This window comes from Pseudotabrizicola algicola (assembly GCF_010915705.1).
In the GTDB taxonomy this organism is placed as follows: Bacteria; Pseudomonadota; Alphaproteobacteria; order Rhodobacterales; family Rhodobacteraceae; genus Pseudotabrizicola; species Pseudotabrizicola algicola.
Window position 1 is genome coordinate 732,406 of sequence record NZ_JAAIKE010000001.1, and the last position, 113,221, is coordinate 845,626.

Sequence of the window (113,221 nt, forward strand, 5' to 3'; positions counted from 1 at the left end):
GGACCATATGGACCGCGCCGCGCCGGTCCCGCAGGTCGAGCCAGTTGCCAGCGCTGCGCTGACGGGGCGCGGGTTTTCACAGGTGTCGGGTCAGCCGGGGGCCACGCTCAACGAACGCCGCCTGCTGGCAATGCGGGCGGCGCGGCTTGATGCCTTGCGCGATCTGACCGAACAGGTGCATGGCATCCGCATCAGCTCGGACAGCCTGCTGAGCGATGCGGTGCTGCGCAATGACCGTCTGTCGGCCCATGTCGAGGGCAGTCTGCGCGGCGCGCGCACGGTATCCATCGAACCAAAGGGCGATGATGGCTATTCGGTGGTGATGGAACTCGACCCCGATACAGTTGCCTACATCCTTCGCGCGGTGAGGGCAGGCGCATGACTATGCCAAACCGCAGAAGCGTGCTGTGCTTTGCCGGAGCCGCCTTGCTGTGCCCTGTTTTGCCCGGATCGGCGGCTTTCGCCAGATCGCAGCAATGGGTGGAAGTTTTGGGCAGCGCCTCGGTAAACGGGGCAAATGACCGCGACGCCGCCCGCAGGCGCGCCCTCGCCGATGCGCTGTTGTCGGCGGCGCTTGCCGGAGGCGCGCTGGTCAAGGGCCATTCGGTGATGTCCGGCACCCGGATGACCTCGGACCTGCTGATCGTGACGCCGACCGCCAGTGTTCTGGCGCATCAGGTTGTGGCCGAAGAGTTTGACGGACGGCTCTGGCGCATCCGCATTCGCGCCCAGATCGGACAACCCAGCATTTCGGCTTGTAGCGGGGACCGGCAGCTGTTTGTCACCATGTATCCGCCCCGTGCGCGCGTCAGCCCCGCAGCGCCCGCATGGGCGGCGGCACTGGCAAATGATCTGGGTTACCGGCTTGCCGAACTGGCTGAGGCGCATCCCGCCGTGGCGGGTCTGACCCGTTCCGACCGGCTTCCGAATGATGATCCGGCCCGTGACAAGGGCGATTACAGGGGGCTGACCGGCGGCAATGCCCGTATCAGGCCCGGTGGTCATGGCTTGTTCACCGACATCACCGTAGAGCCATCCGGCGGGCGGCTGAACCTGTCGCTGCGCCTGACCCTGAAGGGGCCTGCGGGAGAAAAGCTGGAAAAACTGCATGATGCCAGCGTCCGCCTGCCGCGGCCATCGCTGCTCGGCGCGGCGGCTGTCCTGGCGCAACCCGACCGTCAAGGTCTGGCCGATCAGTTGGCCGGAGGCGCACGACCGGCACTGTCCGATCTGCTGAAAGATGCGGGGTGCAGGCCGGTTCTGGCAAGGCTGGAACTTTCTGGCGGCCAGCTTGTCGTGCCGGTGGGCCGTGCGCATGGCGTCGCACGGTCCAGCCTCGCCTTCACCGCAGATGCAGAAGCCAGCACCGAAGTGCTGGAGGTGGTGCAACTTGCCGATCGCAGCACGGTTCTGATGCCGCTTGATCCGGCGCTTTCGCTCAAAAGGCTGGCGGGCCGGCCCGTGCGCTTTTTCGAAACTGCGGTCCGGCTGTGAGGGTGGCACGCATGGGCACGGCGCGCATTCTTTGTCTGGCGGGCTGCGCCCTTGCAGGACAGCTTGCGCAGGCCGAACCGATCAGCGGCGCGGCGGCGGTGGATCTGGTGCGCGATGCAATGCGCGTGGCAGGGGTCAGCGTGCCCGAAATGGCCGTCCCGCTGCGTGCCCTGCCGGATTGCGCCCACGCGCCGCGCGTGACGCCGCACGGGGGCAGTTGGGCCACGGCAGAACTGGCTTGCGACGCCCCTATCCCCTGGGTGCGCCTGTTGCGCACCGGATCGGCGGCGGCTGTTGCCCCGCCCGCGACCGGCAACCCGCCCGCCCGCAGCTCGGCCCCCACCGCCGCCACAACAGTGGTGGCGCTCCGTCCCCTGCCGCGAGGAACGCGGATCAGCGCGCAAGACCTTGCGTCCGGCACCGCGGCCGGCCTTGCTCCGGCCCTGCGACTGGATGACCCTGCGCTGGCCATCGGCAGGCGCTTGCGCGTCGCGCTCAGACCCGGCCAGCCCGTTCTGGAGCGGCACCTCGAACCTGCGCTGGACGTGGAGGCAGATCAGCCCGTCACGGTCCTGCTGACGGTTTCGGGGATCGAGATCATCAGCACCGCCACGGCCCGGTCTGGCGGCACGGTGGGCGACCGCATCGCTCTGCGCAAGCCCGATGGAGGCTCGGATTTTGAGGCGGTCATCATTGCTCCGGGGATTGTGAGGGTCCGCCCTAACATGCCGCGAAGAACAGCCGTTACTCATCGCAAATGGAGGCTGTCATGGTCAATCCGATCTCTTCGAACAACATCTCGCGGCTTCGTCCTTCGGGCGACGTCGATCCGGCAAATACCCGCGGCTCTGCCGCCTCGGCATCGAACAACCGCGGCGCGGGAGCGCCGAGCACAGATGACCTGAGCCTGTCCTCGGGCGCGCTCTCGCTGCCGGATGCGCTTCGGCAGGGTCCGCCCATCGATAAGGCACTTGTCGAACAGATCGGGGCGGCAATCGCCGAAGGCCGCTACCCGATCAAACCAGATCTCATCGCGGAAGCCATGTTCCGCGATGTCCATGCCCTGAACCCATGAAGGCCTTATCGTGACATTTTCCCTGTCCCTGCCCCTCCTTTTGATCATCAGCGGCTTTGCAGCCGGACTGGTGTTCATGACCTTTGGCGCGGTTCTGGCATGGCGTGACGCCAGCAAGCGGTTTGGCGACAATTCCGTAGATGTGCAGTCCATGCTCATGCCGGAAATCGGCACCATCATCGAACGGATCGAAACCCGCCTGAGCGCGCAGGAACTTCAGCGCTGCGCCGATATGGAACTGCTGCGCCAGGATCTTGCGCATATGCGTTCTGATGTCGAATGGCTGGCAGGCGAGCGGATGATCGAACAAGCGATCCAGATGTGCCGCGACGGTCTGCCGACAGAGCGGATCAGCGCCGATCTGGGTTTGCAGCCCGAGGCGATCCGCACGCTCAAACTGCTTCGCACCCACTAATCCGTGCCAGATAACGGAGAGCGGGGCTGCCTTGTGCGGCCCCGCTTGCATTTGTTCATGACAGGTCCGGATAACCCCGATGGTGCGGGCCGGTCAGCCCGCCTCTTGTCCGGCTTGCGGCTCCAGCAAGACCACGCGGCACGCGGCGGCCTGCGGCTTGTCTTGCGCGATGCACCAGTCCCGAAATGCGATCAGCGCCTCATCCTGCGCGCGGACCTTGTCGGGCGCGGGAAGGGCGGCAAGTGTCGCGTCGCGCGCGCCCACCGCGCCCGGCACATCAAGCGCGGCAGCAATGGATTGCCATGCATGGGCGCGCAAAAGGTCCGGCTTTTCCCGCACCACTGTCAGCACCGCGGCAAGCTGCAACATCGCCGCCCCGTCGCCTGACTGCGCCAGCGGCAGGAAATCGGCTTCAAGGCGCTGGGCGATTGCGTCACGGCGGGCCGTGTCCTCGAGCGGCCAGATCCGCGCCAAAAGCCCATCCGCAGCCCGCACATCGGCGAGACGCGCGCGCCATGCCCAATAGGCAGCCTCTGTCCTGTTCTGCGGCAGGCCGACACCCGTTGCAAACAAGAGCGCAAGATTGAACGCAGCTTCGGCGTCTCCGGCGCGGGCAAGGTCGTGAAATACCGCCGCCGCCTCGCCATGCCGCCCCTCGCGCGACGCAGCCACGGCGGCTTCGAAACCATCGGCCCAGACGGGCGACGGCGCGTTCAGCACCAAGGGCAGCAGCACAAGGGAAAGCCGCAGGCGGCTCATTTGCCCGCAACCATGACGAGCTGCAGATAAAGCAGGCGTCGGCGCGGCGCGCCTTTGGCGGATTCCTCGTAAACCACAACCATCGGCCGGGTCTGACCCTCGGTCACCACATCGATGCGGATCGTAGCAGGAAGGTGGATGCGGTGAACCGCCAAGGTGCGCACCGGATCGGACAGGAAGGCGGCGCGAAAGCTGGAATCGATCCACGAACGGGCAAGCGCGCGGCCAAGGATGTCGGGCAAGAACCGCTCCACCTGTGCGCGGTCGTCAAGCGAAGTCTCCGCGTTGACGAGCGTATAGGGATCGGCCCCCGGCCCGCTTTCGGCATAGGCTGCCCTTGCATCGAAAACCTTCGACGAGGCCCTGCGGGCTGGAGCCAGATCGCGCACCGGCACGAGCGCATTTTGTCTGCCGTTGGACATGTGGTCTGCCCCGATCACTCTTCTAGGGATTTGCCAGTAATAACGGCGCTGCCCGCCGAGGATGTTAGGCGACGAAAGAAATTATTCTTCCGGACTTTCGGATGGGTCGGATCTTCCGATTGGCAAATGTCAACATTTTGACAGCCGAATTCATCCGCAGGGAGAATATGCTTGGAGAACTGACTGAAGCATGGATGGGATACAGACGTTCAGAAGGACATCTCTATGACAAGTCATTGGATCATGCCGCCCTCGGAGCAACCTCTGCGTGAGGCACCTGTTGCCATCGCAGATCGCCTTATTCCCGGCCGTTCGGGGGTGATGCGCGCAATGAAGCGGCTGATCGCAACAATGGCCCCCGACAGCGCTCCCGTCCTGATCACGGGTCCAAGCGGTGCGGGCAAGGAACTGGTCGCAGAGGCGCTGCATAGGCTGTCGGGACGCACGGGCGAATTCGTGGCGGTGAACTGCGCCGCCATTCCGGCAGAGTTGCTGGAGGGCGAGTTGTTTGGCACCGAGCGGGGGGCCTATACCGGGGCGGACCGTGCCCGTGCGGGGCTTATCGAACAGGCCGAAGGCGGCACCCTGTTTCTGGATGAAATCGGCGATATGCCCGCCAGTCTGCAAGCCAAACTGCTGCGTGTGCTGGAAACGCGCATGGTGCGGCGGCTTGGCGGATCGGCCCCGGTGCAGATGAATTTCCGTCTGGTCGCCGCAACCCATCGCAACCTTGCCGAAATGGCACGTGCGGGCAGCTTCCGCGAGGATCTCTACTATCGGCTTGCCGTCTTTCCGGTCGAGGTTCCCCCGCTCAGCGCGCGGCTGTCGGACCTGCCCGACATTCTGGAGCATCTGCTGGACGATCGCGCCATGGCTCATCCCGGCCAGCCGCTCCCCGAGTTTGACGCAACCGCCTTGCGGGCGCTGACGGCACATGACTGGCCGGGCAATATCCGCGAACTCAAAACCGTGCTCTTGCGGGCGTGTCTGCTGTTCCCCGGCAAACGGGTCGGCGCGCGCGAGGTGCGTGACAATCTGATGGGCTTTTGCTGCCCAGAACCGGCATCGGAGGCAGAGCAGGACCACTGCGCGACGCGCCCCGAAGAGGCGGGATTGCCCCCGATCGATCTGTTTCATCAAGCTCTTGGCCAAGGGCAGACCAGTCTCGATCTGCGCGGCTATCTGCGCGACATCGAGGTTGCACTGATCTCGGCCGCGCTGGAGCGCAGCGGCAACTGCGTAAGCAGAACCGCAGACACCCTGCGGCTCAACCGCACCACGCTGATCGAGAAGATCCGCAAATATGGTATCGCGACCCGCTAACGGTCGGGCGCCAGTTCCGGCGGGGCATCAGGGTTTGCGGGCCCACATGTCGACAAGGTTCTGGATATAGCTGCCCGTGCTGTTCATCCGGCTGACGGTCTGTTCCATCGCCGCGAACTTGGTCAGATAGCGCTTTTGCAGAACAGCGGCCTTTGCCTCGAGCTGGTCGAGTTGCTGGCGGTTGTTCGTGGAGGATGCTGTCAAGTCCGCCTCGCGCCGACCGACAGCTCCATTGCTGGCCCCGGCCTCGGCCAGCAGTTGCCCCATCGCGCCCACAAGACTGCGGCCGAACTGAACCTTGCCCGATGTGACGCCCGGATCGACGGTGACCATCAGCCCCTGAACCGGGCCTGTCGTGCCGATAAAGGTGCGCGCGCCGCCGCCAAGGTTCAGCCCGTGCATCTGATAGCCGCCCATGGAGCCGCTGCCATCGGGGCCAAGCCGGAAGTCATATTCTCCCGAGGCAAGATCCTTGCCGGGCGTCCCGCGCACCACCATGCCTTCGGTCATGGAGGCCAGTTTGTCGCCCATCAGGGCATCAAAATCTCCGGCCCGCTGGGCGAAGGTCCTGTCAAAGGCGGGAGGATCAAAGCGGAACAGACCGTTGCGCTGCGTGGCCACCCCCAGATCGACCATCGACACCGGTCTGTCGCCATGACCAGGTAGGGGGGTTGCGATCATCTTGCGCAAGGCTTGTTCCAGCCCTTCGATGCTGCGATCTCCGGCAAGATCTCCCGCCACGCCTTCCCCGACCCCGCGCGAGGTGAGCGTGCGCAACAGCGTCACCGTCTCGTTCAGGCCGGCGACGAGGCTTTCCACATTGGCACGTGCGGCGCTCTCGTCACGCTCGACCGACAAGGAACCGGACACCACGGCAGAAATGGTGATGTCCATCCCCGGCAAAACATCCTTGAGCGTGTTGGATGGGCGCGAGATGGCGATGCCATCGACGATCACCCGCGCATCGGCCGACGCCTGAACCTGACGCTCGGCATTGGAGGTGGTGGTATCGAGCGCCGACAGGCTGACCTCGCCGCTGCCATCACCCGCGCCTGCGGTCAGACGCAGCCCGTTGGCCGCGCCGGTATCGCCCACGATGCCGAGGGAAAAGCTGCCATCCCCCTTGTTGATCACGCGCGCAGTCACGCCGGCCACGCGGCCCAGAAGCCCCGCCACATCTTCAAGCGTGGACCCGGCAGGAACATCGATGCTGACCGCCCGGCGGCTGGCGTCAGGGGTGAACTCGGATGCGGTCGCCTTGTCCCACTGGCCCATCTCTACCGTGATGCGCCCCGCCTCCATGACAGCGCGGGGCGATGAAAAGCCCCCAAACTCGAGCACCTGCCGCGTGGCAAGGGCCTGCACGTCCACCGGAACCGCCGAAGACCGCAACTGGTTGCGGTCGGTGACCTTGGGCATGATGGCGGCGGTCGAGGTGGTGACGGTCAGAACCGGATTTCCAGCGATCCGGCCCAGCACACCCGAAAGCGAAGACAATTGCGCGCGGACCTGACCCAGCGCCGACAGCTTCACCGTCTCGCTGTCCATCTTGCTTTGCAGCGCGATCCGCTTCGGTGTGGTTTCCGCAGAGACAAGGGCTGTGGTCAACTCTTTGAGGTTGAGTCCACTTCCATTCTTGTTCAATGCGCTCAGCAGATCCGACGACATGGCAGCCTCCTGTTATCGGTCAAAACGGTTCTGGCTGCGTCCATCTTAGGGAGACGCGGAACTATTCGAGAAGTCGAACAAAATTTCGATCCGGCGGTTGGCGGATCTGCCCGCTTCGGTGCCGTTGTCTGCCACCGGAACGCTTTCGCCCTTGCTGATCGCCGACAGGCGTGACGGCTCGACGCCGCCGCTTTGCGCCAGTTCGCGCACCACCGACGCGGCACGGGCAGCGGCCAATCCCCAGTTGTCGGTGAATTGCCCGCCGGTCAGAGGAACGCTGTCGGTATGGCCCGTCACCGTGATATTGCCACTGTCGGCCACTGCTGCCAGCGCGATGCGCGACATGATCTCGCGCGCCTCATCGGTCAGCGTCGCAGAACCGGACCCGAATGCCCCCCCTGCTCCGATGGTGACCAGCACCTTGTCGTCCTGCTGCTGCACATCCACCAGCCCTTCGCCGTCGATCTCCCGCAAAGCCACCTTGAGCCGGGCATCGGCGATGGCCGCGCGCCGTTTGGCCGAGGCTCCGGCCTCGCCCTGCGCCGATTGCGCGTCAGGTTCAGTGCCCTGCCCTGCCGCATCGCCTTGGCGTCCGGTGCCGCTCTGCTGTCCCTCGGCTGCGCCGGGCGGCCCGGCAATATCTTTGGCCCCGGCCGCAAGGGCGCGCGCAAGCTCGGCTGCAGCCCCTCCTTCGGGCAAGCGCACCGTCACCGCACCATTCTCGCCGCTGACCGTAACAGAGCCATCCCTGATCGCCTCTTCCAGCAACTCGGTCACACGCTGCAACTCGGGATCAGGCTTTTGCGCCTCGCTGCCCGGAGACGGACTCTGCGCAGGGTCGGGTACATCCTCGGGTGACGGTGGGTTGCTGGCTGGCGGAGAATTCATATCCAGAATGGTCAAGCTGTCGGGATTTTGCATGACATCGATCAGGCGCACCCCGAAGTGCTCGCGCAGCGCGCCCGTCATTTTCTTGAAGGACACTTCGTCAAAATTGGCAAAAGACAGGATCAGCACGAAAAACGCCATCAAGAGCGTCGCCATATCGGCAAAGGTTGCCATCCACGCGGGCGCGCCCACGGGGGGGCAGCGCGGGCAATCCTGCTCGTCTTCTTCCTCGACAGGCGGCGGGGCCGGAACAACCTTTAACTTTGCCACGGCTCTGGCTCCCTTATGCAGCAGCGCGCAGCTTGGCCTGCGCCGGAGGTTCCAGCGCCGCGATCATCTGATCCTCGATGATCCGGGGGCTGTCTCCGCGTGCAATGCCGCGCAGACCTTCGATCACCAGCGCGCGGTATTCGAGTTCCCCCGAGGTCAGCGATTGCAGTTTGGTCAGGATGGGGCCGAAGATGACGTTGGCCACCATCGCCCCGTAAAGCGTGGTCAACAGCGCAACCGCCATCGCAGGGCCGATCGCCTTGACGTCGGACATGTTGCCCAGCATCAGCACAAGCCCGATCAGCGTGCCGATCATGCCCATCGCGGGGCCGATATCCACCCAGGCCTTCACCACCCCCTGCGCCGATTCATGGCGCGATTTCATTGCCTTGACCTCTTGCTTCAGCAATTTGACGATTTTTGCCTCATCGGCACCGTCAACCAGCATCTGCAGGCCCTTTTCAAAGAACTTGTCCGGCACGGCCTGACCTTCGAGGGCCATCATGCCATCCTTGCGGGCGATTGCAGACAGCTCGATCATGCGTTTGACCAAGGCATCATTCTGCAGCTTCGACGCTTTAAACACCTGCCCCATCGCCTTGAAGCTGGCCAGATAGGCGGGCATCGACGTGGTGGACAGCGCCGAAAACGCAGTTCCTCCGAAAACGATGAGAATGGATGGAATATCGATGAACGGGCCTACCCCTCCGGCAAAGATCATTGCGCCAATGATCATGCCGATGGCCCCGATGAATCCGATCAGTGCGGCGATGTCCATGCTGTCCCCTGCGGTCACGTCAGCCTTGGTAGGGCAAGCGGCGTGCCAGAAACCTTGGACCGGCGGCTAAACTTTTTTCGTGATGGCCGTTCTGAGTGTCAGGCGCCGCAAGGTGCACCCACCGCCACTGAGGAGAAGCTCGATGACCAGCATCAATACCAATATCGGTGCCCTGTCTGCCCAGGCAAACATGACCCGCGTGAATGATCAGCTCAACACCGCCATGACCCGCCTTTCGACCGGTCTGCGCATCAACGCCGCCAAAGACGATGCCGCAGGCATGGCGATTGGCGAAAAGATGACCGCGCAGATCATGGGTCTGAACCAGGCGGTGCGCAACGCGACCGACGGCAAGAACCTGATCGACACCACGGAATCGGCCCATGTCGAAGTGTCGTCGATGCTGCAGCGTCTGCGCGAACTGGCAGTGACCTCGGCCAACGATACCAACACCTCGTCCGATCGCGGGAACATCGTGTCGGAAAGCCGTCAGCTGATCGCGGAAATCAACCGCGTGTCGGAAACCACCACCTTCAACGGCATGAAGGTCATGGACGGCAGCTTCGCCGGCAAGCAGTTCCAGATCGGCGCCGACGCGAACCAGACCGTTTCGGTGAACGTGGAAAGCACCCGTGCCACCGCCATCGGTGCCTTCACCCTGAAGTCGGACGTGAACGTCGCAGCCGGTGCCTCGGCTATCGCCGGCGGCACGACACTGGTGATCTCGGGCTTTGCCGGATCTGCCGAAGTTGACCAGACCGCAGGCATGTCCGCCAAGGAAATGGCGGCAGCGATCAACGCCAAGACCTCGCAGACCGGTGTCAAGGCCGAAGCCGCGACCGTGGCCAAGCTGTCGAACCTCGACGCGGCCGGTACCATGTCGTTCAAGATCAACGACAAGGACATCGGGCCTGTCGCCATCTCGGATGCAAGCGACCTGCGGTCCTTGCGTGATGCGATCAACGCCAAGACCTCGGAAACCGGTGTGACCGCCACGATGGGCGACAACAATGGCGAGATCATCCTGAAGGACTCGACCGGGGCCAATATCGAAATCACCGGCTTTGCCTCGGATGACGGCACGGGCACCGACCTGTCGATGGACGTGGACGTGCTCAACGCTGACGGCTCCGCCGCCACCACGGGCTTTACCTCAACCACCACCCTGACCGATGGCGACGATGCCACTGTGACCGGCCAGGTCACAATGTCGTCGACCAAGGTGTTCTCGGTCCACTCCTCTGATGTGACCACCGACGAAGCCTTCTTCGAAAACTCGAATTCGGGCGCGAAGCTGGAACAGCTGGCCGAGATCGACCTGTCCACCGCCGAGGGCGCGGCCAAGGCGATCAACGTCATCGACACCGCCCTGTCCAAGATCAGCCAGTCCCGGTCCGACCTTGGTGCCGTCTCCAACCGGCTCGACTCGACCATCTCGAACCTGACCAACATCTCGACCTCGGTTTCGGCCGCCAAGTCGCAGATCATGGACGCGGACTTCGCCGCGGAATCGACCAACCTCGCCCGTGGACAGATCCTGAGCCAGGCCGCAACCGCGATGCTGGCACAGGCAAACGCCTCCAAGCAGAACGTGATGAGTCTCCTGCGCGGCTGACGAAAGCCTGACACGACCAAAAGTATGCCTTGGAGCCATTTGGCACCAAGGCATATTGTTTTCAGATACTTAGCAAACACTGCAGGAGCTTTTCCGTCGGTTTTCCGCCAGATTAGCGCTGTCAAACAGATTTTTTGAAAATCTTTGTGATCTCTGTGCAGATGCTCTCACAAGGAGCGACACCATGCAGTTAAATCAGTCCCTTTCAGTGCGTCATTCGCTGGTCGTCAATCAGCAGTTGCGCCAAGCTATCGTTCTTCTCCAGATGGGCAACTTTGAACTTCAGTCTTTCATCGAGGCCCAATCCGAGGAAAACCCCTTTGTCGAAATCGACCGACCGACCCAGGCGCCCGCGCCTGCCCCGCGCAGCACTGTGCGTGGCAGCGACGACGACTGGGACCGGATCGGCGCTCTTGCCGATACCCGCGGCACGTCTCTTTACACCTTTGTGGCCTCGCAGATCGGAACGCTCGGCTTGACCGACGCCGAAATCGAACTTGCGTCCGTCTTTGTCGATGCGCTGGAACCCTCTGGCTGGCTTGGCTGCGGGCTGACGGATATCGCGCAGCGTGCGGGCGTGCCGCTTGACGATGCCACGCGCATGCTACACCGCCTTCAGGCGCTGGAACCTGCTGGGGTCTTTGCCCGCACCTTGGCCGAATGTCTGCGTCTGCAGGCGATTGACCAGGGCCTGCTGACACCGCTTTTCGATGCGGTTCTGGGCAATCTGAAGCTGCTGGCCGATGCCGATCTGTCGGGGCTTGCACGGGCCTGCGGTTCTACGCTCGCCGACCTGCGGCCCGTGCTCCGGGAACTGCGGCGGCTGGACCCAAAGCCGGGCACCCGCTTTGACAGCGAGCCGGAACCGATCCGCCCGCCGGACCTGCTGGTCAGCGCCGCACCCGAAGGCGGCTGGCAGGTGGAACTCAACCGCTCTACCCTGCCGCGCGTGGTGATCCGTGATGACGAGGCAAAGCGCCTCGGCGACATCGCCGAACCGCGCCGCGCAGATGCCGGTGGATACATTGCCGAAAGGCTCTCGGTGGCGCGCTGGCTGGCGCGCGCGGTGGACCATCGCAACCGCACCGTGCTGCGGATCGGCGAAGAAATCCTGCGCCGTCAGGGCGATTTTCTGACCCACGGGCCAGAGCATCTGCGCCCGATGATCCTGAAAGAGATCGCCGAAAAGGCCGGGGTGCACGAAAGCACTGTCAGCCGTGTGACAACCGGCATCTTGATGGCAACGCCGCACGGCACCTTCCCGCTGAAGCATTTCTTCACTGCCGCCCTGCCCAGCCGCGATGATACCGGCGGATCGGCCGGCGCGGTCCGTCACCGCATCGAGCGGCTGATCAAGGCCGAACCTGCGGGCACACCGCTCAGCGATGATCAACTGGTTCAGTTGATGGAGGCGGAAGGGGTTTCGGTCGCGCGCAGAACGGTGGCGAAGTATCGCGATCAACTCAGCATCCCGCCCTCTTCGGTGCGGCGCAGACAGGCGATCTTGTCAGGGCGGGTGTAACCCGCAACCTGCGCACGCCAGCAGTCATGTCCATAGAAAGGCCCGGCAAAGCTTGCCGGGCCTTTCTATGGACATGACGCAGAGGCGCGAGTGCCTCACCCTGCGGTTTGGGCTTGACTTGCTGCGGGCAGCGGATCGAAGCGGAAACGTGCGTTGGGCCGGATCGTCTGCCATGTCTGCACCGCTTCACGCTCGCTCTGCGCTGCGATAACGCCCACGCGGTAAAACCCTGCCGCGCTGCGCGAGGCCCTGATGTGGCCGGCTCCCCCGCGCCAAAGATGCACACCCGCTGCAACCCAAAGGACAAGAACCACGGGCAAGCCTGCGGGCAAAGCCACGGCCAAGCCGGCAACCAGCGTTGCAAGCAAGGTCCACAGGCGCTGCTGCGCCAGCCACAACGCCGGAACCAACAGCGCAAAAAGCGAAGGTCGCACCGCAAAGATGTCATGGGTGCCATCCGCGTCGACAACCACTTCCCAATTGTCGAGCAGCGCCGGTGAAAACGCCTTGAACCCGAGCCCTTCGGGCAGCGGCACTTGATCCCATTGCCCAAGGTCAAGACGATCGGCCAGCACTGTCCAGATCGCATCCTGCCGTGCAAAACTCAGGGCGACCAGCCCCGAGCTTGCGGCAAGCTCGGCCTTGAGCTTGTCGATACCCCCGGTCCAAGGCCGCCCCCCGACCCCGACCAGAACATCGCCCGACTTCAGGCCGATGGTATGGCCCAGATCGCTGGTGCGGCAGCGCCCCAGGCACAGGGTCATGCGTGCAGTTGAATGAACCGACATAAGGGATTCCTTGGGGACCAGAGCAGCGTTCAAGGATACTTGAACGGATTGGGAACCTGCACCGCCGCCGCAGGCCGCGGCTTCGACTTCGGGGCTGGCTTTGGCGCGGGTTTGGGCACGGCGACAGGTGCCGGAGCCTCATGCACGATGACCGGAGCGGGCTTGGCGACGGGCGCGGCAATGCGCTCGGAAAGCCGCATCTGGGTTTCGGCGAGCGCTTCGATCATGTCGGTGCGCAGCTTGTCGATCTGTTCGGCCAGGCCGACCGCCTCCTCTGACGGATCGGGTTTGGCCAACATCTGTTCAAGCTGCGCGTCCAGCTTTGCAACTTGTGCAGATACGCTTTCCTGAAGCGCGGTGTTCTCTGCCTCCAGCCCGGCGATGGCTAGGTCGAGCCGATCCAGCGCGCCGTTCATTTCGGCCAGACGCTCGACAAAGGCAGCGGCGGCGGCGGCTTGCACCTCTCCGGCCTCGCGCAGATCCGCTACGCTGCGAAGGACAAGCAAGCCGCCAAGCACCAGCACGGCAACCGAGGCGCCCCCCGCCGCCAGTGCCATCCAGCCGCTTCGACGGGCCACGCGTTCCATCGATTTCGCGGCATCGGAGCGGGCCAGCAAAACCGCTTCGGTTTCATGTGCGGCATCGGTTGCCGCGGCGGCGGCGTCCAGCGCTTTGGTGATCGCCTCTTGAACGGCGTCGTCGCGAGAGGATTTCTTTTCAGTCATGGGTTCTGTTTCCGCACCTGACGCAAGGGGTTGGGGCCGCGCCGGAGGCGGCGTTCGCGATACCACCCGACCATGCGCGCGATGGGAAAGCGGATGGCGGCAAGGCAGGACAGAACCGCGCAGATCGCCAAAGCGCCTTGCCGCAGCGGTGTTTCGGCAGGATCGGCCGCCGCGAACGCCAGCCCGAGCCCGAAGACCAGAAAGGTAAAGGTACTGATGCGCTGTCCGGCTTGGCAGATGCGGCATGGCTGTGGGGCGGCAGATGGCACGGCAGACTCTCCCGAAAGATGGCAGGAACAGGATGCAAGTATCGTGCCGAGTTATCGGGCGCGGTGGCCGAGGGCATCGAATTGAAGGTCTTCGGGCAGGTCGATCTCGGGCAAATCCTCGCGCAGACCGCGTTCGATCCGCCAGATATGCGCAAGAACGGCGGCAACCGCGCCGTAAAGCCCGACATGGATCTGGCTGCCGATTTCGCCCGTGAAGTAAAGCGCACGCGCCAAGGGCGGCAGGCCCAGAATGGGAACTCCGGCCTTGCGCGCCCGTTCGATCACCTGCCGCGCCATCTGGTCGCGGCCCGTGGCAATGATGGTTGGCGCTTCATCCACGCCGGCGGTATAGCGCACCGCCACCGCGAAATGTGTCGGGTTGGTGATGACTGCCGAGGCCGTCGGGACATGTGCCAAGGCTGCGCGCTCGCGCGATCCGCGCTGGCTCGCCTCGATCTGCATCCGGCGCAAACGCCCCTTCACCTCGGGCGAGCCGTTGTCCTCGCGACTCTCGCGTTTCACCTCGTCAAAGGTCATCCGCAGCGATTGCTGCATCTTGTGCGATTGCCAAAGCAGATCGGCAATACCGATCAGCCCCAGAACCAGCGTCATCGCCGCAAACAGCCGGAATGCAAGATTGGCGAACAATTTGGCCGCATCGCCCGTGGGCATATCGCCCAGCACGACGATTTCGGGCATCGCATCATAGACCACCCAGAATGTCACCGACAGCAATAGCCCGACCTTGGCCAAGGCCTTCCCCAGTTCCACCAGCGCGGTCAGCGACACCATGCGGCCAAGGCCCTTCATCGGGTCCAGCTTTTCGGGCTTGAACGCATATCCCTTGGCCGACCAGCCAAGCCCTCCCATCGCGGCTTGCGCAAGGATCGCCGCCAGCATCACCGGAACGGCCACCGCGAGCGCCGCCGCCATCACCTCGAACCCGGCAGTGCCAAGCGCGGAAAACAAGGCCGCATCCAGCGTCTCGGGGGGGCCCAGCCGCAAGTGGCTTGACCATCGGGCCGCAACATAAGTTCCGGCAAGCGGGCTTGCCGCGATCACCAGAGTGCCTGCCGCCATGGTGACAAAGACCATCATCTCTTTGGAGGTCAGCACCCGCCCTTCGCGGCGCGCCTCGTCAAGACGCTTTTGCGTAGGCTCGTGACTGCGTTCGGCGCCGTCATCATTCTCTGCCATGTCAGGGGCCTGTCACAACGGGAGCAAGCATATTGCCGATCAGCCCCGCTCCGGCTTCGACCACGCCGACCAGCCCGTCAAACATTTGCGGCGTCGTCAGCCAGAGCAGCACGAAAGCGGCAAGGATCGCCAGCGGGAAACCCACCGAAAAGAGGTTCAGCTGCGGCGCCGAGCGCGTGACGACCCCGACAGCGAGATTCAGCACCAGTAGGCCCGCCACCACCGGCATCATCAGGGCCGAGGCCAGCGCGAACATGGTGCCGCCTGCCGTAACGCCCGCCGTGATGAGCACACCCAACGCGGGCGTCGCTCCGGGCGGATAGGTGGCGTAGCTGTCCAGCAAGATGCGCAGCGCCACCAGATGTCCGTCCGTCTCCAGAAAGACGAACATCAATGCAAGTCCGAAAATCTGCGCGACCACAGGGCTTTGCCCACCTGCGGTCGGATCGACCTGCATGGCAAAGCCCAGTCCGGCGGCATTGGCGATCCTGTCGCCCGCCAGACCCGCCGCAGCGAAAAGGATGGTCAGGACCAACCCTGCCGTCAGACCGACTGCAATTTCCGCCAGCATAAGCGGCACCGCCGAAAGCCGCGCCAACCCGTCGGCATCGGGCAGGCCGAGGGCGCTTGCTACCGGCAAGGTCAGGCAAACCGCCGCAACGATGCGGATTGGCAGCGGCACAAAGCGCCCGCCGAACACAGGAGAGGCCACCAGAAAAGAGCCGATCCGCAACATGGCGAAGAAGAACGATGCCGCGGGATCGGCCAGTCGGGCCAGATCCATACCCGGCAGCGTAAAGATCGCGCCCTCCATCTCGCTACCGGATCGCGCGGATGGTTTCAAAGACGAAGCCGAAGTAATCGGTCATGGTCACCATCATGTAGCCAGAGGTCAGGCCCATGGTGACCATAACGATCACCAGTTTAGGCACAAAGCTCAGCGTGTTTTCGCTGATCGAGGTGGCCGCCTGAATGACACCGATCACAAGGCCGACGCCAAGGGCCACCACAAGGATAGGCCCTGCCGTCCAGAGGATCGTCCAATAGGCGAGTTGCAACTGGGCAATGCCGCTTCCGAATTCCATCAGCCAGCGCCCCCGGCCGCCATGCCATACCCCGCCGCGAGCGATCCCACCGTCAAGGCCCAGCCGTCAACCAGCACGAACAGCAAAAGCTTGAAGGGCAAGGCCACAAGCACAGGCGAAACCATCATCATGCCCAAGGCCATGAGGATCGAGGCGATCACGATGTCGATGACCAGAAACGGCAGGAACAGCAGAAAGCCGATCTGGAACGCAGTCTTGAGCTCGGATGTCATGAAGGCTGGCAACAGCACGCGAAACGGCACGGCTTCGGTGTCCGCATAGGGGGCATCGCCCGCAAGGTCGGCAAACATCGCCAGATCGTTCTGGCGGGTGTTCTCGATCATGAAGCCCTTCATGATGTCGCCCGCGATCTTCAACGCCTCTTCCTGCGGCATGGAGCCATCCAGCGCCGGACCAAGCGCCTGGTCATATACATTGGTCAAGACCGGTTGCATCACAAAAAAGGTGAGAAACATCGCAAGCGCGATCAGCACCTGATTTGGGGGGGTTTGCTGGGTTCCCATCGCCTGTCGCAAGATGGACAGAACAATGATGATGCGCGTGAACGCAGTCATGCCGAGCAGCAGGGACGGCAGAACCGTCAGCGCTGTCATCAGAACAAGAATTTGCAGCGAGAGCGACCAGCTGGCCCCCGATTGCGTCTCGGTCAGGGTCAGCGCCGGAATGCCTTGCGCCTGTGCAAAGCCTGGCAGCAGGACGATCAGCGCAACCGCAAGCAGGCGGATCATTTGCGGACCTCGGGCGGCAGGCACATGCCATCGCATCCCGCGTCTACCGCCTGGCAGATGCCACCGCATTCCGAACGTGCCGAACGCAGCGGCTTCAGCACCGGGTTCGCACCCTTGAGCTTGAGCAACAGAAAGTCCTGCCCGTCCACCGTGAGGATCACGGCACGGTCTGCCGGCCCCAAGGCCGCCGTTTCGAGCACGCGCAGGCGGCGACCTCGTCCGAAATGGTCGTTCAGCTCTTGCCGGTTGCGCAGGACAAGCGCCCATAAAAGGCCAAGTCCGGCCAGAAAGGCCGAGAGGATAATGATCTGGTCAACGCGTAGCAGGTCCATGTGGGCGTCCTTGTCTGTCGATACCCACAGACTGCAAGCCTCATGCCATCACCCGCGCACACGGTCAGATTGCGTCGGCTCGCTCCTCGGGCGTAATCACATGGCCAAAACGGATGCCAAAGCGATCTCCCACCATCACGACCTCGCCCTTGGCGATCAGGGTGCCGTTCACCAGAACGTCGAGCGGGTCGCCCGCCATGCGGTTCAGTTCGATCACCGACCCTTCCGACAGGCGCAGCAGGTCCCGGATGGTCAGCTCGGCGCGACCGACCTCGACGGTCAGTGTGACCCCGATGTTTTCCAGAAGGCGCAGATGGTCGGCACTGGGGCGTGTGGCGGTATCGGTCATCTCAGGGTCCTCTTCTCAGGCGGCGCACTGGCGCGTGATGGAAACGGCGGCATGTCCGGCCAATTCGCCCGGCTGCGCCTCGAACAGTTTTTGATCTTCGATCAGCACCTCGACGGCACCGGTCAAAGTTACCGGCAACACCTCGCCTTCGCCTAGCGACATCAGCCGCGATAGCGGAATTTGCGGTTCGCACAGGCGCACGGAGACACCAAGCGGGACGCGCATGAGGGCCTGCTGCAGCTTGTCGCGCCAGCTCAAATCCTCGGTGAGCTGATCCGACTGCGTGCGCGAGCGCAAAAGGCTGGCGATCGGCTTGAGCATCTGAAGGGGATAGAGAATGTCAAAAGTCGCCGGTTCCTGTCCCGGGAGCTGCACCATGAAAGAGCAGTTCACGACCATCTCGTCGCCATCGGCAAAGGCAACGAATTGCATGTTCTCTTCGCGGCTGGTGACCGCGAAGCTCAGCTTGGTCAGATCGCGCCACGCCAGTTGCAGCGCCGCGTTAAGCCGGTCTGTCACAAGCTCGATCACCCGGTGCTCGGTTGCGGTGAATTCCGAGCGCGCTTGCGACGGGCTGACCGCCCCGCCGCCATAATAGGCATTGGTCAAAAGAGAGATGAAGGAAGGCGGCATCACAAGAAGCTGGCTGCCGCGCAACTCGTCGGTGGTCGAGATGGTCAGCGAGATGAAATTGTCCTGGCTGTTGCGGTAATCGTCAAAGGTGCGCAATTCGGGCGGAAAGCTGGACAGGCGCGGCTGAAACTTCAGCATGGGCAGAAAGGCGGCCCGCGCGATGCGGCAAAAGCGTTCATTGATCATGCGCAGCCCGTGATAATCGCCAAAGCCCGAAAGGTCGTTGGACCCGAAGGCATAGGGGCGCACGGGCAGGCCGTTGAGCATGCCCTCGCCTTCGGTATCGGCATCCATGCCGATAAGCCCGCCGACAAGCGCTGCGACCTCGGTTGAAGAGAGTTTCGTTGGTTTGGCCATGACGAACCTATTGCAAGACAAAGGACGTGAAGAACACGCCTTCGACCCCGCCGAACCCCTCCAGCGCCACCAGACGCTGATTGATCGACTCTTTCAGCGCGTTTGCCAGCGCCTCGCGGCCCTCGCGTCCGGTGATCTGTTCTTCGCTGAACCCGCTGACCACCGCCAGCATGTCTGACCGGATGGCCGCCTTATGTGTCTCTACATGCGTCATCACAGTGGCATCATATTGCGTGGAAAGGGAGATGCCGATCTGAAGAAAGCGCCGCGATCCGGCCAGATTGGTGGTCAGCGGCTCGGCAAAGGCGTAGTATGTGGTTACAAACGCCTGTGTCTCGGGCGCGGGTCGGGCGACCTTTTGCGGTGTTCCCGGTTGCGGTTCCTCGGCAGATGCGGCCTCGCTTCTGTCAATCAGCCGCAGCGCCTCGGTGACAGGCGATTGCACGCGCGAGAAATAGAACCACCCGGCCCCGAACCCTGCCCCGGCGAGCATCACACCTGCAAGCAAAAGCCCGATCACACGCAGCAGACCCTTGCCGCGCTTGGGCTTGGGCTGGGGGGTGACATCGATCATATCTTTGGATGCGGGGGCTGCGGCGGCCATGGGTGTCCTCAGGCGATCAGATTGACAAGGCCCCGTGGCAGCAAAACCACCTCGGAGTCAGAAGGATGGGAGTCGTGGGGAGCAGCGCTGCGCCCCGCGGGCGGACGCACCGCAGGATCATTGCGGCGTCCGGTCTGGGCGTCATGCGAGGCCAGCGTCACGCCCTGCCGTTCAAAGTCCTGCGCCAACTGGCGTTCGGCCTCGTTGAGCAGACGTGCTGCCTCGGGCGTTTCGGTCTGGATGCGGACCGAGGCAGCCTGCCCTTCAATGGTCAGCGTGATCCGCATTGCCCCCAGATCGTCGGGCGCGAGTTCCAGAACCATCGTGCCGCCGAGATCGGAAAGCTGTGAAAGCGTGGCCGACACAACCGCCTGCGGCCAGTCGGAGCGCATCATCTGCACCGGCGCTTGCGCGGGCGGGTTGGCACCTGCTGCGCGTGCCAGCGGATCGGCAAAGGGAGCTGGCGCGCCAGAGGATTGCGCGGCAGAGGGCGCAGCCTCGGGTGCTGCGGGAGGTGCCGGCAGCTCTCCGGCGGCGGGGTGATGGACTCTCGGATCGACGCGCAGCGATGCCGGCGACTTTCCCGCAGCGGGCGAGAGTGCGTTCGGCGTGATAGCCTGCCGTGCCGCATCTGGCGCGACCGGCGTCCGAGCCGGCTCGGACGTCGCGGGGAGGGGTGCGGCGGGTGGAGTCGAGGCGGAGGCGGGAGGAGACGGAACAAGGACGGCCGGTTGAACGGGTGCAGGATCTGGCCGCGGCGCGGGGCAGCTTTCCGGCATTGCCGCTTCTCCCTCGGCCTTGGACTTGTCTGGCTGCTCTTCCGGCGCGGATGGCGCGGCACCCTCCTCGGCGTCGGGTTGCAAAGCCACAGAAGGCATGTTCGCGGCTACATCCGCATTCTCGGCGCTAAGCACAGCTTCAGGCAAAGATGCATCGGGCTGGGGCGATTGCGCCTCTGGCTCCGCCTCACCCGTCGCCAGATCGATGGGACAGGCGTCTTGGGCGGCAGGCGCGGGCGCTGCAACCGGCAGGAGCGCGGCAGCAGGCACGTCCGCTGCAGAGGACAAAAGGGTCGTGGGGAGGGCTGCAAAAGGTGCTTCGGTTGCAGGACTTTCGGCAGGTGATGTCGGGCTCTCGGATGTCACGGCCGCGTTGCTTGGCACTGGCAGCAAAGGCGTGGTCACAGCGTCGGCATCGGCGCCAAGACAGGCCATCAGCCCGCTGAGGAAACTCTGGGGGCCACCGCAGTCCTGACCGCAGGCAGGAACAACCCCCGCAAGAGCCTGGAGAACGGTCAAAGAAGAGGGGTTTGTAACAATCATATCATGCCCGTTTCTGCTACAGCCAGAAGTGCAAGAAGGGTGCCAACTCGGGACCGCCCGCGCGCGCGATCACCCGATCACCACTGACGGCGCGCTGGCGGGCGGGACGCTTCGGCCCGCGCCTCGGCCTCCTCAGCCTCGGCAAGACGCGCCTGCATCGCGGCGGTTTCACCAAAATGGCGGCGGCGGTCATGCTGGCTCATCGACTTGCGCAGGCGCACCGCCTCGCGCAAGGCCGCTTCGGCCCGCACATCCTGACTTTCCGCCTCTTGCACAAGCGTCGCTGCCAGATGGCCGAGCGCCCGCAGATCAGCGGCGAGCAGAGGGCCCTTGGCGACCTGAATCTCCTGCGCGAAATGGCGCAGGCGCTGGCTGCGCGCCTCGGCCTCGGCCTGTTCGGCCGTCACCTGAACCACCGCGCGGCCAAGCCCTGCCGCACGCGCCGACTCGCGCCGCGCGTAAAGATCGAACAGCCTTGCGCGCGATGTCATGCCGTGGCCCCCGTGCCGACAAGGGCGAGCAGCGCGGCGCGGCTGTCTTGCAGGGTTGCACGTTCCTCTTGCGCCTGAGCGATCAGAGCGCGGATCTGCGGCCAGAGCCGCAGCGCTTCATCCAAAATCGGATCCTGCCCCACGGCATAGCCCCCCATGATGACCAGATCACGGTTGTCGAAATAGGCCGAGACCAATTGGCGAAGCCGCAGCGCCGCGGCGCGATGCTCTGGGTCGGTCACATCGGGCATGACACGGCTTACCGATTGCGGAATGTCGATGGCGGGAAACAAGCCCATCTGCGCCTGCCTGCGCGACAAGACCAGATGGCCATCCATGATGGCCCTTGCGGTATCAACGACAGGATCGTTGGTGGTGTCATCGCCATCGGCGAGCACGGTGCAGATGGCGGTGATGGTGCCCTGACCGGGCAACCCCGGCCCGGCCCGTTCCAGAAGCGCGGGGATCAGTGCGACCACCGAAGGGGTATATCCCTTGGCCGTCGGTTGCTCACCCAGTGCGAGGCCGATTTCCCGCTGCGCATGGGCGACGCGGGTCAGGCTGTCGATGATCATCAGCACGCGCTTGCCCGAGGCGCGGAACCATTCCGCAATCGCCATCGCCCGCCGGACTCCGCGCAGACGAAGGAGCGGCGATCGGTCGGCAGGCACGGCCAGGAGGCAGGTGCGATGCGCTGCCTCGCCCTGCATCAGACGGCGCGCGAAATGTCCCACCTCGCGGGCGCGCTCACCGATGAGGGCGATCACCACGATATCGGCGTCGGCGTGCTGGGCCATCATTTCGACCAGAACCGATTTGCCGACGCCCGAACCGGCAACAATCCCAATGCGCTGCCCCTCACCCAAGGTCAGCGCAGCGTTGACCACCCGCACCCCGACATCAAGCGGGCGGTCCACCGCCGTGCGCAGCAGCGGGTTCAGCGGTATGCCGTGCAACGGCCATGTATGGTCCGTGCGCGGAGGCGGGCCACCGTCCAGCGGAGCGCCGCGCGCATCGATCACCCGCCCCAGCAGCGCCTCTCCCACTTGCGCAAACTGACCGCCAGGCATCAACTGCGCCTCGGCCCCTGCAACGATGGGGGCTTGCGGTTCGGTCAGGAACAACAGGTTACGCCCGTCCCGAAAGCCCACGACCTCGGCTTCGACGCTGGCGCCGTTCTCGCAAGTCACGGCGACCAAACCGCCGGGACTTGCGGGGAAACCGGTGGTTTCCAGCGTCAGACCATCGTAACGCAACACACGCCCGCCGATCAGCTTTTCGGGTTCTGGCAGATTCCCGATCCGCCGAGTCAGCGTGGACATCAGGCCGGGGGACAGGTCAGACATCATGACGGCTCATATCCGGTGCGGGGTGCTGGCAGGGTTTTCGATCAGGTCGGCCAGATGCAGGCCGGGCGCGCGCAGATCGGCATCTCCACGGCGCAACGTTGCATTTGGCACCAGCCGTGCCGCAGCAAGCGCGGCAAGCTCGGCCGGACACCCCTCGACCAGAACGGGCAAAAGCGCTGCAATATCATCAGGGTGCAGGTATATCTTCACGTCGCGCATGCCTTGCGCCACCCGTTCGCCCAAGCGTGCGATCCGCTCGGCAAATGCAGCCGGATGGGCGTCAATCGCCAGTCCTGCCCGTTCGGAGGCAAGGCGTGCCACCGCCTCCGAAACAGAACGGGTCAACGCATCAACCTCTGCCATCGGGGGTTCGGCAAGCCGCGCGAGGGCGGCAGCCAGCGTCTGCGCCTGCAAGGTCAGTTCGGCACGCTGGGCTGACAGGGCCGCCTCTGCCTCGGCAAGCCCCATCGCGCGCCCTTCGGCCAAGGCTTCGGCCCGTGCCTCGGCCAGTTGCGTGGCGCTAGGCACGAATGGGCGGGGCATCACGGGGGCAGGCGCCGGCGGAAGCGGGGCCGTATCTTCCACGATGATGCCCTGCCCCGCTTGTGCCTCTGGTAGCCCGCTGGAACATGGCGGATCAACCACCTCGGCCACCCGCACCGCGCTGAGAGCCATGTCAACCGGCCTGTGCGGCTGAAAGGCAGATGGCGCGACCGGCAAGGTCATGCCGGGTTGGGCAAAAAACACTGCGTCAAGCACTCTTGGATCAGGACGGAACCCGGGCGGGTGATCCAACGCGCCTTGCTGCCCCCCATCCATCGCTTACACCATTTCCTCGCCGCCGCGTCCGGCAAGCACGATGGTTCCGGCATCGGCCATCTGGCGGGCGCTGGCCACGATCTGCTTTTGCGCTTCCTGCACCTCGCTGAGACGGACCGGGCCCATCGCCTCCATCTCGTCGCGGATTCCGGCAGCCGCACGCGAAGACATGCAAGACAGCAAACGGTCGCGCAGCACCTCGTCTGCCCCCTTGAGGGCAAGAACCAGACGCTCGGGCTCGATGCTGCGCAGCAAGGTCTGCAGGCTGCGGTCGTCCGACTTTCCAAGATTGTCAAAGACAAACATGTTGTCCTGAATGGCCGTCATCAGATCGCGGTCATCCTTGCGGATGTCACGCAGGATACGCGCCTCGACGCCCGAACGCGTAAAGTTCATGATGCGGGCCGCCGCGCGGATGCCACCGATCTGGGAGGCGCTGGAACTGGTCGAAGCCTTGAACTTGCGCTGCAGGACTTGCTCCAGATCGCGCAAGGCCTCAGGCGTGACCGGACCAAGCTGGGCGATCCGGCGGATGACATCGGGCTGAACCTCCTCGGGCAGTTTTGTCAGCACCTCGGCCCCTTGCGAATATTCAAGGCAAGAGATCACCAAAGCCATGATTTGCGGATGCTCGTCCGTGATCAGTTCCGAAATCGAGCGGGCATCCATCCAGTCGAGCAGTTCGATCGGGCGGTCGTTGTTGTGCGGGCTGATCCGTGTGATCACCGATTGCGCGCGATCCGGCCCCAGCGCCTCGGTCATAACCGCGCTGACATAGGCCGATGTGCCGTAACCGATTCCGGTTTCCCCCGCGAGGCGGCCAAGAAAGTCTTCAAGGATACTGTCGACCTCGTCTTCTGTGACGTTGTCCACCGCATACATGGCCGCGCCCAGATGTTGCACCTCGGCGGGCGTCAGATGACGCATGACATCGGCGGCGGTCTTTTCGCCGAACATCAGCATGAGAACGGCGGCGCTGGTGGTGGCAGGTCCGGGGTTGAAGGTGGTGATCGGCATGGGCTGTTCCTATTGCACGGCGTCAAGTTCAGGCCGGATCATCCGGTGCAGAACGGTGGCGATGCGCGCCGGATCATCGGCAACAAGCTGGCGCAGCACGGCTTGCTTTTCGGCGCGGCTTGCACGGCTGCCCAGCACGCTGCCCGCAAGGTCCTTCTGGCGGCGCTCCAGCTTGGCCTCGACGTCATCGAGGGACTCGCCTTCCGCCACTTCGACCGTCGTCGGTCCCTGCGGCAGCACGCCGCCCGGCAGCCCGGCAACATTCGTCTGGCGCAGCAGCAGCGGGCGCACGAGTCCAAGCCCGACAATCGCAAGGATGGCCACCAGCACCACGTCCCGCAGCACCGCAGGCAGCCAGTCCAATTGCATGCCGGGTGGTTCCATCACCAGTTCCGGCACCGCAAAGGGTTGGGCAAGGATCGTCACGCTGTCACCCCGAGAGGCGTCATGGCCGATGGCGCTTTCGGTCAGTCGCTGCAGATCGGCCAAGAGTGCTGCAGGAATGGCCTCTTGCGGCGGCGCGGCGGCATCAGTGCCATCGGTTGGCACGGGCGCAGGCGCGGGCGCGCGGATGACCACGGCAGCCGAGATGCGGGTGATCTGCCCGATTTCGGGCTGGGTGTTCTGCACCGTGCGGCTGATCTCATAGTTGCGCGTGGTTCCCGAGGTCCGGTTGCGGATGCTGCCCTCGCCCCCCGCCGCTGCATTGGCCGGAGCCTCTGCCGTCAGTTGCGCCTCGGTCGGCGGTGTGTTCGCGACGGCGCCGGGGATACCGCCAGCCGGTGCGTCACGGTTTTCGGATTCCGAAAGCTGTTCGCTGCGCAGAGCATTGCCTTCAGGATCGACCCGCTCTTCGGTGATCTCGCGGCGCGTGAAATCCATTGCCGCCGTCACCTCGACCGACAGGTTGCCAACCCCGACAATCGGGGTCAGCAAAGCCTCGATCCGCCGTCGCAAGAGGGTTTCGACTTCGACACGATGGCGCAACTGGCGGTCGCTCAACTGGCCAGCGGGATCCCCGTCATTGACCGAAAGCAGACGTCCGGCTTGGTCGATCACCGAAACATCACTGCGCCCCATCCCCGGCACCGAAGAAGAGACGAGATGCACAATCGCATCGACCTGCCCCTGATCCAGCACGCGGCCCGCGGCCAGCGTCACAAAGACCGAAGCACGCGGCGGATGGCTGTCACGCAGAAACGCCGATTTTTCAGGCAGGGCCAGATGCACCCGCGCGGCCTGAATGGTGGCGATTTCTGCGATAGAGCGGGAAAGCTCCAGTTCCTGGGCCTGCCGCAGCCGCGCCGTCTCCAGGGCGCGGCTCGCGCCCATCGGCATTTCCGCCAGGACGCTGTCGGCATCCGGCACCGATTGCGGCAAACCTTTGGAAGCGAGCGCAAAACGGGCGCGGTGATAATCTGCGGTTGCCACCAGAATCTCGCCCGACACGCTATCGACGGTCGCACTGATTCCGGCACCGTTCAGCGCCTCGACAACCGTGGCCTTCTCGGCCTCGGCCAGACCGGGATAAAGCGCGGTCCGCGGCGGCTCGCGCAGGAGGATCCACGCCATCACCGCAACAAGGGTCGCGACGACAAGGACAATAGAGGGAAGCGCACGCCGCACCGCAGGCTGGCGCGTGAACTGTTCGAACCCGTCGCGAAGACCCTGCAGGCGCGCAACAACGCCAGTGGGCAAAGGGGCGGGAGCAAGATCAGAGCGTGGAACGGGTGACAATGCCATAGGATGGGAACCTGAAGTGCCTGCCGCGTCAGAGCGGCATGTTCATGATGTCGCGGTAGGCACCAAGCGCCTTATTCCGCACGTTCAATGTCAACTGGAACCCCAGCGAGGCTACCTGCTGGTCCACCATCACGGCGGCCAGATCCTGCTCTGCCCCCAACTCCCAAGCCCGCGCCGATTGGCTGGCCTGGGTTTGCGAGGCCTTGAGCTGATCTAGAGCGGCATCGATACGCTCGCCAAACCCTTTTGTCTGTTCAGACGCGGGCGCAGGCCGGGCGGCCTGAAGCGGAACGATGTTGAAGCCACTGCCAACAGGACCGATGGACATGGATATACCCTCAGACGGCCTCTGCAAACCGCAGGCCGCTCAGCGCGGCTGCGCCAACCGGACCGGACGCAGAGTCGATCACGATATCGTCGGGCGTGATCTGCTGCCCGTCGCACAGGACAAGCGCGCGCTGCACCACGTTTTCCAACTCGCGCACATTGCCGGGCCAGCGCTGCGCTGCCAGTAGGTCAAGCGTCTGTGCGCTGAACATCGGCAGCGGGCCTTGCGGCCAATGACGCCGCAGCAGCGAAATCGCCAAGGCCGGAATATCCTCGGCCCGCGCGGCCAAGGGGCGCGTCGTCAAGGGGAACACGTTGAGCCTGTAGTAAAGGTCTTCCCGGAACCGGCCCGCACGCACTTCTGCGGGCATATCGCGGTTCGAAGTGGCAATGATGCGGATATCGACAGGAACCTCGGTCGCGGTGCCAAGCGGCGTCACTTGCCGCTCCTGAATGACGCGCAGCAGCTTTGATTGCAGCCCCAGAGGCATTTCAGAGATTTCGTCCAGCATCAGCGTGCCGCCATCGGCAGCGCGGATCAGGCCACGATTGGCCGTTGCCGCCCCCGTGAAGGCCCCTTTTTCGTGACCGAACAGGATCGCTTCGAGCATGTTCTCGGGAATGGCCGCGCAATTGATTGCGATGAACGGCTTGTCAGCGCGGCGGCTTTCGGCGTGAACCGCGCGCGCCAGCACTTCCTTGCCGCTCCCCGTCGGGCCGTTGATGAAGACGGTCACATCCGTGCGGGCCACCCGCGCCGCAAGATCCAGCAGACCGCCCGTTACCGGATCGCAGGCAACCATCGGGCGCAGCGGCGCGGCCAGAATGTCGGCCAGCATCAAAAGACCCGCATCCGAAGTGGCTCGGCCCGAGGCGGCAGGAAGGGCGATGCGCAACAGCCGCCCGCCCAGATCGCTTGTCAGATCAAGCCGCTCCGCACCCTCTTTCACCAGCACGACCATGCGCACGCCCTGCGCCCGCGCTGCCTCGATCACCGCGCGCTCATGCGAGAGGTCCGCCACCGCCGCCACAAAGGCAGCAGCACCCTTGCCAAGCTCTGCCGCACCCCGCGTGACGCCGATCCGGCGGCGGGCAAGCAGATCGGCCAACGCATCGGCCATCGCAAAGTCGGGGGCGAGAAAATGCAGACTGGGCATGGGGCGTTCCTTTTCCAACAACTGGGATCAGTAAGGCAGGAAACGTGCCAAGTGGGCCTTCTTGCGGCTGGCAGGGCTAAAACCGGCAGATGGGGCGTCGTTTCGACCCTCGGAGGCAAAAAAACGGCGCAAATTCGGCCAATTGGCTGTCGGAACGGCGATTTTGACAGGGAAAAGCGCGCAGAGCCGATGGTTTCCCGACAGCCATAGAGCCAGCGCCCCCCGTCTTTGCGCTGTCCCCTGCCCCGCCAAGCGGATGGGCGCGGTCTGCCCTTCTGGCGCATGTCACGGCCCGCACATCCGTTTGGATGGGCGCCCCGACATTCGGAGATATCACATTCCCCGACACAGCGCCGTTTGAGACCACGATCCAGATCACAAGTGGGCGGACCCGATGCTCTCCAAAACGTACCATCTCAAGTTTCCAAGCCTCGATGCGGCCCAGATCGCCGCGCCGTTTGTTGTCGAAACCCTCGGCAACGCAATTCCCACCTGCAACCTGACGGGGCTGAATGTTGTCATCTCCAAGGAAGGGGATGTCTCGATTAATGTTTTCTTTCCAAACATCAACGACCTGAAAGGATTTGAGAAAAAGCACGGCGGTTTTCTGGATACGATGAAAAAGACTTTTCTTTTCAAATCTATGGGTTTTGACGGGGTCTGCATTTTCAACTTCGACCGGACGGAAGAAAACGCCTGACTCTGGGTTCTGGCCCAGTTCGTGCAGCACGGATGCCTGCAGAAGCGGCAGAACAACAAAGGCGGATGCCACATGAAACCGACCGAACGAAAAGACAGATCGCAAGGAGTGACGGCATGACGGCCGCAGCACCTGAAAGTACATCAGACGGCGGGTTGATGCGCGTGCCATCCGAGCGCATCGGTCGGCTGATGGACCTTGTGGCCGAACTTTCGTTGTCGGTCGCGGAAACGGTGCGCTCGCCCGATCTGGTCGGACTGGACCTGACCCATTTCGAAACCGCTGTCCATCGGCTGATGATGATCGTGCGCGAGGTGCAGGATGCCGCAACGGACATGCGGCTTGTGCCGGTGGACGAGGTCTTCAAACGCCTGCGCCGCATGGTGCGCGAATTGGAGCGCCAGACCGGCAAAAAGATCGAGATGGTGATTTCAGGGGCCGAAACCCAGATCGACAAGCTGGTGGCCGACCGGCTCTATGACCCCCTGCTTCATGTGCTGCGCAATGCGGCCGATCATGGGCTCGAATCTTCGGAGGAACGGGTTCAAAACGGAAAGCCGCAAACGGGCAGCATTTTCCTGTCAGCCTCGCAGGTCGGCAGCGAGGTCCGTATCATCGTGGCAGATGACGGGCGCGGTCTGAACCGGGCCAAGATCCTGTCCAAGGCGCGCGAGCGTGGCCTGTTCGGGATGGAGGAAGAACCCGAACCTTCCGCCCTGTGGAAGGTGATTTTCGAGCCGGGCTTCTCTACCGCAGAAAATGTGTCGAACCTGTCTGGGCGCGGCGTTGGCATGGATGTGCTCAACACCACGATGGCCGCCCTGCGCGGCCGCATCGTCGTGGACAGCACCCCGGGCCAAGGCACGCGGGTGGCGCTGCATATCCCCGTGTCCTTGGCGTTTCTGGACTGCATCATCATGCGCCTCGGCCCACGCCTCTATGCCGTGCCGATCGAGGTGGTCAGCGAGATCGCACGCCCCGGCCCCGATGATCTGCCCAAACTCTCGGCCGACGGAGGGCGCGAGTTGTTTCGCCTGCGCGGCAAAAGTGTGCCGGTGTGCCGGCTGGAGAACTTCTTTGACGGCATCAATGACCCCGCCCGCGCGCCCGACGCGCCGCCACAGGTCATCGTGGTGTTTCAGACCGCCAATGGCAATCTTGCCGTTCCGGTGGATGAAATCCTCGACCGCCAGCAGGTTGTCATGAAACCGCTTGCAGGCAGGCTCAGCCGCATCCGCGCCAGCTATGGCTGCGCCCTGCTGGGCACGGGCGAAGTAGCCATCGTGCTTGATTGCGAGCGGCTTGTCACCGGAGGAACCACGTCGTGAGCCTGCAGGTGGCCAATGAAGCCGAAAGCTACGAGGCCATCCGGTCTTGGCTGGAACAGCGCTGTGCCATTCACTACCCCGAGCACAAGCGCGACCTTTTGCGCCAGCGGCTGCAACGGGTGCAACGGGCATTCGGCCTTCCGATGCTGCATGATCTTGCCCGCAAGGTGACGCTGGAACAGACCCATGATGTGCAGTTGGCGGTGATCCATGTCGCCTCGACCAACCACACCTATTTCTACCGCGAGAAGGACGTGCTGGAGTTTTTCCGCCGCGAGGTCCTGCCCCTGCTTGCAACGCGTAACGAGATCCGGCTGTGGAGCGCCGCCTGCTCGACCGGCGACGAAGTGTATACGCTTGCGATCATGATTGCCGAGACGCTCGGCATGGATGCCCTGCGCCGGACGCATATTCTGGGAACCGACATCAGCGCACCGGTGATCGAACAGGCCGAAACAGGCGTCTATTCGGCCCGCCATCTGGAACAGGTGCCAAGTTTCATCCGTCAGAAATACATGCGGCCTGTCGGGATAGAGCAATTCCAGATCGTTCCCGAAATCCTTGCCGCCTGCACCTTCCGCCGCATGAACCTCAAGACGCCGGACCTGCCCTTCCGCAAACCCTTTCAGGCAGTGTTCTGCCGCAACGTCCTCTACTACTTCGCGGTCGAGGATCAAATCAACGTCGTGAATTCTATCGCCCGCGTCACCGAACCGGGTGGCTGGCTGTTTACCTCGGTGACCGAAAGCGTCCGTGACCTTTCCTCGCTGTGGACACCGGTCGCAAGCGGCATTTGCGTCAAGAGCAAAGGTATCGCATGACCCAGATGCACGTCATCAACTCGCCTGTCCGGGTGCTCATCATCGATGACTCCGCCATGATCCGCAAAGTGCTTGCGATGGGCCTCTCGACCAACCCGCTGATCGAGGTTGTCGGAACAGCCTCGGGTGCGGATCAGGCGTTCCAGATGATTGAGGAGCTGTCGCCAGACGTGCTGACACTCGACATCGAGATGCCGAAGATGGATGGCGTCACCTTCCTGCGCCGGCTGATGCCCGTGCGGCCGATCCCCACCGTAGTGATTTCAAGCGCCACCCAGCAGGGCGCGGCGATCACGCTTCAGGCGCTGGAAGCGGGGGCGGTGGACATCATCGCAAAGCCGACCCTTGGGACCGGCAACGGCCTGCCTGTAATCATGGCTGAAATCTGCCGCCGGGTGCAGGCGGCGGCACATGCCCGCCCGTTTGCAGGCCAACCGGTCGCGGCGCGGCTCAAGGCGCAACGGCTTTCCCGTCCGACCGCGCCATCGATCATCGCAATCGGGGCCTCGACAGGCGGGGTGCAGGCCCTGGCACAGATCCTGCAACAGATGCCGTATGACGCACCTGGAATCGTGATCGTTCAACACATGCCCGAAGGATTCACCGCCGCATTCGCCAACCGCGTGGACGCCAGCACGGCCATCCGCGTGCGTGAGGCGCGTGACGGTGATCCCATCATGCCGGGAGTCGCACTGATCGCGCCCGGAGGCGACCGACATCTGGTGATCATGGGCAAGGCGCCCTACTGGCATGTCGCGCTGATTGATGGCGAACCCGAGTGCTTTTCGCGCCCGTCGGTCAATGTGATGTTTGAATCGGCCGCGCTGCGCTGCGGGCCGAACTGCGTCGCCGCCCTGCTGACCGGAATGGGCAAGGACGGCGCTCAGGGCCTGCTTTCGCTGCACCGTGCGGGTGCGGTCACCATCGCTCAGGACGAGGCAACTTCGGTGGTCTGGGGGATGCCCGCGGCCGCCGTAGACCTTGGCGCGGCCAAACATGTCCTGCCGCTCGGGGCCATCGCGCCTGCCCTGATCGACGCTTCCAAATCCCTCGTTTCCGGCGGGCGAAACCGCTGCTCTGCATAAGGACGAACCCAAATGACGGCACAGACAAAAATCGAAGACATGAGCGCCCCTGTGATCGCCGCAATGGGCGAGGACGAAAACACGATCGCGGACATGTATCTGACCTTTGACCTCGGCGAGGAAGAATACGGCGTTTCGATTGCCGGGGTCACCGAGATCGTGGGGATGCAGCGGATCATGCCGATCCCCGACATGCCGCGTTATCTGCGCGGAGTGATCAACCTGCGCGGCAAAGTGATCCCGCTGATGGATGTGCGGCTGCGCTTCGAGATGCCCGAGCGTGACTATGACGATCGCACCGTCATCATCGTGATGGAGGTCGAGGATGCACCTGTCGGCCTGATCGTCGACGGGGTGCGCGAGGTGCGTGAAATCCCGCCTGCCCAGATCGACAGGCGCGGTCAGATCAGCCGCAGCGGCGCGCGGTCGACCATAGCGGGCATCGCACAGGTCGGCGAACGCGTGGCGGTTCTTCTTGATCCTTCGGTTCTGGTCTCCGACGGCGACATCGCCATCGCCCGAAGCGCGGAGGCTGGCTGATGCGGATACTGATCCATACCCAGAAAGGGGGCGTGGGCAAGACGACCACCGCCCTCAACCTTGCCGCGGCCTTGCTGCGCGGCGGGCATGGAAGCCGTGCCGTGCTGGTCGATCTTGATCCGCAGCAGCATCTGACCGCGATGCTGACCACCACCCCGTCCCCCGCCGGCAACGGACGCGCCCCTTTGGCAGTGGACGGTGAAAGCGGACTGTTCCTTGGCCAGAGCACTGAAGCGCAGGACGACGCCGATTGGACCTTGCTCGACACCGCGCCCAACTGGACAGAGGAGATCGCCCAGACCTGCCATGACTGCGATCTGATCCTTTGCCCGCTTGAACCCGATTTCCTCGGGCTAGCGGGGGTTGGCCGCCTGCTGGAGCGTCTGGAGACAATCGGGGTGGACCGCAGCCGCCTGCGCTTTGTGCTGACACGCTTCAACCCGCGTCTCGCCCTGCACCGCGAAGTGCGCGACCGCCTTCGCAGCCGTTTCGGTGATCTTGTCCTGCCGGTGGAAATCCGCAGTTCGGTCAAGCTGGCCGAGGCGCCCGGGATGGGCCGGACCATTTTCGCCCACGCACCCGCATCGACCGGATGCCTCGATTATCGCGCCCTTGCCGATGTGCTGGCCCGGGCGCTCCAGACTGGGAAGGACGCCGCATGAAAGCCCCCCCCCGCAAACCGCAGCGCCGCCTCGCGCTTGATCCCTTCGCCCAGCCCGGCTCGCAATCTGCGATGACCGAAACCCCCCTCCCACCTTTGACACAAACGCAAGGCGCGCCACGCCCCCCCACCGACACTGAAAGGACCCCTCCCGTGCCAGACGCATCCGCCGCCCCGCTGACCTGGAACAGCCATTCAGCGCCCGAAGCGCTGAACGTATTGTCGAACCCAGTGATGATCGCCGATCAGGACATGATCATCCGCTATGTGAACGACTCCGCTTACAAGATGTTCGAGTTGATCGAGGCGGATATCCGCAAGGATCTGCCGCACTTCAGGGCGCGCGAGGTCCTGAACAAGAGCATCGACATCTTCCACAAGAACCCTGCCTATCAGCGCCATCTTATGGAGCGGATCACCAGCCCGCACGACGGGAAGTTCACCATCGGCGGCAAATCCTTGATGTTCAAGGCAACACCGATTTTCGACAGCGCCAAGAAGCTGGCGATGATCTATGTCGAATGGCAAGACCGCACCTTCGTCATGCAGCGCCAGGATCAGATCACGCGTCTGGTCACTGAAATCAATGCAATGGCCGAAGCGCATACGAACGGTATCATCAGCCATTACATTGATACCGAAGGCTATGAGGATGACCTTCGCGTGGTTGCCGCAGGTACCAACCAGATGGTGCAGGACCACATTGCAACCAAGAAGAAGATCCTTGCCTGCATGACCGAATTTGCCAAAGGCAATTTCGACGCCGAGCTTGAAAAGTTTTCGGGCGAGCGCTTCTTCATCAATGATACGGTCGAGGCGATCCGCACCGCATTCAAGCGGGTGACGGCAGAAATGGAACGGTTCTGTGCGGGCCTGCAAGACGGCGATCTGTCGATAACCTTCAACCCTGCCGACTTCCCCGGCGACTATCGCCGGATCGTCTCGCTGATCGAAAACGCTCTGACCTCGCTCAACCGCACCATCTCTGCCGCCACCGAGCAGGTCGCCCAGGTCGCGATCACGGTCGACCAGATGTCGCAATCCAGTCAGGCACTGGCGACCAACTCGCAGATCCAGTCCTCGTCGGTTGACGAAGTGTCCGCTTCGGCCGAACAGACCAGCACGCAGGTCAAGTCGAACGCCTCGGCCGCCGACAGCGCCTCGCGTCTGGTGGCGGGCGCGACAACGGTCGCAGCCGATGGCACCAACAAGATTTCCGAGATGGTCAGCGCGATGGACGGCATCCGCGCCTCGTCGCAGGACATCGCCAAGATCATCAAGGTGATCGACGAAATCGCCTTCCAGACGAACTTGCTGGCGCTCAACGCGGCGGTCGAGGCAGCACGGGCCGGACAACACGGGCGCGGCTTTGCCGTGGTGGCCCAAGAGGTGCGCAACCTCGCAGGCCGCTCGGCCAAGGCGGCGCGCGAAACCTCTGACCTGATCGAAGACGCAGCAACCCGTGTGCAGTCCGGCGTGCGCATCGCAGGCGAAACCCGCGAGGCCTTTACCCGTATCGCACAGGACATCAAGCAGGTGCAGTCCCTGGTCAGCGACATTGCGGTTGCCAGCGACGAGCAAGCCCGCGGGGTGACCCAGATCAACGTCGCGATCGGCGAGATCGCCAAGACCGCCCTCGCCACCAGCCAGCAGGCCGACCAGCTTGCCTCCAGCTCCAGCGAGATGCAGGCCGCGACCGAAACCATGCGCAGCGAATTCAGCCGCTTCAAGCTGCGCAATGTCCAGCCCCGCGCTGCGCAGGCCATCACCCTCGACAGCCTGTCGCCTGAAATGCTGATGCAACTGCGCAGCATGTTTGAAACGCAGATGCACGGAGGCGGCAGTAACGGTGACTACCGCAAGATGGCGAACGGTGCGGCGCCCCGCCCGAATACCGACCGTGACGAACGCGGTTTCGCCAATTTTTGATGCCACTAGCGCCGCCGGGCAAATGTCCCGGCGGCCCAGAAGCCCGGAGAGAACCAAATGCCCCACAATGTGATGATCGTTGACGACGCCGCCATGATGCGGCTGTACATTTCCAGTTTCATCAAAGGTTTGCCCGATTTCAAGGTAACGGCTCAGGCCGCGAATGGCCAGGAGGCGCTCGACAAGCTGGCCAATGGGGCCGAGGTGGACCTCATCTTGCTCGACATCGAAATGCCGGTGATGGACGGGCTGGAATTCCTGCGCCACGCCAAGCTCAAGACGCGCGCAAAGATATGCATGCTGTCTTCGGTCGCGGTGTCGGGCTCGCCGCATGCGGCCAAGGCGCGCGAACTGGGCGCAGATGGCGTCGTGGCCAAGCCGTCCGGCACCGTCTCTCACGACCTGGAGGAAAAGACCGGGGATGAACTGGCCCGCACCATGCGCGCGCTGATGGCCGCCTGACGCGGCCCGCCTGCCCCAATATCCTGTTCTGCCCTTGGAAAGGTGCGAGATGTCCGACGAAATGGATGAAATCTGGTCGCTCTATGCCGATGACGGTGCGCAGGCGATGGATGCAATGGAAACGGCGCTTCTTGCACTTGAAGGGGCGCAGTCCCCGCAGGAACAGGCGCCGCATGTTGCGGCACTGTTCCGGGCTGTTCACACGTTCAAGGGCAATTCGCGCGTTCTCGGCCTTGGTGTTGTCGAAAGCCGCGCGCATATCGCCGAAGATCTCATCGGTCTGGTCCGCGACGAAGGCGTCCCGCTCGACACCGAGATCCTGACCCTGCTGCTGGAAACCGGCGACAGGCTGCGCAGCATGCTGGAGCAGACAGAAGCCACCCGCCTCGATGTCGACCCCGAAGATACCGAGGAGCTGATGGTTCGCCTGCGCGACAAGATCGCGCGCTGCAAGGGCGGTGCCGATCCGGACGGGTCCGGCCCGGCGGCACCTCCACCGACGCCCGAACCCCCGCCCGCGCCAGAACCGGAGCCGGAACCCGAACCAGAGCCGGAGCCGGAACCGGAGCCAGCGCCGACTTCCACTGCAGCAAAAGCGGCCGATCAACCGGCGCCTGCGCGGCTTGCGGATGATCCGACCTATCAGGCCATTTTCCGCGAAATGGTCGCCGACACGGTCAAGAAGGTGCAAAAGCACTTGGCCGATGGCACGCCCGAGGCAAGCCGTCGCCCGATCGCCGATCTTGACCATGCGGCCCGGCAGATGGGACTGGATGACTGGAGCGCCAGTCTGTCCGCCTATCCTGCAACGCCCGATGTGGCTGATGCTAAAGCTATCCTTGGCGAAATCGAAACGCTTATCGCGCGCTTCGGCGCCGCGCCGCAGGCAGGCCATACGCAGTCAGAGGCGCAAAGCTTCTTTGCCCTCATCGCCGATCCACTTTCGATCATCTCGCGAATTGGCGTCGGCCTTGCGGTTGGCGAAACGCCAGACAGCGAGAAACTGGCGCAGGTTTCAAATTGCGTCGCGGAAGCTGCCGAGGCCGAAGGCTATGTACGGGTCTCAGCTGCGGCGCACGACCTGACCAAAGCTTCCGACCGCGACACCTTCCGCCGCGCCGAACTGCGTCTCTATGAGGAACTGGCGGCGGTCGAGGCGATGTTGCCTACGGGCGCAATAAGTGACGGTCTTAGCCCCGCGCGGGTCTTGGCGGTCTGGAGTGCGGACCACATCTTTGACACGCTGGAACAACTCGACAAGGTTCTTGAAAACCTCAAACTGGGCAAAGACCTGCTCAGGAACCAGCGCTCGCTCGAATGGCTGGTGCGGCTGGTGCATCATGCGTGCCGCCATTACGGGCTGGATATGGCGTCACAGCTTGCCATGTCGCTGCTCGACCTGTTCGGTCGCGAGCAGGGAAAGGAACAGGCCCCCGACGCCATCCTGATGCAGATTGCGCGCGGTTTTGTCGACACGCTGGAACTGGTCTTCGATGCCCTGCGCGAAGGCGAAGCCCCCGATACGGCACGACTGGAACAGCTGTTTGCCGACGCGACCGAAGCCAGCTTCAACGGCGCGGGCGTGATGACCGCCACCGCCATCGAACGCAAGCTTGGATTGCCAAAGGAATTTCACCGGGTCCTCTCGCCCGACAGCGTGAAATCCGCTGCCGCCGCGCTGGCCGAGGGCCATCACTTCCATATCCTGCGCGCCGATGTGAACACCGATAACAATCTGGCCGAGGCGCTGTTCGCCTTTATCGGGTCGGGTGCGATCCGTGCGATCACCAACGTGACGGTGTTCCGTGGCAAGGAAACGCTGTTCGATTTCCTGATCTCGACCGCGCTCGACCTGATCGACCTCACCGAGCATATGGCGAGGCTGGACCCGGGCGGGCGCAAACTGGTGCTGATGCAAAGCCTGATGCCCGTTCAGGACGAAAGCGAAGCAAGCGCAGCCGCAGACAGCGACCTTGCCGACCGCTCGCACGAGCAGATGCCCACAAGCGATCTTTCCGCAGGAATTCTCGAGCAGATCGGCGAGATCGCGGCAGGTCAGGCGATGGTGCATGGCATGCTGAACGAACTGGCCGAGAATGACATGGTCGACTCGGTAGATGCTGTCCTGCGCCTGCATGGCCACGACCCGCGGCAGGCCCGAAATGCGCTGCGCGCCTTGGCGGATGAAACGATGACGCGTCTGCGTGATCTGGCGCAGCTTGAAACCCAGCTTGTCGGTCAGATGGCCGAGCTTCAGCAAACCACAGCCGAACTTCGTGCGCGCCCTGTCGAAACGGTTCTTCGCCCGATGGTCGCGCTGGTCGAAACGCAGTCGCGCCGCATCGGCCGTGAGGCACGGCTGTCGACCTCGGGCTCCGAGATGACACTGGACATTGCGCAGCTTGACACGCTCAAGCGGGTGCTGCGCCCGCTGGTCCTGGCGCGCCTTGCCCAAGGGGACGAGGCCCCGCGCCGCCTGCATCTTGCGGTCAACCGCAATGACGACCATCTGTCGATCACGCTCGATGATGACGGCGGCAGCGCCCCCGATACCGAAGCCCTGCGCCCCGTTGACTCCGAGGTCACCCGCGCGGGCGGCAAGATACGGCACCTGCGTCTGCCGGGCGGCGGGCGCCGCTTCCATATCACGCTGCCGATGAGCCTTGTGGTACTCGAGGGCATGGTGGTGGGCGTCGAAGGCACCCGCTACGTGCTGCCCGTGGAATCGATCAGGACGATCTTGCAGCCCGACCCGAAAACGGTGGTCCAGATCTCTGCCGAGGGCAATCAGCGCTGGCTGCGTCTTGGGCAGGACGAGGTCATCGCCATCCGCAGCCTGTCGCGCGGCACCGCAGAAGCGGCGCAGCCTGCCGACGGGTCGGGCAAGCGGGCGCAGACCCATTCGGGCAAGAGCCACGGCAATGTGCATATCGTGCTGGGCCAGGCCGGACAAAGCGTTGCCATTCCGGTCGATGACCTTGTCGGTCAGCAACTGGTGCTGCTCCGCCCCTTGCGCGGCCTGATGTCAAAGGTGCGCAACGTCACGGGCGTGGCTCTGTTATCGGGCGGCGAGGTCGGCATGGTGCTGTCCCCAAGCTCGCTATGCCGCTCACCGGATTCCCCCGAAAGCCTGAGCCGCACCGCCTGACAGCGCACACCCCGACACAGCGCGCGCGTGCCTTCCGGCGCGCGCCACAGCGTTTGCACAGGAACGTGGCGTTTGCGCCGCCGAAAGCATACGGAATGATCGGAGAGCTGGCGGAAGCGGTGGGATTCGAACCCACGGTACGGTTCCCCGCACGCTAGTTTTCAAGACTAGAGCCTTAAACCACTCGGCCACACTTCCAACTTGCCCCGATTATCGGGGCTTGGCGGTGAATTCAAGCCGCTCTGATGCCGATTGGTCAACTGTGCGTGTCGATCTGTGCCGAAAGTTCCACGCACTCTTTCCACGCGCTGCATGCAAAGGTATGATGCCGGCGAAAATCAAGCTATGCATCACTCAGGGGCCTGATCGGAACGGGTTGGCCAATGGAAAAAAGGCGCGGGACAAACCCGCGTGCATCGGGGGCAAGAAATGGCACAGGCAAAGATCAGGTCGCTTATCCTGATGACGGTCGCAAGCACGGCGCTGGCCGCGTGTGTGAATGGAGAGAACCCTTTCAAGGGCAGCGATGCGGCAGAGGGCGGGCAGACACGGGCCGCATCCACCTCGACACGGCTGGTGGACCGCGACGTGGAAGCGCCCGAAGTCTTTCAGACCAGAGACAAGGCGCTATGGGACGGACGCCCGTCGCTGGGGGGCGTCTGGGTGGCGTCACCCGATGCAAAGGACCCCGAACGGGTGATTATCCGCAACATAGCCAATGGAAAGTTCGTCATCGGTGCGTTGTTCCGGCGTGAAATCGAAAACCCCGGCCCGAAGCTGCAAATCTCGTCCGATGCTGCCGCTGCGCTGGGTATTCTGGCCGGAGCCCCTGCCGATGTCAGCGTGATCGCGCTGCGCCGTGAGGAAGAAGCCGTCGCACCTGATGCGACCAAGCCCATCCTCGACTCGTCGGAAACCGTGCAGACCCAATCGCTGGACCCGGTGGCCGGAGCAGCGGCAGCCCTTGACCGGGTCGACGCCAAGCCCGTATCGCCCACCCCTGTCGCGCCTGTGGTGAGCAGCGGTGCGGCCCCTGCCAGCCCCGCCGCAGCGAGTGCTTCGGCAGCGCCCAAGCCCGCAGCACCCGCCCCTGCCGCGACAGACACGGGCCGCACCATTCAGGTGGGCATCTTCTCGGTCGAGGCCAATGCGACCCGCGCGGTGGAAACGCTGAAGAGGGGCGGTGTTGCCGCTTCCGTCCGGCGCGAGGAAAGCCAAGGCAAGGCGCTTTGGTCGGTGACCACACGCGGCGAGGCCAGCCAGTTGACGAAGGTCAAGGGTCTTGGCTTCCCCGACGCCTATTTCCTGAAACGCTAAGCTGCCGGAGATCCGATGCGCCCCCTGTTTCCGTCCGTCTTGCGCCCCGCCCTGACCGCAATCCTGATGCTTGCCGCAAGCATGGCCCATGCCTTCGAAACGCGGGCCACGGCGGCTTGGGTCTATGATGTAAGCACTCAGACAGTGCTGATGGACAAGAACGCCGACCTGGCCCTGCCTCCGGCCAGCATGTCAAAACTGATGACCATCAACATGCTGTTTGAGGCGCTGCGTGACGGGCGCGTGACGATGGATACGACATTTCCCGTCTCTGCCCGTGCGGCCGCGATGGGCGGATCGACCATGTTCTTGCAGGAATCCGATCGCCCCACGGTGAACGAGTTGATTCACGGCATGATCGTAAATTCGGGCAATGATGCCTGCGTTGCGGTTGCCGAAGGGCTTGCAGGCACCGAAGAAGCCTTTGCCGAACAGATGACGCAGCGCGCCCGCGCCCTCGGGATGCAAAGCTCTGTGTTCAAGAACTCCTCTGGCTGGCCGGCCATGGGACATGTGATGTCGATGCGCGACCTTGGCATATTGTCCAAGCGGCTGATCCTCGATTTTCCCGAGTATTATCCGATCTTTGCCGAGACGACCTTCGACTACAAGGGACGCGCGCCTGCCAATGCCAACAACCGCAACCCGTTGCTGGCATTGGGCGTGGGGGCGGACGGGCTCAAGACAGGGCATACGTCCGAGGCGGGATATGGCCTTGCCGGTTCGGCGGCGCAGGGCAACCGGCGTGTGATCTTTGTGATCACCGGTCTGGCAAGCGAGCGCGAGCGCGCCGAAGAGGCAGAGCGCATCGTTTCATGGGCCTTCCGGCAGTTTGCAGAGAAAACGCTGCTGAAAGCAGGGGAGCGCGTGACGGAGGCCCCCGTGTGGATGGGCGCAGCCGATACGGTCGGCCTGGTGCCGGCTGCCGATGTGCGGCTGCTGGTTCCGGCCTTGGTGCAAGAACTGGCAACGGCCGAGGTGGTCTACACCGGCCCTCTGCGTGCGCCACTGACCGCTGGAACCGAGGTTGCGGAAATGGTCATCCACATTCCCGACCTGCCCGATGCCCGGGTGCCTTTGGTCGTGGAAAAAGACGTGGCGCGCGGCGGTTTTGGCAAACGCCTGCTGACAGCAGTCGAGTCCTTGCGGGCGCGCTATATCGATAAGGCACCTGCCTCTTGAGAGGCGGGGCAGATGGCAGGTCTTTTCATCAGTTTTGAAGGCATAGACGGGTCGGGAAAGTCGACGCAGGCCCGTCTGCTTGCCGAAGCCTTGCGTGCCTTGGGGCATGATGTGACCCTGACGCGGGAACCCGGCGGCAGCCCGGGCGCGGAGGAAATCCGCCGCCTTGTGCTGGAGGGGGCCGCAGACCGCTGGTCGGCGGAAACCGAAATCCTGTTGTTCACGGCGGCGCGGCGCGATCATGTGGAAAAGACCATTCGCCCCGCCCTCGCCCGTGGCGATGTCGTCATCAGTGACCGTTTCGCCGACAGCACGCGCATATTTCAAGGCATCACCCGCGGCGATCTGAGCGCAACCGTCGACACCTTGCACGACCTGATGATCGGGCTGGAGCCAGATCTGACCCTGCTGTTCGATCTGGACCCTGCCGAGGGCCTCGCGCGCGCGACCGCCCGCGCAGGGGCGGAGATGCGCTTCGAGGATATGGGTCTTGCCTTCCAGACCCGCGCGCGCTCCGGTTTTCTGGCACTGGCGGAGCGGCACAGCCGCTTTCGGGTCATCGACGGCGCACGCGCACCCCAGGTTGTTGCAGCCGATACCCTTGCACTGGCTACCGCCGCGCTTGGGGGCCATTGATGGCCGCCGCCGATCTGCCAGAGCCCGACCGTATCGAAGGGGCGCCGCATCCGCGCGAAACGCTCAGGCTTTTCGGCCATTACGCGGCAGAGAGTGCTTTTCTGAACGCCTATGTCACGGGCCGCTTGCATCATGCCTGGCTGATCACCGGACCGAAGGGGGTTGGAAAAGCCACATTGGCGTGGCGCATCGCGCGGTTTTTGCTGGCAACACCGGATGATGATAGCGGCATGTTTGCCCCGCCCCCGCCCGAAACGATGGACATTCCGGCCGATGCGCCCGTCGCCCGCCGCATGATGCAACTGGCCGAGCCACGGCTTTTCCTGCTGCGCCGCGGGGCGAATGACAAGGAAACCGCCCTATCCGCCGATATCCGGGTGGATGAGGTGCGCAAGATGAAGTCCTTTTTTGCCCTGTCTGCCGCCGATGGCGGGCGGCGGGTGGCGATCATCGATGCGGCGGATGATCTGAACACGGGGGCAGCCAATGCCTTGCTGAAACTGCTCGAAGAGCCACCTGCCGATGTGATTTTTCTTGTCATCGCGCATCAGCCGCATCGGCTGCTTCCCACCATCCGGTCACGTTGCCGCGAGTTGCGGCTGACCGCCCTGCACCCCGAGCCGCTGGCGCGGGCGCTGGAGCAGGCGGGCGGAGCGGTCGACCCCGACGATGTGCTGGCGCTGGGAGAGCTGGCAAGTGGCTCTGTGGGCGAGGCGTTTCGGCTGACAAATCTTGACGGGCTCAAGACCTATGCGGGCCTGATCCAGCTTTTTGCCACCCTGCCCCGTCTGGACCGCAACCGCGCGCTGGCCTTGGCGGAGAGCGGCGCGGGCAAAGGTGCCGAGGAACGCTTTGATCTGGTCGTAACGCTGCTCGATCTCTTTCTGGCGCGGCTGGCGCGGGCGGGAACCTTGCGGCAACTGCCCCCCGAGGCTGCGCGCGGCGAAGGCGAGCTTTTCGCGCGGCTGGCACCCACGGAACTTGCCGCGCGCGCGTGGGCAGACCTTGCCCAAAGCCTGTCGCTGCGGGCAAGGCGGGGCAAGGCTGTCAACCTTGACCCTGCCGCGCTTCTGATGGATAGCTTGCTGAAAATTGACGATACGGCGGGTCAGCTCGCCCAGAAATGAGCATTTCATGCCTGCCCGCGCCCTGCCCGAACTTGTCGACAGTCACTGTCATCTCGATTTCCCCGATTTCGAGGGCGAGATAGCCGACATCATTGCGCGCGCCCATCAGGCTGGCGTGACCCGCATGGTGACGATCTGCACAAGGCTGCGCAACGAACCGCAAGTCCGGGCGATTGCCGAAAGCCATGCTTCGGTGTTTTACGCGGCAGGCACCCATCCGATGAGCGCGGCGCAGGAACCCTTGGTCACCGTCGACCAGCTTGTTGCTTTGGCGCGGCACCCGAAGTTCGTCGGCATCGGGGAAACCGGGCTTGACTATCACTACACAGCCGACAGCAAGGATGTGCAGCAGCAAAGCCTGCGCACGCACATCGTTGCCGCGCAGGAAACCGGATTGCCGCTTATCATCCACGCGCGCGGTGCAGATGAAGACGTGGCCGCAATCCTGACCGAAGCCTATCGCGAGAGGCCCTATTCTTGCGTGATGCACTGCTTTTCCAGCGGCGAGGCGCTGGCCAAGTCCATGATCGAGCTTGGCTTTTATCTGTCTATGTCGGGAATCGCAGCCTTTCCCCGCTCGCAAGAACTGCGCGATATCTTTGCCGCCTGTCCGCTGGACCGTATCTTGCTGGAAACCGATAGCCCCTATCTGGCGCCGCCGCCACGCCGCGGACGACGCAATGAACCAGCCTACACCGCCTATACCGCCAAGGCAGGTGCCGCGGTCTTCGGCCTGTCCGAGGCCGAGTTTGCGGCCCAGACGACCGCGAACTTCGACCGTCTGTTCACCCGCGCCCGCCTTCCGGTCGCCGCACCATGACAGACCTGCTGCGCTTTACCATCCTTGGCTGCGGATCGTCTGGCGGGGTGCCACGGCTGGGGCTTGAAGAGCCCGATTGGGGCGCGTGCGATCCGGCCAATCCGATGAACCGCCGCACGCGCTGCTCGCTGCTGGTCGAGCGCATTGGCGCAGACGGGACAACCCGCGTTCTTATCGACACGTCGCCCGACATGCACCGCCAACTCCTCGCAGCGCGGGTGGGGGCGCTTGATGCGGTGGTGTTCACCCATGCCCATGCCGACCATACCCACGGCATCGATGACCTGCGCCAAGTGGTTTACAACATCCAGCGCCGTCTGCCCGTCTGGGCCGATGGCCCGACGCAAGAGGCGCTGATCGCCCGCTTTGGCTATGCGTTCGTGCAGCCCAAGGGCAGCCCCTATCCGCCGATCCTTGATTTGAACACGATTACGGATGACACCGCCTTCACCATCCAGGGGGATGGCGGAAATATCACGCTGACCCCGTTCCTGTGCGAACATGGCAGCATCGACGCCCAGGGCTTTCGCATCGGAAATCTGGCCTATCTACCCGATGCGGTCGCCATTCCCGAGCCGCATTGGCGCCTGTTGTCGGGATTGGAGGTCTGGGTGGTGGATGCCCTGCGCCGTAAGCCCCACCCCACCCACGCGCATCTGGACATGACACTGGAGTGGATCGCACGCGCAAATCCCGGCCGGGCGATCCTGACCAACATGCACAATGATCTTGACCATGCGGCACTTCTGGCTGAATTGCCGCCCCATATCCGCCCCGCCCATGATGGTATGGTGATCGAGATCGCGGCATGACCGCGCTTTTGGATGTCATCATGCCGGTCTTTCTGGTGATCGGCTTCGGCTATGCCGCCGCGCGCTTCGGACTATTTTCAGATTCGGCAGTGGACGGTGTGATGCGCTTTGCGCAGAACTTCGCCCTGCCCTGTCTGCTCTTTCGCTCTATCGCCACGCTGGATTTGTCGGGGGCCTATGATAGCGGGCTGCTGTTGTCTTTTTACGGAGGGGCATTCAGCGGCTTTGCACTGTGTTTTCTGGGCGCGCGCTATCTGTTCAACCGCCCCCTGACAGATTCTGTGGCCATCGGCTTTGCAGGGCTGTTCTCGAACACTCTCTTGCTGGGCCTGCCCATCACTGAACGCGCCTACGGGCCAGAGGCACTTCAGGGCAATTTCGCGATCATCTCGATTCACTCGCCCATGCTCTATGCCTTTGGTATCAGCCTGATGGAATGGGCGCGAACACGGGGTCAGGGCCTGTCCCCCTCTGCACTGACACGTCAGGTGGTTCAGGCGATCTTTTCACAGCCCTTGGTGATCGGCATTGCGATCGGCTTTGTGGTCAACCTGTCGGGTCTGCCCCTTCCGGGTGCTTTCTGGTCTGGGATCGACCTGATGAGCCGCGCTGCCATTCCGGCCGCGCTGTTCGGTCTTGGCGGCGTTTTGTTCCGCTATCGACCGGAGGGGGACAAGGCAACCATCGCGATGATATGCGCGGCATCCCTGATCGTGCATCCGGGGGTGACATGGATTCTGGGCGTAAAGGTCTTTGGCCTTGGCACCGATGCCCTGCGCTCGGCCGTGGTGACTGCCGCAATGGCCCCCGGGGTCAATGCCTACCTCTTCGCCCATCTTTACGGGGTGGCAAAGCGCGTGAATGCGTCGGCAGTGCTGATCGCAACGGCCTTGTCGATCACAAGCACTTGGATGTGGCTGGCAATCCTGCCTTAGACCGCACCGATCTGCGTGTCAGGTGGCGCAGTTCGGCGGATTGACGCCATCGGGCCGCAAACCGCCTTCGGGAAAAAACCGCTCGAAAGTCGTTTGAAGTGCGAGATCGAGATCGTTCATGGTGACGGGCAGACCGAGGTCTACCAGACTGGTCACGCCATGATCGCGAATGCCGCAAGGCACGATGCCGGAGAAATGTGACAGGTCCGGCTCGACATTGATCGAGATGCCATGAAAGCTGACCCAGCGCCGTAGCTTGACACCGATAGCCGCGATCTTGTCTTCGGCGGGCTGTCCGTCCGGGCCGCTGCGCTCGGGGCGCTGCACCCAGACTCCAACGCGGCCCGGACGGATTTCGCCCGTCACGTTGAACTCGGCCAAAGCAGCGATCACCCAGTTTTCCAAGGCCCGCACGAAGCAGCGCACATCGCGCCCGCGCGCGCCCACATCAAGCATGACATAGACAACCCGCTGCCCCGGTCCGTGATAGGTGTATTGCCCGCCTCGCCCCACATCATGGACGGGAAAGCGGTCCGGATCGGTCAGATCTTCGCTGCGCGCGCTGGTGCCGGCCGTGTAGAGCGGCGGATGCTCCAGAAGCCAGATCGCCTCGCGCGCCTCGCCGCGGGCAATCGCCTCTGCTCGCGCCTCCATTGCGGCAAGGGTCTCGGCATACGGCGCAAGGCCGGGAAGAAACTGCCAGTCGGGCATGACACGCCTTTGATTGCATTTGCACAGGCCAACTGGCCCCAACCCGATGCGGGCCACCGCCATTTGGCCGAAGACCGGCAGAAATTCAACCCCGCCGCCCCTTACGACCGATTTCGCGTAAGGAGCGCCTTCACAAAGGCCGCAACAAAAACTCCAAAATTTACAATTATAACAAACAGTTAAATATCAGTCTTCACCCAGTTTTCCGGTTCTCTGCACGGCCTTCAGACGCATCCTCCCTAGATAAAGCGTAAAGGAGCGCAAAATCCCCCTTTCCTTCGCCGCGCGGCTTCGCTAAAAGCCCGCCATCCAGGCTGTGTCTGCGGATGTGGCGGAATTGGTAGACGCGCAGCGTTGAGGTCGCTGTTCCTTAACCGGAGTGAAAGTTCGAGTCTTTTCATCCGCACCACAGCCTGGATTGACCTTCAAAAAGGCGCCCCGAAACGGGCGCCTTTTGGGTTTCTTCCCCCTTGAACCTTCCGCGGGCGGAACCGTTGTTCTGCAGAGTGTCAGGCTTTCGCCTTTCGACATCCTTGCAAAGGCGTGCATACGGAACGACAGGTGACGCTGCGTCACCCCTACAGCCAGACGAGGCGGCCAGAGCAGCGCAGCCAGAGGCAAATCGACCGCAAAACGCATGCGAAGTGCCGCAACTGGCGGCGAAAGCGGCGCAATATGACCGATTTTCCTGCATTGCGCATGCGAAGCCTGAAATCACGACAAGCCGGTTGCAATGTCGAACCGCTTTGGCTTTAGTCAATATAACAAGTGCAGAAAATCTGCCGGACCACATGGGGAGAACAGCGCGGTGAGCGAAAGCCACACGGACGCCTTTGTTGCCTTCGACCGGGTGCAAAAAAGCTATGACGGCGCAAGCCTGGTCGTCAAAGACCTCAACCTGAACATCGGCAAGGGCGAGTTTCTGACGATGCTCGGGCCTTCAGGATCGGGGAAAACGACCTGTCTGATGATGCTGGCGGGGTTCGAAACCGCCACGAATGGCGAAATCCGGCTGGATGGGACCAACATCAACATGGTGCCGCCGCACAAGCGCGGAATCGGCATGGTGTTTCAGAATTACGCGCTGTTTCCGCATATGACAGTGGGCGAGAACCTGTCTTTTCCGCTCGAGGTGCGCGGCATGGACAAATCCACCCGCGAGGCCAAGATCAAGCGCGCGCTTGATATGGTCCAGATGGGGGCTTTTGCGAACCGTCGCCCGGCGCAGCTTTCGGGTGGCCAGCAACAGCGTATCGCCTTGGCCCGCGCCTTGGTGTTCGATCCCAAACTCGTGCTGATGGACGAGCCGCTTGGCGCGCTCGACAAGCAATTGCGCGAACACATGCAGTTCGAGATCAAGCACCTGCACGAAAGCCTTGGAATCACGGTGGTTTACGTCACGCATGATCAGGGAGAGGCCCTGACGATGAGCGACAGGATCGCCGTGTTCAATGATGGGCGCATCCAGCAGCTGGCGCCCCCTGCCGATCTGTATGAGCGCCCCGACAACAGCTTTGTCGCGGGGTTCATCGGCGAGAACAACAAGCTTCCCGGAACGATCGAAGACCTGTCTGGCGACAAGGCGCTGGTTCGCCTCGCAACAGGGGAATTGATCGACGCAACCCCGGTGAACGTGACCCAAAAGGGCCAGAAGACCCTTGTCTCGATCCGTCCCGAACGGGTGGAGTTCAAGCCTGAAATGATGCCCGCCGGGGCGCATGTCATCGGTGCCGAGGTGCTGGAAGTCATCTACATGGGCGACATCCTGCGGGCGCGCCTGCGGGTGGCGGGCTCAGATGACTTTGTGATGAAGATGCGCAACACGCTTGGCCAGACCCGTCTGACGCCGGGCGATCAGCTGAAGGTTGGCTGGCACCCGCAAGATGCGCGCGCGCTCGACCCGATCTGACCCGATCCCCAAGCATTTGGGGTCATGCCGCATGCTGCGGCCACTAAACGACCATAAAAAACAACATGGGAGACTACGCATGAAGAAGATTCTGATCCTGTCCACTGCCCTCACGGGTCTTGGCTTCGCCGCCTCTGCACAAGAGATTGCGGTGATGTCCTGGGGTGGGGCCTATGCGACCAGCCAGATCGAGGCCTATCACAAACCGTTCACTGCCTCGACCGGGATCAAGGTCATCAACGTGGACGCCGACAACCCTGCTGCACCGATCAAGGCACAGGTCGAAGCGGGCAACGTCTCGATCGATGTCGTCGATCTGGAATATGCCGATGCCGTGCGTCTGTGCGACGAGGGCCTGCTCGAAGTGCTGGACCCGGCAATCCTGAGCCCGGCCGCCGATGGCACCGCCGCCATGGATGACTTCCTGCCGGGTGCTGTGACCGATTGCTTTGTCGCAACCATCGTGTTCTCGACGCTTTACGCCTATGACGAGAGCAAGTTCCCGTCCGATCCGCCGACCACCATCGCGGACTTCTTTGACACCGCCAAGTATCCGGGCAAGCGCGGCATGCGCAAGGGCGCCAAGGTGAACCTCGAGATGGCGCTGATGGCCGATGGCGTGCCGGCGGACGAGGTTTACAGTGTCCTCGAGACGCCGGAAGGTGTGGACCGCGCCTTTGCCAAGCTTGGGACCATCAAGAATGACATGATCTGGTGGGAAGCGGGCGCGCAGCCTCCGCAACTGCTGGCAGATGGCGAAGTGGTGATGACCACGGGCTACAACGGACGTTTCTTTGCCGCTGCGGTCACCGAAGGCAAACCGTTCAAGCAGGTGTTTGACGGTCAGGTCTATGAATATGACGGTTATGCGATCCCCAAGGGTGCTCCCAATCTGGATGCGGCCAAGCAATTCCTGACCTTTGCCACGACCACGCAAGCCCTCGCCGATCAGGCCAAGTGGATCGCTTATGGCCCTGCGCGTCAGTCCTCTGGCCCGCTGGTTGGTGTGTTCATGGACGGCAAGACCGAGATGGGCCCCTACATGCCGACCGCAGCCGAAAACCTGACGAATGCCCTCCCCTCGTCTTACGAGTTCTGGGTCGACCGTGACACCGAACTGAACGAGCGTTTCAACGCCTGGTTGGCATCGAACTGATCTGACAACGGGGCGGCGGGCAACCGCCGCCCCAGTTGCTTGCCTGCAACTTGGCCGGATCGAAAGGGTTTTTCCGATGGCTGATATTTCTGCACCGGCTGGAGGTCTGTTGACCACCAGCGATGGCCGCCCATTGAAATCAGCGCTTGCTACAGCACAGCGGCGCGCCAAGCGAAGGGCTTTCCTGCTGGTCTTGCCGCTGCTGGCGTTTATCGTGATCACCTTCATCCTGCCCATAGGGCAGTTGATGCATCAGGCCATCTACAACGACGGGTTTTCCGCAAACATGCCGCGCACCACAGCATGGTTTGCCGAAACCCCGCCCGGCACCCCGCCGGATGAGGCGGCGTGGGAAGCGCTTGCACATGACCTGAGAGACGCCGCTGCCGCCCGGACGGTGGGCGTTGTCGGCACCCGTGTGAACTACGAAATGTCTGGCACGCGCTCGCTCTTCACCTCGACCGCACGCGGTGCCGCCCGTTTCGAGCCGCCCTATCGTGAGGCGCTGATCGCCTCCGATCCCAAATGGGATGACCCTGTCCTGTGGGGCACCATGCGGCAGGTCTCGGACGCCTACAGCGCCAACTTCTTTCTGGCCGCGCTCGACATGACCCGCGATGTAAACGGCAAGATCGTGCCAATGCCGGAAGATCGGCAGATCTACGTCAGCCTCTTCGTCAAGACCTTCCTGCTCGCAGGACTGATAACCTTTACCTGCTTCTTGCTGGGCTTTCCGATCGCGCATCTTCTGGCGACGCTGCCGATGAAGTGGTCCAACCTGCTGATGATCCTCGTGCTGCTTCCGTTCTGGACCTCTTTGCTGGTGCGCACGACCAGCTGGATGGTGCTGCTGCAAACCCAGGGCGTCGTGAACAACAGCCTCGTCGCGCTCGGTATTATCGGCGAGGATGGCCGCATCCAGATGATCTATAACCAGATGGGTACGATCATTGCGATGACGCATATCCTGCTGCCGTTCATGATCTTGCCGCTCTACTCGGTAATGCGGCCCATTCCGCCTTCGTATGTGCGCGCAGCGCGCAGCCTCGGGGCGACAAGCTGGACCGCATTCCGCCGGGTCTATCTGCCGCAAACCCTGCCCGGTGTGGGTGCCGGGTCGCTGCTCGTCTTCATTCTGGCGGTGGGCTATTACATCACGCCAGCGCTGGTCGGCGGGGCAAGCGGGCAGCTGATTTCAAACCTGATCGCGTTTCACATGCAAAACAGTCTGAACTGGTCGCTCGCCTCGGCGCTGGCCGCGCTTCTGCTGGCTGCGGTGCTGGTTCTCTACTGGATCTACGACCGGCTGGTCGGCATTGATAACCTGAAGCTGGGGTAAGCCAACATGTCTCTTCCTGTCTACGCCTCCCCGCTGGAACGCGTCTGGCACTACACCAGACTGGTGATCTGCGCGCTGATCTTCCTGTTCCTCATCGCGCCGATCCTTATCGTGATTCCGCTCTCCTTCAATGCCGAGCCTTACTTCACCTTTACCGAAAAGATGCTGGCCTTTGACCCGTCAGGCTACAGCCTGCGCTGGTATGATCTGCTGCTGACGCAACCCGCCATCCCGACCGATGTGCCGCGCGATGCCGCGTGGTGGGCGCAGGTCTGGAATGAAAGCGCGTGGGTCCGGGCGGCGAAGAACTCGGTCATCATCGGCTTTTTCTCGACCATCGTGGCGACGGTGCTGGGCACCATTGCCGCGCTTGGCCTATCGCGTCCCGAAATGCCGAACCGTCGCCTGATCATGGCGATCCTGATCTCGCCGATGATCGTTCCGATCATCATCACTGCAACCGGTCTGTTCTTCTTCTACTCCAGCCCCTGCGCCCTGATCAGCTGGACCGGGCTTTCGCAGTATTGTGGTCGGCTTACCGGCAGCTATGTGGGGGTTGTGCTGGCGCATGCCACGCTTGGCATTCCCTTTGTGATCATCACCGTGACCGCCACGCTGATCGGCTTTGACCAATCGCTGAACCGCGCGGCGGCCAGCCTTGGCGCGCCGCCCGCCACCACCTTTTTCAAGGTGACAATGCCTCTGATCCTGCCAGGCGTGATCTCGGGCGCGCTTTTCGCTTTCGTCACATCGTTCGACGAAGTGGTCGTGGTGCTTTTCGTCGCCGCACATGACCAGCAAACGATCCCGCGCCAGATGTGGAACGGCATTCGCGAACAGATCAGCCCGGCGATCCTGTCGGTGGCAACGATTTTGGTGGTGATTTCCATCGCCATGCTGGCGACATTGGAAGTCCTGCGGCGCCGGTCCGAGCGGATGCGCGGCGTGACACCGCACTAACCGCTTACGGCGCGCCCTGCCCCCACGGGCCGGCGCGCCGCCCGGACAGCTAACCGATCTCGCGCGCGATCAGCGCACCAAGGCGGCGGATGCCCTCGTCAATTGCCGCCTGGTCGGCCCGCGAAAAACTGAGCCGGATGGTATTTCCGCCCGAGCCATCGGCAAAAAAGGCCCGGCCCGGCACAAAGGCCACCCGCTCTGTCTCCAGCGAACGCGCAAGCAACTCCGCGCCATCCATACCCTCGGGCAAGGTGATCCACACGAACATGCCCCCCTCGGGCCGTGTCCAGCTTACGCCAGAAGGCATCTCGCGCGACAGAGCCGCAAGCATGTGATCGCGCCGCGCCTTGTATACGGTGCGCAGGCCCGCGACATGGCTTTCAAAGTGGCGCGCCGCCACTTCGGCAATCGCCATCTGGTTCAGCGTGGATGAGTGCAGATCGGCGGCCTGCTTCATCAGCACAAGACGCCCGATCACCGGGCTGGCCGCGCAGACCCACCCCACCCGCAGCCCCGGCGCCAGCGTCTTGGAAAACGACCCGCAGTAGATCGTGCGGCACTCCTCGATGCTGCCCTTGCGGGCGATCTCCAGCGCAAGGATCGGCGGCACCGCCTCCCCGTCAAAGCGCAAGGCCTGATAGGCCGCATCCTCGACAATGGCCGCGCCAAGCGCGTCGGCCAGATCTAGCACCTTCTCACGCTCGGCGCGGGCGATCGTCTCGCCGGTCGGATTGGCGAAATCAACCGAAAGATAGGCGAATTTTACCGTGCCCCCGGCGTCGACCGCCTTGGCACTATATTCGGCTGCACCGCGGTTTTCGCGCGGGTCCAGCCGGTCATACACCGGTTCATAAGCGTTGAAAGCACCCAGAGCCCCCATGTAGGTGGGTGCATTCACAAGCACTGTATCCCCCGCGCCGATCATCATCTTGCCCAGATAATCCAGCGCCTGCTGTGAACCCGAGGTGATCAGGATGTTGTCGACACCGCAAGGGATGCCAAGGCCGGTCATATGCTCTGCAAGCCACTGGCGCAGCGGCAGATAGCCTTCACTGACCGAGTATTGCAGCGCCGCATCCGCCTTACCGGGGGCCAAGGCTGCGCCAAGTGCGTCTTGAAACGCGGCCACCGGGAACAATGCCGGATCAGGAATGCCGCCCGCGAAAGAGATGATGTCGGGCTGGTCAAGCAACTTGAGAAGTTCGCGGATTTCCGACGCCTTCATCCGGCCCATGCGAGGCGCCAGAACCTGTTCCCATTGCATTGCCACAACCCTCCCGGAGCAATCTGCGCGCGGCCCGGTACGATGGGCCGAGTCTTCCGCGCACCCTGCCGCGCGGGCACAGGCAAGTCAATAATGCTGACCAATAGCGGCGCGCTCGCTCAGTCGCTGCGCCTCGCCTACGTTGCGACAGGGCCAATCGGGCCATTTTTCAACCCGGTGCGACATTTGCACTTGATCCAGATCAAATTCCCCCGTTGCCGCGACCTGCTTGGAAAGCTATGACAAAAGATGACTATCCGACTCCCAGTGTCGGACGATCGCTTATAACAAGAACGGGAGACGCCAATGGCGGACGCAGCCATCCATGGCCACGACCAGGATCAGCGTGGGTTCTTCACCCGCTGGTTCATGTCGACCAACCACAAAGACATCGGGATCCTCTATCTCTTTACCGGCGGTCTCGTCGGTCTGATCTCTGTTATCTTCACCGTGTACATGCGGATGGAGCTGATGGAGCCCGGCGTTCAGTACATGTGCGCCGAAGGGGCACGACTGATTGCAACCACCACCGACCAGTGCACCCCGAACGGGCATATCTGGAACGTGATGATCACCGCACACGGCATCCTGATGATGTTCTTCGTGGTCATCCCCGCGCTTTTCGGTGGCTTCGGCAACTATTTCATGCCGTTGCAGATCGGCGCGCCGGACATGGCTTTCCCGCGTCTGAACAACCTCAGCTACTGGCTCTTTGTCGCCGGAACCGCACTTGCGGTGGCTTCGGTGTTCTCGCCGGGTGGCAACGGGCAGCTTGGGTCGGGCGTGGGCTGGGTGCTTTACCCTCCGCTGTCGACCAATGAGGGCGGTTACTCGATGGACCTCGCGATCTTCGCGGTCCACCTGTCGGGTGCATCGTCGATCCTGGGGGCGATCAATATCATCACCACCTTCCTGAACATGCGCGCGCCTGGCATGACCATGCACAAGGTTCCGCTGTTCGCCTGGTCGATCTTTGTGACCGCATGGCTCATCCTGCTCGCACTGCCGGTTCTGGCGGGGGCGATCACCATGCTGCTGACCGACCGCAACTTCGGCACCACCTTCTTCCAGCCCGAAGGCGGCGGTGACCCGATCCTGTACCAGCACATCCTGTGGTTCTTCGGCCACCCGGAAGTGTATATCATCATTCTTCCTGCCTTCGGTATCATCAGCCAAGTCATCGCGACCTTCGCCCGCAAGCCGATTTTCGGGTATCTGCCGATGGTCTATGCGATGGTTGCCATCGGCGTTCTGGGCTTCGTCGTCTGGGCGCACCATATGTATACGGTCGGTATGTCGCTGACCCAGCAGTCGTACTTCATGCTGGCCACCATGGTCATCGCGGTGCCGACCGGCATCAAGATCTTCTCGTGGATCGCGACGATGTGGGGCGGCTCGATCGAGTTCAAGACGCCGATGCTCTGGGCTTTCGGCTTCCTGTTCCTGTTCACCGTGGGCGGCGTGACCGGCATCGTCCTGTCGCAGGCCGGCGTGGACCGTGCCTATCATGACACCTACTACGTCGTGGCGCACTTCCACTATGTGATGTCGCTGGGTGCCGTCTTCGGGATCTTTGCGGGCATCTACTACTGGTTCGGCAAGATGTCGGGCCGCGAGTTCCCCGAATGGGCAGGCAAGCTGCACTTCTGGGCGATGTTCATCGGTGCAAACTTGACCTTCTTCCCGCAGCACTTCCTCGGCCGTCAGGGCATGCCGCGCCGCTACATCGACTACCCGGAGGCTTTTGCCTACTGGAACTACGTCTCGTCGATTGGTGCCTTCCTGTCCTTCGCTTCTTTCGTGTTCTTCATCGTGATGATGTTCTACGCGCTGAAGTTCGGCCGCCGCGTGACCCAGAACAACTACTGGAACGAATACGCCGATACGCTGGAATGGACGCTGACCTCGCCCCCGCCAGAGCATACGTTTGAGCAACTGCCCAAACAGTCTGACTGGGACAAGAGCCACGCGCACTGAGATACCAACCTTCGCACCAGGCCCCGGATACCTCCGGGGCCTTTTGCATTGTGAACGGTGCAACTTTGACCCGGCGCGCAATCTGCGGGATACTCGGCGCATGTATCGCCCCCAAAAGGACGTGCCGCCCAATGAACGATCGCCTGCCCTTGTCCGTTGCCAGTCTGGTCTGCGCCCTTGCCCTCGGAGCCTGTGTGGCGCAGTCCGCGCCGCCTCCTGCCGCTCCGGCTTCGGAAGCAAATCTGCACCGCTTCATAATAGACCGGGCCTATACGCTGACCGACAGCCGCGAACTTGCCTTTCGCGACCAGATCGCAGCCGAGGCTCAGCAGCGTTGCGGCTTTGGCGGTTTCAGCCTCTACTCGTCGCGGCCCATCGGGAACGAGGTGGTCGGCGAGGACTTCCTCTACCGCCAGCACGACGTGCAGATCACCTGCGACGACGGAACCTGACAGGCGCTTTGACAACGCCCGCCTTGGCCCTATCTTCGCGCCAGACTGTGAGGATCACCGCCTATCATGCCCTATCAGTGGCTTCCGCCCGATCTAGCCGATTCCGAAACCCGCCACCTGCGCCTCTGGCCCTATCGCTCGCTGCCGCGCCGGGGCTTTGTCTGGTTCATCGGCGGCACATCGGCGCTCATCACCCTGCCCCTGCTTGCTGTGCTTGGCTCGCCCGTGCTGTGGGGGCTGCTGCCGTTTCTGGTCATGGCGGTGGCCGGCATCTGGTTTGCCCTGCAACGCAGCTATCAGGACGCCGAAATCATCGAAGACCTGACCCTCAGCCCTGCGCAGGTTACCCTGACGCGACAAGGTCCACGCAAGCAGCGCGCAGAGTGGAGCGCAAACCCGCATTGGGTGCGTGTGGAACTGCACGAAACCGGCGGCCCGGTTCCGCAATATGTCACGCTACGCGGCGGGCCGCGTCCAGTCGAGATCGGAGCCTTCCTGTCTGAAGAAGAACGGGTGGCGCTGTCATCCGAATTGCGGGCCGCATTTGCCGATCAGCGGCGCTGAGCGCACGGCACAGGGCCCTGTAAGGCCGCTCAGGAAAGACGTGCCTTGACCATCGGCCCCACCGTGCCAAAGTCCATCTGACCGGTATACTTGCCCTTGAGCACGGCCATGACCTTGCCCATGTCGCGGATGCTGTCCGCCCCCACCTCGGCCACGGCGGCGCCTATGGCGGCTTGCACCTCTTCGGCAGACAACTGGCGTGGCAGGAATTCCTCGATCACCCTGACTTCGGCCAATTCCTTTTCGGCAAGTTCCAGACGGCCGCCCTCTTCATAGGCGCGCGCGGATTCCTGACGCTGCTTCACCATCTTGCCCAGAATCGCAAGGATGTCAGGCTCTCCCACCTCGCCCTCTCCGCCTTCGCCCCGCGCGGCGATCTCGCGGTCCTTTATGGCAGCATTGATCAGCCGCAGCGTGGACAGACGATCTGCCTCCTTCGCCTTCATCGCTTCTTTGAGGGAAATCTGCAGACGTTCGCGCAGCGACATGGGTTTGCCTTCCTTCTGGGATCGGTAAGGCGCACAATACAGGGGATCGTTGCCAAGGACAACAAGCCATGCTTTTGCCAAGCCTTTGTATCTTCGACATATTCCTTTTCTGACAAAGCCTTGACCCCGCGCCCCTTCCCCCGTAGGTTCCGCGCAATTTGCCAATTGGGAGTCGCCGTCATGCCTGCTCAGCAGAAAGCTACCGCCTGCCTTGCTCTGGCCGATGGGACGGTCTTCTACGGCATGGGCTTTGGCGCAGTCGGAGAGACGGTGGCGGAACTCGTGTTCAACACCGCGATGACCGGCTATCAGGAAATCATGACCGACCCCAGCTATGCCGGACAGGTCGTTACCTTCACCTTCCCCCATATCGGCAACACCGGCGTGACCGATGAAGATGACGAAACTGCCGAACCTGTCGCGGCAGGCATGGTGGTGAAATGGGATGTGACAGAGCCTTCCAACTGGCGCGCCACCGGCGAGTTGACGGAGTGGCTGGTCAAGAAGGGCCGCATCGGTATTGGCGGGATCGATACCCGCCGCCTGACCCGCGCGATCCGCCAGCAGGGTGCACCCCATGTCGCTCTGGCCCATGACCCCGAAGGCAATTTCGACATTGCTGCCCTTGTCGCCCGTGCGCGTGGCTGGAAGGGACTTGTCGGGCTTGATCTGGCGAAGGGCGTTTCTTGCGCGCAGTCCTACCGCTGGGATGAACAACGTTGGGCTTGGCCCGAAGGCTATACCCGCCGCGAAGGCCCCGGTCTGCGGGTGGTGGCCATAGACTACGGCGCAAAGCGCAACATCCTGCGCTGCCTTGCCTCTTCGGGATGCGAGGTTACCGTGCTGCCCGCAACCGCCACAGCCGAAGACGTATTGGCACTGAACCCCGAAGGTGTGTTCCTGTCCAACGGCCCGGGCGATCCGGCGGCGACGGGCACCTATGCCGTGCCGATGATTCAGGGCGTGTTGGCAAAGGATATTCCGGTATTCGGCATCTGCCTCGGGCATCAGATGCTGGCGCTCGCGCTGGGTGCGAAAACCGTCAAGATGAACCACGGCCATCATGGCGCGAACCATCCGGTCAAGGACCTGACGACGGGCAAAGTGGAAATCACCTCGATGAACCACGGCTTTACGGTGGACAGCCAGACGCTGCCCGCAGGCGTCGACGAAACGCATGTCTCGTTGTTCGACGGGTCAAACTGCGGGATCGCCGTGGCAGGAAAGCCTGTGTTCTCGGTGCAATATCACCCCGAGGCCAGCCCCGGTCCGCAAGACAGCTATTACCTTTTCGAGCGCTTTGCCCGTGAAATGCAGGCCCGTCGTTCTGCCTGAGCGGCGCGGCCTCCGGGCTTAACCTTGCATTAACCAAAAGCAGGCACCTTTGGCGGAACATCGCCGAGGGATTATGTCAGCACGTCACTCGCCCCCCCGATCTGAGGTTCCGCACGCAGGCTCCCTCGCGCGAACGGCTATGTCGGATGGCTCTGGCCGGTCCGAGACACTTGGCATGTCCTTGCTGCGCAGCGGCTGTCTCAAGGGAGATGATCTGGTCCGCGCCTTGGCGGTGCAGACACATCGGCGCGGGCGGGTGACCGATATTCTGCTCGCGCGCGCCGCTTTGAAACCCCAGCGCTATTACGCGGCCTTGGCAGACCGTTCTGGCACAAGGGTCATTGACCTTGCGCATAACCCGCCAGACATCAGACTGATTGATCTGCTGGGCGCCGATCACTGTCTGCGGCGCGCCATCCTGCCTTGGCGAAGCGTAGGCGGAGCGACCGTTATTGCTGTGGCCGACCCCGATGTTTTCTTTCAGCACCGCAAACATCTGGCCGAGGTGTTCGGCCCGGTTGCTCTCGCCATCGCGCCTCTGGCGGATCTGCAACGCAGTCTGCTGACCTTGCGGGGGCGGCAACTGGCGCACAGGGCAGAAACGCGGGTTGCCGAGGTGGAAAGCTGCCGCACTTTGGCCGGCAACCGGCTGGTCCGCCCGCTTGTCATCGGCGGCTGCGCCTTGGCCCTAATCTCCTTGATCTGGCCGCTAGCAGCGCTGTGGTTTCTGATGGGATGGACGATCCTGACGCTGTTTCTGACCACGCTGCTCAAGGCTGCGGCAGGGCTTGCAAGCGGATGGAGACGGCGGGACGAACCGCTCCCTGTCGAGATGCTGAATCCGCCCACGGTTTCGGTCATGGTGGCACTTTACGGCGAAAGCGATATTGCACCGAGACTGGTCCGCCGCCTCGGCAAACTCGATTACCCGCGTGAGCAGCTGGAAATCGTGCTGGTTGTCGAGGCTGAAGACAGCAAGACCCGTTCTGCCCTCGCCCGCGCCGATCTGCCGCCCTGGATGAAGATTGTTGTCGTGCCGGAAGGCCAGATCAAGACCAAGCCGCGAGCCCTGAACTTTGCCATAGACCATTGCCGCGGGTCGATCATTGGCGTCTACGACGCAGAAGACGCGCCCGAGAGCGACCAGATCACCCGCGTCGTGCAGCGTTTTGCGCAGCGCGGACCCGAGGTCGCCTGCCTGCAGGGCGTGCTAGACTTCTACAATCCGACAACGAACTGGCTGTCACGCTGCTTTGCCATCGAATATGCCGCGTGGTTTCGGGTGATCCTGCCCGGATTGGCGCGGCTCGGCCTGCCGATCCCCTTGGGGGGCACCACTCTTTTCTTTCGCCGCGCCGCGTTGGAGGAGTTGGGCGGGTGGGACGCGCACAACGTCACCGAGGACGCTGATCTTGGCATGCGACTCTATCGTCACGGCTATCGAACAGAACTGATCGGAAGCGTGACGGAAGAGGAAGCCAACTGCCATACGATGCCGTGGATCAAGCAACGCTCACGTTGGCTCAAGGGCTACATGATGACTTGGGCGACCCATATGAGAGACCCTGTGCTGCTCTGGCGGCAACTCGGCACATGGAAGTTTGCGGGGTTTCAGGTTCTTCTGCTCTGCACGCTCTCGCAATTCGTGCTGATGCCGGTGCTGTGGTCGTTCTGGTTGCCATGGCTGGGCCTGCCCCACCCAATCGCCGATGCGCTGCCCCCTGCCCTTATCTTTGGCCTGATGGGCGTGCTGCTGGTCACCGAGATTGTCAACCTGAGCCTGCACCTCTGCGCCCTTCACCTGTCGCGTCACCCGATCCGGCGTTGGTGGGTGCTGATGATGCACTTCTATTTCCCGCTTGGCGCCCTCGCCTCTTACAAGGCGGGCTGGGAGCTTGTGCGAAATCCCTTCTATTGGGACAAGACCACACATGGCCGTTACGACCCGCTCTTCAAATAGCGGCCGCTGGCCCTAGCCCTTGAGCCGCAATTCACCCGCATCAACCCGCAAGCGCGTCTCAAACGCGCGGCTGATGTGGACACGCAGCGCCTGATACGCGGCCTCGCCGTCGCGCGCCTCGATCGCGGCAACGATCTGGCCATGCTCGGCCAAGGCCACTTCACTGCGCCCCTCGGCCGCCAACGAAGTGGTGGCCATCAAGGCCATCGAGCGGTGCACCAGATCCAGTTGCTGGACCAGAAAACGGTTGTGACTGGCGAGATGGATCTGCCGGTGAAAACGCTTGTTCGCCCGACTCATCGCGCGAGGGTCCCCTTCCAGCAGTTGGCGATCATCTTCGACCATACCGCGCAATACGCGAATTTCCTCATCGGTGGCATGCCGCGCGGCCAATCGCGCCGCCAATCCCTCAAGCTCGCTGCGAACGGCGTAAAGCTCGGCCAATTGGTTATGATCGAGGCTGGCAACAATCAGGCTGCGCCCGTCGCGGGTCAGCATGGCCTGCGTTTCGAGCCGCTGCAACGCCTCGCGCACCGGGGTGCGGCTCACACCAAGCCGCTCGGCCAGTTCGGATTCGACCAGACGATCCCCCGGCATATAGAGCCCTGCCTCGATCGCCTCGAGTATCAGCGTATAGGCATCCTTTTGCACCGGCACGTCCTTGCAATTCTTTAGTTCGATAACACAGGGGCGCAGGCTACAGCCCAGCACAGAGGTTTGGCAAGCCACCAGCGCCCTGCCAGATTCCGCCGACACCACCAAAGCCGGCGGCACTTGTCCGAAGGACGCGCGCGCGCTAAGTGCACAGAATGATCAGGCAACATTTCTCGCATGTCGAAACCTGGGTCTTCGACCTGGACAACACTCTCTATCCGCCCCGCATGCGGCTGTTTGACCAGATCGAGCAGCGCATGACGGCTTGGGTCATGCGGGAGCTTGGCGTTGACCATGACCACGCGAACCATCTGCGCGGTCATTACTGGCAGCTTTACGGCACCACACTTGCCGGCCTGATGCGCGAACACGGGGCTGATCCGGTCGGCTATCTTGCGGATGTTCATGACATCGACTTCTCCGTGCTTGAACCCGATCCCGGCCTTGCCGCCCAAATCAGTGCCCTGCCGGGACGTCGCATCGTGTACACCAACGGGGATGCGCCCTATGCGGAAAAGGTGCTGAGGGCGCGCGGGCTTTCCGGGCTGTTTGACGCGGTTTACGGCGTTGAACATGCAGGTTTTTTGCCCAAGCCCGAGGCACAAGCCTTTGCGACGGTCTTCGCGCTCGATGGCCTTGATCCGGCGCGGGCGGCGATGTTTGAAGATGATGCCCGCAACCTTGCGGTGCCGCATGCGATGGGGTTACGCACTGTCCACATCGCTCCCGAGCCAGAGCCTGCCCCGCACATTCACCACCACGCGGAAGACCTGTCGGGTTTCTTGCGCCTGTTGCTCGAAACCTGACTCTGCGATGCGTCAAATCGCGCGTGGCAAGGGCGGGCGCGTCTGCCTATCTGACGGGGGTAGCAAACGGAGATGCCCGGATGACCCAGACCACGCCCATCGCCACCACCCTGCCGCTTGGACAACGGATTTTGTTCGGCATACCCCTGATCGGGCGCATCGCACGGGAAATCTCGCAGGATGTGAACAATGTCTTCTATCTCGCTGTTGTCATTGTAACACTCGAAGTGCTGGCGTTCCGTATCTGGGGGCCTGTGGTGTTCACCCTGACCGCTCTGGCCTTGGTGCCCATGATGTTCCTCTTCTTCGTGGTGATCTGCTGGCCCCGCACGTCCCGTCAGAAGGGCTGAGCGGGGCATTTTGTCTCTTCGACTTCCCGGATGGCGCGCTTATCTTTGCGCTCAGAGGAGAGACCCATGAAACCCACCAGCACTGATATCCTGATCTCTGGCGGCGGCGTTGCCGGATTGTCCGCGGCCGCGGCTTTTGGCGCTGCGGGTTTCAAGGTGATCTGTGTCGATCCTGCGCCGCCCGTGGTGACTGATGAAGATGACCGCGCAGACCTGCGTACCACTGCTTTCCTGCAGCCATCCGTCCGAGTCTTGCAGGCCGCAGGTCTGTGGGAACGCCTGACGCCATACGCCGCCGCCTTGCAAGTCATGCGCATTGTTGACGCGGGCGGCGAGGTTGCCGAACCGCGCTTGACCAAGGATTTCAACGCGGCCGACATCGGTGATCTGCCTTTTGGCTGGAACCTTCCCAACTGGATTTTGCGCCGCGAGATGGTGGCGCGTCTGGCGGAACTGCCAAATGTGGATTTTCGCCCCGGCACAGGGACTGCCCGCCTGATGACCCGCACCGGCGAGGCGCTTGTTACCCTGACAAGCAACGAGCGGGTGCGTGCCCGCATGGTCATTGCGGCTGACGGACGCCAATCTGTTGTGCGGCAGGCTTTGGGTATTCCCGTCAAGACAACGCGCTACGGACAAAAGGCCTTGGCGTTTTCGGTCACGCATCCGGTCCCGCACGAAAATGTCTCGACCGAGATACATCGCAGCGGCGGGCCTTTCACGCTTGTGCCGATGCCCGACAAAGATGGCCAGCCGCGGTCTGCCGTGGTCTGGATGGAAAGCGGGCCAGAAATCGCCCGTCTGCAGGCCCTTTCAGTGCCCGCGTTCGAAGCCGAGATGAACGCCCGTTCCTGCATGGTCCTCGGGCCCCTGACCCTTGCCAGCAGGCTAACGGTCTGGCCGATCATCAGCCAGATTGCCGAGCGGATGTATGGCGAACGCTGCGCCCTGCTGGCAGAAGCAGCCCATGTCGTGCCGCCGATCGGGGCGCAAGGGCTGAACATGAGCCTTGCGGATCTGGCTGCTCTGCTCGACCTTGCCCAAGCCCGCCCCGATGACATCGGCTCTAACGAGATGCTCGAGACCTATCACCGAAAGCGCCATTGGGAAGTGCAGGCAAGGGTCGCAGGGATCGATGTGTTGAACCGAGCCTCCATCATGGGCGCGCAGCCCCTGCGTGATCTGCGCGCAGGCGCGCTTGATCTTCTTTATGGCGCAGCGCCAATCCGCAAGACACTGATGAAGGCAGGGCTTGGCCTGCGCTGAGACGCATTTTCTGCGAAGGGTCTTGCCCGTGGACGGGCGCTGAGCCTTCGCAGAAAAATCGCTAGAGGCACTAGAAAACCGAATTCACCGCGCGTTCAAGTCGTGCCACGGTTTGCGGGACATCGCGCAGTTTGTCCAAACCGAAGAGACCGATGCGGAAGGTCTTGAACGCCTCCCCCTCACCGACCTGCAGCGGCACGCCAGCAGCGATCTGCAACCCCTGTTCACGGAACTTGGCCCCGTTTTGTATCTGCGGGTCATCAGTGTAGCTGACCACCACTCCGGGGGCCTCAAACCCTTGGGCTGCGACAGACTTGGCGCCCTTTTCCGCCAAGAGCGCCCGCACCGACCGGCCCAGCTCCCATTGGGCCGACTTTGCCGCATCGAACCCCATTTCGCGCGTCTCCAGCATCGCGTCACGAAAGCTGACAATCGCATCCGTGGGCATCGTTGCATGATACGCATGCCCGCCGCCTTCATATGCTGCCATGATCGAACGCCATTTTTTCAGATCGATCGCAAAACTGTTCGACTGCGTCTCGGCCAGACGCGCCTCTGCCCGCGGCGACAGCGCGACCACTCCCGCCGATGGAGAGGCCGACCACCCCTTCTGCGGGGCCGAGATCAGCACATCGACCCCTGTCGTCTCCATATCGACCCAGATGCATCCCGAGGCGATGCAATCGAGCACCATCAAGGCCCCGACATCATGGGCGGCGTCTGCCATCGCGCGGATATAGGCGTCGGGCAGGATGATCCCGGCGCTGGTTTCGACATGCGGCGCGAACACCGCTTCGGGGCGGGTTTCCCGGATCTTGGTGCAAACCTCTTCGATCGGCGGGGGAGCATAAGGCGCGTGCACATCATTTCCGCTCTGCCGCGCCATGACCACGGTCACATCCTGCGCAAAGGCTCCGGCATCGAAAATCTGGCTCCACCGATACGAGAACCAGCCGTTGCGCACGACAAGCACCCTGCCTTGGCCGAACTGGCGCGCGACCGCTTCCATCGCATAGGTGCCACCCCCCGGCACCAAGGCAACGGCGCTTGCCATATAGACCTCGCGCAGCAAGGCAGAGACGTCCCGCATCACGGTCTGAAACCGCGCGGACATATGGTTCAAGCTGCGGTCGGTAAAGACGACCGAAAATTCCTCCAGCCCATCCGGGTCTACGCTTGCGTGCAATCCTGCCATGACTCGCTCTCCTCTTTGGTCCGAGCATAGGGGAGTTGCGGGAAAAAGCACGGGCAAGAGCGACAATTTTCACGTTTCTGTTTGGCACTCGCTGCGGGCCTGAAGCAGGTGTGTGCCGAGCCACGTGTCGCAGCCCGGACCAGACAGCGTCAGTCGCAGGGCCGCGCGCCGAGCCGGATCACTTCGGCACCGCTGAGCGTGATGATGTCCATCGTGGTATAGCGCGCCTCAGACAGGAACCAACTTCGGATCGCGCCCGGATAGTGATCCGCCATCACGCGCGACCAGTATTCGAACTCTTCCGGCGGCAAGGAAATGCCGTAATACTGGGACTGTGGGCCGTGAAACCCGAGGCGCGAGCCGCGCGAGACGCAGGTGTTGGGCAGACCCAGATACATCGTGCAGGCCGAGGCACAGGTCCCGCGAATTTCCACGCGGGTGCCTGATGCGCGCATTCTGGCGATGGTTTGCAGCCGCGCCTCCATATTGCCGCCAAGGTCATTCTGGATGACCGCAACCGATGTCGCCTGCGCCGTTGCAGGCTGACTCGTGCCAAGGACTGATGCGGCAAACACCGCAAGGGCAGCACGGGCAGCGCCTTTGGCCATAAGGCGCAGCGCAAGGAAAGTCGATTTGGAAGACTCTGGTTTGTTCTTCGTAAGTGTTTGATAAATAGTCGTCATGAAGGCATTCCCACACATGGATGGGGGCCTTCTGGCACCATTCCAGCGAGGACCCCTTCCTCGCCGTGCTGCAGATTTCATGCCAACTGGCTTACCGTGGACTTACTGAATTATGTCAGAACCAAGCCCTGTGCCGCGCAATTTAGCGGGCAGTGCTGGACGAAAGGTCGAAGCGACATACAGGGATCGGTCTGTTTTAATGTTCCGGGAACATCCATGCGCCATGGCGCGGACAAGGGCGGAAAGCCCTCACAGATCGGCTGGCGCCTGCGTAACGCAAAAGGCCCCCCGTGTCAGCACGAGGGGCCCATAAACAGGAAAGGAGACCGGATGGCCTAAATCAGCTTGCGCTGAGTGCGGCCGCAACGGCTACCAGATCGATGTTGGTTGCACCGCTTGCAAACTGCGACGCAAGGCTGGCGAAGGTCTGTGCCTGTGCAGCATTTGTCGACGCTGCGGCAAGATCCTGAAGGACAGAGGCAAAGGCCACGCGCTCTGCCGCGGACAGGCCAGCCGACGCCCGCACCGCGATCCCGGCGATCACGCCGAGTTGGGCGTTGAATGCCGCGGTCGTCAGGCCGGCAGCACGCAGCGCAGCAATCGCCGCCCGCACGGCAGCCTGACACGCCGCAGCCGAGGTGCTGCAAGCAAGCCGGATGGCGTTTGGATTGACAGCCACTGCCTGCGCCGAAGCGGGAGCAGAGAAGGCCACGGCTGCGGCAAAAACGGTTCCGACAAATGAAGTGCGATTATACATGGAGACCTCTGGCGTTGTTATGGTATCGCTTGAAAATACGATGCCTGCGTTTAATCAATTGCGGCAAGCGCTGCGACGCCACCTACCTAATCTGTATGTATGTATAGTATAAGTTCAAAATTATGTCAGCCACAATACCCTCTGCTAGGCCGATCACTGCTTGAAGTGCCCATTTTCGCGCCAAGTCGCCCGGTCCACGATCAATCTGCCCTGCTATCAGGCGCGCTATGAATATGAGTTTGACCTGCATCCATGAAGTTGATTCTTCTTTTTATGTCACTGCTTGCAGTTGTGGGCGCGGCCGCCACCTTTGGCCCTGAGTATGACGCGGCTTTTTTCGCCCGCAGCCCGGAGGAATCTGCCTTTGATGCTCTGGTCACTCCGGCGAACCTGCCTGATCTTCCCCTGAGCAGCCGGAGCATGCGCGAGCTTTTTGAAACCTGTGCAGCAGTGCAGCAAGGTCTTATCTACGCGTTCCAGCCGCCGGAAACCCAAGGAGACGTTGACAGGAGCTGTGACAGTCTGGCCCGCAAGGCGCTGGCGCGCAGCCCGACCTATGGTGCGGCCCATACGATCGTGATGCTTTCGGCGCGCGACGATGCCGCCGTAACAGAGTCCCTGATCCTTTCACAAAGCACCTCACCCCGAGAGTCCTGGCATGCCAAACTTCGTTTGCGCAAGGGCATCCGCCTTTATGGGAAGGCCACCCCCGCCTTGGACGCTGCCCTGGAGGCGGATATCGGGTTCATGGTTCAGACCCGCGCAGGCCGCGCATGGCTTGCCGCGCTTTATCAAAGCAATCCCACAGCACGCCCCGTTCTGGTTGCGGTGATCAACCGGCGCCCGAACGAGGAACAAGTCTCTTTCCTGCGGGAGGTGCGCAATCTTGGTCAAAATTAATCGTCCCCCCCGTGAGAAACCGGCTTCCGTGCCCGCCGCCACCATTCGGGACGGGGCAGCCCCGACCCGCCGCCGCGCGCGCGGATCACAACGCTATGGCCGCCTGAACACTCTGACGGCGCGGCTTCTGGTGCTCCTTGTGCTGGTGAGTGCCATTCCGGTTGCGTCAAACCGTCCCGCTTGGTGGCTGATCTGGACGTTCCTGCTCGGCTTGGGCGCGCTGGCCTATCTTCTGCGGGCGCAAATGCTGATGGGTCGGCAAAGACCGCTGCAGACAAACCAGTTCACGCTTTTCTTCACCGTCGCGCTTTTGGTTCCCGCCTTTGCGCTGCTCCAGTCGCTCCCGCTGGCGCAACTCGTGCCTGTTGCCTGGCAGGCGCTGCCCTCTGCCGTGGCGGGTCTGGGGCCATTGGCAAGTCTTTCGGTCATGCCCGACGCTTCGCTCTTGGCGGCAATCCGGGCCGTTGGCTATCTGGTGTTCCTTATGCTGGTGATCGAGGTTGGCACCCAGCCAGAGCGGACACATACGCTTGGCCTGATCCTGATGCTGGGTATCCTTCTCCATGCGGTGTTCGGGTTGGTCGCCTTGCGCCTGCTTGGCGACTATTCGATCTGGGGGGAAAAGACTGTTTATCTTGGCATGCTCACGGGCACTTTCGTCAATCGCAACTCGATTGCGACCTTCCTTGGCTTCGGTCTGGTTCTGGCTTTGGCCTATGCTCTGGAACGTGGCCACCGCGCTGCCAATGCAGAGCGTGATCGGGGATACACGGCCATTTTCACGCCTGCACGGCTCGAGATCATCGGCCTTTGGCTTGCGGTAGCCGTCCTGGCGATTGCCATTTTGCTGACCCAGTCGCGCATGGGCGTGGCCGCCACCGTGCTGGGGGCTTTCGTCACATTTCTTGCGCTGCGCATCACCTTTCGGGTTCCGTTGCGCCGTATCCTGATCGAGGTTGGCATAGGCCTTGTCGCAATGCTTGTCGTGCTTGTCCCTGCGGTCGGCGACGGTGTGCTTGAACGCGCTCTGTTCACTTTTGTGGAATCGACTGATCGCGTCAGCCTTTATGTGCAGACGTGGGGAATGATCCTTGAGCGTCCGCTGATCGGCTTCGGCTATGATGCTTTTGCGCCCGCCTTCGAGCTTTATCGCGATGAGCCGCTGGTCAACCAGAACTTCGCCGACCTTGCCCACAACACCTATCTGACGCTTTGGGTAGAACAGGGGTTCATCATCGGCAGCATACCGATGCTGCTGATCGGCTGGTCAGCAGTGATGATCTTGCAGCGGTTGCGCGCGGCCGAGGGCGATATGGCGGTGAATGGTGCCGCGCTTGGCGTCATCGTGCTGGGAGCCATGCACTCGCTGGTGGATTTCAGCCTCGAGATTCCGGCCAATGTCTACTGCTTCCTGCTGATCGTGGGTCTGGCCATCGCCCGGCCCCGCAAGGTGCAAACCGCTTCGCCTGACGGTGAGGGGGCATGACGGTGCTGGGGCGGCTGCTGCGGGGTTTTGGCCAAAGGAAGGCGCAAGACAGCGCCCATCCCACCGCCGAGGTGCTGGTGCTCGACCCGTTCGACGGGCCGGTTTACGCGGTGGGTGATGTCCACGGCTGCCTGCCGCTTTACCGCGAGGTCGAAGATGCGATCCTGCGCGATGCAGAGCAGTTCGAGCAACCACCTACGCTTGTCTTGCTGGGTGACGTGATCGACCGCGGTCCGCACAGCGCCGCCATGCTTGACCATTTGCTGCGCCCGCTTCCGGCGCCCGCGCGAAGACTGTGCCTGTTGGGCAACCATGAATCGATGATGCTCGCCTTCCTCGCTTCTCCGCGCGCGAACCTGCGTTGGCTGCGTTTTGGCGGTCATGAAACGCTCGCCTCTTATGGCATGACCTTTGACGTTGATGAGCTAGAAGCCATGCCAGAGCGCAGGCTGGTGCAGACCATCGCCGCCCACGTGCCGGAGGCCCATCTGCGGCTTTTGCGCAGCCTGCTGCCTGCCTTGCAGGTTGGCCCCTATCTTTTGGCCCATGCAGGCGCTGACGCAAGCGCACCGCTCACCGCACAGCCGCTGCAAAGCCTGATCTGGGGCAGCGCGGGGCTGGTTGCCCCCTCGGGGCTGACCTTGATCCACGGTCATTACATCACCGCCGAACCGGAGGTCCGCAGCACAAGCATCGGCATTGACACCGGGGCCTATGCCACAGGGCGTTTGACCGCCCTACGCCTGCTGGATGGGCAGAAGCCGGCGTTCATGAGCACAAGTTCGGATGATTTGACCAATAATCTGGCGGTTTTTGCATAGATGGCCGCGAAAAGCGGCAATTGCGCCCGGAACCCTTTCAACAACCCAAAGGCGATGTTAACAACTCGGGCAATCCGACATCGCTCTGACAGAGCCCCGAACCGAGTCCATTTCCCAACAAGGTGATTTCTTTGCAGTCTTCCGAAATTGACCTCAAGGAGCTGATTGGCATATTACGCCGACAGAGCCGCTTGATTTTGATCACTTTTTTCGTGTTCCTCATTCCGGCTGTCCTCTATCTGATGCTGGCCACTCCGATGTATCGGGCCACGGCCCTGATCTCGATCGATGCCGGGGGTTCCAACCTGCTCGACCCGGGCAGCATTGAAAACAGCCAGAGTGCCATCCTCAACTCGCGCGTGGATGGCGAGGTCGAGGTGCTGCGGGCCGAGGCAACCGTCATGGCGGTGGTGCAGGCCGGCGATCTGATCAGCGATCCCGAATTTGGCCCGCGTCTTGGGCTGACGGAGAAAATCACCATCGCTTTGGGCATGGAGTCAGCGGGTGACACCTTGCGCCAGGCGGTCGGCCTGCGTCCGGCTGATCCACCGTCAAGCGAGCGTCTGGTCAGCAATACGGTCCAGAAACTCAGCGGGGCGACCGAAATCCGGCGTCGCGGCCTGACCTATCTGATCTCGGTGGGCGTGCGGTCCGAAAGCCCGCAACGCGCAGCAGATATCGCCAATCTCTACGTCGCAACCTACATTGACCGGCAGGTGCTGACCAAGAGCGCCTCTATCATCGCGGCGCGCGATGTGTTGCGCAGCCAGACAGAAACCGCCCGTATCGAACTGGCCCGTCTGGAAGATGCGCTGAACAGCTTTATCGACGACAACCTTGCCCGGCTGGAAGCCGAGAGCAACAACGAGAGCATTTCCGCCCTGCGGCGACAGCTGGAGGCGGCACAATCGAGCAAGGTCGAAAGCGTCAGTGTGCTGGCCGCATCGCGGGAAGCCGCGGCGCGCAATGACTGGGCGTCGGCTGCGGTCACGCTTGGCGATGCCGCGCTGGAGCAACTGGCAAACGAGCGGGAGGCCCTTGCCAGACGCCTGAGCGGCGAAACAGCTGGCTCTCAAACCGCCATCGACCTGCAAAACGCGCTGTCCGATCTGGACCGCAGCCTCGGTGCAAGACTGGCCGAGGCGCAAACAAGCGTCGAGGGAGAGCTTTCCGCCCTGACCCAATCAGAAACGCTGGCGCGCGAGCAACTGCGTGAGGCCTTGCTGCAATCCAACATGTCGTCAACCGTGATCGCCGATCTGTTCAACTTGCAGCAATCGGCATCGATCGCGCGCAACCAGTATCAGCAGCTTTTGGCCCGTGTGCAGGATCTGAACGCGCTCGCTAATGTGCAGATCGCCGATGCGCGCGTCGTCTCGGAAGCTTTGCCGCCGACGTCGCCCGCCTCGCCCAACAAGCGACTCATCATCATCATGGCCCTGACAGCGGCTTTGGCGATGGGGGTCACGCTGGCCTTTCTGAACGAGTATTACATCGGGGGCGTTACTTCGACCGCGCAGCTTGCCAATGTGATTCAGGCCCGGATTCCGGTCGCCATTCCTGCGCTGCCTTCCAGTGCAAACGAGCGGATACCGGCGGATGAAATCATGGTCTCGCCGCTTTCACAGTATTCCGAGGGCTTTCGAAAACTGCGGCTGGCGGTGGATACGAACCTTCACCAAAGCCTGTCCGAGCGCGGTGTCTCGGAGGCCGAGCGGCGCAAGGCCAGGGTGGTGCTGATCTGTTCCGCTCTTCCGGGCGAGGGGAAAACCACGACCGCCATCGCGCTTGCCCGCACCTATGCCGTGTCGGGGCAGCGGACCTTGTTGATCGACTGTGACCTGCGCAAGCCTTCGGTCGAGAATTACTTCAAACTGCCGCATCAGGATGGTCTGATCGATTATCTGACCTCGCAAAAGCCCGATGCCGATCTGGTGGTGACGCCCGTGCTGGACCAGTTGTCCAATCTGGAAGTCATCACCGCCGGGTCACGCAGCACGCAGCCGACAGACCAGCTCGTGAACAGCCCGCGCTTTGCCTCGCTGCTCGAGGTCGTGCGCGAAGCCTTTGATGTGATTGTGATCGACAGCCCGCCGCTGCTGCCCGTGGTGGATACCCGCTATCTGGCACAGATGGCTGATATCGCGGTGTTGATCGTGCGCTTTTCCAACACCACCCAGGGCGAGGTGCGGGACGCTGCGCACCAGATGCAAGACGCGCTTCGGCCCGGCGTCCGGATGCTGGGTGTCTTGAACCGTCAGACAGAACGTCGCGGCAAGCGCGGGTATTACAACGGGGCCTATTCGGGCTATTACGGCGACAGCACGACGTAGCGCTCTCAGCGGCATGGGGCGGGCCGTCGCAGGCTCGCCCTGGCCAAGTCAGGCGGCGGGGGTTTCCTTGAACTTGATCGATTCGCCGCAGCCGCAAGCCTCGGCCACGTTGGGATTGCGGAACTTGAAACCCGCGCTCAGCAGATCGACCTCGTAATCGATCTCGGTCCCGATCAGGAACATTTGCGCCATCGGCGCGATCATCACGCGGGCGCCGTCCTGTTCAACCACCTCGTCCAGCGGATTGACCTCGGACACATAGTCCATCGTGTATTCCATCCCTGCGCAGCCGCCCTTCTTGACGCCAATGCGCAGGCCCTGACGACCTTCTTTCTGCATCAACCGAGAGATTTGACGGGCTGCCATCGGGGTCAGGGTGACGGCAGCTTTGCCGGGAATGCCAAACATGGGTAACTCCTGTATCTTTTCCCAATCTAGGGTGAAAGGTCCGGAATTCCAAGCGGCGGAACAGCGGAAAGCAGCATCACCGTGCCAAGCGCGACCAGTATCGCCCAGCCAAAAGACGCCAAGGTGCCGATGATGACATATTCCGAAAGCCGCGCCTCTTCCTTCACGGCTCCGAACCGCAGGACCGATTTGGCCGCAATCAGGAAACCGATGCCGCCCGGCTCTCCGGCAAGGATGAGCAGAAAGATGATTCCGCGCTCCAAAAGGCCGATGATCCGACCTCCCCCCGGCAGGCCCTCCAGCCCCACATCGCCCCAAGGCCGCATCAACAGCGCCAGGGCAAATCCGCCTGCGCGCGTGGACAGGATCGCCCCGGCCAGCACCGCAGCCGCCGCAGGCATCCAGATGGGCGCATGATCTGCCCAAAGGCCCTGCGCCCACAGACCCGGCCATAGCGTTGCCACCAGAACAAGCGTCGCCAGATGTGCCGCCTGATCCGCGACAAAGGCCATGATGCCGGAAACCCGCGCGCCGATCGCCACCTTTGCGGCATCAATGCCGAGATGGACGGCCGCCACGCCTGCCATCACCCCAAGCGCCAGCGGGGATTGCGCCCCCAACAGCAGTGCCGAGATCAGCCCGACGGTGCCGATATGCGCCAGCATCCAACCCGCATGGCCCTCAGCCTTGGCCTGTGCCATTCGGCCCGATTGCAAAACGAAATCGGCCAGAACATGGGCAAGGATCAGAAAGACCAGCGTTTCAGCCATCAGCATCCCCTGCGCCAAATTGCACGGCAAAGGCGTGCGTCGCCTGTTCAACCAGCGCAAAGCCTGCGGTCTGCAGACGCGCGGCAAAGGCCTGGCGCGAGATACCCACTTGCGCGGCAAGGGCATGTTGGGGGGCATAGCCGCCCTGCTCCAGCGACAATGCCACCGCCTCGGCCTGTTGCGGAGACCATCCCTGCATCTGTGTATCAAGATAGGCCATCAAGGCATGGTGCAGCGGATCGACCCCCTGCCCGGCCAGCGCCAGCCACCGCCCATCGGGCATCGCATCGAGCGCGCGGCCAGAGCCCACGAAAGCCGTGCCACCCGCCGTGCCAAGGCTGCCGTGCTCCAGACCCGACACATCGCCCAGCCCCAGAGCCATGCGGCTGGACAGGCTTTCTCCGGCGCGAAGCCGTGCGGCCAGATAGACCATCATGGCAAGCCCCTGCCCCGCAGTGCCGATATAGAGCTGCCAGCCATCGCCGCGATAGCGGTGGAACCGTGACGTGGCGGCCAGACGGTTGGCCGAGCTTTTGATGAGCGCCATGCAGGCATCGACCTGCGCAGCGCTGCTGCGGGTCGAAAGAACCAAATCTCCGGTCAGAACCGCATGCAGGTGTGACATGGGCAAGTCATACGGCTTGCAACCCCAAAAAGCAAGTCAAATGGCTTGCAAACGAAAAATGCAAGCCAAAAGGCTTGCATTTGAAAGGCGCTGACGAGCGCGCGCGGCTTACATGAACCCGAGTTCCAGCCTTGCCTCGTCGCTCATCATTTCCATGCCCCATGGCGGATCAAAGGTCATCTGCACATCCACCTGCTTGACGCCGGGCAAAGGCTCCACCGCATCGGCCACCCAACCGGGCATCTCACCGGCCACGGGGCAACCCGGAGCCGTCAGCGTCATCACGATGTTGACCGCGTTTTCCGCATCAATCTCGACCGTGTAGATCAGACCCAGATCAAAGATATTCACGGGGATTTCCGGGTCAAACACCGTTCTGCAGGCGTCAACGACGCTGTCGTAGAGCGGGTGGTCAGTGCTGGACGGTTTGATGAGCGGTGCGCCCTCGACTCTTGCTTCGCTGTTCATTCCGGCCTCATCAGGGGGTTGTTGAGAGATTATATAGGAAATCCCGCCGCAGACGTCCAGAGGCCGGCTTCACCCGCCCCGCCGCCGGATGCCGCAGCGGCCAGCGGCGTCGAAGACGGTCAAATCCCGACTGGTCTGCGGGCGAACCGCCCCTAATCGCGCAACGGACGCGCTTCGGGCAGGTTGATACGCGCCACCTGCTCGGCAATAGGGTCCATAGAAAGCGGATGCAGTTCCGCCCGATGCGCCGAGGGATCGCCCAGATCCTGCCAAACGCCGCCCTTGTAAATCTCCAGCGCGGAAAATCCGGCCTTATACCCCATCTTGCGGCTGCCGGGGACCCAATAGCCCAGATAAACATAGGGCAGGCCCGCCTCACGCGCGATGGCGATGTGGTCAAGGATGATATGGGTGCCAAGCGAAAGATCGACCAGATCGGGGTCATAAAAGCTGTAGACCATCGACAAGCCGTCATCGAAAACATCCGTCAGGCAGACGGCGGCAAGCTCTTGCCCCCGCCCTTTCTGCTCCGAGGGGCGCGTGTATTCGATCACCCGACTTTTGATCGGGGTTTCCTCGATCATCGCAGCGAATTCAAAGATGTCCATATCGGCCATGCCGCCATCGGCGTGGCGGGCATCAAGATAGCGGCGGAACAGGCTGAACTGGTCTTCGGTCGCCCAGGGGCTGGTGGCATTGCGCCGCAGATGCGCCGTCCGCCGCATGATCCGGCGCTGGGTGCGGCTCGGCTGGAAGTCTGCCACCCGAATCCGGGCGGACAGACAGGCCGAACATTCCGAACAGGACGGGCGGTAGAGCACATTCTGGCTGCGGCGGAAGCCCTGCTTTGACAGCGTATCATTCAGCCGCTGCGCATGTTCCCCCTGCAGCGCGGTGAACAGCTTTCTTTCCATCCGCCCGTCAAGGTAGGGGCAGGCCTGTGGAGCCGTCACGTAAAACTGGGGCGCGATGGGGAGCGTGTGGCGCATGGGTTTTGTCTGTCAAAGGATGCGCCACGTTAGCAAGCCCTGCGCCAATCGCCAAGACAGCATTTCAAGGCAAAAGTCGCTGTTTCAGCGCGATGACGGGCTGTTGATCGCGACCGAACCCAAGACCAGATCGCTCAGCCCCTGCCCCCGCGACGAGAGCAGCATCAACACAACCGACAACACCTGCGGCATCACGAACGCCATCGAAAGCGTATAGCCCAAGGTGTGCAAAAGCGCCGTCGCGCTGTCAAAACGCTGCCCGCTGCGATCAAGGAATTCGATGTTCATCAACCGCATCCCCCATGTGGCTGATCGACCGCTGAGCGTCAGCCAGCGATAGAGGAACCCCACCACCAGAAACAGGAAGGGCAGGAAGAAGAGCGCGGTAAAGGCGGTGAACGGCACGATCAGCGCGGTGACGATGCCGATCAGGATCAGATCGACCACCCAAGCCAGAAACCGCTTGGGCAGGACACCCGCATAAAAGGCGGCATGGCGTTCGGGATCGGGCTGCATGTCTGACATCATCATCGGGTAAACTGTGCGCATCGGCGTGATCCTGAAAAAATGGGGACAAAAGGCAATGGTGCAAGGGTGGCCCAGTTCGGGCCACCCGCATCACGGCTCAATATTCGCCGCGCGCCGCATCCTGATCGGCGGCCGCGGGGCGGGCAGCGCCTTTGGCCCGCTCTTCCATGAAGCTGTCGAACTCCTGCTTGTCCTTGGCTTCGCGCAGGCGCTGCAGGAAGGATTCGAACGCGCCCTGCTCGTCCTCAAGACGACGCAGCGTATCGGCCTTGTAGGCATCAAAAGCCGAGTTGCCAGAGGACCGCCACGCCACATGGCGCCCCATGCCCGCATCACGGCGGCTGGCGCAGAATTTTCCCTTGAACATGCTTTTGCTCCATTTGTTGGCATAGGTCATATAGACAACGAGGGCGAGGCCTACCGGCCAGAAGAAAACAAAGCCCAGCACCATTGCGGCAATCCATGCCCCACGGCCCTTGCTGTCGAGCCAGTCTTCGGCGCTGTGCAGTCGGTTGGTCAGGCCGCCGAGCGCAGGCGCTTTGGCGGCGGTGTCGGTGGAATAGGTCATCGGCGTATCTCCATCTCGGCGGCTTTGCCCCCTGCGGGCCATGTGAATACCCTTCACATGACAGGAGATGCATATGCGGCCCCCCCGGTTCAAGGGTCGATGTAAAACAATTTTACATTTTTTCACCGGGGTGCCGTCGCACCCTCCGTGCAAAGCAACCGCATGCGCAGCGATCAGGGCCGATGGGTTTTGCCGCTTGTGTCACCCAAGCCTCTGACTATGATCGCGTCCGATTAGACCGCAGAGGGGAAGAGACATGCGCAAGCTGGCAGCCGGAAACTGGAAAATGAACGGGACAGGGGCCAGCCTCTCCGAAGTGGTGGCGCTGCTTTCCGACCATCCCGCCCCTGCCTGTGATATGCTGCTCTGCCCCCCCGCGACATTGATCGCGCGCATGGCCGATCTGGCGAAGGGCAGCGCGCTCAAGGTCGGAGGTCAGGATTGCCATGCCAACAGCAGCGGCGCACATACCGGCGATCTGTCGGCAGCGATGCTGGCAGATGCGGGCGCCAGCCATGTGATCTTGGGCCATTCCGAACGCCGCACCGATCACAAGGAAACCGATGCCGAGGTGCTTGCCAAGGCACAGGCGGCGCAGGTCGCCGGTCTGGTTGCGATCGTCTGCCTTGGCGAGACCGAGGCGCAGCGCGACGCGGGCGAGACGCTGGATGTGATCGGACGCCAACTGGTCGGCTCTGTCCCCGAGCAGTCGACAGCGGAAAATCTGGTGCTGGCCTATGAACCGGTCTGGGCCATCGGCACCGGACGCACCCCGACCCTTGCCGAAATCGCCGAAGTGCATGCCTTTTTGCGCGCAAGGCTGGTCGCGCGGATCGGCACGCAGGCGGACGGGGTCCGGCTGCTGTATGGCGGGTCGGTCAAGCCGTCCAATGCCGCCGAAATCTTTGCCGTGCCCCATGTTGACGGCGCGCTTGTGGGCGGGGCCAGCCTGAAGGCCGCCGACTTTGGCGCGATTGTCGCGGCGCTTTCTGCGGCCTGAAAGCGCCAAACGCACCGTCGCCGGCAGACAAGCCGGCGCCGCACAATACGGGCATCACGGGGGAATGACGCTTTCAAGGGCTGTATTGCCCCCAGGTTCACCTCATCCGGCCTCGGTGCCGCCCACAGGCTCTCTGCCTTTGGCGCATCTCGCCTGCGCGGCATCCATGCTGGTATGGGCGGCGGGCTTGCCGGCCGCTGATCGGCTGATCCCGCATGTTCCCGCCCTGACGCTGAGCGCCGCGCGCATGATCTTGGCTGCCTTGGCGCTTTTGCCGATCTGGTGGCTGATCGAGGGGCGGCGCGCCGTGACGGGCGCGCCTTGGCGGACCGGAGTTCTGATCGGCGCCGTCAACAGTTTCGGGGCCTTCGGATTGATCCTCGGACAGGCGCGATCGGATGCGGTGACGGTCGCCATCGTCTCTGCCGCCATGCCGATCATCGGCATGGGCATCGAGGTGGTGTTCGATGGCCGCAAGATCACACCTGCGCTGTTGATCGGTATGGCGCTCAGCCTTGCGGGCGGAGGGATCGCGCTGGATCTTGGCATCACCGGCAGCACGGCAGACGTTGGCACAGGGGCGATCGCATCGACGGGCAGCAGCCTGATCGGGGCGGGTCTTTGCCTTGCGTCGGTGGTGATTTTCACCTTCGGCTCGCGCCTGACGGTTACCGCCTTTCCGGACATGACACCGCTGGGACGAACCAGCATTACCCTTGGCGGCGGCGCATTGACCTCTGCCGCTATGGTTGTCCTTGCTGTGCTGTTTGGCCTTCCCGCCCCCGACTGGACCGCACTTGGCCCGCCCGAGGCAGGTGCACTGATGGTCTATGCCTTGGCGGGGCTCGCGCTTTCGCAACTTTTGTGGATCGTTTCGGTCGGGCGGCTCGGCATCGGCCTGGCCTCTCTCCATATCAACGCCGCGCCGTTTTATGTGATGCTGATCCTGTTTGCCATGGGCGGGCCCTGGCTGTGGCATCAGGTTTTCGGGGCGGGGCTGGTGGTCTTGGGCGTTGTCGTCGCGCAAGGTATGTTTCTGCCCAGGGCCTTGCGCTCGCACCGTCTGCGGGGCTAAGCCTTCGGCCATGCAGAGCCTCACCCAATCTCCCACCGCCCCGGACTTTGTCCAGAACCCCTACCCGTTTTACGAACGCGCCCGCACCGCCGGCCCGTTCTTCTACTGGCAGGACTATGACCTGATCTGCACGCCAAACGCGGCGGCGGCCAGTGCCATCTTCCGCGACCGCCGCTTTGGCCGCGAGGCGCCACCGGAACTCGCCCGCCCCATCGCACCGCACACCGCGCCGTTCTATGCGGTCGAAGCGCATTCGATGCTGGAACTGGAGCCGCCCCGGCATACCCGCCTGCGCGGGCTTGTGCTGCGCGCCTTCACCTCGCGCCGGATCGCCAGCCTGCAGGGCGATGTTGAGAGCTTGAGCCACAGCCTGATCGACGCTTTGCCCGACGAGGGGCCGTTCGATCTGATCTCGAGCTTTGCCCAGCCGCTGCCCGTGATCATTATCGCACGCCTTCTGGGGGTGCCAGAAGACATGGCCGAGCAATTGCTGCGCTGGTCCAACGCGATGGTGGGCATGTATCAGGCCCGCCGCACCCACGCGATGGAAGTGGCAGCCAGCGATGCGGCGCGCGATTTTTCCGAGTTTCTGCGGAGCTATGTCGAACAGCGCCGCAAAACCCCCGCCGACGACCTGATCACCCAGTTGATTGCAGCCGAGGCTGATGGCGAGCGTCTGTCGACAGATGAATTGATCACCACCTGCATCCTGTTGCTGAATGCAGGTCACGAGGCGACGGTGCATACCATTGGCAATGGCGTCAAGACGCTGCTGGAAACAGGCACAGTCGCACAGGTGCTGTCACCCGATACAGTGCCGCGCGTGGTCGAGGAAATCCTGCGCTTTGATCCGGCCCTGCACATGTTCACCCGGACAGCCTATGAAACGGTCGAGGTGATGGGGCACCGGTTCGAGCGCGGCGATCAGGTGGGTCTGTTGCTTGGGGCAACCAACCGTGACCCGCAAGTCTGGGACCGCCCGGATCGGTTCCTTCCCGAGCGCCCCGACAAGCCAAATCTGACCTTCGGCGCGGGCCTGCACTTCTGTGTCGGCGCACCTCTGGCCCGGCTGGAGTTGCAGATCGCCCTGCCCATCCTGTTCCGACGCCTGCCCGGCCTGCATCTGGCTGCACCGCCGCGCTACGCCGATGTCTACCATTTCCATGGGCTAGAGCGGCTGATGCTTGCGCGCTGACCTTCAGAGTGAGGGCAGGCTGCCATCGCTGGAGCCTCCGGCGGGAGTATCTGGAATAGGAGCAGTCCAAAGGAAGACGCGCTGATCCCGCCGCCTCATAGCGGCAGGACGGTTGTGGATTTTATCTCTTCCATGCTGAGCAGGGCGGTGACGTTGTAGATTTTCACCTCCGAGATCAGCGCCTGATAGAACTGGTCATAGGCGCGGGCATTCTTCACGCGCACCTTCAGGATATAGTCGATATCCCCTGCGAGCCGATGCGCCTCCAGCACTTCCGGACGCTCGCGCAAGGTCTTGAGAAACCGGCGCTGCCATTCGGCCTCGTGTTCCGAGGTGCGGATCAGGACGAAGAAACAGGCCTCCAGCCCCAGTGCCTCGGCATCCAGAATGGCGGTTTGCCGGGTGATGACGCCCTGTTCACGCATGCGCCGGATACGGTTCCAGACCGGCGTCTTGGAAGAACCGACCTTGCGTGCAATCTCATCGAGCGACTGGCTCGCATCGATCTGCAATTCGCCAAGGATTTTCCGATCCAGTTCGTCCAGCTGGGCCGCCATTCGCCATTTCCCCCGTTTTGCAGAACCGCTGCCTATGAGGGACAGAGTATTGGAACAGGCTTCCTTATCTGCAAGGGGGCATGGTCAATTCGCGGGAAAATCTTCTATATAGACGCTGTAACGTGACAGGATTCCGCCATGACCCAGCTGCACCTGCCCCCTCAGCCTGCCGTCACCTTTGTCGGTGCCGGACCGGGTTCGGCCGAGCATCTGACGCTTGGCGCCCTGCGCGCGCTGCAAGAGGCCGAAGTGGTGATCCATGACCGCCTTGTGGGCGACGAGGTTCTGGCCCTGATCCCGCCGAATGCGCGGCGTATCGACGTCGGCAAGGAAGGCTTTGGCAAGTCCACCGCACAGTCCACGATCAACGCCACGCTGGTGGCGCAGGCCATGACGGGCGCGCGGGTCGTGCGGCTCAAGGGCGGTGACTGCGGCATTTTCGGGCGGCTCGACGAGGAAATGGATGCGCTGAGCGCGGCCGGCCTGTCGTTCCGCATCCTTCCCGGCCTGACCTCTGCCACCGTCGCTGCTGCCGCGATCGGGCAGAGCCTGACCAAGCGTGGCCGCAATGCGTCGCTGCGCATCGTGACCGGGCATGACATGGCAGGTTTTGCCGAGCAGGATTGGCGCGGTTTGGCCCGTCCGGGCGAGGTTGCCGCGATCTATATGGGCAAGAAATCCGCCCGTTTCATTCAAGGCAGGCTGATGATGCATGGCGCATCGGGCGCGACCGACATCACGATCGTCGAGAACGTCAGCCGCCCCGAGCAGCGCATCATCGGCACAAGCCTTGCCCTGTTGCCCGAGGCTGTCGCCACCTGTGACGGGCCCGCCGTCATCCTTTTCGGCCTTGCCCCGCGCGCGGCAAGCCTTTCCATCGCCCAGTTGAAAGAAGCCCAAAGATGAGCCGCCGTTTTACCCCGAAGGTCGTGACCGCCAATCGTTTGCGTGAAGGCGATGTGGTCTATCTGACCGCAGATGACGTATGGTCCCCCTTCCACCATGCCGCCGAACTGATCGAGGACGAGGCGCACGCACAGATGCGGCTGCTGCATGCGATGGCGCAAAAGCTGGAAGTGGTGGGGCCTTATCTGGCGGATGCCAAGCGCGGGCCGAATGGCCCCGAGCCTGTGCACTTCCGCGAGGCGTTCCGCACCCGCGGCCCGTCCAACTATGATCACGGCAAGCAAGCCGACTTCCCTGCCGATATGGGGGCCTGAGATGTATTCCTATTCCGATTTCGACGAATCCTTCGTGCGCGCCCGCGTCGCGCAGTTCACCCAGCAGGTTGAACGGCGGCTCGACGGGTCCCTGACCGAAGAAGAGTTCCGCCCCCTGCGGCTGATGAACGGACTTTATCTGCAGCTGCATGCCTACATGCTGCGCGTGGCGATCCCCTATGGCACCATCAGCCCCCGTCAGATGCGTCAGTTGGCGATGATCGCCGACACCTATGACAAGGGCTATGGCCATTTCACCACCCGCCAGAACATCCAGTTCAACTGGCCCAAGCTGCCGGATGTGCCTGCGATCCTGTCGGCTCTGGCCGATGTGGAGATGCACGCCATCCAGACCAGCGGCAATTGCGTGCGCAACGTGACGGCCGACCATTTCGCGGGCGCGGCCGCGGATGAGATCGAAGATCCCCGCCCCTATGCGGAATTGCTGCGGCAATGGTCGACCGACCACCCCGAGTTCCAGTTCCTGCCCCGCAAGTTCAAGATCGCCATCACTGGCGCGCCGAATGACCGTGCGGTGACGCGCGCGCATGACATCGGCCTGCGCATGGTGAAGAACGCGGCGGGCGAGCCGGGGTTCGAGGTGATGGTGGGCGGCGGTCTGGGCCGCACCCCGATGATCGCCCATACGGTTCGCGACTTCCTGCCCGTGGCCGATCTGCTGCCTTATGTCGAGGCAGTGCTGAGCGTCTACAACACGCTGGGACGGCGCGACAACAAATACAAGGCACGTATCAAGATCACCGTGCATGAGACCGGGAAAGAAGAAATTTCCCGCATGATCGAAGAGCGTTTTGCCGAATTGCGCCCGCTGTTTGGCGGCGCGGATCAGGCGCTCTTGGACGATATCCGCGTGGCCTTTGCCCCCCCCGCCTTCCGCAACGCTCCGGTGGATGCCTATGACGCCTTCTACAAGGCCGACCCGGTGTTCCGCTCCTGGGCCGACACCAACCTTGCCGCACATCGGAACGACCAATACGCCATCGTCACGATCAGCGTGAAAGCGCATGGCCAGACTCCGGGCGATGCCAGCAGCGACCAGATGCGGCTGATGGCCGATCTGGCAGAGCGCTATGGCCACGGCGATCTGCGCATCAGCCATGAACAGAACGTGATCCTGCCACATGTGCACAAGTCTGACCTGCCCGCCGTTCACGCGGCCTTGGCGCAGGTTGGTTTGGCTACGGCCAATGTGGGGCTGATCTCTGACATCATCGCCTGCCCCGGCATGGATTATTGCGCTCTCGCCACCGCGCGCTCGATCCCGATTGCCACCCAGATTGCCGAACGGTTCAAGGCACTTGATCTCGAGCATGAGATCGGACCGCTGAAGATCAAGATCTCTGGCTGCATCAATGCCTGCGGGCATCACCATGTGGGCCATATCGGGATTTTGGGGCTCGACCGGGCGGGGGTCGAGAATTACCAGATCACTCTGGGCGGCGACGGCAGCGAAACCGCCGCGATCGGTGACAAGACAGGCCCCGGCTTTGCCTATGACGAGATCGTGCCAGCGGTCGAGCGGATCGTGCGCGCCTATCTGTCGGTGCGTGTCTCGCCGGAAGAGACTTTCCTGCAAACCTTCCGCCGTTTGGGAATGGAGCCGTTCAAGACAGCGCTCTACGAATCCGAAGGCGCTCAGGATGCCGCGTGATCTGCACTCCGGTCCGGTGGCCGAGCGTGTGGCGGCGCTGAACGCGCGCTACAAGCATCACTCGGCCACCGCCGTTCTGGAACACGCCCTGCGGGACGATGATCTGGGCAGCGTGGCGCTGGTTTCGTCTTTTGGCGCAGAATCGGTGGTGTTGCTGCATCTCGTTTCGGTGATCTCGCCGGAAACCCCGGTGCTGTTCATAGACACGCGGATGCTGTTTGCCGAAACGCTGGAGTATCAGCGCCAACTCGCGCAGACCCTGCACCTGTGCGATGTGCGCACCATCCGTGCCGCGCAGCCTCGCGTCGCCTTTGAAGACCCCGACGGCACCCTGCACCAGTTCAACACGGATGCCTGCTGTGCGGTGCGTAAGGTCGAGCCGCTGGAGCGCGCGTTGTCAGGCTTTGACGGCTGGATCACGGGGCGCAAGCGCTACCAGAGCAACACGCGCGGCACGGTGGAGTTCTTCGAGGCCGAGGGGGATACCCGGATCAAGGTCAACCCGCTCGCCCATTGGGGCCGCGAAGACCTTGAAGAATATATCGTCAACAACCGCCTGCCGCGCCACCCGCTTGTGGCGAAAGGCTATCCCTCCATCGGCTGCGCCCCCTGCACGAGCCCTGTGAAACCGGGTGAAGATCCACGCGCAGGCCGTTGGCGCGGAACGCAGAAAACCGAATGCGGAATCCATTTCATCGATGGCAAGCCCGTTCGCATTACAAAGGATACCGCCGCATGAGCGTGATCGTCACCGATACAGGCTTTACGCCCGCCACCCCCGTTGCCTCGGTCCCTCTGGCCGAGATTGACCGCCATAACGGTGTGCTCGATCTGGCGCATACCGATGATCCGGCCTTGGTGCAGCCGTATCTGGCGAGCCTGCGCCTCATCCGCATCTCCTTCCCCGCCTTCAACGATGGCCGCGCCTTCACCATCGCGCGCCGTCTGCGCATGTTCGGCTATTCGGGCGAATTGCGCGCGACGGGGCCGGTGATTGCCGATCAATATGCGATGGCGCGGCGCGTCGGCTTTGACTCGGTGGAAATCCCTGATGAGCTCGCCGCCCGCCAGCCTGCCGAGCAGTGGGTGTTCCGCGCCGACTGGCAGGCGCATGACTATCAGGCCCGTTTGCGCGCCTGACCCGCTGCCGCTTTCCTCTGATATGGATCAAAGCTAAAAGGAAGGGTCCGGGATATCCCCGGACATATATCTCATGACCGAAGTGACCCTGATGACCGATGCCGCCGCGCCCGCTCCGACCGCCAAACCGCACCTGCCCGATGCAGCCCGCGTGACCTCAGTCACCCATTGGACGGACCGGCTGTTTTCCTTCCGCGTCGAGCGCCCGCGCAGCCTGCGGTTCCGTTCGGGCGAGTTCGTGATGATCGGGCTTCTGGGTGACAATGGCAAACCGCTCTTGCGCGCCTATTCCATCGCATCGCCCGCCTGGGATGAAGAACTGGAGTTCTACTCGATCAAGGTTCCCGATGGCCCGCTGACCAGCCGTTTGCAGCACATCAAGGTCGGCGACGAGATCATCCTGCGCCCCAAGCCGGTGGGCACGCTGGTGCATGACGCTCTGCTGCCGGGCAAGCGGCTGTGGTTCCTTGCCACCGGCACCGGGCTTGCGCCCTTCGCCTCGCTGATGCGCGAGCCCGAGACATATGAAAAATACGATCAGGTCATCATGATGCACACCTGCCGCGAGGTTGCCGAACTCGAATATGGCCGCCAGCTTGTGGAAAGCCTCAAGGATGACCCGCTGATCGGCGAATTGGTCGGCGACAAACTGCTTTACTACCCCACAACCACGCGTGAGGCGTTCCCCCGCATGGGCCGCGTCACCGACAATCTGTCGTCGGGCAAGGTCTTTGCCGATCTGGGACTGCCCCCGATGAACCGCGATGAAGACCGCGCAATGGTCTGCGGCAGCCTCGCCTTCAACATTGATGTCAAGAAAATCCTCGAAGGCTTCGGCCTGACCGAAGGGGCCAATTCCGATCCGCAGCAGTTCGTGGTCGAAAAAGCCTTTGTTGGCGACGGGATCTGAACCAATCTGCCCAAACAAAAAGGCCGCGCAAATCGCGCGGCCTTTTCCATTTTGAACCTCAGGATCAGAGCCCGAGCGCGGCCTTGACCTGAGCGATCACACCGTCGAGCAGCGCCGGGTTGGACGCAGCCGAGTCGACAGCCGATTTCAGCGTGGTCTTGGTGGTGGCATCCAGCGTGGATGCGTCGATCAGGGCCTTGACCGCGTCAGCATTGAAATTGGCCGGATCAAGTGCAGCGGCCCCTGCGGTTGCAGCACTCGCAGCAGCTTCGCTTGCGGCGTCCGCAGCAGATTCCGCCGCTTCGCTGGCGGCATTGGCAGCCTCTGCGCCTGCGTCGGTCGCAGCATCGGCAGCCTCTTGCACTGCGTCGGCAGCAGCCGCAGCAGCGCCTTGTGCAGCCTGGGCGGCCTCGGCGGCAGCAGCTTCGGCGGCAGCCGCCGCTTCTTCGGCAGCCGCAGTCGCAGCGGCCTGTTCAGCCGCAAGCGCGGCAGCCGCTTCTTCGGCGGCGGCGGCAGCAGCCGCCTCGGCTTCCGCAGCGGCCGCAGCCGCCGCTTCTTCAGCGGCCCGAGCTTCCGCAGCCGCAGCCGCAGCAGCCTCTTCGGCCGCGCGCTGCGCCGGCACATAGCTGAACTGGTAATACCCACCAGCTGCCAGCAGAACAACGATCGCCCCGATGATGACGCTCTTGTTGACGCCCGAGCCCTTTGCGGTCTCAACCTTGTTGCTGTCTTTGTTTTCCATATTCAGTCTCCCATTCCCGGGTGTCCCGCCCGGTTCTGGCGCCCATATGGCATTTGACATCCCGGATGAAAAGACCTTGCGCTGCAATGCAGCATGAGATCAGCCCCCCAAGGCCCCGCTTTCCGAGAAAAACCGCACGTTTGCACGCCGCGCGGATGATGAATGGCATTGAACACAAAGCCGGGGAAGTTTATCTTCTCCGCGCTTGAGCAAACCACAAAAGGACGCACACCATAGCCCGCAGACCCCACAACGCCCCGCCGCAACGTGACACCGGCCCGCGCATCAACGACCGGATCCGCAGCCCGGAAATCCGCCTGATCGGTGCGGACGGCGAAAACGTCGGCGTCGTGACGCCGGCCCGTGCCTTGGCCATGGCGGAAGAGGCCGGACTCGATCTGGTCGAGATCAGCCCGAATGCCGAACCTCCGGTCTGCAAGATCATGGATTTCGGCAAGTTCAAGTATGAGACGCAAAAGCGCGAAGCCGAAGCGCGCAAAAAGCAGCACATCATCGAGATCAAGGAAATCAAGTTCCGTCCCGGCACCGACACGCATGACTATGATGTCAAGATGCGCTCGGTCCTGAAGTTTCTCGGCGAAGGCGACAAGGTAAAGGTGACCTTGCGTTTCCGTGGCCGTGAAATGGCGCACCAGGAACTGGGGCTGGAATTGCTCAACCGCGTGGCCGCCGACGTCGCACAGGCCGAAGCCGGCAAGGTGGAATCCTTCCCGCGCCTTGAAGGGCGCCAAATGGTGATGATGATCGGCCCGAAGTGAGGGGCAGAGTTTTCGCAGAAAATTCGTGCGTGGCACATGTTGCGCACTTTCACGACAGGGGGCCGCTTTGGCCCCCTTTCCATTAACCGCCCCGCCCTTCGCGCGGCTGTGGCCGGATCGGAATTTCCTTCAAAAGTCCGCCCACCCCCATGGCGGCGATGTCGTCATCATGAAGCGGCAATCCGCAGGCCAGCCGCTCCAGCACCCAGTCCGCGCCGTTCAGCGCGGGGCTGCGCGCACAGCCCGGCAAGCCGATCACCGGCCGCGCGCCCAGGCTGCCGTAAAACAACAGGTTTCCGGGGTCCACCGGCATGCCAAATCGTGCCACCACCCCGCCTGCGAGGCGCAGCCCCTCGGGCGCGGTATCCAGCAGATCAGACGTGGCCGATCCTGTCAGGACCAGAACCATCGCGCCGCGCGCCGCCCGAAGCGCCGCTGCAATCGCAGCCTCGTCATGCGGCACCGTCAGGCATTCGGCCAACCGCATGCCAAGGGCGTGCAACCGCGCCTCTACCGAGGCGCGTGCCTTGCTGGCCAGCTTGTCCGGCAGGCCCGCCACCTCTGTCAGGATCAGACTGGCATCTTCGTGCAGCACCGGCCGCACCCGAATTGCCCCGCGCGCCAGATCACAGGCCCGGGACAGGTCTTCCGCACCCACCGCATAGCTGATGATCTTGACCGTGCCGACCAGCATTCCGGCTTCGACCCGCGCATATGGCACCAGCGTTGCCAGCGTGATCGAAGGATCGATCCGGTTCAACGCATGGACGGCAGCCACATCCATCTCGACCACACCCGGCCCCACTGCATTCAGGTTGACCCGTCCGGTGAATGCGGGCGTCAGGCGCAGACCGGCCGCTGTAGGGTCCGGCACCAGCGCCTCGGCAAGCCGCGTCGCGGCGCTGTCCTCGTCCACATCCCCCGCCTCCAGCCGCGCCACCATCACCTGTGCCACACCTGCGGCCCGCAGATAGGCGATCTCGGCGGGGCCAAGCACCACGCCCTTGCGAAGGCGCGCCGCCATCCCCGGCTCCAGCTCCGCGCCCGGCACGGAATGGGCCAGAATCGCACCTTCGGCGTGATCGAGCGGCACCCGGGCAAAAATCATGCCCCCCTCCGCAGGCATTGGGTGATCTGCGCCAGAACCGACAAGGCAATCTCGGCGGGCGTCTTCGCGCCGATATCCAGCCCGACGGGGGCGTGGATACGCGCCAGCGCCTCCTCGGCCACACCCGCCGCGCGCAGACGCGCCAGCCGCTTGGCATGCGTGCGGGTCGAACCAAGGCAGCCAAGGTAAAAACACGGGCTGTCCAATGCCGCCATGATCGCGGGATCGTCAAGCTTGCTATCATGGGTCAGCGTCACCACGGCGGTGCGCGCATCGGGAGCGAGCGCGGCCATCGCCTCGTCGGGCCACGCCTCTGAAATCTCTTCGCCCGGAAAACGCTCGGCACTGCCAAAAGCGGCCCTCGGATCAATCAGGCTGGGCGCATAGCCACAACTGCGCGCCATCACCAGCAACGGCTGAGCAATATGGACCGCCCCCACAACGATCAGGCGCAGCGGCGGATTATGCACGGCAATAAATCGCCCATCCGCTTCGACCCCGGATTTGTCCGAACGCAGACGGACATCGACTGCGGGGTCTTCGCCCGGTTCGATCAGACGACGCTCCCATGACTCCAGCGAAATCGCATAGCCCCGCGCCTGCCGCGTGGCCCGCGCCGCGACAAGCGCGGCCAGCAGCGAAGGCGCAAGGCGCGCAGCCCCCTCGCCCACGGGTTCAACCAGAACTCGGATGGTGCCGCCGCAGGCTAGACCGACCGCAAAGGCGCTGTCATCGCTGACGCCATAGGTCAGCAGCCTTGGCTGGCCATCCTCCATGGCCTCCATCGCCTCATTCACCACAGCGCCCTCGACACAGCCGCCCGAGACCGACCCCATGATCTGGCCAAGGCCGGAAATCGCCAGTTGGCTGCCTGCCTGACGCGGCGCGCTTCCCCAGGTTTCCACAACCGTTGCCAAGGCCGCGCCGATGCCGCTGCGATGCCAGTCCAGCGCGATTTCGGGAATCCGGTCGTGGTCGGCTATGCTCATCTCATCCTCGCTGTCCGGCTCTTGCATGCCGATCAGGGCGAGTATGGGTCAGCAAAGCGCGCCTCGCCACTGCCAAAAGGTGTCATCCACCCTACATCCCCGCGCCGCCATGAAAAAGCGCCGCAGGATGTGCTCCTGCGGCGCTGTCTGTCTTGGCACTGGCGCGATCAGCGCAGTGCGGCCGTGCTCATCAAAGGCGTGATGACGCGGATCACAGCACGGCGGTTGCGGCGCTCGTCTGCCTGCGTAGGAATGCGCAACTCGCTCTCTCCATAGCCCTGCACCACCATATTCTCTGGAGGGATCCCATAATACTCGGTCAGGGCAAGCGCGACCGATTCGGCCCGCCGGTCAGAAAGGGTAAGGTTGTAGGACGCTGAACCAACCGCATCGGTATGGCCTTCGATCAGGAACACCTCGCCGGGGTTGTCGAGCAAGATGTCGTTCATGATCCTGCCAATCGACGCCAGCTTGCGCGCCTCGGACGGACGGATGACTGCCGAGCCGGTGTCGAAGGTGATGTTGTCCACATCAATCGTCGCCGCCAATGCGCGCACCTGCGGTATCTCGCGGATCTGGCGCAGGCTGAAGGTGCGGCCCAAGGCACGGGCCTCTTCACGCGCCAAGGCCGCCTTGAGCGCCGCGTTGGAGTCATTGGTGGAAATCGTCACGCGATCGGCACGCGGGGCCGGAAGGGTCGTCACGTCGATACGTTCCTCCCGCACCAGATCATTGATCAGCACCACTTCATTGCCGCGCGCGTCATAGGTTGCACGGCGCAGAACACGGCCCGATGCGTCGCGGATGGTCACCACCTGCGTGCCATCTGCGCGGTCCACCGTCGAGCGGGTCGAGCCATCGCTGAAGGTCTCGGTGCGCACGGTGGCACCCGGACGGCGGAGCAGGGTGTCATCGTCCTTGTAAACCACGAAGTTGCCTTGCGGATCACGCACGACGACACGGTCGCCGGTGTTTTCAACCACCTCGCGCCCGTCGCTCAGCACCTTGCCGACCACCAGGGCCCCCAAGGCGAGCAGCCCGACCTTTTCAAGGTTGGACAGGCCAGAGCGGCGGTTTTCGCCCACGGCCGTTGGAGCGGCGGTGAACTCTTCGGAGGAAGAGCGGGTGTTTTCCTCGGTCACCGTGGTGACAGTCACGGTTTCAGGCTCGGGCTGCGGGGCGGGGGTGGTGGCGCCCTCGGCGGTGCCCTCGGGTGCGGTCTCCTGAATCAGGCCCAAGGCTGCAGCGGCGGCTGCGACGCCGCCCAGCACCTCTGCCGCATCGCCTTCGGTTTCTGCGGCGGGCGGGGCGGTGAGCAGTTGCAGGAGCGTCTGGTTTTCCTCCTCGCTCACCACAGGTACGTCCACCGGCTCCTCCGGCGCGGCTTCGGCAGCAGGCTCAGCGACTGCTTCCGGCGCGGGTTCGGCCACTGTGTCGGTGACGGGCGCCTCGCCGGTCGGCTCGCTCGTCGGGGCGGCTTCCCCTTCGGCCTCCGGCTCCGCCGTAATTCCGACGGTTGCATCGGCCTCGGGTGTCTCGGCGGCTTCTTCCGTCAGCGGTGCGGGTTCGGCCTCCGCGGCGGGTTCGGCAACTTCCGGCTCTGCGGTCTCCGGCTCTGCGGAGACCTCGGCTTCAACCTCGGCTTCCGCAGCTGCTGCCGCCTCTGCCTCGGCGGCTTCGCGTGCCACGCGCGACGCCTCTTCTTCGGCAGCGGCCTCTGCGGCGGCCTGTTCGGCGGCGGCAGCTTCGGCAGCAGCGGCGGCTTCGGCTTCGGCAGCCTCTGCGGCAAGGCGCGCGGCCTCTGCCGCTTCTTCCTCAGCAGCAGCCGTTTGCTCGGCAGCAGCCGCTGCGGCAGCTTCTGCCTCGGCCTCGGCAGCGGCTTCGGCGGCGCGCGCTGCCTCGGCGGCCACATCGGCGGCGACGGCAGCCTCGGCTGCAGCGCGCGCGGCCTCTTCCGCGGCAGCGGCCTCGGCCTTCAATTGCGCCTCGTTCCCGTCAAGCACCTGCTGTGCAATCTCCTCAGGGTCGCAGTCTTGCCCGGCCAGAACGGAGCACAGAACCGAGCCATCGGCTGCAAGCACAGAACCATCCTCGGCGATGGTCAGGTCCAGATCGGCACTTTGCGCCATCAAGGGCCAAGGCGTGATCGGGGTCAGGGCAAGCGACAATACGGTTGTCGTGGTAAGCAGGCGTTTCATGATCTTCCTTTCGCATGGCACCAGCCAAAGCCGCAGCAGCGACTCGGGCCGCCGTTAAGCATGGCAGGACCCTAGGGCGCGGGGCTTTGCTATGCGATAACAAGCGCCGATCAGGACCACTTACAGCTCAACTCACGCCCCTTAACGCGCAATGCCGCTGTCAGGTTCCCGAGATAAGGCGCAAGAGGCGCTGCTTTTCGCCGCCATCCCCCGGGTTGGAAATCGCATCGGCCAAAGCTTCAAGCGAGGCAACCGAATGTCCGGCGCGGAATGCGTCGCAATGCGGCAGCATCGCCCGTATGCCTTGCGCCTTGGGGGCAAAACCATCCCATCGCAGCAGCGGGTTAAGCCATATCAGCCGACGACAGGACAGATGCAGCCGCTCCATTTGCCAGGCGAGCGCACCGCTGTCATCCCTGTCAAGCCCGTCGGTGATCAGCAGAACCACCGCGCCCTGCCCCAGCACGCGGCGCGACCAATCCCGGTTGAACGCCGCGAGCGAAGCCCCGATCCGCGTGCCCCCCGACCAATCCTGCGCCTCGGCCCCTGCTGCCCGCAACGCGGCATCCACATCGCGGTTCTTCAGATGGCGCGTGATGTTGGTCAGTTGCGTGCCGAAGGTAAAGGCATGCACCCGCGACCAGCCCTGCCCCTGTCGGTTCGCCACCGCATGAACAAAATGCAGGATGATGCGGGAATACTGGCTCATAGATCCGGAAATATCGCACAGGACCACGAGATTGGGCCAGCGCAGGCGCGGGGCCTTCATCGCAAGCCGAGTGATCTCGCCCCCCTGCCGCAAGGACCCGCGCAGACTGCGCCGCAGGTCAACCTGCTTGCCCGCGGCAAAAACACGGCTGCGGCGGGTGACCAGAGGGCGAACCGGCAGGCTGAGGCGCGCCAGCATGCGCTTTGCCTGTTCCATCTCCTCGACCGACATCTGCTCGAAATCGAGCGTGCGAAGCCGCTCCTCATGGCTCATGGTCGCACTGGCATCGATCTCGATCTCGGCGTCTTCGTCCGGCGCTTCCTCGCGGCTCGGCAGATCGCGCTCGGCTCCGTCTAGCAGAGCTTGCGCCGCCCGTTTCTCTGCCGCATCCGCCAGCCTTTCCTCTTGCAGCCCATGGACCGAGGGAATCAGCAGGCTCATCATATGGTCTAGATACTTGGGGTCCCGCCAGAACAGGCGAAACACCTGTTCATAAATCACGCGTTCTTCGGGGCGGCCGACAAAGCAGGCGTGCAAGGTCCAGTAAAAATCCGCCCGCTCGGAAAACCCCGCGACCTCCACCGCGCGAATGGCATCAAGAACGCGCCCAGGACCGATGGGCAGGCCCGCTTTGCGCAGCGCCCGCGCGAAATGGGTGATGTTATGCGCAAGCTTGCCATCTTCGGGAATCTCAAGCGGAGCATAGACGGCCATTCTTGCACCGGCAGGGTCACCCCGACCGCCCCTCTTTTACTATGACCAGACAGGATGACAGGCCGGCAGGCAAGGTCATGCCGACGTCAACTCCGCGCGGACTGTCTCCAGCAAACGCTTTGCCTCTGATCCCTGAATCTTCTGGATGTCGTCCTGATACTTCAGGATCGCGCCAAGCGTATCGGCGATGACCTCTGGCGAGAGAGAGATCACATCGAGTGCGAGCAGGCATTTGGCCCAGTCGATTGTTTCCGCTACCCCGGGGCGCTTGAACAGGTCTTCGCGCCGCAGGCGCTGCACGAAGGCAACGATCTCGCGGCTCAGCGCCTCTTGCGCCTCGGGCGCGCGCGCCTGCAATATCTGGAGTTCCCGACCGAAAGCGGGATAATCCACCCAATGATAAAGACACCGCCGCTTGAGCGCGTCATGCACCTCGCGCGTGCGGTTCGATGTCAGGATAACGATGGGCGGCTCGGGCGCGCGGATAGTGCCCAGTTCGGGGATCGTCACCTGTGCCTCTGACAGGGCCTCCAGCAAGAACGCCTCGAACGGCTCGTCCGTACGGTCGATCTCGTCGATCAACAAGACGGGCGCGCCGCCCGGCTGCGGTCGCATGGCCGCAAGCAGCGGACGTTCGATCAGAAAATCCTCGGTAAACAGATCCGCCCGCGACGTCGCGTTTCCAGAGGTTTCCGCCGCGCGGATCGCGACCATCTGGGCGGCGAAATTCCATTCCGCAACGGCAGAGGCGGCATCAAGCCCTTCATAACACTGTAGCCGTATCAGCCGCCGTCCCAAGGCATGCGCGAGTGTCTTGGCAATCTCTGTCTTGCCTACCCCCGCTTCGCCCTCCAGAAACAGCGGGCGCCCCAACTTCAGCGACAGGAAGACCACCGTGGCAAGGGCGCGGCTGGCCACATAGCCCTGATCGGCCAGCAAGGTTTCGGTTGCATCAATCGTTGCCGGAACGAGTGTCACGCAGCATTCTCCCTTTGCTCTGCCCATGCTTGGTCGCAAGGCGTGGCGGGGTCAACCCGGCACGCACGCTCCTACGACCAAGGCACTAGCCCTGCCAGTTTGCACCTATTCCAAACACTCCCGCGCGCAGCGCATGCCGGCGCCGCGATCAAAGGGCTTGCATCCCCTGCCGGATAAAGCGGTTGTCCCCCCGCACCAGAACCCAGCGCCCCAGTTTGCGCGCAAGCCCCGGCCGCCCCCTGTCAAGCGCGCGCTTGAAAAGCTCGCGCTGGTAACGCGGGAAGGTCTTGCGCGCGCGCAAGGTCCGGTAAAACTCGGCCTCGGTCAGGGTGCCGTTAAGGGCTGCCAGCGTGATCGGGGCAAGGATCCCCATCTGTTGCAGGCTGGAGCCGAGCCGATGCCCCAAAAGGGGCGCGCGCAGTTTGACGACATTGCTGGCCTCAAACCGGTCGGCATGGCCGCTGTCGAGCGGCTCATACGGATCATAAAGCAGGAACACCCGTCCCGCCGCCTGGCTGGATTGGCTCGCATCGGCATAGGGGCCGGTCCAGTCGCGCGCCCAAGCGGTATGATAGCGCGTCTCCCACGGCACCAACCCGCGATTCAGCGTGGATTGCGGCGAGATTGCCACGACATCTGCACCCGGACAGGCCGCCACGAAGGCGCAGGCCGCATAGCCCCCCATCGAGGCGCCATAGAACACAACACGTTTGAAGCGCTGGAAAAACCCGCTGGCACGCAGATCATCGAACTGCTGCCACACCCAAGGGTCCCGATACCATGTCCAGCCATTGGCCATCACCCCCAGCATGGACCAGCCTTGCTTTTCGATGAAGGAGAACCCCCAAGGGCGGCGGTCCTCGCGCTTGCCCATCGCGATGTCGAGGTTGTCGAAAGTCACCACCAGAGTGTCAGAACGCTGGATGAACAGCAGAGAATGATCGGGGCTTTCGCGGAAGAAACCCTCTTTTCCGGCAAGCGCCGTGGCGATCTCGGTCCAACTGCCCTCGGCGGCAGGCTTTGCCGCCACTTGCGGGCCGGCGCGGAAGAGCGCGCGGGTGATCGTGGTGCCATCCACGTCGCGGCTCGTGATGGTCTCGCAACTGCCATAGGCGTTGAGCAAAGGATAGCTGCCCGAACCCTTGCGGATATCCGTGATCATCCGGCTGCCGTGATGAAGTGTTTTATCAAGAATGCCAGACAAAGGTTTGACTTTGTTCACATCTCCAAAGCCGGACAGGTTGGCAAGCATATCGACAGGGCGCAGGGCCGTGGCGGCGGCGATGCGGGTGATCTTGCCCTCGGGAACCCCGTGCGAGGTCAGATAGCCGACATAGGGCGCGACCCAGGGCGAAGGTGTTTGCGGCCATTGCCCCTTGTGATCCATGTCGATCAACTGGATGTCACATTCCCATTTGTGCCACGCGGCAAGCGCCAAGGTCTGCGCATTCCCGCCCAGATCGGCAAAGACCTGAACCTGCGGCAGGTCGATGCGGTCTACCAGACCGCCATCAAACACATGTTTGCCCCGGCCTTTGATCGGTGCGGTCTCTGGTGTTATGTCGTGCTGTTTCAAAAGCTTGTCGAGGTAACTTCCCACGGGTGGCACCCCGTGATGGCGCAAGCCCAGTTCGCGCTTGTTTGACGCCCACAGATGCAGCGCCGTGGTGTTTTGGCCGATCATCGCTTCGGCCACCGCTGCGGGACGTAAAAACTTCAGCCGGTCAGGGAAAGTGACGGGATAGAACGCCTCCAGCGGCTGCACCTGATCTGCAAGGCCCAGCGCATGGGTAAAATGGGTCACCATCATCGGCCCCCACACGCCCCAAGGTTGCTGGCTGACATGGACTGGCTGGCCCTTGGCCGCTGCTGCCCGATATTCGTCTTGCAGCCTGTCCTTCACGAAAGGCGGGATGGCATGAAGATCAGAGGTATAATCCAGCATCGCCCGCAGCAGCGCGCCCTCGGCGGGCAGCCCGAGAACCGCATTGTTGACCCTGTGGCCCCCCGGCAGTTCGAACCCCAGCACGTGATCGCTGTCATAGCGCATCGGCCGGAGGCAATAGACATCGGTATCGACCCAGATCATCCCGGGATTGCGGGCAATCATGTGAAGCCGGAACAGATCGGCAAACAGGGCGAAACTGTCTTTCTTTTCATACTTCAGGAATTTGTCCGTCTCCAGCACCTCGCGCCCGTCTCGGCGGATGACGCCATCCGGCACATTGGGGATCGGCTCGTAGGAAAACAGCGTGATTTGCTGGCCCCGGTCGACGAAAGATTTGAGACAGAGTTGCTCCATCCATGACAAGCTGCCGCCGATCCACAGCGTGCCGACTTCCCTGACCCTGACCATGCCTGCAACAACCCCTGACGGACCAATCACTGTTGGCCATAGTGAAACAGTCTGGCGAAATTGCGGCGCTTTGCCAAGGGAATGGAGCGAAATGGCAGGGGTTTGCTTTGCTGCGATGCTGCACCCGTGCTATGCGTTTCGCAACGGCGGCACCAGACCGCGGCGGGACAGGATGATCGGGCATGGCGGGCAGCCCAAAACCGGCTGGCACAGGGGTTTTACACCGCAGTCTGGCGGCGCGTGAACTTGGTCATGACGGGCTGACACGGTTGCTTGACTGCGTCGAGTTGCAAGACGGACGTGTGCTCAGCACGTTTGGCAACGGCACACTGCCGTCTGCTTTCGCGCCTGACGGGGCAGATGGCTGCGCAACGCCGCTGGAGCTGCGCGAGATATCAGGCGCCACGCTGCTGGTGACCCGCGGAAAGGGGCCGCTTGCTCTGGCCAATGGGAGCCGCCTCCAAGTCAGCCCCTCACCTGCCGAGCCGGACCTTTTTGCTGGCCTCAATACCATCTTTGGCTTTCGGCTGGATGAATCTGCGGCGCAGGTGGCCGAAGGGCTGATCTATCACGCACGGCACCACCGTTTGCAGGCCGCGTTGATCGTCAGCCGCACCGAGGACGGGGCCGCCTTTGCCAAGGCCTTGCGCAAGGCGCTTGCCGGCGTGACGCTCACGGTGGTGGTGCTCGATTGTCCGCTGCCTTTGGGCAAGCCCGATGAAGGGGCCGCGAACCACCCGTGGCATGCGCCCGATGCGCCGGGAAAAGACCGGATGGAGCCTCCGCCCCACGATGCATGGCGCTCGACCCTGGCAGAACAGATCCTGTTCGAGTCGCTCAAATGGAGATTCCTGTCGCAGGCACGTGCGGTGCTGACCCTTGACGTCACCGATATTCTGGCCCCCGAGACCCCCAACGCCTTTGATCTCTGCCTCGAGGCGCGGCATGGCGTGATCTTGCTTGCGGGGCGGCGCATCTATCCGTGGCGTGTGCGCCCCAAGGGCGAGGCGGGATTTGGCGATCACATCTGCCGCCAATTCGACGCGCGCCGCGGAATTGCCCGTTGGGGCGTGGCGCCGGCAAAGGCGGGGCTTGAAAACACATGGCGCATGGTGCGTGTGGCCTATGCCAAGCCTGACGCGACACAGGCCGTGCCCTTTTACCGCGCGATGTCAATCCGCGTGCCAGGGCAACAGGCAGGGGCTTTGGCGCCTAAGACCTCGCTGGTCGAGGACCCGGCGCTCGTTGCGCTGGCCGAGCAGTATTTCAACCACAAGCCCGTGCGCGCGCCCACTTCCAGCCCCCGCACGGCACCGCGCGCGGCGGCGGACGCAGGGCGCACGGCGATTGTCACCACGATGAAGAATGAAGGCCCCTTCATCTTGGAATGGATCGCCTATCATCGCGCGATCGGGGTCGATGACTTCCTGATCTACACCAATGACTGCACCGACGGCACCGACACGATGCTGGAGATGCTGCAAGCCAAGGGTCTGGTGCAGCATCGGCCCAACCCTTGGGTGCCGGGCGGCGCGCTGAAGCCGCAACACGCAGCCTTGCAGGCGGCAGAATCCGAGCCCGTCATGCGCGATTGCGGCTGGGGCATCTGCATGGATGTGGATGAGTTCATCAACATCAAGATCGGGGATGGCACCCTGCGCGCCCTCTACGACGCAATGGGCGAGGCGAATATGATCAGCCTGACGTGGCGGTTGGTCGGTAATTCCGATGTCGACGCCTACGAGGACCGCTTCTTGCTGGAGCAGTTCTGCGACTGCGCGCCCGAAGTGATCCGCAAGCCGCATCAGGCATGGGGCTTCAAGACGCTGTTTCGAAACATCGACATCTACAAGAAACTGGGCGTGCATCGGCCCAAAGGACTCAAGCCCGATCTTTGGGATCAGGTGAAATGGCTGAACGGGTCCGGAAGAACGATGCCGAAGGAATTGTTCCGCAATGGCTGGCGGTCGACCCTGGAGACCTATGGCTATGACTGGGTGCAGTTGAACCATTACGCCGTGCGCTCGGCGGAAAGCTTCCTCGTCAAACGCGACCGAGGAAGGGTCAATCATGTCGACCGCGATCAGGGTCTGAACTACTGGTTCCGGATGAACCACAACGCCGACCGGGACACCTCCATCCAGCGGATGATCCCTGCCCTGCGCGCCGAATATGATCGCCTCTTGGCCGACCCGGACATCCGCGCCGCGCATGACCATTCGGTGGCCTGCCACCGCGCCAAGATCGCCGAGTTGATGCAGACGGAGAATTACCGGACCTTCTACGGCGAATTGACGGGAGAGCGGATGAAGGCACTGTGCCGGATGCAGCATCATTTCGGCTCGGCGGTGTTTTCGGCTGGCCCCGGCGTGATTCCACCCGATCTGCACAAACGGCCCCTGGCACCGGATTTCTTCTTCACGGTCGAACACAGCGGCGAGGCAGAACATTGATGGCACGGATGTTCGGCGAAAGCTCGGCCCGCCCTGCTTACCCGGGTGCCCTTGCGAAACCGGATCGGCTGTCGTTCAGCCTTGCGGGCCGGCGCCGATCTTTCGCCGAAAGATCGTGATGGGGGGCTTTACCGTCATCACGACGATGAAGAACGAAGGCGCGTTTCTTCTGGAATGGGTCGCGCATCACAAGGCGCTTGGCTTCGATCATATCCTGATCTGCACCAATGACTGCACCGACCACACCCGCCGCATGGCCTTGCGTCTGCAAACGCTCGGGCTGGCCACGCATCATCCGACAAAGCCTTGGGCGGCCACCTCGATCCAGCGGTCGGCACTCAAACAGGCAACCCGCTACGATGTGGTGCGGCAGGCCGACTGGATCTGGGTCTGTGATGCCGATGAATTCCTGACCATCAAGATCGGCGACGGCAGCGTGCGGGCTCTGGCCGGCGCCGCATCGGAGCAAACCGAGGTCATTCCGGTGCCGTGGCGCATTTTCGGACCCGATAGCCGGATTGACTATGAGGACAGGCCGGTAACAAGCCAGTTCCTGCGCGCCGAAGCGTCGGGCGGACAAGGCTTTGCCTATGCCAAGTCGCTGTTCCGCGGGCTTGAGAATGTGGGGCGCGTGGGCATCCATGCCCCCGTGGCGCGGGCCGATCTGGGGCGCGATCTGCGCCGCGAAGAGCCGGGCGGGCGACCTTGGCGCCCTCAACCGCATCCGATGTTCGTGGCCGCCGACCATAGCGTCGCACAGGTCAACCACTACGCATTGCGCAGCGCCGAGAGCTTTCTTGTCAAGCGCGACAGGGGGCGGGTCAATCATGTGGGGCAAGAGATGGGGCTGGAATACTGGCATCGCTTCAACCTCGCCCAGACGCCCTGCGAGGCCATCCGCCGCTATGACGCGGCTGTAGCCGATTGGATCGTCCGGCTGATGGCGGATGCGGATCTGGCTTTCATGCACCGCAAATCGGTGGCATGGCACCGGGCGCGCATCGCGGCCCTGAAGTCCGATCCGGGCAATGCAGCGCTGTGGTCGGCGATCACCGGTGGCTGACGCCGCAGCTTTGGGCTGATCCAAGCCGATCAATCTGCCGGAAACAGTTTGTCGCCTTTTGCGGCCTTGCCTCAAAACTGCCATGATCCGATGTTAGCCGATCAGAACGGCCCCGTTCTTGCGCGCGCAGGGTCCGTCTCAGGAAGGGAGATACCAGATGCCGGAAACGCTTTCCCCGTCCAAAACGGCGGATGCGGCCGCTCAGGCGGCACCCGATGCATCTGTAGCGCAGCCGGGCGCCGAAGCAGCCGATACGCGTGCAGGCTGGCTCGCCCTCATGGATCAGATCGGGGAAGACGCGGGCTATTTCGAGCCGCTCGGAGCGCGTCATTGGGCGTTCTTCATCGATGAATCTCCCACCCTGCTGGTCAGCTTTGAACGCGCCGAGGATATCGAAGCGCGGCCAGGCCAGATGCCACTTGGCCATGACATCGCAAAGGAAAAGGGCTGGTCACACCTGTGCCTGATCGCAGACGGCGAGACATGGTATCGTGACGCGCGCGTTTACGGTTACTTCGACCGTCTGGTCGACGATGCCTTTTTTGAGGATTTCGACACTGTCCTGTTCATGGGTTCAGGCGTGCAGGCCTACGCGGCGGCGGCCTTTTCCGTGGCCGCGCCGGGATGCACCGTGATTGCCATGAGCCCGCGCGCCACGCTGAATCCGGCGATTGCGGGCTGGGACAAGCGGGCCATCAAGGCGCGCAAGCTGGATTTCACCAGCCGCTATGGCTACGCCCCCGACATGACCGATGGCGCGGGTCGCGTGTTCATCTTGCACGATCCCGATGTCACCGAAGACGCGATGCATGCCTCGCTGTTCCGGGGCCGCCATGTCACCCATCTGCGCTGCCCCCGTCTGGGCGGGCGGCTGGATTGGTCGCTTGCGCATATGAATATCATCACGCCCCTCGTGCAATCAGCGGTGGCAGGCACACTGAACGCGCCACAGTTTGCGAAAATCTGGCGCGCGCGCCGGAATTTCGGCCCCTATCTGCGGGTTTTGCTCACACAGGCGCAAGCCCGTGGCCGGACCGGACTGGAAAAGATGATTTGCCAGAACGTCACATCCCGCCTGAATGCGCCGAGGTTCCGCAAGAGACTTGCCGATATTCTGGCCGCCGAGGTGGAGGCTTCGCTCAAGGACTAGGCTCGCAGCCCAGCGCAGGGCGAGACATCGCTCCGTGCCCGACTTAGCCTTCGGGTCCCTCGGCCAGTGACCACAAATCCTCTGCGCGCTGTTCTGTCAGGCGTAACCTGCATCCCAGCACCAACAGCGGCTCTGCCGAACCGCCACGCATGAGAAAGCCTTCTGCCGCGCAAGCCTTGTCGCGATAGGAAATCCATGCCCGCTGGGCGTCGCGCAACGCAAGCTCTGCGCCGGAAAGGCCGGGCGGCAGATCGGTATCGAGATCACGCATCGCCCCGCGCGCTTCGGCATAGGCAGCGTTCAGATCCTTATCGGCGGCTTCCAGTTCAAGCGCAGCACAACGGTTCATCGCCTGTTGGGTCATGGCATTGTCGCAATCAAGCCCCTGAGCCTGTGCGGCCCCCGCACCGAAGATCAAGACCGCCAGCGCCAGCCGCAACATCTGTGCCATCCTTGTCCGGCCAAACGGGGTCAATTGGCGAAAACCGTGACTTCAGGCAAAGCGGTCAACGACAGACCAAGCGCCACGAAGGCCGGCAGGGAAAGTTGCGCGGCCCCCTGCCCCGGCAGAAGATCAACCGCCACGGACTGCCCTGATGCCGTCACAACGCGTCCCTTGCCCGGGGCGCTCACCAATGCCGAGCGCAGCCAGATGCCGGGCTCTGCCGGGCTGCCAAGGCTGACCGAGACCTTGCCGAGCTGCCGCTCGCCACTGGCAGCGGGCGCGGCAAGTGCTGCCTGCTTTTGCGCCTCGCTCGTGGTGTCGAGCGCTGCAGCCGTGCGCCCTGCCCCGAGCACGGGCGCCGGGGCAATCGCGACCGGCACCGATTCTGCCGTGGCCCGACCAGAGGCGGGCGCGGACGCGGCATCGCCGGATTTCATTCGATCCAGAACCGCGCAGCCGGAGGTGACGGTCAGGACAAGACTCAGAAGGATGAAATTACGCATGACAGGAACGATAGTGCGCCGCCACATCGCCTGCAATGGCGCGATGTTCACTTGCCAGCCGATGGGCGGAACCTTACCTTCGGGGTATGAATGACGCAGCCCCCCTGATTGACCCCTTCGCACGCGCAATTTCCTATTTGCGCGTCTCCGTCACAGATCGCTGTGATTTCCGCTGTGTCTATTGCATGGCCGAGAACATGACCTTTCTTCCAAAGGCAGACCTTCTCACGCTGGAAGAACTGGACCGCATGTGCTCGGCCTTCGTGCGCATGGGGGTAGAGAAACTGCGCATCACGGGCGGAGAGCCGCTGGTGCGCAAAGGCATCATGTCCTTTTTCCGCGCCATGACGCGGCACCTGCAGTCAGGCGCGCTCAAGGAACTGACCCTGACCACGAACGGCAGCCAACTGGTCAAATACGCAGGCGAGTTGGCCGAGTGCGGGGTCCGGCGCATAAACGTCTCGCTCGATACGCTGGATGCGCAGAAATTCGCCCAGATCACCCGCTGGGGCCGCTTGCCACAGGTGCTTGACGGGATCGCAGCCGCACAGGCAGCAGGGCTGCGGGTGAAGATCAACGCGGTGGCGCTCAAGGGCTTCAACGAGGACGAACAGTTCAGCCTGACCGAATGGTGCGCCCGCGAAGGCCATGACCTGACATGGATCGAGGTCATGCCGATGGGCGATCTGGGCAACGAGGACCGGCTGGACCAATACTGGTCACTGCGCGATCTGCGTGCGCGCTATGGAGAACGCTACACGCTCACCGATCTGGCCGAGCGGTCGGGCGGCCCCGCCCGCTATGTGCGTCTGGAAGAGACGGGGCAAAAGATCGGCTTCATCACGCCGCTGACCCATAATTTCTGCGAAAGCTGCAACCGCGTGCGGCTGACCTGCACGGGCGAATTGTATATGTGCCTTGGGCAGGAAGACATGGCCGATCTGCGCGCGCCCCTGCGGGCGAGCGCAAACGATGACGTGCTGGAAGCCGCAATCCGCGCCGCCATCGCCCGCAAGCCAAAGGGCCATGACTTTGATTACACGCGCACCGGCATTGCCGGCCAGATGAGCCGCCACATGAGCCATACGGGCGGCTGATCCATCAGGCGTGACCGCTGGTCGCACGGTCTTTCCGCCTGCCACCTTCGTCCCACATTAGGGACAACAGAAAGGTGTATGATGGATACGTTTTTGCTCTCTCGCATCCAGTTTGCGGCCAATATCAGTTTTCACATCCTGTTTCCGACGATCACGATCGCCCTCGGCTGGGTGCTGCTGTTCTTTCGATACCGGTTTGCCCGCACGGGAGAGCAAAAATGGATGGACGCCTACATGTTCTGGGTCAAGGTTTTTGCCTTGTCCTTTGCCCTCGGCGTTGTCTCGGGCATCACCATGTCGTTCCAGTTCGGCACCAACTGGCCGGGCTTCATGGAGGCTGTCGGCAACGTGGCCGGGCCGCTGCTTGCCTACGAGGTGATGACTGCCTTCTTCCTTGAAGCGGTGTTTCTGGGCATCATGCTCTTTGGCGCGCGCCGGGTGCCGCCGTGGCTGCACATTCTGTCGACCTTCCTTGTCGCTTTCGGCACCACGATGAGCGCGTTCTGGATTCTCGTGCTGAACTCCTGGATGCACACGCCTCAGGGCTACGAGCTGCGCGACGGCGTTGTGCATGCAACCGACTGGTTCTCCATCATCTTCAACCCGTCGCTGCCCTACCGTCTTGGCCACATGCTGCTTGCATCGGGCCTGACCGTGGCCTTCCTGATCGCCGGCATCGCGGCCTTCCGGCGCCTGATCGGCGACCGGGCCGAGACTGTCAGCACGCAGATGCGCTTTGGTCTGATCCTTGGCGCAGTGCTGATCCCTGCGCAGATCGTGATGGGCGATCTGCACGGTCTCAACACGTTGGAGCATCAGCCCGCCAAGGTCGCGGCGATGGAGGGTAACTGGAACACGGGGCCGAATGTGCCGCTGATCCTTTTCGCCATTCCGGATGAGGCTGCGCGCACCAACCATGCCGAGATTGCGATCCCGAACGGGGCAAGCCTGATCTTGAAGCACTCGCCAAGCGGAGTGGTGCCCGGATTGAATGATTTTGTGGCCGAGGATGGCACTGTCATGCATCCGCCCGTCGCACCGGTGTTCTGGGGCTTCCGGGTGATGGTCGGCACGGGCATGGCGATGCTGGCGCTGTCATGGCTGGGCGTGCTCCTGATCTGGCGGCGCGGGGCCGATGCCTTGCCGCGGCCCTATCTGATGGCGACTGTCGGCATGGCCTTTTCGGGTTGGGTCGCCACGCTGGCAGGCTGGTATGTGACCGAGATCGGGCGTCAGCCTTGGTTGGTGACTGGTGTTCTGACGACCGAAGCCGCAGTTGGCGATGTTGCGGCCCCGATGGTGATGGCGACGCTCATGGCTTACCTCGCCATCTATCTGGCGCTGATGATCGCCTATATCGGCGTGATCTTCCATCTGGCGCGCCGCGCGGCCGAGGGCAAACGCCCGACCCGTGAAGAACCGCGCGACGCCCCCATTTCTGTTCCGGCGGAGTAATGTGATGACCCTCGATGCAACAACGCTTCCCGTGATCTTCGCCGGATTGATGGGGATTTCCATCCTGCTCTACGTCATCCTCGACGGGTTTGACTTGGGCGTGGGGCTGCTTTTTCCCTTCGCGGAACCCGCCGAGCGCGACCGTATGATCGCGTCGATCGGGCCGTTCTGGGATGCCAATGAAACATGGCTGGTGCTGGCCATCGGCATCTTGCTGGTGGCCTTCCCCACCGCGCATGGAACCATCCTGACAGCGCTTTACCTGCCTGTGGCGGTCATGCTCGTGGGGCTGATCCTGCGCGGGGTTGCCTTCGAGTTTCGCGCCAAGGCACCGCTTTCACACAAGGCGTCTTGGGATCGCGCCTTTTTCATTGGCAGCCTGATGACATCCGCGTCACAGGGCTTCATGCTTGGCATGTATATCATGGGGCTGGAGTGGACGCTGTTCCACGTGGGCTTTGCCCTGCTTACGGCGGGCGCGTTGACCGTGGCCTACAGTTTTATCGGCGCGGCTTGGGTGATCCTGAAAACCGATGATGCACTCCAGCTCAAGGCCGTCGCTTGGGCGCGCGGCGGCATCTGGGGCATGGCACTGGGGCTTGGCGCAGTTTCTGTCGCCACGCCCTTTGTCAGCACCCGTATCTTCGAGCGCTGGTTCAGCTTCCCCGAGGTGGTGCTGCTTGCGCCGCTGCCGCTGATGTCTGTGGCGTTGATCGTTCTTCTCTGGCTTGGCCTGCGCCATCTGCCAACGAGGAACGACCATTTCGCCTGGTTCCCCTTCGCAGGGGCGACAACCCTGATGGTGCTTGGCTTCTTCGGAATGGGATATAGCTTCTATCCCTATATCGTCCCCGAGCAGATGACCATTTACGAGGCTGCCGCAAGCCCGGAAAGCCTGCGGATCATCCTGTTCGGGGCCTTGTTCGTCTTGCCGATGATCATCGGCTACACCGTGCTGTCCTACACCGTGTTTCGCGGCAAGGCGACCAAGCTCAGCTATGACTGAACCGTTGCAGGGGGCAAACTGCCCCCCGCGCCGGCGCGGAGGAAAGCCAGCCCTGCTTGCTATCCTCCGCTTCAAAATATGTGCTGCGCGCAGCCGCCTCTTTGCAACGCCGACTTCAGGCGGGTGGCATCCTTGCTTCGACCATGCCCGCATACCAGCTTGAACCGAAGGGGATGGCGTTGTCGTCGAAGTTGTAAGCGGGGTGATGGACCATCGCCGTATCGCCGTTCCCAAGGAAAATATAGGCACCGGGACGGGCGTTGAGCATGAAACTGAAATCCTCGGCGCCCATCAGCGGTGCGGTATTCTCGTCGACCTGACCGGAGACGGCTTTGGCAACATCGACCGCATGGCGGGTGTTTTCTTCGGCGTTGAGCGTCACCGGATAGCCCCGCTGATACGCGACGGTGGCCGCAGCCCCCAGCGCGGTGGCGGTGCCGGTGACGATTTCCGAAATCCGACGCTCGACAAAATCCTGCACGGCCGGATCCATCGTGCGCACGGTGCCCTTAAGTTTCACGACCTGCGGAATGACGTTATGCGCGGTGCTGTCGGTCTGCACGGTGCAGACGCTGACCACGACCTGTTTCATCGGGTCCACATTGCGCGAGGCGATGGTTTGCAGCGCCACGATGATATGGGCTGCGACCACCGTGGTGTCGATACAGTCATGCGGTTTGGCCGCATGGCCACCCTTTCCTGTGATGGTGAACTCAAACTGATCCGCCGCCGCCATGATCGCGCCGGGGCGTATGGCGAAATGCCCGACCGGAATACCGGGCATGTTGTGCATCCCGTAAACTTCCTGAACGCCGAAACGCTCCATCATGCCGTCTTCGACCATCTCGCGCCCACCGCCGCCGCCCTCTTCGGCGGGCTGGAAGATCACTACGGCCTTGCCATCGAAATTGCGTGTCTCGGCAAGGTATTTGGCAGCCCCAAGCAGCATGGCCGTATGCCCGTCATGGCCGCAGGCATGCATCACCCCCGGCGTGGCCGACGCGTAGTCAAGGCCGGTCTGTTCGGTAATGGGCAGCGCGTCCATATCGGCGCGCAGACCGATGACGCGGCCGGCGGTATCGGTCTTGCCGTGGATCACCCCCACAACGCCGGTGCGCCCGATGCCGGTCACCACCTCGTCACAGCCAAAGCTGCGCAGCAGGTCCGCCACCTTGGCCGCCGTGCGATGCACCTCGAACAGAAGTTCCGGATGGCTGTGAAAATCACGCCGCCACTCGGTGATTTCGGGCAGCATCTCGGCGAAACGGTTCTTGACGGGCATCTGCGGTCCTCTCGATCTGATGGGTGAATGGTGAAGCCGAATGCGCGCGGCATCAAGGGGCAGACGGGGCCGATCTGACCCTTTGATCAAAAAACAGGGGTCAGGCGAGAGCAGGGCCAAGCTCTGGCGCGCTGCCGTCACGAAAGCGCGACAGGCGAAAACGCCTTATATCATGGCCTGTCGCCCGCCCTCTGACCAGATTGGCCAGAACCTTGCCCATGCCGGGGCCGATGCCAAAACCATGACCGCTCATTCCCGTGGCGATCGTCAGGCCGGGAATGGGAGCGTGATCGACGATCGGCACCACATCAGGCATGGTGTCGATCATACCCGCCCATGCCAATCTGAGCCGCGGCCGACCAAGAGCGGGGAAAGCGGCGGCGAACCGATCTTGCACGTGGCCAAGACTGGCCCGGTTGGGCGCCGGGTTAAGGATGCGGACAGCCTCGAACGGGCTTGGCCCGTCGCCCCAGGCGCGCGGGGTCGTCCAGCCATCGGGAAAGCCACGCGGCGCAGTTGCCCGAAAATGGGTTGAGCGGAAATCTTTTTTCAATACAGGAAAATAGTCGAAGAAGCTGCGAAACGCGTCCGGGCCGATGAAGAAGTCATGTTCGGCCCCGGGCGCGAGCGTATAACCACCGTCCATGCGGCGACGAAAGGCGAAATGGCTGTCGGTGGCCCCGCCGGCAAAGACCTCGGGCATGGGTTCTGTCTGCGCCACCGACGCCAGCACGGAAAGCTGCGGAATCACGACACCCTGCGCGGCCAGAAACAGCCGCGACCACGCGCCGCCCGCCACCACGACCCGCGCCGCACGCACCCTGCCCTGTTCGGTGACCACCCCCGCAACCGCGCCCGCCTGAACATCGAGCGCGCGGACGGCGCAATTCTCCACAAGGCAAGCCCCCGCACTGGCCGCCAACCCCGCCAAAAGCGGCACCGCCACCCAGGGCTCGGCACGGGCATCCGACGGGGTGAACATACCGCCCTTCCAGTCGGCAGAGGTGCCCAGCAGGGCCGCGATCTCGCAACTGGCCAGCATACGGGTGTCGACGCCATTTGCCTGCGCGTGAGGCAGGAACGCCTCGTAACTCTCGAGCGCGGCATCGGTATTGGCCAGATACATCACTCCGGTCTGGCGGAACCCCAGCGCATCCCCGAACTGGGTGGCAAAGCCCTGCCAGAGCCGCAGCGACTCAACGACGATCGGAAGTTCGTCCTTGTCGCGCCCCTGCTGGCGAATCCACCCCCAGTTGCGGCTGCTTTGCTCGCCCGCGATGCGTCCTTTTTCGCACAGAACCACCTTCTCTCCGGCTTGCGCCAGATAAAGGGCAGTCATCACCCCGATGATGCCGCCGCCCAGCACCACCACATCGGCGGCATCCGGCAGCGGACCGGGAAAGCGGATAGGGGTTTCGAGGGTGATGGGAAAGGTCATGCCAAATCGGCCAGCAATTTTTCCATAAAGGCCTGTCCTGCGGCGAATTCGGAAAGCTCCAGATATTCATCCGCCTGATGCGCCTGCGCGATGTCACCGGGGCCGCAAACCACGCTGGATATGCCTGCCGCCTGAAAATGCCCCGCTTCGGTGCCATAGCTGACGACATGGGTGGCGTTGTCCCCTGTCAGGCGGCGCACCAAGGCCTCGGCCGCGCCCGATTCCTCAGGAACCAGAGGCGGCACATCGAAGAAGCGCTCGAGGAACACATCTGCTTCGGGGCGCACGGCCTTCATCGCCGCTCGCAGGCGGGCCACCTCGGATTCAAAAGCGGCGCACCAGTCAGCGGGCGATTCTCCCGGCACCACGCGAAACTCCATCACATAGCGGCAATCGGCGGCGGTGATGTTATGGGCAGTGCCGCCCGAGATCATCCCGGTGTGCAGCGTGGTAAAGGGCGGATCGAACAGGGCCGCCATGGCAGAGGGAGGCTTGGCGCGATTCTCGGAATTGCGGTCATTGGCCCACATGATCAGCCGCGCCGCCTCCATGATCGCGCTGACGCCTTGCGGCAAAAGCGAGGAATGCACCTCGAAGCCACGCAAATGCACGCGGTAACCGGCCCCGCCCTTGTGGCCGTTGACGGCCTTCATCCGGCTGGGCTCGCCGATGATGGCAAGCGTGGCAAGCGGCAACCGCGCCTGCATCGCTGCAATCAGGGGCGGCGCGCCCATGCATCCGGTTTCCTCGTCATAGGAGAGAGCAATCTGGAGCGGGCGCCGGAGTCCGCGTGCATGACCTTCGACCAAGGCCCATAGCGCCAGCGCATCAAATCCCTTCATGTCACATGTGCCACGCCCATAAAGCCGCCCGTCGCGCTCGGTCACCGTCCAGGGGTCGGATGTCCAGGCTTGCCCATCGACCGGAACCACATCGGTATGGCCCGACAGAATCACGCCGCCCGGCATCATCGGCCCGACATGGGCGAAAAGTGCGGCCTTGGTTCCGTCCTCGTTCCAGAGCCGATATGCCGCGATGCCCTGGCTGGAAAGGTAGGATTCGACCCAATCCACCAGCGGAAGGTTGGTGTCACGGCTGACGGTGGGAAAAGCCACCAGATGGTCGAGGATCTGGCGCGGGGTAAGGCGGTTGGCCATCGGGGCGTCCTTGCTGCTGCAAAGGCAAACCTGCGCCACGAAATCGGGCAAGGTCAAGCCCAGAGCATGTGACGCAGCGGCAGCCTGAACAAGCCGCTTGCGGGATGCTGAAAAATATCTAACACTTGGTCAAATCACCGGGCCGACCTTGGTTGAGACACCGGAAAAAACAAATAATAAGAACCACTTGGGGGTTACATATGGCCGATGGGGCCGCGCCCGTCCTTGATGTCCGGGGGCTAAAGACGGTGTTTCGCACCCGTGGGGGCGAAGTGCATGCCGTCAATTCCGTGAGCTTCCATTTGAACCCCGGCGAACTCTTGGGCGTCGTGGGAGAGAGTGGCTCGGGCAAGTCTGTCACCATGATGTCGCTGATCGGGCTCCTGCCCTCGCCCCCTGCCGATGTGCGCGCGGGTTCGGTCATGCTGGGCGGGCGCGACCTGCTCAAGATCAGCGCCGAGGAACTGCGCGAGGTGCGTGGGGCCAAGGTGGGGTTCGTGTTCCAGGACCCTATGACCAGTCTCAATCCGGTGTTCACGGTGGGCGATCAGATCATGGAGCCGCTGATCCGCCACATGGGCATGACCAAGACACAGGCCAAGCAGCGCGCGGCAGAATTACTGGCGCTGGTCGGTATCCCGGATGCTGCAGCACGTCTGAAATCCTATCCGCACCAGTTTTCCGGCGGGATGCGGCAGCGTGTGATGATCGCGATCGCGCTGGCCTGTGACCCCGATGTGCTGATCGCGGATGAGCCGACGACGGCGCTTGATGTGACGATTCAGGCGCAGATCCTTGAACTTGTCAAAGAGTTGCGCACCAAGCTGGGCATGGCGATTGTGTGGATCACGCATGACTTGGGCGTGATCGCAGGCATCGCCGACCGTGTCATGGTGATGTATGGCGGTCAGGTGGTGGAGCAGGCTCCGGTCAAGGAGCTGTTCTCGAACCCGCAGCACCCCTACACGCGCGCCCTGCTGAAAACCATTCCCTCGCTGACCGGCGCGCGTGAAGATCGGCTGCAGGTGATCGAGGGCCAACCTCCGATTCTGATCGGCGCGCCCTCTGCTTGCCCGTTCCGCGCCCGTTGCGTTCATGCCTTCGCGCGCTGCGAGGCGGAAAACCCCGAGCGCCGCGCGATAGATGGCCGCGCTGTCGGTCAGGGCCATGATGTGGCCTGCCATTGGTCCGCCGGGGGTGGTGATGTCTGACACGCAAGTTGATCTGCCTTTGCAGGCGCTTTTGAGACCCGCCGCCGCCTTCCAACGCGGCCGCGCAGGCGATTGCGGAGGCCACCATGCTTGATGCCGCAAAATCACAGGCCCCGCTTGTGCAGGTGCGTGGGCTCAAGATGTATTTTCCGATCTACACCGGCCTGATGCGCCGCCACACCGGTGACGTGAAAGCGGTTGACGGGGTCAGTTTCGACATCATGCCCGGCGAAACGCTAGGCCTGGTTGGCGAATCCGGCTGTGGCAAATCCACAGTGGGCCGCGCCCTTTTGCGGCTTTACGAGATTACGGACGGCAGCGTCGTCATCAATGGCACGGATGTGGCGAGCCTCGGGCCCGAAGATCTGCGCAAGGCGCGCCCGCAGATGCAGATGGTCTTCCAGGACCCGCAGGCCAGCCTGAACCCGCGCATGACGCTTGCCGATATCATCGGCGAGCCGCTGAACGAGCACACCGATTGGAACGCCGACCGAAAACTGGCCCGCATCTATGAACTGATGGATGCCGTCGGTCTGAACCGGCGCTTTGCAAACCGCTTCCCGCATGAATTTTCCGGCGGGCAGCGCCAGCGCATCGGGATTGCGCGTGCGCTCGCCTTGAACCCGCGCTTTATTGTCTGCGACGAGCCGATTGCGGCGCTCGATGTCTCGATCCAGGCGCAGGTGGTCAACCTGCTCGAGGATTTGCAGGAAAAGCTGGGCCTGACCTACCTTTTCATCAGCCATGACCTGTCGATGGTGCGCCATATCGCGGATCGTGTGGCCGTGATGTATCTGGGCCGGATCGCCGAGCTTTCCCCGCGCGATGCGCTTTATGCGCGCCCGCTGCATCCCTATGCCGAGGCGCTTCTGTCGGCGGTGCCGGAACCCGACCCGTCGCGCGCGCAGACCCGCAACCGCATCGTATTGCAGGGCGATGTGCCCTCGCCCGCCAACCCGCCCAAGGGCTGCAATTTCTGCACCCGCTGCCCAAAGGTCATGGACCTTTGCCGCAGCGTGAAACCCGATCTGGTAGAGGTAGAGCCGGGCCGCATGGTGGCCTGCCACCTTTATTCCAGTGACAGCATGACAGCCGGGTCAACCGGCGCAACCGAGGCCAAAGAGCGCTCACAACAAGGAGAGTCCCTATGAAACTGAAAACCGCCCTTCTGGGCGCAGCCGCCTGTCTGGCCTTCGCGCCAGCCGCCTTTGCGGAACGCGGCAGCGACGGCAACGTGAAGATCCTTTATTCGCAGGCCGTTTCGATCATGAACGCCTATCTGTCGGGCGGCACCAAGGATATCGAGGTGGGCAGCCTCGTGCTGGAACCGCTGGCAGGCTATGACAGCAAGGGCGAGATTTTCCCGCGCCTTGCCGCCGAGATTCCGACGCTGGCCAATGGCGGCGTGTCCGCGGACCAGACCAGCATCACATGGAAACTGCAACCCGGCATCCTCTGGGCCGATGGCACGCCCTTTACCTCGGCGGATGTGGTGTTTTCCTATGAATATTGCACCCATCCCGAGGGTGGCTGCGCCCAAGGCGCCAAGTATGAAGGCATCGCCAGCGTCGAGGCTCTGGACGATCTGACCGTGAAGGTCACCTTCACCGGGCCGAAGCCCAACCCCTATACCGCCTTTGTCGGCGCGACCTCGCCCATCATCCAGAAGGCGCAGTTCGAGGCCTGCATCGGCGCCGCAGCCCCGACCTGCACCGAAGCCAACTTTGCCCCCATCGGCACCGGCCCGTTCCGCGTCACCGATTTCAAGGTGAACGACACCGTAGAGCTTGAGGCAAACCCCAATTATCGCCACGCTGACAAGCCCAAGTTCGCGACCGTCTCGGTCAAGGGCGGCGGCGACGCAGCAGGCGCGGCCCGCGCCGTGATGGAAACCGGCGAGTTCGACTATGCCTGGAACACCCAGATCAACCCCGAGCTGCAAGCGCAGATGAATGCAGGCGGCAAGGGCAAGTTCGTCTCCGGCTTCGGCACGCTGGTCGAGCGGATCGAGATGAACATGACCGACCCCTCCCCCAGCCTGCCCGAAGGCGAGCGCTCGACCACCAAGCACCCGCACCCGATCCTTTCGGACATCCGCGTGCGCAAGGCCCTTTCGATGGCAATCGACCGTGGCCTTCTGGTCGAGGTGGGCTACGGCGAAGCCGGACGCGTGACCTGCAATCTGGTTCCTGCTCCGGAGGCATGGGCCTCGGATAACACCGATTGCGTCAATCAGGATATGGAAGGCGCCAAGGCACTTCTGGATGAAGCAGGCTGGACCGTCGGAGCCAACGGCATCCGCGAAAAGGATGGAGTGCCGCTGAAGCTTCTGTATCAGACCTCGGTCAACCCGGTCCGTCAGGACTTCCAGGCGCTGGTGAAAAGCTGGTGGAATGAACTGGGCGTCGATGTGGAACTGAAGGCAGTCGATGCCGGCGTGTTCTTCGGCGGTGACCCGGGTTCGCCCGACACCTTCCAGAAGTTCTATGCCGATGTCGAAATGTATGCCAACAACTTTGACGGCACCGACCCCGAAGCCTATCTGTCAAACTACCTGTGCGACAAGGCCCCGCGCCCCGAGACCCAGTGGCAGGGTGAGAACGTGAACCGGTTCTGCGATCCGGCCTATGACGAACTGGTGCGCACCTTCGCCGCCTCGACCGACCCGACGGAACGTCAGGGCATCGCCAAGAAGCTGAACGACATGCTGACCAAGGACAGCTACACCATCGTTCCGCTGGTGCACCGTGGCCGCCTGTCGGCCCACTCGAACAGCCTTGGCGGCGTTGACCTGAACGTCTGGGACACCGAGTTGTGGAACGTCGAGGACTGGCACCGCGTCCAGTAATCTGACATCAGGCGGGGCTCGGCGCATTTGCGGCCGGGCCCTGCCCCCTCATTTTCCCTCCCCCCGCTCCGTTTCAATCTTGGACCGCTGACCAGAGGCGTTGCCCATGCTCACCTATACGATCCGTCGGCTTTTGCTTGCCATTCCGACGCTTCTGTTCATCAGTCTGATCATCTTTCTGCTGGTCGATTTCGCGCCCGGCTCCCCCATGAGCCAGATTCCCCTGACCATACCCACCGAAGTGCGGCTGAAGATGATCGAGGCGCTGGGGGCCAACGAGCCTGTGTATGTGCGCTATCTGCTTTGGCTCAAACAGTTTTTCTGGGTCGAACCGTTGGTCATGCTGGATGGCATCTTCGGCACCAACTGGTCCGAGGGCATGCAGCGCATCGTCTCCTGGCAATCGCGCAGCCCTGTGATGGACATCATCTGGCAGCGCCTGCCGCAAACGCTGACCGTGGTCGGCTCTGCCTATGTTGTCGGTGTACTGATCGCGCTGCCCATCGGCATCTATTCGGCCTACCGCCAGTACAGCTGGTTCGACCAGGTTGGCACCTTCTTTGCGATGATCGGCTTTTCGGTGCCGACTTTCTTCACCGGCGTCGTGCTGATCCTTGTGTTTTCGGTCAACCTCGGCTGGTTCCCCTCGATTTACGACACCAGTTTGCGGGTGCGGGACTGGGATACATTCCTGTTGCAAGTCAAGCAGATGGCCATGCCCGTGGCTGTGCTTGCGCTGTATAACGCGGCGCAGATCAGCCGCTACATGCGCTCGTCCATGCTGGAAAACCTCGGGCAGGATTATGTGCGCACCGCCCGCGCAAAGGGCATGCCCGAGCGGGTAGTGGTCCTTAAACACGTGCTGCGGAATTCGCTGATCCCCGTCGTCACCGTGATCGCGCTTGGCATCCCTTCGATTTTTGGCGGCGCGATCATCACAGAGCAGGTGTTCAAGGTGAACGGTCTGGGCGCTCTCCTGATCAACGCCATCCAAGGCTCTGACCTGCCTATGGTGCAGACGCTGACTTTCATCTTTGCCGTGCTGATCGTGCTGTTCAACCTGATCGCCGACATCCTTTACGGCCTGCTCGACCCGAGGATCCGCTATGACTGATACATCTGTCATCGAAAAGCCGCGCAACCAGTGGGCCGATGTCTGGGCACAGTTCAAGACCCATAAGGGCGCTGTGATCGGGCTGGCCGTGTTCATCGGGCTGGTGTTCTTCGTCAGCCTCGGGCCGTTCATCTGGACAAAGGACCCGACCTACATCAACCCCAATGCCGCCGAGATGATCAAGACGCGCAACAAGCCGCCAAGCTGGGAGTTCCCGCTGGGTACCGACCAGCTTGGCCGCGACATGCTGGCCCGGATGATGAAGGGCGGGCAGGTTTCCATCGCTGTCGGCATGGTGGCAATGTCCATTTCCATCTTGCTTGGCACGCTGGTCGGCGTGATGGCAGGCTATTTCAAGCGGCTGGACGGGCCGCTGATGCGGCTGACAGATCTGTTCCTTGCCCTGCCGTTGCTGCCCCTGTTGCTTGTGATGGTGATGCTGTTCCGTGATCCGCTGGCCCGCGCGATGGGACCAGAGGGCGGCACCTTTTTGCTCATCGTCTTTGCCATCGGGGTGACAAGCTGGATGCAGGCCGCGCGGATCGTACGGGGCGAAGTGCTGGCGCTGAAAGAACGCGAATTCGTGCTGGCGGCACGGTCGATCGGGACGCCGCCCCGCCGGATGATCCTGCGTCATATCCTGCCCAATGTTGTCAGCCCGATCATGGTGTCGGCGACCCTTGGGATTGCAAGCGCCATCATCACCGAAAGCGCGTTGTCTTTCCTTGGTTTGGGTTTCCCGCCCGATTTTCCGACCTGGGGTCGCCTGTTGTTTGATGGTGTCGACTACATTCAACAATATCCCGAACGGGTGATGTGGCCGGGTATCGCCATTTCGCTCACCGTGCTGTCGGTGAACTACATCGGCGATGGGCTGCGCGATGCGCTTG

Annotated in this window: 112 protein-coding genes and 2 tRNA genes (2 of these 114 running past the window's edge); 62 read left to right on the forward strand and 52 right to left on the reverse strand. The window is 62.9% G+C overall.

Annotated features, from left to right (window positions below):
- The 5 genes in view from G3572_RS03510 to G3572_RS03530 are tightly spaced (at most 11 nt apart) and all read left to right on the forward strand, a layout consistent with a single transcriptional unit that may run on beyond the window.
- On the forward strand, positions 1-382 hold the 3' portion of the coding sequence (locus G3572_RS03510) for an LPP20 family lipoprotein (RefSeq protein ID WP_164609269.1). 155 nt of this gene lie to the left of the window's left edge; only the last 382 of its 537 coding nucleotides appear in the window; the start codon falls outside the window, past its left edge; its stop codon occupies positions 380-382.
- 2 nt (positions 383-384) lie between these two features.
- The gene (locus tag G3572_RS03515; RefSeq protein WP_164609270.1) at positions 385-1,494 is read left to right on the forward strand and encodes a flagellar assembly protein T N-terminal domain-containing protein; all 1,110 of its coding nucleotides are present in this window, start codon (positions 385-387) and stop codon (positions 1,492-1,494) included.
- 11 nt (positions 1,495-1,505) lie between these two features.
- Positions 1,506-2,399, forward strand: coding sequence for a flagellar basal body P-ring formation chaperone FlgA (flgA, locus tag G3572_RS03520; RefSeq protein ID WP_164609271.1), 894 nt, complete (start codon positions 1,506-1,508; stop codon positions 2,397-2,399).
- Positions 2,291-2,569 carry a flagellar biosynthesis anti-sigma factor FlgM gene (gene flgM / locus G3572_RS22355; protein WP_354003995.1) on the forward strand — a complete coding sequence of 93 codons (279 nt, stop codon included), beginning with the start codon at positions 2,291-2,293 and terminating at the stop codon, positions 2,567-2,569. The genes flgA and flgM overlap by 109 nt, the downstream gene beginning before the upstream one ends.
- 10 nt (positions 2,570-2,579) lie before the next feature.
- Positions 2,580-2,984 (forward strand): hypothetical protein, encoded by a 405-nt coding sequence (locus tag G3572_RS03530; protein WP_164609273.1) that lies wholly within the window; start codon positions 2,580-2,582, stop codon positions 2,982-2,984.
- A 93-nt stretch (positions 2,985-3,077) separates the two neighbouring features.
- On the opposite strand, the gene G3572_RS03535 is transcribed toward G3572_RS03530, so the two are convergent.
- A complete protein-coding gene (locus tag G3572_RS03535; protein WP_240335383.1) occupies positions 3,078-3,743 on the reverse strand; it encodes an SEL1-like repeat protein in 666 nt (221 codons plus the stop codon).
- Positions 3,740-4,165 (reverse strand): hypothetical protein, encoded by a 426-nt coding sequence (locus G3572_RS03540; RefSeq protein WP_164609274.1) that lies wholly within the window; start codon positions 4,163-4,165, stop codon positions 3,740-3,742. Before G3572_RS03540 ends, G3572_RS03535 begins: the two co-directional genes overlap by 4 nt.
- 225 nt (positions 4,166-4,390) lie before the next feature.
- On the opposite strand from G3572_RS03540, the gene G3572_RS03545 reads away from it, so the two are divergent.
- Positions 4,391-5,488 carry a sigma-54 interaction domain-containing protein gene (locus G3572_RS03545; RefSeq protein ID WP_164609275.1) on the forward strand — a complete coding sequence of 366 codons (1,098 nt, stop codon included), beginning with the start codon at positions 4,391-4,393 and terminating at the stop codon, positions 5,486-5,488.
- Positions 5,489-5,515: 27 nt separating this feature from the next.
- Here the strand turns inward: G3572_RS03545 and fliD are convergent, their stop codons facing one another.
- Genes fliD through G3572_RS03560 form a run of 3 tightly spaced genes read right to left on the reverse strand, consistent with a single transcriptional unit; the run spans position 5,516 to position 9,092 of the window.
- Positions 5,516-7,156 (reverse strand): flagellar filament capping protein FliD, encoded by a 1,641-nt coding sequence (fliD, locus tag G3572_RS03550; protein WP_164609276.1) that lies wholly within the window; start codon positions 7,154-7,156, stop codon positions 5,516-5,518.
- Between the two features lie 45 nt (positions 7,157-7,201).
- On the reverse strand, positions 7,202-8,314 hold the full coding sequence (locus tag G3572_RS03555; protein ID WP_164609277.1) for an OmpA family protein: 1,113 nt from the start codon (positions 8,312-8,314) through the stop codon (positions 7,202-7,204).
- A gap of 13 nt (positions 8,315-8,327) precedes the next feature.
- Positions 8,328-9,092, reverse strand: coding sequence for a motility protein A (locus G3572_RS03560; RefSeq protein ID WP_164609278.1), 765 nt, complete (start codon positions 9,090-9,092; stop codon positions 8,328-8,330).
- A 142-nt stretch (positions 9,093-9,234) separates the two neighbouring features.
- On the opposite strand from G3572_RS03560, the gene G3572_RS03565 reads away from it, so the two are divergent.
- Positions 9,235-10,707, forward strand: a complete 1,473-nt coding sequence (locus G3572_RS03565) for a flagellin N-terminal helical domain-containing protein (RefSeq protein ID WP_164609279.1) — start codon at positions 9,235-9,237, stop codon at positions 10,705-10,707.
- Between the two features lie 184 nt (positions 10,708-10,891).
- Positions 10,892-12,229 (forward strand): RNA polymerase factor sigma-54, encoded by a 1,338-nt coding sequence (gene rpoN / locus G3572_RS03570; RefSeq protein ID WP_164609280.1) that lies wholly within the window; start codon positions 10,892-10,894, stop codon positions 12,227-12,229.
- A gap of 95 nt (positions 12,230-12,324) precedes the next feature.
- Here rpoN and G3572_RS03575 read toward each other — a convergent pair whose 3' ends face one another.
- The 19 genes from G3572_RS03575 to G3572_RS03665 form a co-directional block, all read right to left on the reverse strand.
- The gene (locus G3572_RS03575; protein ID WP_164609281.1) at positions 12,325-13,017 is read right to left on the reverse strand and encodes a hypothetical protein; all 693 of its coding nucleotides are present in this window, start codon (positions 13,015-13,017) and stop codon (positions 12,325-12,327) included.
- 29 nt (positions 13,018-13,046) lie between these two features.
- Complete coding sequence (locus G3572_RS03580) at positions 13,047-13,742, reverse strand: hypothetical protein (RefSeq protein WP_164609282.1); 696 nt, start codon at positions 13,740-13,742, stop codon at positions 13,047-13,049.
- A complete protein-coding gene (locus G3572_RS03585) occupies positions 13,739-14,011 on the reverse strand; it encodes a hypothetical protein (RefSeq protein WP_164609283.1) in 273 nt (90 codons plus the stop codon). The genes G3572_RS03580 and G3572_RS03585 overlap by 4 nt, the downstream gene beginning before the upstream one ends.
- 51 nt (positions 14,012-14,062) lie before the next feature.
- Positions 14,063-15,208, reverse strand: coding sequence for an EscU/YscU/HrcU family type III secretion system export apparatus switch protein (locus tag G3572_RS03590; RefSeq protein ID WP_164609284.1), 1,146 nt, complete (start codon positions 15,206-15,208; stop codon positions 14,063-14,065).
- A gap of 1 nt (position 15,209) precedes the next feature.
- Complete coding sequence (gene fliR, locus G3572_RS03595; RefSeq protein ID WP_164609285.1) at positions 15,210-16,022, reverse strand: flagellar biosynthetic protein FliR; 813 nt, start codon at positions 16,020-16,022, stop codon at positions 15,210-15,212.
- 4 nt (positions 16,023-16,026) lie between these two features.
- The gene (gene fliQ / locus G3572_RS03600) at positions 16,027-16,293 is read right to left on the reverse strand and encodes a flagellar biosynthesis protein FliQ (protein ID WP_164609286.1); all 267 of its coding nucleotides are present in this window, start codon (positions 16,291-16,293) and stop codon (positions 16,027-16,029) included.
- Positions 16,293-17,042, reverse strand: coding sequence for a flagellar type III secretion system pore protein FliP (fliP, locus tag G3572_RS03605; protein WP_164609287.1), 750 nt, complete (start codon positions 17,040-17,042; stop codon positions 16,293-16,295). The genes fliQ and fliP overlap by 1 nt, the downstream gene beginning before the upstream one ends.
- The gene (locus tag G3572_RS03610) at positions 17,039-17,374 is read right to left on the reverse strand and encodes a flagellar biosynthetic protein FliO (RefSeq protein WP_240335384.1); all 336 of its coding nucleotides are present in this window, start codon (positions 17,372-17,374) and stop codon (positions 17,039-17,041) included. The genes fliP and G3572_RS03610 overlap by 4 nt, the downstream gene beginning before the upstream one ends.
- A gap of 64 nt (positions 17,375-17,438) precedes the next feature.
- Positions 17,439-17,723: a flagellar motor switch protein FliN gene (gene fliN, locus G3572_RS03615; RefSeq protein ID WP_164609288.1), complete on the reverse strand. Its 285-nt coding sequence runs from the start codon at positions 17,721-17,723 to the stop codon at positions 17,439-17,441.
- A gap of 15 nt (positions 17,724-17,738) precedes the next feature.
- Positions 17,739-18,713 carry a flagellar motor switch protein FliM gene (fliM, locus tag G3572_RS03620; protein ID WP_164609289.1) on the reverse strand — a complete coding sequence of 325 codons (975 nt, stop codon included), beginning with the start codon at positions 18,711-18,713 and terminating at the stop codon, positions 17,739-17,741.
- 7 nt (positions 18,714-18,720) lie between these two features.
- The gene (locus tag G3572_RS03625) at positions 18,721-19,287 is read right to left on the reverse strand and encodes a flagellar basal body-associated FliL family protein (RefSeq protein ID WP_164609290.1); all 567 of its coding nucleotides are present in this window, start codon (positions 19,285-19,287) and stop codon (positions 18,721-18,723) included.
- A gap of 38 nt (positions 19,288-19,325) precedes the next feature.
- Positions 19,326-20,366, reverse strand: coding sequence for a flagellar hook-length control protein FliK (locus G3572_RS22360; protein WP_164609291.1), 1,041 nt, complete (start codon positions 20,364-20,366; stop codon positions 19,326-19,328).
- A gap of 350 nt (positions 20,367-20,716) precedes the next feature.
- Positions 20,717-21,130: a hypothetical protein gene (locus G3572_RS03635; protein ID WP_164609292.1), complete on the reverse strand. Its 414-nt coding sequence runs from the start codon at positions 21,128-21,130 to the stop codon at positions 20,717-20,719.
- Positions 21,127-22,452, reverse strand: coding sequence for a FliI/YscN family ATPase (locus G3572_RS03640; RefSeq protein ID WP_205518612.1), 1,326 nt, complete (start codon positions 22,450-22,452; stop codon positions 21,127-21,129). The genes G3572_RS03635 and G3572_RS03640 overlap by 4 nt, the downstream gene beginning before the upstream one ends.
- 33 nt (positions 22,453-22,485) lie before the next feature.
- Positions 22,486-23,154 carry a flagellar assembly protein FliH gene (locus G3572_RS03645; protein ID WP_164609294.1) on the reverse strand — a complete coding sequence of 223 codons (669 nt, stop codon included), beginning with the start codon at positions 23,152-23,154 and terminating at the stop codon, positions 22,486-22,488.
- A 147-nt stretch (positions 23,155-23,301) separates the two neighbouring features.
- Positions 23,302-24,315: a flagellar motor switch protein FliG gene (gene fliG / locus G3572_RS03650; RefSeq protein WP_164609295.1), complete on the reverse strand. Its 1,014-nt coding sequence runs from the start codon at positions 24,313-24,315 to the stop codon at positions 23,302-23,304.
- 9 nt (positions 24,316-24,324) lie between these two features.
- Entirely contained in the window at positions 24,325-26,058 is a 1,734-nt protein-coding gene (fliF, locus tag G3572_RS03655; RefSeq protein WP_164609296.1) for a flagellar basal-body MS-ring/collar protein FliF, read from the reverse strand.
- A gap of 28 nt (positions 26,059-26,086) precedes the next feature.
- Positions 26,087-26,386, reverse strand: a complete 300-nt coding sequence (gene fliE / locus G3572_RS03660; RefSeq protein ID WP_164609297.1) for a flagellar hook-basal body complex protein FliE — start codon at positions 26,384-26,386, stop codon at positions 26,087-26,089.
- 10 nt (positions 26,387-26,396) lie between these two features.
- Entirely contained in the window at positions 26,397-27,542 is a 1,146-nt protein-coding gene (locus G3572_RS03665) for a sigma 54-interacting transcriptional regulator (protein WP_164609298.1), read from the reverse strand.
- Positions 27,543-27,936: 394 nt separating this feature from the next.
- On the opposite strand from G3572_RS03665, the gene G3572_RS03670 reads away from it, so the two are divergent.
- The 9 genes from G3572_RS03670 to G3572_RS03710 all read left to right on the forward strand — a co-directional run bounded on the left by G3572_RS03670 (position 27,937) and on the right by G3572_RS03710 (position 38,216).
- A complete protein-coding gene (locus G3572_RS03670; RefSeq protein WP_164609299.1) occupies positions 27,937-28,242 on the forward strand; it encodes a hypothetical protein in 306 nt (101 codons plus the stop codon).
- Between the two features lie 116 nt (positions 28,243-28,358).
- A complete protein-coding gene (locus G3572_RS03675; RefSeq protein ID WP_164609300.1) occupies positions 28,359-29,570 on the forward strand; it encodes a chemotaxis protein CheA in 1,212 nt (403 codons plus the stop codon).
- Positions 29,567-30,391: a CheR family methyltransferase gene (locus G3572_RS03680; RefSeq protein WP_354003980.1), complete on the forward strand. Its 825-nt coding sequence runs from the start codon at positions 29,567-29,569 to the stop codon at positions 30,389-30,391. The genes G3572_RS03675 and G3572_RS03680 overlap by 4 nt, the downstream gene beginning before the upstream one ends.
- Complete coding sequence (locus tag G3572_RS03685; RefSeq protein WP_205518453.1) at positions 30,388-31,476, forward strand: protein-glutamate methylesterase/protein-glutamine glutaminase; 1,089 nt, start codon at positions 30,388-30,390, stop codon at positions 31,474-31,476. The genes G3572_RS03680 and G3572_RS03685 overlap by 4 nt, the downstream gene beginning before the upstream one ends.
- A 12-nt stretch (positions 31,477-31,488) precedes the next feature.
- Positions 31,489-32,016 (forward strand): chemotaxis protein CheW, encoded by a 528-nt coding sequence (locus tag G3572_RS03690; RefSeq protein ID WP_240335386.1) that lies wholly within the window; start codon positions 31,489-31,491, stop codon positions 32,014-32,016.
- Positions 32,016-32,678 (forward strand): ParA family protein, encoded by a 663-nt coding sequence (locus G3572_RS03695; RefSeq protein ID WP_164609301.1) that lies wholly within the window; start codon positions 32,016-32,018, stop codon positions 32,676-32,678. The genes G3572_RS03690 and G3572_RS03695 overlap by 1 nt, the downstream gene beginning before the upstream one ends.
- Positions 32,679-32,830: 152 nt before the next feature.
- Positions 32,831-34,606 carry a methyl-accepting chemotaxis protein gene (locus G3572_RS03700; protein ID WP_164609302.1) on the forward strand — a complete coding sequence of 592 codons (1,776 nt, stop codon included), beginning with the start codon at positions 32,831-32,833 and terminating at the stop codon, positions 34,604-34,606.
- Between the two features lie 57 nt (positions 34,607-34,663).
- Positions 34,664-35,068, forward strand: a complete 405-nt coding sequence (locus G3572_RS03705) for a response regulator (RefSeq protein WP_164609303.1) — start codon at positions 34,664-34,666, stop codon at positions 35,066-35,068.
- Positions 35,069-35,117: 49 nt separating this feature from the next.
- The gene (locus tag G3572_RS03710; RefSeq protein WP_164609304.1) at positions 35,118-38,216 is read left to right on the forward strand and encodes an Hpt domain-containing protein; all 3,099 of its coding nucleotides are present in this window, start codon (positions 35,118-35,120) and stop codon (positions 38,214-38,216) included.
- Positions 38,217-38,324: 108 nt separating this feature from the next.
- Here the strand turns inward: G3572_RS03710 and G3572_RS03715 are convergent.
- Positions 38,325-38,414: transfer RNA gene (locus tag G3572_RS03715), tRNA-Ser, on the reverse strand.
- Positions 38,415-38,645: 231 nt separating this feature from the next.
- Between G3572_RS03715 and G3572_RS03720 the strand changes: the two genes are divergently transcribed.
- From G3572_RS03720 to G3572_RS03750, 7 genes are read left to right on the forward strand one after another with little or no spacing between them, the layout of a single operon-like run.
- Entirely contained in the window at positions 38,646-39,533 is an 888-nt protein-coding gene (locus G3572_RS03720; RefSeq protein ID WP_164609305.1) for an SPOR domain-containing protein, read from the forward strand.
- A 15-nt stretch (positions 39,534-39,548) separates the two neighbouring features.
- Positions 39,549-40,715, forward strand: coding sequence for a D-alanyl-D-alanine carboxypeptidase family protein (locus G3572_RS03725; protein WP_164609306.1), 1,167 nt, complete (start codon positions 39,549-39,551; stop codon positions 40,713-40,715).
- A gap of 12 nt (positions 40,716-40,727) precedes the next feature.
- Positions 40,728-41,351: a dTMP kinase gene (gene tmk / locus G3572_RS03730; RefSeq protein ID WP_164609307.1), complete on the forward strand. Its 624-nt coding sequence runs from the start codon at positions 40,728-40,730 to the stop codon at positions 41,349-41,351.
- Entirely contained in the window at positions 41,351-42,478 is a 1,128-nt protein-coding gene (locus tag G3572_RS03735) for a DNA polymerase III subunit delta' (protein ID WP_164609308.1), read from the forward strand. Before tmk ends, G3572_RS03735 begins: the two co-directional genes overlap by 1 nt.
- A 7-nt stretch (positions 42,479-42,485) precedes the next feature.
- Entirely contained in the window at positions 42,486-43,298 is an 813-nt protein-coding gene (locus tag G3572_RS03740) for a TatD family hydrolase (RefSeq protein WP_164609309.1), read from the forward strand.
- The gene (locus G3572_RS03745) at positions 43,295-44,110 is read left to right on the forward strand and encodes an MBL fold metallo-hydrolase (RefSeq protein ID WP_164609310.1); all 816 of its coding nucleotides are present in this window, start codon (positions 43,295-43,297) and stop codon (positions 44,108-44,110) included. Before G3572_RS03740 ends, G3572_RS03745 begins: the two co-directional genes overlap by 4 nt.
- Entirely contained in the window at positions 44,107-45,045 is a 939-nt protein-coding gene (locus G3572_RS03750; RefSeq protein ID WP_164609311.1) for an AEC family transporter, read from the forward strand. Before G3572_RS03745 ends, G3572_RS03750 begins: the two co-directional genes overlap by 4 nt.
- Before the next feature lie 18 nt (positions 45,046-45,063).
- Here G3572_RS03750 and lipB read toward each other — a convergent pair whose 3' ends face one another.
- The gene (gene lipB, locus G3572_RS03755) at positions 45,064-45,756 is read right to left on the reverse strand and encodes a lipoyl(octanoyl) transferase LipB (RefSeq protein WP_164609312.1); all 693 of its coding nucleotides are present in this window, start codon (positions 45,754-45,756) and stop codon (positions 45,064-45,066) included.
- 322 nt (positions 45,757-46,078) lie between these two features.
- On the opposite strand from lipB, the gene G3572_RS03760 reads away from it, so the two are divergent.
- The 5 genes from G3572_RS03760 to G3572_RS03780 all read left to right on the forward strand — a co-directional run bounded on the left by G3572_RS03760 (position 46,079) and on the right by G3572_RS03780 (position 51,120).
- Positions 46,079-46,165, forward strand: a tRNA-Leu gene (locus G3572_RS03760).
- Positions 46,166-46,564: 399 nt separating this feature from the next.
- The gene (locus tag G3572_RS03765; protein ID WP_354003981.1) at positions 46,565-47,665 is read left to right on the forward strand and encodes an ABC transporter ATP-binding protein; all 1,101 of its coding nucleotides are present in this window, start codon (positions 46,565-46,567) and stop codon (positions 47,663-47,665) included.
- A 79-nt stretch (positions 47,666-47,744) separates the two neighbouring features.
- Positions 47,745-48,821 carry an ABC transporter substrate-binding protein gene (locus G3572_RS03770; protein ID WP_164609314.1) on the forward strand — a complete coding sequence of 359 codons (1,077 nt, stop codon included), beginning with the start codon at positions 47,745-47,747 and terminating at the stop codon, positions 48,819-48,821.
- A 76-nt stretch (positions 48,822-48,897) separates the two neighbouring features.
- Positions 48,898-50,160 (forward strand): ABC transporter permease, encoded by a 1,263-nt coding sequence (locus tag G3572_RS03775; protein WP_164609315.1) that lies wholly within the window; start codon positions 48,898-48,900, stop codon positions 50,158-50,160.
- A gap of 6 nt (positions 50,161-50,166) precedes the next feature.
- Positions 50,167-51,120, forward strand: coding sequence for an ABC transporter permease (locus G3572_RS03780; protein WP_164609316.1), 954 nt, complete (start codon positions 50,167-50,169; stop codon positions 51,118-51,120).
- A 49-nt stretch (positions 51,121-51,169) separates the two neighbouring features.
- Here the strand turns inward: G3572_RS03780 and G3572_RS03785 are convergent, their stop codons facing one another.
- A complete protein-coding gene (locus G3572_RS03785; RefSeq protein WP_164609317.1) occupies positions 51,170-52,384 on the reverse strand; it encodes an aminotransferase-like domain-containing protein in 1,215 nt (404 codons plus the stop codon).
- A gap of 306 nt (positions 52,385-52,690) precedes the next feature.
- Here G3572_RS03785 and ctaD point away from each other — a divergent pair, with 306 nt between their 5' ends.
- The 3 genes from ctaD (at position 52,691) to G3572_RS03800 (ending at position 55,377) form a co-directional block, all read left to right on the forward strand.
- A complete protein-coding gene (gene ctaD, locus G3572_RS03790; RefSeq protein WP_164609318.1) occupies positions 52,691-54,361 on the forward strand; it encodes a cytochrome c oxidase subunit I in 1,671 nt (556 codons plus the stop codon).
- A gap of 131 nt (positions 54,362-54,492) precedes the next feature.
- Positions 54,493-54,813: a hypothetical protein gene (locus G3572_RS03795; RefSeq protein WP_164609319.1), complete on the forward strand. Its 321-nt coding sequence runs from the start codon at positions 54,493-54,495 to the stop codon at positions 54,811-54,813.
- A 66-nt stretch (positions 54,814-54,879) separates the two neighbouring features.
- Entirely contained in the window at positions 54,880-55,377 is a 498-nt protein-coding gene (locus G3572_RS03800) for a DUF2244 domain-containing protein (protein ID WP_164609320.1), read from the forward strand.
- A 29-nt stretch (positions 55,378-55,406) separates the two neighbouring features.
- Here G3572_RS03800 and G3572_RS03805 read toward each other — a convergent pair whose 3' ends face one another.
- Positions 55,407-55,865, reverse strand: coding sequence for a GatB/YqeY domain-containing protein (locus G3572_RS03805; RefSeq protein WP_164609321.1), 459 nt, complete (start codon positions 55,863-55,865; stop codon positions 55,407-55,409).
- 180 nt (positions 55,866-56,045) lie between these two features.
- Here G3572_RS03805 and carA point away from each other — a divergent pair, with 180 nt between their 5' ends.
- Both carA and G3572_RS03815 read left to right on the forward strand, forming a co-directional pair.
- Complete coding sequence (gene carA / locus G3572_RS03810; RefSeq protein ID WP_164609322.1) at positions 56,046-57,200, forward strand: glutamine-hydrolyzing carbamoyl-phosphate synthase small subunit; 1,155 nt, start codon at positions 56,046-56,048, stop codon at positions 57,198-57,200.
- A gap of 139 nt (positions 57,201-57,339) precedes the next feature.
- Positions 57,340-59,160, forward strand: a complete 1,821-nt coding sequence (locus G3572_RS03815) for a glycosyltransferase (protein ID WP_240335387.1) — start codon at positions 57,340-57,342, stop codon at positions 59,158-59,160.
- Positions 59,161-59,172: 12 nt separating this feature from the next.
- Here the strand turns inward: G3572_RS03815 and G3572_RS03820 are convergent, their stop codons facing one another.
- Positions 59,173-59,811, reverse strand: a complete 639-nt coding sequence (locus tag G3572_RS03820) for a GntR family transcriptional regulator (protein ID WP_164609324.1) — start codon at positions 59,809-59,811, stop codon at positions 59,173-59,175.
- Between the two features lie 158 nt (positions 59,812-59,969).
- Between G3572_RS03820 and G3572_RS03825 the strand changes: the two genes are divergently transcribed.
- The 3 genes from G3572_RS03825 (at position 59,970) to G3572_RS03835 (ending at position 62,236) form a co-directional block, all read left to right on the forward strand.
- On the forward strand, positions 59,970-60,620 hold the full coding sequence (locus tag G3572_RS03825; protein WP_164609325.1) for a pyrimidine 5'-nucleotidase: 651 nt from the start codon (positions 59,970-59,972) through the stop codon (positions 60,618-60,620).
- A gap of 80 nt (positions 60,621-60,700) precedes the next feature.
- Complete coding sequence (locus tag G3572_RS03830; protein ID WP_164609326.1) at positions 60,701-60,970, forward strand: hypothetical protein; 270 nt, start codon at positions 60,701-60,703, stop codon at positions 60,968-60,970.
- A gap of 66 nt (positions 60,971-61,036) precedes the next feature.
- Positions 61,037-62,236, forward strand: coding sequence for a UbiH/UbiF family hydroxylase (locus tag G3572_RS03835; RefSeq protein ID WP_164609327.1), 1,200 nt, complete (start codon positions 61,037-61,039; stop codon positions 62,234-62,236).
- Between the two features lie 70 nt (positions 62,237-62,306).
- Here the strand turns inward: G3572_RS03835 and G3572_RS03840 are convergent, their stop codons facing one another.
- The 3 genes from G3572_RS03840 to G3572_RS03850 all read right to left on the reverse strand — a co-directional run bounded on the left by G3572_RS03840 (position 62,307) and on the right by G3572_RS03850 (position 64,871).
- Positions 62,307-63,431, reverse strand: a complete 1,125-nt coding sequence (locus tag G3572_RS03840) for an aminotransferase class V-fold PLP-dependent enzyme (protein ID WP_164609328.1) — start codon at positions 63,429-63,431, stop codon at positions 62,307-62,309.
- A gap of 149 nt (positions 63,432-63,580) precedes the next feature.
- Positions 63,581-64,114, reverse strand: a complete 534-nt coding sequence (locus G3572_RS03845; RefSeq protein ID WP_164609329.1) for a hypothetical protein — start codon at positions 64,112-64,114, stop codon at positions 63,581-63,583.
- Positions 64,115-64,454: 340 nt separating this feature from the next.
- On the reverse strand, positions 64,455-64,871 hold the full coding sequence (locus tag G3572_RS03850; RefSeq protein ID WP_164609330.1) for a hypothetical protein: 417 nt from the start codon (positions 64,869-64,871) through the stop codon (positions 64,455-64,457).
- 252 nt (positions 64,872-65,123) lie between these two features.
- Here G3572_RS03850 and G3572_RS03855 point away from each other — a divergent pair, with 252 nt between their 5' ends.
- The 4 genes from G3572_RS03855 to G3572_RS03870 all read left to right on the forward strand — a co-directional run bounded on the left by G3572_RS03855 (position 65,124) and on the right by G3572_RS03870 (position 70,411).
- Positions 65,124-65,771 (forward strand): hypothetical protein, encoded by a 648-nt coding sequence (locus tag G3572_RS03855; protein ID WP_164609331.1) that lies wholly within the window; start codon positions 65,124-65,126, stop codon positions 65,769-65,771.
- A 28-nt stretch (positions 65,772-65,799) separates the two neighbouring features.
- Positions 65,800-67,257 (forward strand): O-antigen ligase family protein, encoded by a 1,458-nt coding sequence (locus G3572_RS22365; RefSeq protein ID WP_164609332.1) that lies wholly within the window; start codon positions 65,800-65,802, stop codon positions 67,255-67,257.
- The gene (locus tag G3572_RS03865; RefSeq protein WP_164609333.1) at positions 67,254-68,078 is read left to right on the forward strand and encodes a metallophosphoesterase; all 825 of its coding nucleotides are present in this window, start codon (positions 67,254-67,256) and stop codon (positions 68,076-68,078) included. Before G3572_RS22365 ends, G3572_RS03865 begins: the two co-directional genes overlap by 4 nt.
- Positions 68,079-68,200: 122 nt before the next feature.
- A complete protein-coding gene (locus G3572_RS03870; RefSeq protein WP_354003982.1) occupies positions 68,201-70,411 on the forward strand; it encodes a GumC family protein in 2,211 nt (736 codons plus the stop codon).
- Between the two features lie 48 nt (positions 70,412-70,459).
- Here G3572_RS03870 and G3572_RS03875 read toward each other — a convergent pair whose 3' ends face one another.
- The 7 genes from G3572_RS03875 to G3572_RS03905 all read right to left on the reverse strand — a co-directional run bounded on the left by G3572_RS03875 (position 70,460) and on the right by G3572_RS03905 (position 74,767).
- Positions 70,460-70,819: a HesB/IscA family protein gene (locus G3572_RS03875; RefSeq protein ID WP_164609335.1), complete on the reverse strand. Its 360-nt coding sequence runs from the start codon at positions 70,817-70,819 to the stop codon at positions 70,460-70,462.
- A gap of 26 nt (positions 70,820-70,845) precedes the next feature.
- Positions 70,846-71,589, reverse strand: a complete 744-nt coding sequence (locus G3572_RS03880) for a DUF3307 domain-containing protein (protein WP_164609336.1) — start codon at positions 71,587-71,589, stop codon at positions 70,846-70,848.
- Positions 71,582-72,214, reverse strand: a complete 633-nt coding sequence (locus G3572_RS03885; protein WP_164609337.1) for a hypothetical protein — start codon at positions 72,212-72,214, stop codon at positions 71,582-71,584. The genes G3572_RS03880 and G3572_RS03885 overlap by 8 nt, the downstream gene beginning before the upstream one ends.
- A 108-nt stretch (positions 72,215-72,322) precedes the next feature.
- Positions 72,323-72,682: an SUF system Fe-S cluster assembly protein gene (locus tag G3572_RS03890; protein ID WP_164609338.1), complete on the reverse strand. Its 360-nt coding sequence runs from the start codon at positions 72,680-72,682 to the stop codon at positions 72,323-72,325.
- Between the two features lie 152 nt (positions 72,683-72,834).
- Positions 72,835-73,671, reverse strand: coding sequence for an arginyltransferase (locus G3572_RS03895; protein ID WP_164609339.1), 837 nt, complete (start codon positions 73,669-73,671; stop codon positions 72,835-72,837).
- An 84-nt stretch (positions 73,672-73,755) separates the two neighbouring features.
- Positions 73,756-74,220, reverse strand: a complete 465-nt coding sequence (locus G3572_RS03900; protein ID WP_240335389.1) for an RDD family protein — start codon at positions 74,218-74,220, stop codon at positions 73,756-73,758.
- Between the two features lie 76 nt (positions 74,221-74,296).
- Positions 74,297-74,767 (reverse strand): DUF2852 domain-containing protein, encoded by a 471-nt coding sequence (locus G3572_RS03905; protein WP_164609340.1) that lies wholly within the window; start codon positions 74,765-74,767, stop codon positions 74,297-74,299.
- 256 nt (positions 74,768-75,023) lie between these two features.
- On the opposite strand from G3572_RS03905, the gene tpiA reads away from it, so the two are divergent.
- The 3 genes from tpiA (at position 75,024) to G3572_RS03920 (ending at position 78,037) form a co-directional block, all read left to right on the forward strand.
- A complete protein-coding gene (gene tpiA, locus G3572_RS03910; protein WP_164609341.1) occupies positions 75,024-75,767 on the forward strand; it encodes a triose-phosphate isomerase in 744 nt (247 codons plus the stop codon).
- Positions 75,768-75,831: 64 nt separating this feature from the next.
- On the forward strand, positions 75,832-76,842 hold the full coding sequence (locus G3572_RS03915; RefSeq protein WP_275897723.1) for a DMT family transporter: 1,011 nt from the start codon (positions 75,832-75,834) through the stop codon (positions 76,840-76,842).
- Positions 76,843-76,852: 10 nt separating this feature from the next.
- Positions 76,853-78,037: a cytochrome P450 gene (locus G3572_RS03920; RefSeq protein ID WP_164609343.1), complete on the forward strand. Its 1,185-nt coding sequence runs from the start codon at positions 76,853-76,855 to the stop codon at positions 78,035-78,037.
- Between the two features lie 95 nt (positions 78,038-78,132).
- Here the strand turns inward: G3572_RS03920 and G3572_RS03925 are convergent, their stop codons facing one another.
- Positions 78,133-78,594 (reverse strand): Lrp/AsnC family transcriptional regulator, encoded by a 462-nt coding sequence (locus G3572_RS03925; RefSeq protein ID WP_164609344.1) that lies wholly within the window; start codon positions 78,592-78,594, stop codon positions 78,133-78,135.
- Positions 78,595-78,732: 138 nt separating this feature from the next.
- Between G3572_RS03925 and cobA the strand changes: the two genes are divergently transcribed.
- The 6 genes from cobA to G3572_RS03955 all read left to right on the forward strand — a co-directional run bounded on the left by cobA (position 78,733) and on the right by G3572_RS03955 (position 83,536).
- On the forward strand, positions 78,733-79,500 hold the full coding sequence (gene cobA / locus G3572_RS03930; RefSeq protein ID WP_164609345.1) for a uroporphyrinogen-III C-methyltransferase: 768 nt from the start codon (positions 78,733-78,735) through the stop codon (positions 79,498-79,500).
- A complete protein-coding gene (locus G3572_RS03935) occupies positions 79,497-79,814 on the forward strand; it encodes a DUF2849 domain-containing protein (RefSeq protein ID WP_164609346.1) in 318 nt (105 codons plus the stop codon). The genes cobA and G3572_RS03935 overlap by 4 nt, the downstream gene beginning before the upstream one ends.
- Position 79,815: 1 nt before the next feature.
- Positions 79,816-81,486 carry a nitrite/sulfite reductase gene (locus G3572_RS03940; RefSeq protein WP_164609347.1) on the forward strand — a complete coding sequence of 557 codons (1,671 nt, stop codon included), beginning with the start codon at positions 79,816-79,818 and terminating at the stop codon, positions 81,484-81,486.
- Positions 81,476-82,225, forward strand: coding sequence for a phosphoadenylyl-sulfate reductase (locus tag G3572_RS03945; RefSeq protein ID WP_164609348.1), 750 nt, complete (start codon positions 81,476-81,478; stop codon positions 82,223-82,225). The genes G3572_RS03940 and G3572_RS03945 overlap by 11 nt, the downstream gene beginning before the upstream one ends.
- The gene (locus tag G3572_RS03950; RefSeq protein WP_164609349.1) at positions 82,222-82,626 is read left to right on the forward strand and encodes a DUF934 domain-containing protein; all 405 of its coding nucleotides are present in this window, start codon (positions 82,222-82,224) and stop codon (positions 82,624-82,626) included. The genes G3572_RS03945 and G3572_RS03950 overlap by 4 nt, the downstream gene beginning before the upstream one ends.
- Positions 82,627-82,699: 73 nt before the next feature.
- Positions 82,700-83,536, forward strand: coding sequence for a ferredoxin--NADP reductase (locus G3572_RS03955; RefSeq protein ID WP_164609350.1), 837 nt, complete (start codon positions 82,700-82,702; stop codon positions 83,534-83,536).
- A gap of 64 nt (positions 83,537-83,600) precedes the next feature.
- Here the strand turns inward: G3572_RS03955 and G3572_RS03960 are convergent, their stop codons facing one another.
- Positions 83,601-84,278, reverse strand: coding sequence for a hypothetical protein (locus G3572_RS03960; RefSeq protein ID WP_164609351.1), 678 nt, complete (start codon positions 84,276-84,278; stop codon positions 83,601-83,603).
- 320 nt (positions 84,279-84,598) lie between these two features.
- Here G3572_RS03960 and infC point away from each other — a divergent pair, with 320 nt between their 5' ends.
- Positions 84,599-85,057, forward strand: coding sequence for a translation initiation factor IF-3 (gene infC, locus G3572_RS03965; protein WP_435530957.1), 459 nt, complete (start codon positions 84,599-84,601; stop codon positions 85,055-85,057).
- Between the two features lie 82 nt (positions 85,058-85,139).
- Here infC and G3572_RS03970 read toward each other — a convergent pair whose 3' ends face one another.
- The 6 genes from G3572_RS03970 to G3572_RS03995 form a co-directional block, all read right to left on the reverse strand.
- The gene (locus G3572_RS03970; RefSeq protein WP_164609352.1) at positions 85,140-86,165 is read right to left on the reverse strand and encodes a molybdopterin-binding protein; all 1,026 of its coding nucleotides are present in this window, start codon (positions 86,163-86,165) and stop codon (positions 85,140-85,142) included.
- Positions 86,162-87,148: an XdhC family protein gene (locus G3572_RS03975; RefSeq protein ID WP_354003996.1), complete on the reverse strand. Its 987-nt coding sequence runs from the start codon at positions 87,146-87,148 to the stop codon at positions 86,162-86,164. The genes G3572_RS03970 and G3572_RS03975 overlap by 4 nt, the downstream gene beginning before the upstream one ends.
- 173 nt (positions 87,149-87,321) lie before the next feature.
- A complete protein-coding gene (locus G3572_RS03980) occupies positions 87,322-89,352 on the reverse strand; it encodes an OmpA family protein (protein ID WP_164609354.1) in 2,031 nt (676 codons plus the stop codon).
- Between the two features lie 160 nt (positions 89,353-89,512).
- A complete protein-coding gene (locus tag G3572_RS03985) occupies positions 89,513-90,775 on the reverse strand; it encodes a vWA domain-containing protein (RefSeq protein ID WP_164609355.1) in 1,263 nt (420 codons plus the stop codon).
- Between the two features lie 75 nt (positions 90,776-90,850).
- Positions 90,851-91,753 carry an AAA family ATPase gene (locus tag G3572_RS03990; RefSeq protein WP_354003983.1) on the reverse strand — a complete coding sequence of 301 codons (903 nt, stop codon included), beginning with the start codon at positions 91,751-91,753 and terminating at the stop codon, positions 90,851-90,853.
- A gap of 148 nt (positions 91,754-91,901) precedes the next feature.
- Positions 91,902-94,109, reverse strand: coding sequence for a glycosyltransferase family 32 protein (locus G3572_RS03995; RefSeq protein ID WP_164609357.1), 2,208 nt, complete (start codon positions 94,107-94,109; stop codon positions 91,902-91,904).
- A gap of 182 nt (positions 94,110-94,291) precedes the next feature.
- On the opposite strand from G3572_RS03995, the gene G3572_RS04000 reads away from it, so the two are divergent.
- From G3572_RS04000 to G3572_RS04010, 3 genes are all read left to right on the forward strand, one after another.
- A complete protein-coding gene (locus G3572_RS04000) occupies positions 94,292-96,562 on the forward strand; it encodes a glycosyltransferase family 2 protein (protein WP_164609358.1) in 2,271 nt (756 codons plus the stop codon).
- Between the two features lie 118 nt (positions 96,563-96,680).
- On the forward strand, positions 96,681-97,625 hold the full coding sequence (locus tag G3572_RS04005) for a glycosyltransferase family 2 protein (protein WP_164609359.1): 945 nt from the start codon (positions 96,681-96,683) through the stop codon (positions 97,623-97,625).
- A 157-nt stretch (positions 97,626-97,782) separates the two neighbouring features.
- Positions 97,783-98,775: a phosphoadenosine phosphosulfate reductase gene (locus G3572_RS04010; RefSeq protein ID WP_205518455.1), complete on the forward strand. Its 993-nt coding sequence runs from the start codon at positions 97,783-97,785 to the stop codon at positions 98,773-98,775.
- Between the two features lie 43 nt (positions 98,776-98,818).
- On the opposite strand, the gene G3572_RS04015 is transcribed toward G3572_RS04010, so the two are convergent.
- Both G3572_RS04015 and G3572_RS04020 read right to left on the reverse strand, forming a co-directional pair.
- On the reverse strand, positions 98,819-99,217 hold the full coding sequence (locus G3572_RS04015) for a lysozyme inhibitor LprI family protein (RefSeq protein WP_240335391.1): 399 nt from the start codon (positions 99,215-99,217) through the stop codon (positions 98,819-98,821).
- 29 nt (positions 99,218-99,246) lie between these two features.
- Positions 99,247-99,723: a hypothetical protein gene (locus G3572_RS04020; RefSeq protein ID WP_164609361.1), complete on the reverse strand. Its 477-nt coding sequence runs from the start codon at positions 99,721-99,723 to the stop codon at positions 99,247-99,249.
- 86 nt (positions 99,724-99,809) lie between these two features.
- On the opposite strand from G3572_RS04020, the gene moaA reads away from it, so the two are divergent.
- The 3 genes from moaA (at position 99,810) to G3572_RS04035 (ending at position 103,281) form a co-directional block, all read left to right on the forward strand.
- The gene (gene moaA / locus G3572_RS04025; RefSeq protein WP_164609362.1) at positions 99,810-100,820 is read left to right on the forward strand and encodes a GTP 3',8-cyclase MoaA; all 1,011 of its coding nucleotides are present in this window, start codon (positions 99,810-99,812) and stop codon (positions 100,818-100,820) included.
- 81 nt (positions 100,821-100,901) lie between these two features.
- Entirely contained in the window at positions 100,902-102,275 is a 1,374-nt protein-coding gene (locus G3572_RS04030; RefSeq protein ID WP_164609957.1) for a cytochrome ubiquinol oxidase subunit I, read from the forward strand.
- 4 nt (positions 102,276-102,279) lie between these two features.
- On the forward strand, positions 102,280-103,281 hold the full coding sequence (locus G3572_RS04035) for a cytochrome d ubiquinol oxidase subunit II (RefSeq protein WP_164609363.1): 1,002 nt from the start codon (positions 102,280-102,282) through the stop codon (positions 103,279-103,281).
- A gap of 115 nt (positions 103,282-103,396) precedes the next feature.
- On the opposite strand, the gene G3572_RS04040 is transcribed toward G3572_RS04035, so the two are convergent.
- From G3572_RS04040 to argE, 3 genes are all read right to left on the reverse strand, one after another.
- Positions 103,397-104,563: a M20 aminoacylase family protein gene (locus G3572_RS04040; protein ID WP_164609364.1), complete on the reverse strand. Its 1,167-nt coding sequence runs from the start codon at positions 104,561-104,563 to the stop codon at positions 103,397-103,399.
- 100 nt (positions 104,564-104,663) lie between these two features.
- A complete protein-coding gene (locus tag G3572_RS04045; protein ID WP_164609365.1) occupies positions 104,664-106,001 on the reverse strand; it encodes an NAD(P)/FAD-dependent oxidoreductase in 1,338 nt (445 codons plus the stop codon).
- The gene (argE, locus tag G3572_RS04050; protein ID WP_164609366.1) at positions 105,998-107,158 is read right to left on the reverse strand and encodes an acetylornithine deacetylase; all 1,161 of its coding nucleotides are present in this window, start codon (positions 107,156-107,158) and stop codon (positions 105,998-106,000) included. The genes G3572_RS04045 and argE overlap by 4 nt, the downstream gene beginning before the upstream one ends.
- Positions 107,159-107,358: 200 nt before the next feature.
- On the opposite strand from argE, the gene G3572_RS04055 reads away from it, so the two are divergent.
- The 5 genes from G3572_RS04055 to G3572_RS04075 all read left to right on the forward strand — a co-directional run.
- Positions 107,359-108,369: an ABC transporter ATP-binding protein gene (locus G3572_RS04055; protein WP_164609367.1), complete on the forward strand. Its 1,011-nt coding sequence runs from the start codon at positions 107,359-107,361 to the stop codon at positions 108,367-108,369.
- An 86-nt stretch (positions 108,370-108,455) separates the two neighbouring features.
- Positions 108,456-109,520, forward strand: a complete 1,065-nt coding sequence (locus G3572_RS04060; RefSeq protein WP_164609368.1) for an ABC transporter ATP-binding protein — start codon at positions 108,456-108,458, stop codon at positions 109,518-109,520.
- A complete protein-coding gene (locus tag G3572_RS04065; protein ID WP_164609369.1) occupies positions 109,517-111,217 on the forward strand; it encodes a peptide ABC transporter substrate-binding protein in 1,701 nt (566 codons plus the stop codon). The genes G3572_RS04060 and G3572_RS04065 overlap by 4 nt, the downstream gene beginning before the upstream one ends.
- Before the next feature lie 106 nt (positions 111,218-111,323).
- Positions 111,324-112,331 (forward strand): ABC transporter permease, encoded by a 1,008-nt coding sequence (locus tag G3572_RS04070; RefSeq protein ID WP_164609370.1) that lies wholly within the window; start codon positions 111,324-111,326, stop codon positions 112,329-112,331.
- A protein-coding gene (locus G3572_RS04075; RefSeq protein WP_164609371.1) for an ABC transporter permease crosses the window boundary here: on the forward strand, positions 112,324-113,221 show its 5' portion. The gene runs 23 nt beyond the window's last position; 898 of the gene's 921 nt are visible here — the first part of the coding sequence; the start codon lies at positions 112,324-112,326; its stop codon lies beyond the right edge, outside the window. Before G3572_RS04070 ends, G3572_RS04075 begins: the two co-directional genes overlap by 8 nt.

Coding starts and splice junctions, on each gene's coding strand:
- G3572_RS03545 (WP_164609275.1), top strand. CDS start 4,391: ATGACAAGTCATTGGATCATGCCGCCCTCGGAGCAACCTCTGCGTGAG.
- G3572_RS03970 (WP_164609352.1), bottom strand. CDS start 86,165: ATGATTTTTGCCCGGGTGCCGCTCGATCACGCCGAAGGTGCGATTCTG.
- lipB (WP_164609312.1), bottom strand. CDS start 45,756: ATGCCCGACTGGCAGTTTCTTCCCGGCCTTGCGCCGTATGCCGAGACC.
- fliQ (WP_164609286.1), bottom strand. CDS start 16,293: ATGGAATTCGGAAGCGGCATTGCCCAGTTGCAACTCGCCTATTGGACG.
- G3572_RS03745 (WP_164609310.1), top strand. CDS start 43,295: ATGACAGACCTGCTGCGCTTTACCATCCTTGGCTGCGGATCGTCTGGC.
- fliM (WP_164609289.1), bottom strand. CDS start 18,713: ATGGCCAAACCAACGAAACTCTCTTCAACCGAGGTCGCAGCGCTTGTC.
- G3572_RS03905 (WP_164609340.1), bottom strand. CDS start 74,767: ATGACCTATTCCACCGACACCGCCGCCAAAGCGCCTGCGCTCGGCGGC.
- G3572_RS03825 (WP_164609325.1), top strand. CDS start 59,970: ATGATCAGGCAACATTTCTCGCATGTCGAAACCTGGGTCTTCGACCTG.
- G3572_RS03750 (WP_164609311.1), top strand. CDS start 44,107: ATGACCGCGCTTTTGGATGTCATCATGCCGGTCTTTCTGGTGATCGGC.
- carA (WP_164609322.1), top strand. CDS start 56,046: ATGCCTGCTCAGCAGAAAGCTACCGCCTGCCTTGCTCTGGCCGATGGG.
- G3572_RS03665 (WP_164609298.1), bottom strand. CDS start 27,542: ATGCCCAGTCTGCATTTTCTCGCCCCCGACTTTGCGATGGCCGATGCG.
- moaA (WP_164609362.1), top strand. CDS start 99,810: ATGAATGACGCAGCCCCCCTGATTGACCCCTTCGCACGCGCAATTTCC.
- G3572_RS03880 (WP_164609336.1), bottom strand. CDS start 71,589: ATGGCTGAAACGCTGGTCTTTCTGATCCTTGCCCATGTTCTGGCCGAT.
- G3572_RS03945 (WP_164609348.1), top strand. CDS start 81,476: ATGCCGCGTGATCTGCACTCCGGTCCGGTGGCCGAGCGTGTGGCGGCG.
- G3572_RS03515 (WP_164609270.1), top strand. CDS start 385: ATGCCAAACCGCAGAAGCGTGCTGTGCTTTGCCGGAGCCGCCTTGCTG.
- tpiA (WP_164609341.1), top strand. CDS start 75,024: ATGCGCAAGCTGGCAGCCGGAAACTGGAAAATGAACGGGACAGGGGCC.
- G3572_RS03985 (WP_164609355.1), bottom strand. CDS start 90,775: ATGGCCGTCTATGCTCCGCTTGAGATTCCCGAAGATGGCAAGCTTGCG.
- G3572_RS03980 (WP_164609354.1), bottom strand. CDS start 89,352: ATGAAACGCCTGCTTACCACGACAACCGTATTGTCGCTTGCCCTGACC.
- G3572_RS03805 (WP_164609321.1), bottom strand. CDS start 55,865: ATGTCGCTGCGCGAACGTCTGCAGATTTCCCTCAAAGAAGCGATGAAG.
- G3572_RS03535 (WP_240335383.1), bottom strand. CDS start 3,743: ATGAGCCGCCTGCGGCTTTCCCTTGTGCTGCTGCCCTTGGTGCTGAAC.
- G3572_RS03540 (WP_164609274.1), bottom strand. CDS start 4,165: ATGTCCAACGGCAGACAAAATGCGCTCGTGCCGGTGCGCGATCTGGCT.
- G3572_RS03920 (WP_164609343.1), top strand. CDS start 76,853: ATGCAGAGCCTCACCCAATCTCCCACCGCCCCGGACTTTGTCCAGAAC.
- G3572_RS03885 (WP_164609337.1), bottom strand. CDS start 72,214: ATGTCACACCTGCATGCGGTTCTGACCGGAGATTTGGTTCTTTCGACC.
- G3572_RS03830 (WP_164609326.1), top strand. CDS start 60,701: ATGACCCAGACCACGCCCATCGCCACCACCCTGCCGCTTGGACAACGG.
- ctaD (WP_164609318.1), top strand. CDS start 52,691: ATGGCGGACGCAGCCATCCATGGCCACGACCAGGATCAGCGTGGGTTC.
- G3572_RS03635 (WP_164609292.1), bottom strand. CDS start 21,130: ATGACATCGCGCGCAAGGCTGTTCGATCTTTACGCGCGGCGCGAGTCG.
- G3572_RS03785 (WP_164609317.1), bottom strand. CDS start 52,384: ATGCAATGGGAACAGGTTCTGGCGCCTCGCATGGGCCGGATGAAGGCG.
- G3572_RS03795 (WP_164609319.1), top strand. CDS start 54,493: ATGAACGATCGCCTGCCCTTGTCCGTTGCCAGTCTGGTCTGCGCCCTT.
- G3572_RS03850 (WP_164609330.1), bottom strand. CDS start 64,871: ATGTATAATCGCACTTCATTTGTCGGAACCGTTTTTGCCGCAGCCGTG.
- G3572_RS04055 (WP_164609367.1), top strand. CDS start 107,359: ATGGCCGATGGGGCCGCGCCCGTCCTTGATGTCCGGGGGCTAAAGACG.
- fliR (WP_164609285.1), bottom strand. CDS start 16,022: ATGGAGGGCGCGATCTTTACGCTGCCGGGTATGGATCTGGCCCGACTG.
- G3572_RS04030 (WP_164609957.1), top strand. CDS start 100,902: ATGGATACGTTTTTGCTCTCTCGCATCCAGTTTGCGGCCAATATCAGT.
- cobA (WP_164609345.1), top strand. CDS start 78,733: ATGACCCAGCTGCACCTGCCCCCTCAGCCTGCCGTCACCTTTGTCGGT.
- G3572_RS04070 (WP_164609370.1), top strand. CDS start 111,324: ATGCTCACCTATACGATCCGTCGGCTTTTGCTTGCCATTCCGACGCTT.
- G3572_RS03915 (WP_275897723.1), top strand. CDS start 75,832: ATGACGCTTTCAAGGGCTGTATTGCCCCCAGGTTCACCTCATCCGGCC.
- flgA (WP_164609271.1), top strand. CDS start 1,506: ATGGGCACGGCGCGCATTCTTTGTCTGGCGGGCTGCGCCCTTGCAGGA.
- G3572_RS03725 (WP_164609306.1), top strand. CDS start 39,549: ATGCGCCCCCTGTTTCCGTCCGTCTTGCGCCCCGCCCTGACCGCAATC.
- tmk (WP_164609307.1), top strand. CDS start 40,728: ATGGCAGGTCTTTTCATCAGTTTTGAAGGCATAGACGGGTCGGGAAAG.
- G3572_RS03580 (WP_164609282.1), bottom strand. CDS start 13,742: ATGACTGAAAAGAAATCCTCTCGCGACGACGCCGTTCAAGAGGCGATC.
- G3572_RS03840 (WP_164609328.1), bottom strand. CDS start 63,431: ATGGCAGGATTGCACGCAAGCGTAGACCCGGATGGGCTGGAGGAATTT.
- fliP (WP_164609287.1), bottom strand. CDS start 17,042: ATGATCCGCCTGCTTGCGGTTGCGCTGATCGTCCTGCTGCCAGGCTTT.
- G3572_RS03890 (WP_164609338.1), bottom strand. CDS start 72,682: ATGAACAGCGAAGCAAGAGTCGAGGGCGCACCGCTCATCAAACCGTCC.
- G3572_RS03695 (WP_164609301.1), top strand. CDS start 32,016: ATGCGGATACTGATCCATACCCAGAAAGGGGGCGTGGGCAAGACGACC.
- G3572_RS03565 (WP_164609279.1), top strand. CDS start 9,235: ATGACCAGCATCAATACCAATATCGGTGCCCTGTCTGCCCAGGCAAAC.
- G3572_RS04020 (WP_164609361.1), bottom strand. CDS start 99,723: ATGCGTAATTTCATCCTTCTGAGTCTTGTCCTGACCGTCACCTCCGGC.
- argE (WP_164609366.1), bottom strand. CDS start 107,158: ATGGCCAACCGCCTTACCCCGCGCCAGATCCTCGACCATCTGGTGGCT.
- G3572_RS03960 (WP_164609351.1), bottom strand. CDS start 84,278: ATGGAAAACAAAGACAGCAACAAGGTTGAGACCGCAAAGGGCTCGGGC.
- G3572_RS04040 (WP_164609364.1), bottom strand. CDS start 104,563: ATGCCCGTCAAGAACCGTTTCGCCGAGATGCTGCCCGAAATCACCGAG.
- G3572_RS03845 (WP_164609329.1), bottom strand. CDS start 64,114: ATGACGACTATTTATCAAACACTTACGAAGAACAAACCAGAGTCTTCC.
- G3572_RS04060 (WP_164609368.1), top strand. CDS start 108,456: ATGCTTGATGCCGCAAAATCACAGGCCCCGCTTGTGCAGGTGCGTGGG.
- G3572_RS03625 (WP_164609290.1), bottom strand. CDS start 19,287: ATGATCGATGTCACCCCCCAGCCCAAGCCCAAGCGCGGCAAGGGTCTG.
- fliN (WP_164609288.1), bottom strand. CDS start 17,723: ATGACCGATACCGCCACACGCCCCAGTGCCGACCATCTGCGCCTTCTG.
- G3572_RS03770 (WP_164609314.1), top strand. CDS start 47,745: ATGAAGAAGATTCTGATCCTGTCCACTGCCCTCACGGGTCTTGGCTTC.
- fliE (WP_164609297.1), bottom strand. CDS start 26,386: ATGTCCATCGGTCCTGTTGGCAGTGGCTTCAACATCGTTCCGCTTCAG.
- fliD (WP_164609276.1), bottom strand. CDS start 7,156: ATGTCGTCGGATCTGCTGAGCGCATTGAACAAGAATGGAAGTGGACTC.
- G3572_RS03560 (WP_164609278.1), bottom strand. CDS start 9,092: ATGGACATCGCCGCACTGATCGGATTCATCGGGGCCATCGGCATGATC.
- rpoN (WP_164609280.1), top strand. CDS start 10,892: ATGCAGTTAAATCAGTCCCTTTCAGTGCGTCATTCGCTGGTCGTCAAT.
- G3572_RS03940 (WP_164609347.1), top strand. CDS start 79,816: ATGTATTCCTATTCCGATTTCGACGAATCCTTCGTGCGCGCCCGCGTC.
- G3572_RS03780 (WP_164609316.1), top strand. CDS start 50,167: ATGTCTCTTCCTGTCTACGCCTCCCCGCTGGAACGCGTCTGGCACTAC.
- G3572_RS04065 (WP_164609369.1), top strand. CDS start 109,517: ATGAAACTGAAAACCGCCCTTCTGGGCGCAGCCGCCTGTCTGGCCTTC.
- G3572_RS04035 (WP_164609363.1), top strand. CDS start 102,280: ATGACCCTCGATGCAACAACGCTTCCCGTGATCTTCGCCGGATTGATG.
- G3572_RS03935 (WP_164609346.1), top strand. CDS start 79,497: ATGAGCCGCCGTTTTACCCCGAAGGTCGTGACCGCCAATCGTTTGCGT.
- G3572_RS03895 (WP_164609339.1), bottom strand. CDS start 73,671: ATGCGCCACACGCTCCCCATCGCGCCCCAGTTTTACGTGACGGCTCCA.
- G3572_RS03705 (WP_164609303.1), top strand. CDS start 34,664: ATGCCCCACAATGTGATGATCGTTGACGACGCCGCCATGATGCGGCTG.
- G3572_RS03645 (WP_164609294.1), bottom strand. CDS start 23,154: ATGGCTCTCAGCGCGGTGCGGGTGGCCGAGGTGGTTGATCCGCCATGT.
- fliG (WP_164609295.1), bottom strand. CDS start 24,315: ATGCCGATCACCACCTTCAACCCCGGACCTGCCACCACCAGCGCCGCC.
- G3572_RS03720 (WP_164609305.1), top strand. CDS start 38,646: ATGGCACAGGCAAAGATCAGGTCGCTTATCCTGATGACGGTCGCAAGC.
- G3572_RS03955 (WP_164609350.1), top strand. CDS start 82,700: ATGACCGAAGTGACCCTGATGACCGATGCCGCCGCGCCCGCTCCGACC.
- G3572_RS04000 (WP_164609358.1), top strand. CDS start 94,292: ATGGCGGGCAGCCCAAAACCGGCTGGCACAGGGGTTTTACACCGCAGT.
- G3572_RS03575 (WP_164609281.1), bottom strand. CDS start 13,017: ATGTCGGTTCATTCAACTGCACGCATGACCCTGTGCCTGGGGCGCTGC.
- G3572_RS03740 (WP_164609309.1), top strand. CDS start 42,486: ATGCCTGCCCGCGCCCTGCCCGAACTTGTCGACAGTCACTGTCATCTC.
- G3572_RS03670 (WP_164609299.1), top strand. CDS start 27,937: ATGCTCTCCAAAACGTACCATCTCAAGTTTCCAAGCCTCGATGCGGCC.
- G3572_RS04015 (WP_240335391.1), bottom strand. CDS start 99,217: ATGTTGCGGCTGGCGCTGGCGGTCTTGATCTTCGGTGCGGGGGCCGCA.
- G3572_RS04010 (WP_205518455.1), top strand. CDS start 97,783: ATGCCGGAAACGCTTTCCCCGTCCAAAACGGCGGATGCGGCCGCTCAG.
- G3572_RS04045 (WP_164609365.1), bottom strand. CDS start 106,001: ATGACCTTTCCCATCACCCTCGAAACCCCTATCCGCTTTCCCGGTCCG.
- G3572_RS03640 (WP_205518612.1), bottom strand. CDS start 22,452: ATGTCCACGCTGACTCGGCGGATCGGGAATCTGCCAGAACCCGAAAAG.
- G3572_RS03610 (WP_240335384.1), bottom strand. CDS start 17,374: ATGGACCTGCTACGCGTTGACCAGATCATTATCCTCTCGGCCTTTCTG.
- G3572_RS03855 (WP_164609331.1), top strand. CDS start 65,124: ATGAAGTTGATTCTTCTTTTTATGTCACTGCTTGCAGTTGTGGGCGCG.
- G3572_RS03800 (WP_164609320.1), top strand. CDS start 54,880: ATGCCCTATCAGTGGCTTCCGCCCGATCTAGCCGATTCCGAAACCCGC.
- G3572_RS03815 (WP_240335387.1), top strand. CDS start 57,340: ATGTCGGATGGCTCTGGCCGGTCCGAGACACTTGGCATGTCCTTGCTG.
- G3572_RS03875 (WP_164609335.1), bottom strand. CDS start 70,819: ATGTTTGGCATTCCCGGCAAAGCTGCCGTCACCCTGACCCCGATGGCA.
- G3572_RS03710 (WP_164609304.1), top strand. CDS start 35,118: ATGTCCGACGAAATGGATGAAATCTGGTCGCTCTATGCCGATGACGGT.
- G3572_RS03735 (WP_164609308.1), top strand. CDS start 41,351: ATGGCCGCCGCCGATCTGCCAGAGCCCGACCGTATCGAAGGGGCGCCG.
- G3572_RS03835 (WP_164609327.1), top strand. CDS start 61,037: ATGAAACCCACCAGCACTGATATCCTGATCTCTGGCGGCGGCGTTGCC.
- G3572_RS03865 (WP_164609333.1), top strand. CDS start 67,254: ATGACGGTGCTGGGGCGGCTGCTGCGGGGTTTTGGCCAAAGGAAGGCG.
- G3572_RS03675 (WP_164609300.1), top strand. CDS start 28,359: ATGACGGCCGCAGCACCTGAAAGTACATCAGACGGCGGGTTGATGCGC.
- G3572_RS03925 (WP_164609344.1), bottom strand. CDS start 78,594: ATGGCGGCCCAGCTGGACGAACTGGATCGGAAAATCCTTGGCGAATTG.
- G3572_RS03775 (WP_164609315.1), top strand. CDS start 48,898: ATGGCTGATATTTCTGCACCGGCTGGAGGTCTGTTGACCACCAGCGAT.
- G3572_RS03900 (WP_240335389.1), bottom strand. CDS start 74,220: ATGCGCACAGTTTACCCGATGATGATGTCAGACATGCAGCCCGATCCC.
- fliF (WP_164609296.1), bottom strand. CDS start 26,058: ATGGCATTGTCACCCGTTCCACGCTCTGATCTTGCTCCCGCCCCTTTG.
- G3572_RS04005 (WP_164609359.1), top strand. CDS start 96,681: ATGGGGGGCTTTACCGTCATCACGACGATGAAGAACGAAGGCGCGTTT.
- G3572_RS03590 (WP_164609284.1), bottom strand. CDS start 15,208: ATGGCAGAGAATGATGACGGCGCCGAACGCAGTCACGAGCCTACGCAA.
- G3572_RS03685 (WP_205518453.1), top strand. CDS start 30,388: ATGACCCAGATGCACGTCATCAACTCGCCTGTCCGGGTGCTCATCATC.
- G3572_RS03950 (WP_164609349.1), top strand. CDS start 82,222: ATGAGCGTGATCGTCACCGATACAGGCTTTACGCCCGCCACCCCCGTT.
- G3572_RS03690 (WP_240335386.1), top strand. CDS start 31,489: ATGACGGCACAGACAAAAATCGAAGACATGAGCGCCCCTGTGATCGCC.
- G3572_RS03995 (WP_164609357.1), bottom strand. CDS start 94,109: ATGGTCAGGGTCAGGGAAGTCGGCACGCTGTGGATCGGCGGCAGCTTG.